The sequence below is a fragment of the Streptomyces sp. NPDC048623 genome (assembly GCF_040650755.1).
Classification (GTDB): domain Bacteria; phylum Actinomycetota; class Actinomycetes; order Streptomycetales; family Streptomycetaceae; genus Streptomyces.
In genome coordinates this window covers 56,611-154,420 of record NZ_JBEZHV010000020.1, presented here as the reverse complement: position 1 = coordinate 154,420, position 97,810 = coordinate 56,611, and the positions used below count along the sequence as shown (strand labels likewise).

Genomic DNA, 97,810 nt, shown 5'->3' with positions numbered 1-97,810 from the left:
GGTACTGCAGGGGGGACCCTGTGGGAGAGTAGGACACCGCCGAACAATCTTTGTGGGAAAGCCCCGCACCTCTGGTGCGGGGCTTTTCTGCGTTTAGGCTGAGTTTTATGCGCTATGACTTGGTCATCTTCGACAACGACGGAGTGCTCGTCGACAGCGAGCCGATCTCGAACACCATCCTGGCCGGCTATCTGACCGAGCTCGGGCACCCCACCACGTACGAGGAGTCGATCCGCGACTTCATGGGGTCCGCCATGCACCGGATCCACGAACTGGTCGAGGAGCGGACCGGGCAGTCGCTGCCGGGCGACTTCGACACCACCTTCCACCAGCGTGTCTTCGCCGCGTTCCAGCGGGAGTTGCAGCCGGTGACCGGCGTCGCGGACGTGCTCAAGGGGCTGGTCGCCGCCGGGATGCCGTACTGCGTGGCCTCCTCCGGGAGCCATGAGCGGATCAGGGTGGGACACCGGAAGACCGGGCTCGACGCCTGGTTCCGGGACGAGATCGTGTTCAGCGCCGAGGACGTCGGCCGCGGGAAGCCTGCGCCCGACCTCTTCCTCCACGCCGCCGAGCGGATGGGTGTGGAGCCCGCGCGCTGCGTGGTCGTCGAGGACAGCGCGCTCGGCGTCCAGGCGGCCGTCGCGGCCGGCATGGACGTGTACGGGTTCACCGCGATGACCCCGCGGGAGCGACTGACAGGCGTGAACGGGTACTTCGACCACATGGATGTGCTCCTGGAGACCCTTGCGACGCCGTAGGCACCGGCGACATTGGGCAGGTGATCCATCTACCGCTCGGTAGGCTCCGGCCCTACTGTGCCGCCATGACAGATGCGCGGCTGCGGCGTGGGCGGGGATCCCTGACGGTCAGCTTCTTCGTGCAGGGCGTCACCTTCGCCCTGCTCGTGACCCGAATACCGGCGATCCAGGACCGGTACGGGATCTCCGACGGGCTGCTGCCCGTCTTCCTGGCCGCCGTGCCGATCCTCGCCGGCGTGTCCAGCGTCGGCACCGAGAAGGTCGTCGCGCGGGTGGGGCCGTCCACCGTGCTGCGCTGGGCGCAGCCCGTCGTCCTGCTCGCGCTGCTCGCGGTCGGCGCGGGTTCGGGGCTGTGGATGGCGGCCGTGGCGCTCGGGGCGTTCGGGCTCGCGGTCGGTGCCCTGGACGCGTCCATGAACATGCTGGGGGTGAGTCTCCAGCACGCGTACCGGCGCAGCATCATGCTCGGGTTCCACGCCGCGTACAGCCTCGGCGGCATCGCCGGCGCCTCGCTGGCCTGGGCGGGGGCGCACTGGCATCTGTCGCTGTTCGCGTCCTATCTGCCGGTGGTCGTGGTCCTCCTCCCGGTGGCGTTCGCCGGGAGCCGTTGGTACGTGGACGGGGACGGGAAGCCGGAGCCCGCCGGCACCGGAGAGAGGCAGAACGGTCCCCAGAGCGTGGCGTTCCGGCTGCTGCTGCCGCTCTGCCTGGTGATGACCTTCGCGTACATCGGCGACTCGACGGTCTCCAACTGGTCGGCGAAGTACCTCCAGGACGTGCTGCACAGCTCGGAGGAGCTGGCGACGGTGCCGTACAACGCGTACATGGTGACGACGCTGCTCGGGCGCGCGGTCGGGGACCTCGGGGTGCGGCGGTTCGGCGCGGTCCTGGTGGTGCGGGCCGGTGCGGTGCTGGCGGCGCTAGGGTTCGCGATCGTGGCGGCGGCGCCGGGGGCCTGGGCGGGCATGGCCGGGTTCACGGTCCTGGGTCTCGGCCTGAGCGTGATCGTGCCGCAGACCTTCGCGGCCGCCGGTCGGTTGTTCCCGGGGGCGAGCGACGCCGCGGTGGCCCGGCTGAATGTCTTCAACTACGTCGGTTTCCTGGTCGGCTCGCCGCTCGTCGGTGCGCTGGGCGACGCGTGGAGCTATCGGGGCGCGATGCTGGTGCCGATGGTGCTGGTCCTGGTGACGGTGGTGCAGGCCACGTCGTTCGGCGCTGCGAAGGCCCGATACGGTGGCGACCATGAGCGGTCGCGCACTGTTGATGTGGGATGAAGCTGTCACGGGATACGACTTCGGTTCGGAGCACCCGATGGATCCGGTGCGGCTCGCGCTGACCATGGATCTGGTGCGCGCGTTCGGGCTGGACCGCCAGGTCGACATGGTCGCGGCGAAGCCGGCCGGTGACTCCACTCTGCGGCTCGTGCACCGCGAGGACTATGTGGCGGCGGTGCGGGCGGCCTCGGCCGATCCGAGGGCGGCGGACCAGGCGTACGGGCTCGGCACGGTCGACGATCCGGCGTTCCAGGGGATGCACGAGGTCTCGGCGCTGATCGCCGGGCAGTCGGTGGGCGCGGCCGAGGCCGTGTGGCGCGGGGACACGGCGCACGCGGTGAACTTCGCGGGCGGACTGCACCACGCGATGCCGGGGGGCGCCTCCGGCTTCTGTATCTACAACGACGCCTCCCTGGCCATCGCACGGCTTCTCGAACTGGGCGCGGAGCGGGTCGCGTACGTGGATGTGGACGTGCACCACGGCGACGGGGTGCAGGCCGCGTTCTGGGACGATCCGCGGGTTCTGACGATCTCGCTGCACGAGCATCCGCGGACCCTGTTCCCGCAGACCGGCTGGCCGGAGGAGACCGGCGCGGAGGGCGCGGGCGAGGGTGCCGCGGTGAACGTGGCGCTGCCGGCGGGCACCGCGGACGCGGGCTGGCTGCGGGCCTTCCACGCCGTCGTACCGGAGCTGATCGCCGATTTCCGGCCGCAGGTCCTGGTCACGCAGCACGGCGCGGACACCCACTTCGAGGATCCGCTGGCGCATCTGGCGGTGTCGCTCGACGCGCAGCGGGCGGTGCAGGAGGCGTGCCACGACCTGGCGCACGCGTATGTCGAGGGCGGGAAGTGGGTGGCGCTCGGCGGCGGCGGTTACGCGGTCGTGGACGTCGTACCGCGCTCGTGGACGCATCTGGTGGGGATCGCGGCGCACGCTCCGGTGGATCCGGAGTCGGTGGTGCCGTCCTCGTGGCGGGACCAGGTGTACGCGCGGACCCGGCAGCTGGGGCCGGGGCGGATGACGGACGGGCGGTGGCCGGTGGCCTGGCGGGACTGGGCGGAGGGGTACGACCCGGCGGACCGGCTCGACCAGGCGGTCCTGGCGACCCGGCGGGCGGCGTTCCCGCTGCGCGGGCTGCTCGCCTAGGGCGAAACACGCGCGAGCGGGGCTCGTACCGGGGCGTGCCCCTTGGTCCGGTCCTGGCCTGATCCGTTCGTACGCCGGACGGGACAGGCGGTGTTCGGTTACGCCAACTGTGGGTCCCGCAGCGGGTTTTGACCCCGGTGCAGGGTCGTTCCGGCAGCATCGTCAGGGTGCTGAGTACCGGGGCGCTGCGGGCGCATCTGTTGGCGGCCGGGTTGGCCGGGACCGTGGCGACCTCGCGGGAGGAGAGCCTGCGGAGCTACCGCCTGTTCGCGGCCGGGGATCCCCGGGTGACGCTCGGACTCGACCCCGCCCGGGGCTGGGACGAGGACGATCTGCTGCGGCTGATGGCGGACCGGTGCGGGGTGTCGGACGATCCGGCGCACCGGACGGGGCCGGACGTGATCGATCCGGAGCGGACCCTCGGGGCGCTCGCGGTGTTCGCGGAGCGGCTGCGGGTGGCGGCCCGGCGGCGGGCCCCGGTGCTCCTCGGGACGGGGCATCCGCACCGTCTCCTGGGTTTCTACGCCGCCCTTGCAGACGCTTTGTCGGCGGCGGGCTGTCTTGTTCTCACTCCGGCGCAGGGGCGATGTGTCGACATAACGACCCGGTTCGGCGTACGCACGCACCTCCTCGACTACGTACGGGGTGTCGCGCTGGTGCGAGAAGCGGACCTGCCGGCCGCAGGGCGCGAACCGGGGGCGCACACCCACTCGCCGCTGCCGGTCCGGGCGGCCCTCGAAAGCGCGGCCGAGGCCGGCGGGCCGCTTCCGGAGCTGGTGGTGGGGGACCACGGCTGGGTCTGCGGGGCAGGTCAGCTGGGTATCGAGGCCATGGGTCTCGCCGACACGGACGACCCGGCGCTGTTCGTCGGCGAGGCCGAGGGGCAGGTGTCGGTCGCCGTTCCGCTGGATGACGGGGTGCGCTCGGACTACTACCGTCCACTCACTCGCTATGTACTCAATCGAGCGTGTCTGTCACGGTAAACGGCCGATGGTTGCTCCTCTTCCCCACTCGTACCACCCGCCCCTACTCTGGGCGTGAGCGCTCAGCGACGAAGAGTCACCGGAGGGGAAGCCGGTGGGCGTCGCGTGCGGAAGGTACAGGTGGGTCATGGCTGCTGGCGACAGGCCTCTCAACGAGGTTAAGTTTCTGACCGTGGCGGAGGTCGCCTCGGTGATGCGCGTCTCGAAGATGACCGTGTACCGCTTGGTGCACAGCGGTCATCTGCCGGCGATCCGGGTGGGGAGGTCCTTCCGGGTGCCGGAACAGGCGGTTCACGAGTACCTCAGGGAATCCTTCGTGGGGGTGGCGACCGCGTAGCGGGCACGGGTCCGCCCGGCATCTCCGGGTATGGGCCGCCCAGGGATCTCGCCCTCGGATTACGCGGTAGGCTAGCCCCTCGTAGGTCGTGTGGGCCCAGACGCCCCGCACCGATCCCCGCTGGCGCGGGGATGTTCCGAGAAGTGAGCGAGGGTAGTCGTGGGCTCTGTTATCAAGAAGCGGCGCAAGCGGATGGCGAAGAAGAAGCACCGCAAGCTGCTCAAGCGCACGCGCGTTCAGCGTCGCAACAAGAAGTAAGCGCGCGCGCCGCATCGATGGCGCTGTGCGTACGGCGTGGCCTCTCACCGTTTTCCGGTGAGGGGCCACGCTTTTATTGCGCCGAAATGTGAAGGCGCTACGGTGGCGTTCAGCGGAACACCGATGGAAGACCGACGGAAGGCGCTTCTCTTGGGCAAGGTCGTGCTCGTCACCGGTGCGGCCCGGCATCTCGGGGCGCGTTTCGTCCGGCGGGTCCAGCGCGACCCGGAGGTCGACCGGGTGGTCGCCGTCGACGCCGTCGAGTCCCCGCACGCCCTCGGCGCCGCCGAGTTCGTCCGGGCCGACATCCGGCAGCCCACGGTGGCCAAGGTCCTGGCGCAGTACGACGTCGACACCGTCGTCCACATGGCCGTCACCGGCACCCCGCTCGGCTCCGGCGGCCGTACGGCGGTCAAGGAGACCAACGTCATTGGCACCATGCAGCTGCTCGGCGCCTGCCAGAAGTCGCCGCGCATCAAGCGGCTCGTGGTGAAGTCCAGCACGAGCGTGTACGGGGCCGCGCCCCGTGACCCGGCCGTTTTCACCGAGACGACGCCGGCCAAGGCGCTGCCGAGCGGCGGCTTCGCGAAGGACGCGGTCGAGGTCGAGGGTTACGTACGGGGCTTCGCCCGGCGCCGCCCGGACGTGGCGGTGTGTGTGCTGCGCTTCGCGAACATCCTCGGGCCGCGGGTGGACTCCCCGCTCGCCGAGTACCTGGACCTGCCGGTGCTGCCGACCGTCTTCGGCTACGACCCGCGGCTGCAGTTCGTCCACGAGGACGACGTCATCGACGTCCTGGAACTGGCGTCCCGTGAACCGCGCCGCTCCACCCTCAACAGCGGCACCTTCAACATCGCCGGGGACGGGGTGCTGCTGCTCTCCCAGTGCGCGCGGCGGCTCGGCCGGCCCACGGTCCCGGTGCTGCTGCCCGCCGTCACCTGGGTCGGGCAGGCGCTGCGCACGGTCGGTCTCACCGACTTCGCGCCGGAGCAGATCCGGCTGCTCACCCACGGCCGGGTGGTGTCCACGGCGCAGATGCGCGAGACCCTCGGCTTCGCGCCCCGCTACACCACCGCCGGGGCCTTCGCGGACTTCGCGCACAGCCGCGGGCCCGGCCTGCTGCCGCCGGAGCTGCTCGCGGGTGCCGTGGACCGGCTCGCCGACCGTCTCGCCGAGCGGCGGCCCGCACCCGCACCCGTACCGACCTCCCCGACCGCGGAATAGGAGCCCAGATCGCGATGGCGGACGCCAAGGTCATCCCCTTCGACGACGACCGGTCGCGGGCCCGCCGCAGGCCCGGCGGCAGGAGCGACGGCGAGGCCGCCGTACGGGCACTGCCGACGCCCCCGGCGCCGGCTCCGGCGGCGGCCCGGGCGCCCCGGGAGGCCGGGGGCTCCGGCTGGGAGCGGCGGCTCGCGGGCGGGCTCGCGTTCCTGCGCCGCCGGGTCACCGGCGACTACGAGGTCGACGAGTTCGGCTACGACGAGGAGCTCACCGACCAGGTGCTGATGTCGCTGCTCCGCCCCGTGTACGAGAAGTACTTCCGGGTGGAGGTGAAGGGCGTCGAGAACATCCCGAAGGAGGGCGGCGCCCTGGTGGTGGCCAACCACTCGGGGACGGTGCCGCTGGACGGTCTGATGATGCAGGTCGCGGTGCACGACCACCATCCGGCCGGGCGCCATCTGCGGCTGCTCGCCGCCGACCTGGTGTTCATGCTGCCGGTGGTCAACGAGCTGGCCCGCAAGGCCGGGCACACCCTGGCCTGCGCGGAGGACGCGGAGCGGCTGCTGAAGGCCGGGGAGATCGTCGGCGTGATGCCGGAGGGCTTCAAGGGCATCGGCAAGCCCTTCGCCGAGCGGTACAAGCTGCAGCGCTTCGGGCGCGGCGGCTTCGTCTCGACGGCGCTGCGGGCGGGGGTGCCGATCGTGCCGTGCTCGATCGTGGGCGCGGAGGAGATCTATCCGATGCTGGGCAACGCGAAGACCCTGGCCCGGGTGCTCGGCCTGCCGTACTTCCCGCTGACGCCGACCTTCCCGTGGCTGGGCCCGCTGGGTGCGCTGCCGCTGCCGACGAAGTGGACGATCCAGTTCGGCGAGCCGATCCACACCGACGCGTACCCGCTGGAGGCGGCGGAGGACCCGATGCTGATGTTCAACCTGACGGACCAGGTCCGCGAGCAGATCCAGCACAGCCTCTACAAGCTGCTGGTGCAGCGCCGCTCGGTCTTCTTCTAGGGGTACGGGAGAGGGGGCGCCGCCCGGTCGGGTGGCGCCCCCTCTCCCTCGTACCGGCGTCGCGTCAGCTCGCGTCGGTGCTGTCGATGCCGAGGCCCGGCAGCAGGCCGGGGAGGATCGGCGGGATCGTCACGCCCGGGACCGGTGCGGTCGACTCCTGGCCGGACGGGTCGGTGCTCGGGTCCGTCTGCGGCGGGTTGAGCAGGTCGCCCGTGCCGCCGAGGAGCCCGCCGTCCTGGGGACCGCCCGTACCGGACGGCGAGGGCTGGGTGGGGCTGCCGCTGTGGGACGGGGTGGCGGACGTGCTGTGCGGCCGCTGGGGGGTGGCCGACTTGGTGGTTCGCGGCGCGCTCGGGTCGCCGGAGCCGATGGAGCCGCGCTCGGGGGTGCGCGGGAGCACGGACTGGAGGGGCGCGACCTCTTCGTCTATGGCCACGAAGATCTCGTCCACCTCGTTGCCCACGTCCGTGAGCTGGACCGGGAGGCGCTCGCGCAGCCCGTCCCAGGTGGCCCGGTGGGCTTGGGCGAAGGCGTTCAGGCGGGCCATGGGGCCGATCTCGCCGTCCCGCTGGTACGCCTGGCGGAGCAGGCGGTGGCCCTCACCGGCGTCGTGCTTCATGCCGTCGAGGACCCGGCGGATCTCGCCCAGGGACTCGTGGTCGAGGGGGCCGGACCGGCCGCGCTCCATGAGCCGGCGGGCCTCGCTCAGGCGGGTGGAGGCCTGGTCGAGATAGATCCCGCCGCGGTCGGCGTCGTCGTCCGCCATCCCCAGCTTGATGTCCTCCATGCCGCGCTTGAGGCCGTAGAGCGAGTCACCGGGGAGGGCGTCGGAGCTGGCAGCGGCCACTCCGCCGAACGCCCCGGCGGCCACACCGACGGTGAGGCCGCCCGCGGCCAGGCCCTTGGTCCAGCGGGAGCGTGGGCGCAGTTTCCGCAGCGGGGAGGCCCGGTGGGTCCCCTTGCCGCCGGCCCGCTGCTCCGGCAGCGTAGGGCCCGCGCCCGCGGTCCCCTCCTTGAGCATCGCCTCCATGGCGGCCACGAGCTGAGCCCGCTGCACCACCTTGACCTCGGGATCCATTTCCGGCCTCGGCAGCTCGCCGAGACCGTTCGCCAGGGCCAACAGCCGTCCGCGCTCGGCCGGTTCGGCCGGGCCATCGGGCTGCTCGGCCGCCGCGCCCTCGGGCGTCCGATCCTCCAGGGCCAGGGCGAAGGCGTTCGCCCGCCGGTGCGCCGAAACGTTCGCGATCACTGGCGGCACCTCCTCTCGTCATGACGGTCGACTCCCCGGGGGGTTCGGAAGGTTGCACACCTTGAGCGCATCCACACGAAAGAGTGAGTGGAAGTGGACATGGCGTGACCACAGGGAGCCTGCATTTCGCACAACGAGCGGCGCGGCACTTGGGTTACGCGCGAAAGATGATCGGACCAGTGCGTCATCGAGGCGTCACCGACTGTGAGTTGATGTGGGGCGGTGGGGCGGGTGGGGAGGACGGACGGCGCGGGCGCGTGTGGGGGGCGCGGACCGCTCAGCGGGCGTCGTCCGGGAGGAGGCGGGCCAGCGTGCGCACGGCCCGGTACTGGAGGGTCTTGATCGCTCCCTCGTTCTTGCCCATGACCCGGGCGGTCTCGGCGACCGACAGGCCCTGGAGGAAGCGGAGCGTCACGCACTCCTGCTGCTGCGGATTGAGCCGGCGGACGGCGTCGAGGAGGGCGGCGTTGGACAGGGATTCGAGGACGGAGTCCTCGGGGCTGCGCTCCACCTCGTTGGCGTCGAGCATCTCGCCGGTGGTGACCTCGAGCCGGAAGCGGCTGGACTTGAAGTGGTCGGCGACCAGGTTGCGCGCGATGGTGACGAGCCAGGCGCCGAAGTCGCGGCCCTGCCAGGTGAAGGTGGAGATCCGGCGCAGGGCGCGCAGGAACGTCTCGCTGGTGAGGTCCTCCGCCGTCGCCTTCCCGCCCACACGGTAGTAGATGTAGCGGTAGACGGTGTCGCTGTACTGGTCGTAGAGCCGGCCGAAGGCCTCGGCCTCGCCCGCCTGGGCGCGCTCGACCAGGTCCATCATCCGGGCGCTGTCGCTGTCGGCGACGGGCCTGCGGGCGGCGGTCGAGGTGCCGGCGCCGCCGCGGCTGCCGCGTCGGCCGACGGCGGCGCCGCTCTCGGCCAGGGCGTAGCAGGGCCCGGCGGGTGCCGGCCCCCCGGCGAGGGCGGGTCCGCCGAATGCGGGTACGGGGACGGCGTACGCGGTGGGGACGAAGCCGCGCAGGTGGTCGAGGACCGTTGCGCGCAGCGTAGCCAGGCCCGAGGCGTCAACCCCGACGTGTGGGTACACGGGACTCCCAGAGGCAGAGCTTCCATCACGTGCAGTGCGGGACCGTTCACTCGTCGTGGCGACGTGTGGGTTCCGGTGTGCGTCTGAGGAGAATAACGCTTCGTACAGGCAGTGCTACACCCAGTTGCTCAAATCACCGGTTCAGTCTGAACCGTTACTGCTTGTGGTCGTGATCACTCGCACTTGGTGACCGATTGTTGACCGATTTGCTTACGAGTGTGATCAATCGGGGGTGCGCTTGTGCTCAAGTGAGGTAAAGGGGAGTGGCCGGAGCCGGTGCCGGGTAGGGAGCCCGGATGGCCCCAAGGGGCCGGTGTGCGGGGGATGTTCGACCACGGACGGGTGAGCGGAGCCGGTCCGTGGCGGTCGTACTCGATCGCGGCCGAAACGTATCGCCATGATCGGTAAATCCGCCCGCACCGCGCCGGGCGTGCCGGGAGGACCCCGGCGGGGCGGTCGGCGCCGCTCGGCGGGGGTGTGGCCTCAGCGGCGGCGGCGGTGCAGGGCGAGCGCGGCGGCCGTGCCGCCCGCGAGGGCGCCCACGCCGGCCGCGGCCGGGATGCCGACCTTGGCGGCCTTGCGGCCGGTCCGGTAGTCCCGCAGCCGCCACTCGCGCTCCTTGGCGTGCCGGCGCAGCTTGGTGTCCGGGTTGACCGCGTACGGATGCCCGACCAGGGACAGCATCGGGATGTCGTTGTGCGAGTCGCTGTACGCGGCGCAGCGCGCCAGGTCCAGGCCCTCGGCGCCGGCGAGCGCCCGTACGGCCTCGGCCTTGGCGGGCCCGTGAAGCAGCTCGCCGACCAGCTTGCCGGTGTAGACGCCGTCGACGGACTCGGCGACCGTGCCGAGCGCGCCGGTCAGGCCGAGCCGGCGGGCGATGATCGTGGCGGTCTCGACCGGGGCCGCCGTCACCAGCCAGACCTTCTGGCCGGCGTCCAGGTGCGCCTGGGCGAGCGCGCGGGTGCCCGGCCAGATCCGGTCGGCCATGTACTCGTCGTAGATCTCCTCGCCGATCGACATCAGTTCGGAGACCCGGTGGCCCTTGACGATGGAGAGCGCGCTGTCGCGGGCCTCCTGCATGTGCTCGGGGTCCTCGACCCCGGCCAGCCGGAACCAGACCTGCGCCCAGGCGAACCGGGCGAGTTCGCGGCGCTGGAAGAACTTCCGCTTGTACAGGCCGCGGCCGAAGTGGAAGATCGCGGCGCCCTGCATCACGGTGTTGTCGAGATCGAAGAAGGCGGCGGCCCGGGTGTCGCCGACGACCGGGAACTCCGGTTCCGCGGGCCCGGCCTGGGCGGCGGCCTCCACGGCCGCGGCCTCCTCCCGCTCCTGTTCGAGCTGGGCTGAGGTCTTGCGCGCCGCCTCCGCGGCGGCCTCGCCTGCCAGGACGCTGCGCGCGGTGGCGGAGCGCCTACGGGGGGTGAGCCATCCAAGAGCGGCCATATGTGGAGCATAGCCAGTCTGTTCGGTGCTTCCCGACGTGCCGGGACGCCGTGGTGTGAACAGTGGGGGGCTCCCTTGTTACCGACGCCCTTGTCACCGGCGCGCAGAATGGACGGCATGTTCGGACGGACGAAGAAGAAGAGCGGTCCGCGCACGGTGACGCTGATCGGCAAGCCGGGATGCCATCTGTGCGACGACGCCCGGGTGGTGATCGAGGCCGTGTGCGCCGAGACGGGTGCACAGTGGGAGGAGAAGGACATCCTCCAGGACGAGGCGCTGTACGCCGCGTACTGGGAGCAGATTCCGGTCGTCCTGGTCGACGGCGAGCAGCACACCTTCTGGCGGGTGGACGCGGGGCGGCTGAGGCGCGAACTGGGTGGTTGACCGAAAACTGGGTGGTTGACCGAAAGAGGGCTACCATCGTGGACGTTTTGTTGGGTTTCGGGGGCAGCGTCGTAAGGAGAGTGTGCGGTTTTGCCCCCTTCGGAATTCCAACGCTTCGCGGCCGCCTGCGGTTCCGTACCGTCACTATCCGGCCGCGTGACCCCGGTCACTTTGGGCGGACAAAACGGACACCATCTTTGTGCACGCGTTCACAAAGACATAGCCTGCATTCGACGGGGCGGTCCTGGGACACACGGCCGCCTGCAGCCCCGCTCATCCCGCAGGAGCACCGTGGCAACTGGCCGAACTCACCGACCGGCGACCCGTAGCCGAGGAATTCCCGAGGCCACCGTCGCCCGACTTCCGCTGTATCTGCGCGCCCTCACGGCACTTTCGGAGCGCTCCGTTCCCACGGTCTCCTCGGAGGAACTCGCGTCCGCGGCGGGGGTCAACTCCGCGAAGCTGCGCAAGGACTTCAGCTACCTCGGCTCGTACGGCACCCGCGGTGTCGGCTACGACGTCGAGTACCTCGTCTACCAGATCTCCCGCGAACTCGGCCTGACCCAGGACTGGCCGGTCGTGATCGTCGGTATCGGTAACCTCGGCGCCGCGCTCGCCGGTTACGGCGGTTTCGCCTCCCGCGGCTTCCGCGTCGCCGCGCTGATCGACGCCGACCCCGCGATGACCGGCAAGCCGGTCGCCGGGATCCCGGTGCAGCACAGCGACGACCTGGAGAAGATCGTCGGCGAGGACGGTGTCTCCATCGGTGTCATCGCCACCCCGGCCGGCGTCGCCCAGCAGGTCTGCGACCGGCTCGTGGCCGCCGGGGTCACCTCGATCCTCAACTTCGCGCCGACCGTGCTCTCCGTGCCCGACGGCGTGGACGTGCGCAAGGTCGACCTCTCCATCGAGCTGCAGATCCTCGCCTTCCACGAGCAGCGCAAGGCGGGCGAGGAGCCCGGCGCCGAGGCGGCCGCCCCGGCCACCGCGGCCACGGGCGCGGTCGAGGCGGGTGCCGAGCCGGGTGCCGCCGCCGTGCCGCCCGCCGCCCGCACCACCGAGGACACCGGCCGCGACGCCGGCCGCAAGGGACCTGACGGGGACATGCCCGCCGTGATGCCGGCATGAGCCTCCTCGTCGTCGGTCTCAGCCACCGCAGCGCCCCCGTCAGCGTCCTGGAGCGGGCCTCCCTCTCCACCGACGCCCGGACCAAGCTGCTCCACGACACCCTCGCCGCCGAACCGGCCACCGAGGGCACCGTCCTGGCCACCTGCAACCGCATCGAGCTCTACGCCGACGTGGACAAGTTCCACGCCGGGGTCGCCGAGCTGTCCACGCTGCTCGCCCAGCACAGCGGCGTCGGCCTCGACGAGCTCACCCCGTACCTCTATGTGCACTACGAGGACCGCGCCGTCCACCACCTCTTCTCGGTGGCCTGCGGCCTGGACTCGATGGTCGTCGGCGAGGGCCAGATCCTCGGCCAGATCAAGGACGCCCTCGCGCTCGGCCAGGACCTGCACACCGCCGGACGCCTCCTGAACGACCTGTTCCAGCAGGCCCTGCGGGTCGGCAAGCGCGCCCACAGCGAGACCGGCATCGACCGGGCCGGGCAGTCGCTCGTCACCTTCGGCCTGCAGCAGCTCGCCCAGAGCCCCGACGTCGACGCCTGGGCCAAGGGCAAGCGCGCCCTCGTCATCGGCGCCGGCTCGATGTCCTCGCTCGCCGCCGCGACCCTCGCCCGGTCCGGAGTCGCCGAGATCGTCGTCGCGAACCGCACCGCCGCCCGCGCCGAACGGCTCGTCGAGATCCTGAGCGAGCCCGGTGGTACGGGCGTGGCCGCACGCGCCGCCGAGATGGTTGCCGTCGGCGACGAACTGACCCGTGCCGACATCGTCGTCTCCTGCACCGGCGCCACCGGGCTCGTCCTCACCGGCGAGGCCGTCGAGACCGCCCTGCAGGGCCGCGAGGCCCCCCTTTACCTGCTCGACCTCGCGATGCCCCGCGACATCGACGCCGCCGCCCACCGCATGCCCGGGGTCCGGCTCGTCGACATCGAATCGCTCGCCGAGGCCTCCGCCGACGCGCCCATGGCCGCCGACGTCGACCAGGTGCGCACCCTCGTCTCCGACGAGGTCGCCGCCTTCGGCGCCGCCCAGCGGGCCGCCCACATCACACCGACCGTGGTCGCCCTGCGCGCCATGGCCGCCGAGGTGGTCGCCGGCGAGGTCGCGCGCCTGGAAGGCCGGCTGCCCGGCCTCGACGACAAGCAGCGCGCCGAGATCACCCAGACCGTGCGCCGGGTGGTCGACAAGCTCCTGCACGCGCCCACCGTGCGCGTGAAGCAGCTCGCCGGCGAACCCGGCGGCGCCGGGTACGCGGACGCACTGCGGACACTCTTCGACCTCGACCCGGAGACGGTTGCCTCTGTCAGCCGGGCCGACCGAAACGACGGCGACGTCAAGAACCGAGGGCGAGTATGACCGACAGGGCACTGAGGCTCGGGACCAGGCGCAGCAAGCTCGCCATGGCCCAGTCCGGACATGTGGCCGACGCCGTCCGGCAGCTGACCGGCCGGCCCGTCGAGCTCGTGGAGATCACGACGTACGGGGACACCTCCCGCGAGCACCTCGCACAGATCGGCGGCACCGGTGTGTTCGTCGCCGCGCTGCGCGACGCGCTGCTCGCCGGCGAGGTCGACTTCGCCGTGCACTCCCTCAAGGACCTGCCGACCGCCCAGCACCCCGACCTGGTGCTGGCCGCGATCCCGCGCCGCGAGGACCCGCGCGACGTCCTCGTCGCCCGCGCGGGCCTCACGCTCGACACGCTGCCGGCCGGCGCCCGCGTCGGCACCGGCTCGCCGCGGCGCATGGCCCAGCTCAACGCGTACGCACGCAGCCACGGCCTGACCATCGAGACCGTGCCGATCCGGGGCAACATCGACACCCGCGTCGGCTACGTGCGCAAGGGTGAGCTCGACGCGGTGGTCCTCGCCGCGGCCGGACTCAACCGCATCGGCGGGACCGAGGAGCTCACCGGCTCCCTGTCGCTCGACTTCCTGGCGGTCGACGCGGTCCTGCCCGCCCCCGGCCAGGGGGCCCTGGCGGTCGAGTGCGCGGCGTCGAACGCCGACCTCGTCGCCGCGCTCGCCGAGCTCGACGACCCGTACACGCGGGCCGCCGTGACCGCCGAACGAACCCTGCTCGCCGCCCTGGAGGCCGGCTGCTCCGCACCCGTGGGTGCGCTGGCCGATCTGCTGGTGGACGGTCCCGGCCACGCTGCCTCCGGGCACGGCGGTCACGAGCAGGCTGTCACCGAAATGCGCCTCCGCGGCGTCGTCGGCACCACCGACGGCTCCACGCTGGTGCAGCTGTCCACCACCGGTCCCGTACCCACCTCGCACGACGAGGCGGTGGCACTCGGACGCGAACTCGCGGACGAGATGCTCGCCAAGGGCGCGGCCGGTCTTATGGGGGAGCGAGCACTTTGAACCCCAGCCCGACCACCAGCCCCGCGTCCGCCGCCTTCCCCGGCCACGGTCACGTCACCTTCCTCGGCGCCGGACCAGGCGACCCCGGACTGCTGACGCTCCGGGCCGTCGAGGCCCTGGCCGGCGCGGACGTCCTGATCGCCGAGCCGGAGGTGCTCGAAGTCGTTCGCGGCCATGCGCGCGCGGGCGTGAGCACGCCTGAGCTGACGGTCATTGACGAGGCGTCAACAGCCGTCGGTGTCCCCGTGTTGAGGGATGCGACCAATCTTGTCATGGAGGCCGCGAGGGGCGGCAAGCGGGTCGTCCGTGCGGTGACCGGCGACCCCGGCCTCGACGGCAACGCGGGCTCCGAGATGCTCGCCTGCGCCTCCGCCGGCATCCCCTTCGAGGTCGTCCCCGGTGTCGCCACCGCGGTCGGCGTGCCCGCGTACGCCGGCGTCCCGCTGCGCGACGCCCAGGGCACGGACGTGCGCTTCGTCGACGCCCGTACCGCCGACGACCGGTGCTGGTCCGAGGTCGGCGCCTCCGACGGCACCGTCGTCGTGTCGACCTCCCTGGACTCGGTCGCCGCGGCGGCCGGTGAGCTGGTGGCGGCGGGCCGTAAGCCGGACACCCCGCTCACCGTGACCATCGCCGGTACGACGACCCGGCAGCGGACCTGGACCGCGACGCTCGGCACGATCGCCCAGGTCTTCAAGCAGGGCAAGGTGCTCCCCTCGCCCGAGGGCCACCGTCCGGTGATAGCCGTGGTCGGCGAGCGCAGCGCCCCGGCGCAGCGCGATCTGCTGTCGTGGTTCGAGTCCAAGCCGCTCTTCGGCTGGCGGGTCCTCGTGCCGCGCACCAAGGAGCAGGCCGCGTCGCTCTCCGACCAGTTGCGCTCGTACGGCGCGGTGCCGCACGAGGTCCCGACGATCGCCGTCGAGCCGCCGCGCACGCCGCAGCAGATGGAGCGCGCGGTCAAGGGCCTCGTCACCGGCCGCTACGAGTGGATCGCCTTCACGTCCGTCAACGCGGTGAAGGCCGTCCGCGAGAAGTTCGAGGAGTACGGGCTCGACGCCCGCGCCTTCGCCGGCATCAAGGTCGCGGCGGTGGGCGAGCAGACGGCCGCCGCGCTCGTCGACTTCGGCGTGAAGCCGGACCTGGTGCCGTCGGGTGAGCAGTCCGCGGCGGGTCTCCTTGAGGACTGGCCGCCCTACGACCCGGTCTTCGACCCGATCGACCGCGTCTTCCTGCCGCGCGCCGACATCGCGACCGAGACGCTGGTCGCGGGCCTGATCGAGCTCGGCTGGGAGGTCGACGACGTCACCGCCTACCGAACGGTGCGCGCGTCGCCGCCGCCGGCGGACACGCGCGAGGCGATCAAGGGCGGCGGCTTCGACGCCGTGCTCTTCACCTCGTCCTCCACGGTGCGGAACCTCGTCGGCATCGCCGGCAAGCCGCACAACGTCACCGTCATCGCCTGCATCGGCCCGGCGACGGCCAAGACGGCGGAGGAGCACGGGCTCCGCGTCGACGTCCTCTCGCCGGAGCCGTCCGTCAACAAGCTGGCGGAAGCCCTCGCCGAGTTCGGCCTCCGCCGCCGGACCTCCGCCCTGGAGGCGGGCGACCCGGTGACGCGCCCGAGCGAGCGCAGGCCGGGCGCGCGGCGCCGCCGTACGACGTAGCCGGTCCAGCTGTCCCACGGGGCGCGGTCCCTCCGGGACCCGCGCCCCGCCGCGTGCGGCGCCCGCCGGGGCGGCAACACCGTGTCGGTAAACGCACATCACCCGCGGGCGTAGCCTCAAAGGCATGAATGCGTACGGAAGCTTCCCCGGGACGCGGCCGCGCCGGCTGCGGACGACGCCCGCCATGCGGCGGATGGTGGCCGAGACGCGGCTGGATCCGGCTGATCTGATCCTGCCCGCGTTCGTACGAGAGGGCATCAGCGAGCCCGTGCCGATCGCCGCGATGCCCGGCGTCGTGCAGCACTCGCGGGACACCCTCCGCAAGGCCGCCGTGGAGGCGGTGGCGGCCGGAGTCTCCGGGATCATGCTCTTCGGCGTCCCCGAGGACGCGAAGAAGGACGCGGAGGGGACCGCCGGCACGGACCCCGACGGGATCCTGCAGCTGGCGATCCGGGACGTGAAGGCGGAGGTCGGCGACGACCTCGTCATCATGTCGGACCTGTGTCTGGACGAGTACACCGACCACGGCCACTGCGGCGTCCTCGACGCCGACGGCCGCATCGACAACGACGCCACCCTGGAGCGCTACGCCGAGATGGCCCAGGTCCAGGCGGACGCCGGCGTCCACGTCGTCGGGCCCTCCGGGATGATGGACGGCCAGGTCGGCGTGATCCGCGACGCCCTGGACACCATCGGCAAGGAGGACGTGTCGATCCTCGCGTACACGGCGAAGTACACCTCCGCCTTCTACGGCCCCTTCCGCGAGGCCGTCGGCTCGTCCCTGACCGGCGACCGCAAGACGTACCAGCAGGACCCCGCCAACGCGCGCGAGTCCCTGCGGGAGCTCGCGCTCGACCTCGAAGAGGGCGCGGACATGGTCATGGTCAAGCCGGCCGGGCCGTACCTGGACATCCTGGCCAAGGTCGCCGCGTCGGTGGACGTGCCGGTCGCCGCGTACCAGATCAGCGGCGAGTACGCGATGGTCGAGGCCGCCGCCGAGAAGGGCTGGATCGACCGCGACAAGGCGATCTTCGAGACCCTGACCGGCATCCGCCGGGCCGGGGCCCGGATGATCCTCACCTACTGGGCGACCGAGGTCGCCCAGAAGCTCGCCCGCGGGATCTGATGCACCCTGGAGAGGTACCGACAGGTACCTCTCTGGAGGTGGTCCTCATGACGATGAACACGCTCGTCGGCTGGCACGTCGAGATGGAGTTCCAGGAGGAGGGCGACCGGACGCGGGCCGCCTGCATGGTGCGGCTCAGCGACGGCACCGAGTTCCGCGCCCACGGCAACGCGAACCGGCACCCCTCCGACCCCGAGCAGTTGCGGGTCGGCGAGGAGATCGCCGGGGCAAGGGCCCTGATGGACCTCGCCTCGCAGCTGTTGCAGAAGGCCCACACCGAGATCGACGAGGTGTCGGGCCGCACCTCCCACCCCATCAACCGGTGAATTCGCTGATCTAGTACGTCAGCGCGTCGGACAGGGACCGCTGCCAGTACGACACGGCGGCGCCGTCGTCGGCGAACGTGCCGCCCGGCGCCGTCACCGTCGTGCTGCTCTCCTGCGTCAGGCTGACGCGGATCGTCCGCACCGTGTGCCCGTTGGTGTCCGGCCCCGGCTCCCCGGTCAGCAGCACCGAGGCGTAGCCGGACTCGCCGGGCGCCAGCGTGACCACGGCCTGCGGCTTGCTGTCCTCCATGATCCTGATCGGCGCCTGCGGGTCGTCGAAGCCGACGAAGGGCGCGTTCAGGGCGTTGCAGGGGCGGCTGCCGACGTTGGTGACCGTGAGCACCAGGTGGTTGATCGGGCGGCTCACCTTGCTCGCGACGACCTTGGTGTTCCCCGCCGTGCAGGTGACCGTACGCGCCTCGGTCCCGGTCCCGGTCCCGGTCTGCTTCGTGGGCTTGGGCGTGGACGCCGGCTTGGGCGCTGCGGTGGTCGGTGCCTTGGTCGTCGGCGCCTCCGAAGGCACCTCGGACGGCGCCTCCGACGGCGTCTGCGACGCCGGCTTCGGCGTCGTGTTCACCGGGAGGTCGGACGACTGGCAGGCCGTGAGGGCGAGCGCCGCGGCCACGGCGGCGGCGGGCAGGGCGAGGCGGCGGGCGACGGTACGCATGAGGGTTCCCCCGTGAGATTCGGTGTCGGTCAGTGACTGTGGAGAAGGGCCATCACGATCGCCGTGCAGGCGATCAGCACCGCGATGGCGACGGTGTCGGTGACCCGTCCGTTCGGCATGCCCACCACAGTGCGGGGCGACGTGACTCCGTGTCGACCGACACGGGACAATGAGGGACGCTGGAACGCTCACACAGCCTGTGACCTGGGGAAAGACCAAGCCCCTGGAATGCGTTCCTGGGACGCGGTACGAGCGGACGGGGGACCTGCATGGGTATGGGGGACGGCTTCGCGGAGCAGATGCGCGGGCTCAAGGAGCGATCCGGACTCAGTTACGGGGCGCTCGCCAAGCGCCTGCACGTCAGCACCTCCACCCTTCACCGCTACTGCAACGGCGACGCCGTCCCGGCCGAGTTCGCGCCCGTGGAACGGCTCGGGCGGCTCTGCGGCGCCTCCCGCGACGAGCTCATGGACCTGCACCGCGCCTGGATCCTCGCGGACGAGGCCCGGAGGGCACCCGTACGGGCCGACTCCGACTCCGACGCCGAAGAGCCGGAACCGGAAGCGCCGGGACCGGAAGCTCTGGGACCGGAACCCGGGCCGGGACCCGCACCCGCACCTGCACCCGAGCCCGTCGTCCTCGCCGCCCCCGCGCCAGCGCCTGCCCGCAAGCGGCGCCCCAGGGCCGGCCTCATCGCCGCCGTCGCCCTCGTCGCGCTCGCCGTACCCGCCACCTACCTCGTCGGCCGGGTCACCGCCGACCCGAAGAGCGCGGACACCGACGGCGCGGGCTCCGTCCCCGCCGCCGAGGCCCCGCTGAGCGTCGGCATCAGCTCGTACAACTGGGCCGAGCCCTGCGGCCAGTACTTCCTCCTCGGGCAGGACCCCGGACACGTACCGCCGCCGCCCGCGCCCCAGGACTCCCGCAGCTGGGCGCGCTCGCTCGACGGGATCGACGGCGGGCACATGCAGCTCCAGCTCACGGTGACCGGCCGCACCCAGGCGCCCGTGGTGCTCAGCGCCCTGCATGTGCGCGTGGTGGAGCGGGGCGAGCCGCTGGACCGGTTCGCGTACTCGATGGGCGACGGCTGCGGCGGCGGGATCACCCCGCAGACCTTCGACATCGACCTCGACGCGCCCCGGCCGTACGTGAAGCCGGTCGCCGGGCACGACGGGGACCGGGTGGTGCCGGCGAAGGACTTCCCGTACCAGGTCGCCACCGGCGACGCCCAGGTCCTCGATCTCGATGTGCACACCGAGCGGAACGCCGCCACCTGGTACCTGGAGCTGGACTGGAGCAGCGGCGACGCGAAGGGCCGGATCCGGGTGGACGACGGCGGACAGCCGTTCCGCACCAGCGCGATCGAGGGCCGGCCGGTCTACGGCTACTGGCCCGACAAGGGCGAGTGGGTGAAACAGTGACGGCCCCGCCGTGGGGTGGGGCCGTCATCCTGTACGCACGTCCGTGCCGGTGAGCGTCAGAGGCGCTCGGGCGTCCGGATGCCGAGCAGGGCCATGCCCTGGTGGAGGGTCCGGGCCGTCAGGTCGCAGAGGAAGAGACGGTTCTCCGCGACCTCCTGCGGCGGCTCCGGCTTGATGACCGGGCACTGGTCGTAGAACGTCGTGTACAGCGACGCCAGCTGGTAGAGGTACGCGGCCAGCTTGTGCGGCGCGTACTCCTCCGCGGTCTCCAGGACGAGCTCGCCGAACGAGTCCAGGTGCAGGCCGAGCGCACGCTCCGCCGGGGCCAGGGCCAGCTCCGGGTGGGCGAGCGGAGTGCGGTCGCCCGCCTTGCCGAAGATCGACTTGATGCGCGCGTACGCGTACTGGAGGTAGACCGACGTGTCGCCGTTGAGCGAGACCATCTGGTCCAGGTCGAACTTGTAGTCCCGAGCGGCCGAGGTCGACAGGTCGGCGTACTTCACCGCGCCGATGCCGACGTACTGGCCGTTCTCGACGATCTCCGACTCCGTCAAGCCCACCTTCTCGGCCTTCTCGCGGACGACCGCCGTCGCCCGCTCCACGGCCTCGTCCAGCAGGTCCACCAGCCGCACGGTCTCGCCCTCACGGGTCTTGAACGGCTTGCCGTCCTTGCCGAGGACCGTGCCGAAGGCCAGCTGGTGGGCCTTCACCTCGTCGTTCAGCCAGCCGGCCCGGCGGGCCGTCTCGAAGACCATCTTGAAGTGCAGCGACTGGCGGGCGTCCACCACGTACAACAGGGTCGACGCCTTCAGGTTCTGCACCCGGTCACGGATCGCGGACAGGTCCGTCGCCGCGTAGCCGAAGCCGCCGTCGGACTTCTGGACGATCAGCGGGACCGGGTTGCCCTCCGGGCCCTTGATGTCGTCGAAGAACACGCACAGCGCGCCCTCGGAGCGGACGGCCACGCCCGACTCCTCCAGGATCCGGCAGGTCTCCTGGAGCATGTCGTTGTAGCCCGACTCGCCGACGATGTCGGGGTCGCGGATGTCCATGTCGAGCTTCTCGAAGACCGAGTAGAAGTAGATCTTCGACTCGTCGATGAACCGCTGCCACAGGGCCAGGGTCTGCTCGTCGCCCGCCTGCAGGTCGACGACCCGCGCGCGGGCCCGCGTCTTGAACTCCTCGTCGGAGTCGAAGAGCGCGCGCGACGCCTTGTACAGCCGGTTCAGGTTGGACATGGCCTCCTCGCCGGAGACCTCCGCGCCCGCGCCCTCACCCTCGGCCTTGTGGTCCAGCTCGTGCGGGTGCTCGATCAGGTACTGGATGAGCATGCCGAACTGGGTGCCCCAGTCGCCGATGTGGTGGCGGCGGACCACCTGCTCGCCGGTGAACTCCAGGATCTCGACCATCGCCGCGCCGATCACGGCCGACCGCAGGTGCCCGACGTGCATCTCCTTTGCCACGTTCGGCTGGGCGTAGTCGATCACCGTCGTGCCGGCGGCCTCGTTGAACGGCACGCCGAGGCGCGCGTCGGCGGCACGGGCCGCCAGGGTGTTCACGATCGCCGCGTCGGACACGGTGATGTTGAGGAAGCCGGGACCCGAGACCTCGATGTCCTTCAGGACGTCATTGGCCGGGATCGCCTCGACGACCTTGGTCGCCAGCTCGCGCGGGTTGCCCTTGAGCTGCTTGGCGAGCGCCAGGATGCCGTTGGCCTGGAAGTCGGCCCGGTCGCTTCGTCGCAGCAGCGGATCGGCGGACCCGGCCTCCGGCAGGGCTGCCGCGAGACCTTCCGCGAGGCGCTGCTGCACGGTCGAAGCGAGGGAAGGGACCGAGGCCATGAGCTTCCGTTCTCCTGTGAGGGGCTGAGGGGGAGTCTTACGGGCTATTTCGCTTGTGCAAGTGTCCCACGGGTGGGCAACGTGTTTTCTCCTCCTGTGGACAAGCCCCGGCTCGGGAAGATCCGGAAGTTCCGGCCTGTGGACAACCTCGGAGTGTCTCGTTCCGTCTGGGACAATGACTGACGTAAGGCTGTAAGGCTCCGAGAGAACCAAGGAAGAAGGACGAACCGACCGTGGCTCAGAGCAGCACCGAGACCGACTGGGTCTCCCGTTTCGCGGACGAGGTCATCGCCGAGTCGGAGCGACGTGCGCCTGGCAAACCGGTCGTCGTCGCGTCCGGCCTCTCCCCGTCCGGCCCGATCCACCTGGGCAACCTCCGCGAGGTCATGACCCCGCACCTGGTCGCCGACGAGATCCGCCGCCGGGGCCACGAGGTCCGCCACCTCATCTCCTGGGACGACTACGACCGCTACCGCAAGGTGCCGAACGGCGTCGCGGGCGTCGACGAGACCTGGGCCGAGCACATCGGCAAGCCGCTGACCTCCGTCCCGGCCCCGGCCGGCTCGGCGCACCCGAACTGGGCCGAGCACTTCAAGGCCGCCATGGTCGAGGCGCTCGCCGAGCTCGGCGTGGAGTACGACCCGATCAGCCAGACCGAGCAGTACACCTCCGGTGTCTACCGCGAGCAGGTCCTGCACGCGATGCGCCACCGCGGCGACATCGACGCCATCCTCGACCAGTACCGGACGAAGAAGGCGCCCAAGAAGCAGTCCCAGAAGCCGGTCGACGAGGCCGAGCTGGAGGCCGCCGAGGGCTCCGGCGCGGCCGGCGAGGACGACGGCTCCGGCGGCGGCGCGGGCTACTTCCCGTACAAGCCCTACTGCGGGCAGTGCGAGAAGGACCTCACCACCGTCACCGCCTACGACGACGAGACCACCGAGCTCTCCTACACCTGCTCCTCCTGCGGCTTCGCCGAGACCGTCAAGCTCAGCGAGTTCAACCGCGGCAAGCTGGTCTGGAAGGTCGACTGGCCCATGCGCTGGGCGTACGAGGGCGTCATCTTCGAGCCCTCCGGCGTCGACCACTCCTCGCCCGGCTCGTCCTTCCAGGTCGGCGGCCAGATCGTCGGCATCTTCGACGGCGTCCAGCCGATCGGCCCCATGTACGCGTTCGTCGGCATCAGCGGCATGGCCAAGATGTCCTCGTCCCGCGGCGGCGTGCCCACCCCGGCCGACGCCCTGCAGATCATGGAACCGCAGCTGCTGCGCTGGCTCTACGCCCGCCGCCGGCCCAACCAGTCCTTCAAGATCGCCTTCGACCAGGAGATCCAGCGGCTGTACGACGAGTGGGACAAGCTGGAGGCCAAGGTCGCCGACGGCTCCGTCCTCCCGGCCGACGCCGCCGCGTACGGGCGCGCCGCCCGCACCGCGGCCGGCGAGCTGCCGCGCACCCCGCGCCCGCTGCCGTACCGCACGCTGGCCTCCGTCATGGACATCACCGCCGGCCACGACGAGCAGACCCTGCGCATCCTCACCGAGCTCGACCCGGAGAACCCGGTCGTCTCGCTCGACGAGGTCCGCCCGCGGCTCGACCGCGCCGAGAACTGGATCACCACCCAGGTCCCGGCCGACCAGCGCACCATCGTCCGCGACGAGCCCGACGCCGAGCTCCTCGGCTCGCTCGACGACGAGGGCCGCGAGTCGCTGCGCCTCCTCCTGGAGGGCCTCGACACCCACTGGTCCCTCGACGGCCTGACCACCCTGGTCTACGGCGTCCCGAAGGTCATGGCCGGCCTCGACCCCGAGGCCAAGCCCACCCCGGAGCTCAAGCTGGCCCAGCGCTCCTTCTTCGCGCTGCTCTACAAGCTCCTGGTGAGCCGCGAGACGGGCCCGCGCCTGCCCACACTGCTCCTCGCGGTGGGCGCGGACCGGGTCAGGAAGCTGCTGGCCGCGTAACGCCACATGACGGAGGGCCGCCACCCGCAGCACGGGTGACGGCCCTCCGTCATGCGGTCCGTCCGGTCAGGCGATGTGGTTGTCCGCCATCTCCTGGTCGAGGCGCTGACGCACCACGGGCATGATCTGACGCAGCATCGCCACGCTGCGCGGGTGCCGCATCTCGTACCGCTCCGCGAGCAGTATGTCGACCTGGTCGATCGTGGGGTACTGCTGGTTCTCCTGCGTGAACTCCCACATGGCCTTGTAGACCGCTTCCTCGAACGCCTCGGCCGAGGGCTCCGGCTCCACGTACTCCGGGTACGGGACGAACTCCTCCGGACCCGTCGCCGGAGGGATGTCCTCCGGGCCGAGCGGGACCGGCACCGGGGTCGGCTCCAGGCCCTCCACGATGTTCGGGTTGTAGGTGCCCTCGTACGCCTCCGGCGTCACCTGCGGGGCGTCGAACCAAGGGCTCTCATGGTTCACCTGGACCGGCACCGGCACCGGCACCGGCATCTGCATCTGCGCCTGGTCCGGCTGCCCCGGCTGCCCGGGCACCTGCTGGGGCACCATCTGCTGGGGCCCCGCCTGCTGCGGCACCGTCGCCGTCCCCGGCTGCATCTGCGCCTGCATCTGCGCCTGTGCCTGCATCATTTGCATCATCTGAGCGGACATCTGCGCCTGCGCCTGCACGGGAGCCTGCGCGGGGGCCTGCTCTAGCTCCGGGGTGACCGGAGCCGGGGGCAGCAGCACCGGTTCCACACCCGCCGCCGCAAGCCCCGCCGCCGCCGTCTCCGCGAGCGGCACACCGAACTTCGCGAGCCGCAGCGGCATCAGCGCCTCCACCGGCGCCTTACGCCGCCACATGCGCCCGTAACGCGCCTGCAGCCGCGCCTGGTAGACCAGCCGCTCCTGCTCCAGCTTGATCACCTGCTCGTACGAGCGCAGCTCCCACAGCTTCATCCGCCGCCACAGCCGGAACGTCGGGATCGGCGACAGCAGCCAGCGCGTCAGCCGCACGCCCTCCATGTGCTTGTCGGCCGTGATGTCCGCGATCCGGCCCACCGCATGCCGCGCCGCCTCCACCGCGACCACGAACAGCACCGGGATCACCGCGTGCATGCCCACACCCAACGGGTCCGGCCACGCCGCCGCGCCGTTGAACGCGATCGTCGCCGCCGTCAGCACCCACGCCGTCTGCCGCAGCAGCGGGAACGGGATACGGATCCACGTCAGCAGCAGGTCGAGCGCGAGCAGCACACAGATGCCCGCGTCGATGCCGATCGGGAAGAAGTACGAGAAGTTCCCGAAGCCCTTGTCGACGGCGAGCTCGCGCACCGCGGCGTACGAGCCGGCGAAACCGATGCCGGCGATGATCACCGCGCCCGCGACGACCAGGCCGATGAGTATCCGGTGCGTGCGTGTCAGCTGCATCGCGGCCACCCGCGATCCCTCCCGTCGTTCGACATCTCGCGGGCACAGACTGGCACATGTGCGCGGAGCCCGGCCCTCTGGGGAGGACCGGGCTCCGGAACCAATCCGGCCAAACGCCTACTTGTTGGCCGCCTCGACGGCCGCGACCGCCTCCTTGGCGGCCTTCAGCGCACCGTCCGCGATCGTCTTGTCGGACGGGGTGTCCGCCCCCGCGTAGCCGGCGCCGTTGTACGAGAGCAGCAGCACGACATTGCCCGTACGGGCGACCACCGAGGCGTACGTGAAGTCCTCGTCGGTCTTGCGCAGCGTGTACGTCACGGTGTCGGCCTGCTCGCCGACACCCGCGGTCTGCGTCGTCCTCAGCTTCTTCGCGCCCTCGGTGGCCTGGACCTTGGCCAGCTCCTTGGCGTAGTTCTCCGCGGCCCGCTCCTGGCCGCTGCCGAGCGTCGCGTCCGACTCGTAGCGGTAGAAGGAGACGTCGAGCCAGCGGTACTGCGAGCCCTTGGTGCCCTTGTCCTCCAGGCCGTTCCACGAGCAGCCGCCGCGGCTGGCGGAGTCGCTGGAGGCGGCCTCCGTGCCGTTCTTGTTCTTCACCTTCGGCACGAGGCTCTCGACCGTCTTCGCCGAGACGGACTTGCAGATCTCCGGCAGCTTCCCGAACTTCGCGGGCTCCACCTTCTTCGTCGGCTGCGTCGACTGCGGCGCCGCCGAGGACGACGAACCGGCCTTGTCCGGGGTGCCCGAGCCGCCCTTGCCGCCGGAGTCCGATCCGGAGGAGCAACCGGCGGCGACGAGCATCACCGGGACGGCGGCGCAGGCGAGTATGCGGGAGAGTCGCTGGGCAGATCGCTGCATGGTTCCTTCAGTCGTTTGTCGTACGGCCCGGGGCGCCTGAGCACGTCCGGCCGGCCGACGGCCGGCTGCCGACGGGCGGATACGCCGACACGTTACGTGGTCCCGCCCCGCTCACGGAGCGGGTCCGGGTGGCTACTCCTCAAGGCGCTCGGCGAGCAGCCGGGCCAGATTCCGGGCCTTTTCCTGCAGTTCCCTGCTGTCCGGCAGCTCCGCGGAGGCGGTCGTCTGCTCCTCGTAGGACACCGTCACGATGACGTTCGATGTGCGGAACACCACGCTGACGAGCCTCTTGGCGCCGGACGGGCCGGTGGTGGAGAGGGTGTCGTCGACGAACGCGACATCGCCGAGACCGTCGAGAGTGCGGGGCTCAAGGCCGGTGGTGGGGGAGACGGGCGTGGTGGGCGTGGTGGGCGCGGCCGGGGCCGTGCTGCCCTGGGGGCCCTGGGGCAGCTGAGGTGCCTGAGGGCCCTGGGGCTGGTGACCGGCCAGGGCGGAGGTGGCGCCGCCGCCGGCGGGCGTCGCGGGCGGGGGCGCGGTGGCGGTCGGCGTGGCCGGTGAGGTAGCCGGCGCGGTCGGCTGCGCGGTGGGCGCCGGTGCGATGCCCGCGGCCGCCTGCTTGCGCCCGTACACCTCCTGCGCACGGTCGTCGTCGCTGACCGCCGGGTCGTACGAGACCACCCGCTCGATGTCCAGGCTCAGCCGGTGCGTGGCGTCGGGCGCGTCGGACTTCCAGCCGCAGCCCACCCGCCGGTCGGTGTCGAAGGTGGCGGCCGCGTCACCGCGGTACGTCCGGTCGCGATCCGCCTCCGGCAGCCCGGCGGCCCCCGGCAGCAGATCCTTCAGCGTCGCCCGCGGCACGGCGCCGCACGGATCGAACAGCGTGCGGTAGCGGCCGGGCGGCGCGGTGACGGTGGCGGGACCCGCCTTCGAGTCGACCGCCTCCTTGTCCGTGGTGGTGCCGGAGGAACAGCCCGTCAGGCCGATACCGAGACCCAGGGCGAGGGCGACCGCGGACACCACCGCGGACCCGGACCGACCCTGCACGCGCCCCGGTCCGTACGCCTTGCGCTGCACGATCCCAGGCTCCCTTCTCCGGGAGGCGTCCCCCGAAAACCGATTGCCGCGCCGCATGGCGCGGTGAACACAATGTGTATCGCACACGCCGCCGTTGATGCCGGTCCGCAGTCACCTGTACGGGCTTTGGCTCCGGTTTTTGCGTTATCAGACTTTTTGGGGGAATCGAGGGGCTATGTCGTACGTAGAGGTACCGGGCGCGAAGGTGCCCATCCGGATGTGGACCGATCCGGGCTCCGTCGAGGACGGCGCGATGCGCCAGCTGCAGAACGTCGCGACGCTGCCCTGGATCAAGGGCCTCGCCGTGATGCCCGACGTGCACTACGGCAAGGGCGCCACGGTCGGCTCCGTGATCGCCATGCGCGACGCGGTCTGCCCGGCGGCGGTGGGCGTGGACATCGGCTGCGGCATGTCGGCCGTCAAGACCTCCCTGACCGCGAACGACCTGCCGGGCGACCTCTCGCGACTGCGCTCCAAGATCGAGCAGGCGATCCCGGTGGGTCGGGGGATGCACCGCGAGGCGGTGGACCCGGCGCGGCTGTTCCAGTTCCCGACGGCGGGGTGGGGCGACTTCTGGTCGCGGTTTGACACGGTGGCGGATCCGGTGAAGTTCCGCCGGGAGCGGGCTGAAAAGCAGATTGGGACGCTCGGCAGCGGAAATCACTACTGCGAAGTTTGCATCGATGGCCAAGGGTTTGTCTGGCTCATGCTGCACTCCGGCTCCCGCAATATCGGCAAGGAGCTCGCCGAATACCACATGGGCGTGGCGCAGAAACTGCCGCACAACCAGGGCTTGGTCGACCGCGACCTCGCGGTGTTCATCGCGGACACCCCGCAGATGGCGGCCTACCGGAACGACCTGTTCTGGGCGCAGGAGTACGCCAGGTACAACCGCGCGATCATGATGGCGCTGTTCCAGGAGGTCGTCCGCCGGGAGTTCCGCAAAGCGAAGGTCAGCTTCGAGCCGGTGATCTCCTGCCACCACAACTACGTGGCGGAGGAGCGGTACGAGGGAATGGACGTGCTTGTCACTCGCAAGGGCGCGATCCGGGCCGGCTCGGGCGAGTTCGGCATCATCCCGGGCTCCATGGGCACCAGCTCGTACATCGTGAAGGGGCTCGGCAACGAGGCCGCGTTCAATTCGGCCTCGCACGGCGCGGGTCGCCGGATGAGCCGCAGCGAGGCGAAGCGGCGGTTCACGACCAGGGACCTGGAGGAGCAGACCCGGGGCGTCGAGTGCCGGAAGGACGCCGGTGTGCTGGACGAGATCCCTGGTGCTTACAAGCCGATCGAGAAGGTGATGGAGCAGCAGCGGGACCTGGTCGAGGTGGTCGCCAAGCTGAAGCAGGTCGTGAACGTGAAGGGCTGAGACGAGATGCCGAGAGGGCCGATGCGTGCGCATCGGCCCTATTCATGCGGTGCGGGGGTCAGTCCTTTTTCAGAAGGCGCCAACGGCGCAGATTGCAGGACCGGTGGGTCCGGCCGAGTGCTGCGGCGGCATCATCGATCGTTGCTGCTTCGAGCAGGATCCGGTCTTCCAGTGGAGTCCACGTGCGCCGCTGGCGAGGCGGAGCCATGTCGGCCGGGCGTTGCCAGGCGCTGACTTCCGTCGCTGCGGCCTTCTTGCGGTCGAGGGCGAGTGCGCCGGGCGTGTAGAGGTGCTGTGCGAGTGCCACGCCAGCTTCCTGCATGTACGTCACGTTGTAGATGCTGTCGCGCTTGTTGCGGCCAGGTAGCTTCCGGATTCCCAGAGTCCGATTGGTGTAGTGGGCCGAGCTCGTTGAGCGTTGTGCGGGCTTCCAGGGCGCACAGGCTCCAGGTGGCCGTGTGGCTGACTTCGGCGAAGTTCGTCGCCCGGGTGCGTTGGGTGATGCTGCTGTTGTACGGCGTGAGTCGCTGGAACTCTTCCAGGATCGCGATGTCGCGGGCGTTGATCTCGACGGTCAGCCTGCCCCTGAGCCTTGTTCCTTGGGCGAGGTGTCCGTCGGCCTGGAGGAAGCCGAACATGTAGGCGTAGTCGGGGTTTTCCAGGTCCATGAAGGAACTGGCGGGCGCTGCGAGGTCGAAGAGCGTCGGCGCGTTAGGGTCGTATTCAGCCATGGGAAGTCGCCTCTTCCTGATGGTGAGGCTCTCGGTCGGGACGGCTATCCCGACCGAGGGCCGTTCTGTATGGGGTTGTTTCGACCGTAGGTCGGGCGTTCGACCGGCGTTGGGGCTTTCTGGGTGGTTCACCCGAACGAGTCAGGTCGTCGGGTGGCCTGCGGGGTTCGTGCGGTCGGACTGGCTGGAGAAGCGGTTGAGGAAGACGTCGTAGCGGCCGTCCGGGCGGAGGGCGGCTGTGGCGCCGTCCTGCCAGATGCCGTTCTCGTCCCACCACTGGGAGCCGACCGGGTCGCCCTGGTTCTGGTGCACGTTGTGCATGCCGAGGTCGCCTTCGGGGTCGTCGGTGAAGGGCTCGCCGAAGACGAGGATCCGGCGTCCTGTGACCAGCATCGGTTCGAGGGCGGTGGCCGCTTCGACGTTGGAGCCGGCCTGCCAGGGGTGTGAGCCGAAGAGGTCGAGCAGGTCCTGGAGCCAGGACGGGGGGCGGCGCTGGAAGAGGACGCCGGAGTGGTCCACCAGGGCCGGGTGGCGCAGATAGTCCAGGGCGCCGGAGTCCGGCGCGGGTGCCAGGTCGTGGTAGCCGGGCGGGAGGGCCGCGGCCGGGCCGAGCGCGGTGGCGTCCAGGACGAGGCGCTTCCACTGCACGCCCACGTTGGACTTGTGGCTGTCGACGTCGACCGCGCAGTGGTAGCGCCCGGCCGGCGCGTCCACCTCCAGGTTGATGTGGAACCAGCGGCCCTGGTTGTCCGGCTGGTCGCGGTAGTGGTGGTGGAGGGATCCCGTGAGCACGCCGTAGTGAGCGAAGGGCATGCGGTCAGTGAAGCAGCCGGAGCGTCTCGCGGCCCGGCGGCGCTCCGTGCGCCGCCGGGTGACGGGTGGCGGCGGTCAGAGCTCGCGGTGGACCTTGGTGTTGGAGGCCTGGGCGCGGGGGCGGACGACGAGGAGGTCGATGTTGACGTGCGGGGGGCGGGTGCAGGCCCAGGTGATGGTGTCGGCGACGTCGTCCGCGGTGAGCGGCTCGGCCACGCCCGCGTAGACCTTGGCGGCCTTCTCGGTGTCGCCGCGGAAGCGGGTGGTGGCGAACTCGTCGGTCTTGACCATGCCGGGGGCGATCTCGATGACGCGGACCGGGGTGCCGACGATCTCCAGGCGGAGGGTCTCGGCGAGGACGCGGGCGCCGTTCTTGGCGGCGACGTAGCCCGCGCCGCCCTCGTAGGTGGCGTGGCCGGCGGTGGAGGAGACGACGACCACCGTGCCGTCGCCGCTCGCGGTGAGGGCGGGGAGCAGGGCCTGGGTGAGGTTGAGCGTGCCGATGACGTTGACCTCGTACATCCGGCGCCAGTCCTCGGGGTCGCCGGTGGCGACGGGGTCGGCGCCGAGGGCGCCGCCGGCGTTGTTGACGAGGACCGCGAGGGTGCCGAACGCGGTGGCGAACTCGTCGACGGCGGCGCGGTCGGTGACGTCCAGGGCGTATGCGGTGGCCTGGTGGCCGGTCTCGTTGAGCTCGGCGGCGAGGGCTTCGATGCGGTCCTTGCGGCGGGCGGTGAGGACGACGCGGTAGCCGGCGGCGGCGAGCTGTCGGGCGGTGGCCGCGCCGATGCCGCTGCTCGCTCCGGTGACGACGGCGATGGGCTTGCCGGGGGCGGTCATGACGGGCTCCTCGCGCGGGTGGTCGGTGGGGCTGGTGGCTGGCGTGGTCAGGATAGGCGGGGGCAGGTCAGCGGCTGCGCGGGGCCCACATGATCACGGCCATGCCGGCCAGGCAGATCAGTGCGCCGGTGACGTCCCAGCGGTCGGGGCGGTATCTGTCGGCGACCATGCCCCAGGCGAGCGATCCGGCCACGAACACGCCGCCGTAGGCGGCGAGGATGCGGCCGAACTGGGCGTCGGGCTGGAGTGTGGCGACGAAGCCGTAGATGCCGAGGGTGATGACGCCGGCGCCGATCCAGGCCCAGCCGCGGTGTTCGCGTACGCCCTGCCAGACGAGCCAGGCGCCGCCGATCTCGAAGAGCGCGGCGACGGCGAACAGGGCGGCGGAGCGGGCGATGAGCATGGGGGTCAGGGTGTCATGGGCGGTGGGGGCGGGGTTCGGTGCGAGGACACGCGGCGACGAGTACTGACGGGTAGTCAGAATATATGCGGATCAATCGGTATCTTCGGTGCATGAGTGCGATGCGTAAGGCCCTGCTCGGTACGGCCCTGGCGGCCGCCCTGGTGACCGGCGCCGGGACCGCGGCCCAGGCCGCGGCCGGTGCGAGGACGGCGGCCGGGTCCGAGGCGGACCTGGCCCACCACGGGCATGCCTCCCTCTGGGAGGGCCGGCTGGGGGTGCGGCTGGTGAGCGAGAACCACGGTCCGTCGGACGTCTCCCAGGCGACCGTCCGGCTCGCCTTCTCCGCCCCCATGGCGGGCGGGCAGGAGCTGCCGCCGGCCTGCCTGTGGAGCAGCGACCGGGTGATCTCCTGCCGCACGGGCGAGCTGCGGGCGGCCGGTGCGACCGGCGAACTCGCGCTCGACCTGCGGACCGCGGGCAGTCCGGAGGAGCTGACGGTCGACATCCGCACGGCCTGGTGCGACGGCGCCACCGACCGCAACCCGAGCAACGACCGGCACAGCGTCCTGGTCCTGGCGACCGGCGACCCGTACGTCTTCTGAGCCCGCGCGGACCTTCCGGGGCCGTGGCCCGCCGCGTCGCGGTGCCGTGGGTGCGTCAGAGCGCGGCCGCGTAGCCGTCGGGGCGGACGAGGAGGGTGTCGCGGCGGGCCGGGTCGGACCAGGTGGCCCGTATGACGCGGTCGGGGGTGACCGGGGCGGTGCGGGGGAGGGGCGGGGTGGTGCCCTCGGGGGCGACGAGGACGAATTCGCCCGCGCGCAGCAGCTCGTGGAGGCGCCCCTCGCGGAGCTTCAGGTCGGGGACGCGGCGGGCGCCGGAGCCGTAGTCGATGCCGATGCCGCTGATCTGGCCGATGGCCCGGTCGGCGGCCGGGCGGACGGTGCCGATCAGCCGGGTCGCGAGATCGCGGGCGGCCCGCTGGAGCGGGGTGTGGGCCATGGCGAGACGGACGATCGCGCCGCTGCTGCGCAGCACCCGGGTGCCGACGGGGTGCCGCTCGGCCTGGTAGCCGTCGAGCAGGGCCTCGGGGTCGGGGGCATCGCCGCGCAGCACCGCGGCGAGCCGCCAGGACAGGTTGGCGGCGTCCTGGAGGCCGGTGTTCATGCCCTGGCCGCCGGCGGGGGAGTGCACATGGGCGGCGTCCCCGGCGAGGAACACCCGGCCGGAGCGGTAGGCGGGGGCCTGGCGCTCGTCGCTGTGGAAGCGGGAGATCCAGCGCGCGTCGTGCATGCCGAAGTCGCTGCCCAGGGCCTGGCGGGCGATGCCCTTGAGCTCGTCGAGCTCCACCGGCTCGTCGTCGGCGACCTGGTGGCGCCGGTCCCAGCCCATCATCCGGTACCAGCCGTCGCCGAACGGGGCGAGGAAGGCGAAGGCCTCGCCGCTGGGAGAGGCGGCCACGGTGAGGAGCTGGTCGGGCTCCTCCTTGAGGCGCACGTCCGCGAGCACGATCGAGCGGATCACCGAGTTGCCGGGGAACGGCAGCCCGAGCGCCGAGCGGACCGCGCTGCGCACCCCGTCGGTGCCGACCAGGTAGCGGGCCCGGATCGTGACGGAACGGTCTGCATCCCCGGCATCCCCGGCGTCGCCGGAGCCGCCGGAGCCGCTGGGGCCGGTGAGCTCGGCGGTGACGGTGCCGGTGTCCTGGCGCAGGGTGCCCAGCTCCGTCCCGTACCGGAAGTCCACACCCGCGGCCAGCGCGCGCCGTTCCAGCAGGCGCTCGACCTCGTACTGCGGGGTGATGAGCAGGAAGGGGAATCGCGAGGGCAGCCGGGAGAGGTCGAGGGAGAGCCGGCCGAAGAGGCGCAGGGCGCTGATCGTCGTGCCGGTGGTGATGAGTTCGTCCGCGAGGCCGCGGGCGTCGAGCTGTTCCAGGGTGCGGGCGTGGACGGCGAAGGCGCGGGTCAGGTTGGAGTGCCCGGCGGGGCGCCGCTCGACGACGGTGACCTTCAGTCCGGCGGTGGCCAGGTCCCCGGCGAGGAGCAGGCCGGTGGGGCCGGCGCCGACGACGAGGACGTCGGTGTCGTGGGTGGGCGCGGGGGTGGCGCCGTGGTCCGTGCCGCGGGTGGTGCCCGTGGTGCTCATCGCTGCCTCCAGGGGTGCCTGTGGTCTGGTCGTCCTGCGGTCGTGCCTGTGGTCGTGCCGTCCGGTTGTCGGCCGGTTGTCGGCCGGCTGCCGTCGACGCTCGCGGGCCAACGGATGTGGGCCAACGAGCGTGGGTCAACGCTTGTAGGCAAATGTAGGCCCGCCCGCATCGCGTTGTCAACGCCTGTTGGCCTACACTTGTGGGCATGACGACCGCACGCCGCTCCGACGCCACCCGCGCCGCGATCCTCGACGCCGCCCGCGAGCGCTTCGCCGCCGACGGCTACGAGCGCGCGACCATCCGCGCCATCGCCCGCGACGCGGGCATCGACCCGTCGATGGTCATGCGCTACTACGGCAACAAGGAGGGGCTGTTCGCCGCCGCCTCCACGATCGAGCTGGAGCTCCCCGCACTGGGCTCGCTCCCCGCGCGGCACGTCGGGGCCACCCTGGTCGAGCACTTCCTGGACCGCTGGGAGCGCGACGACGTGCTGACCGGGCTGCTGCGGGTGGGCGTCACCAACGCCGCCGCGGCCGAGCGGATGCGGACGATCTTCGCCGAGCAGCTGGGCCCGGTCGCGCTCGGTGTCTGCCCCGACCCGGCCGACGCCCCGCGCCGCGCCGCGCTCGTCGCCTCACAGATCCTCGGCATGGCGCTCGCCCGCTATGTGCTGCGGGTGCCGCCGGCCGTGGAGATGCCCCGCGAGGACGTCATCGCCTGGCTGGGGCCGACGGTCCAGCGCTATCTGACGGCCGAGGCGCCGTAGGACCTCTCCGAGGGACAGGAGCGCGCGGGGTCATCGGGGGCAGCGCGGGGCCACCAAGAAGGTCAAGAAGGTAATGGGGGCAGCGGGGGATCAGCGGGAGGTGGTCGGCGTCGGCGCGGCGCCGAACTCGCGGACCGCGTCCGTCACGATCGCCTCCAGACGGGCGTGATGGGCACCCCGCCAGTAGACCCGGTCGCACACCGTGCACTGCGCGAACACGTCGTACGTGTTCTTCGTGCCCTTCTCAAGGCGCTCCCGCACCGCGTCCTTGTCGGCCTCCGCGAGCGGCCCGTTGCACGCCGTGCACCGGGTCCACGGCGCGAGCGGCGGCGCGAAGCGCTCCAGCACGTCCCGCAGCTGGTCGTCCGGCCGGTCGCTGTAGATGTAGGCGCCCGCCCACAGTTCGCGGCGGCGCAGCAGCCCCCGGTCCCGGGACAGCATGACCCGCCGCTCCTTCGCCGAGAGCGCGGCGAGCGCCGGGTCGCCGATGTCCTCGCTCTCGTACGCCGCGTCGACACCGAGCAGCCGCAGCCGGCGGGCCAGCGTCCCCAGGTGCACGTCGAGCAGGAACCGGAGCGGCGCGCCCGGCACCGCCTGGGGCCGCTCGACCCCCTCCACCTCGACCGTCTCGCCGGCCGCCGGAACGTGCGACGGCGCGACCGGCCGCCCGTTCACCAGCAGCCGCCCGGCCTCGGTCAGCGGCACGCCGAGCGACTCCACGACATGCCCGAGCGACGAGGCGCCGTCCGTGGCCACGGCGGTGTGCCCCGCTCGGCGGTCCGCCGCGACGAAGAGCCGCAGTCCGGGGGCGAAGGCGATCTGGATCTCCGGTCCGTTCACCCCGCCAGAATGTCACCGGCCGCGCCTGCCCTGCCAGGCAATTCCGCCCCCACCCCCCGCACGCGCCCGCGCCCGCGGTCGGCAGGGCCTCGTCCCCGGACCCGGGCCGGGGTACGGTCCCGCTATGAAGATCATCGATCTCGAGCCCGGCGACCCGCGCCTGGAGACCGAACTGCTGCCGGTGCTGCGCGAGCTGCGCCCGCACCTCACCCAGGAGCTGTTCCACGACATCTACGCGACCGGCCACGCCCAGGGCCTGCGCTTCAGCGCCGCGTACGCGGACGACGGGGCGTGCGTCGGCGCCGCCGGGTGGCGGATCGTGATCAACACCAGCACCGTGAAGCAGTTGTACGTGGACGACCTGGTGACCAGCGAGAACGCCCGCTCCGGCGGCGTCGGGCACGCGATGATCGCCCACCTGGAGGGCCACGCCCGCGCGGCCGGCTGCCACGAGCTCGACCTGGACTCCGGCACCCACCGCACCGGCGCCCACCGCTTCTACCTGCGCGAACGCTTCGACATCGTCGCCTTCCACTTCTCCCGGGAGCTCAAGCCCCTGCCGTGAGGCGCGGTGCGTCTCGACCGTGGGTCAGGCCACTGACAGTGCCCGGGCGTACGCGGACGGCGGCACTCCGACCGTGGCCGTGAAGTCGCGTACGAGATGGGCCTGGTCGCTGTAGCCGAGGTCGGCGGCGAGCGCGGCCCAGTCCGGGGGCTCGGCGGGGGCGGCGGACTCGGCGCGTTCCAGGGCCTCGTGGATGCGGTAGCGGAGGATGACCCACTTCGGGCCGACGCCCACGTGAGAGGCGAAGAGGCGCTGGAGCGAGCGCGGCGACAGGCCGGCCGCGCGGGCGAGTGCGGATACCCGGCGCATGCTCCGGTCGGTACGGACCAGGTCCACCAGGGCCATCGCCTGCTCGGCCGCCGGGTCCGGGGCGGGGCCGTGGGCGAGCAGGAACGCGTCGAGCGCCGCCACGCGCGCGTGGTCCTCGGCGGGGGACAGGACGCGGGTCAGAGCCAGGTTCAGGGTGCCGGAGGGGTCCTCCGGGGCCGGCTCCGGCTTCGGCCCCGCGGCCTGCCCCGCGGCCTGTCCTGCGGCCGGGAACGCCTCGGTGAGCGGGGCGATCCGGCCCGTCCAGTGCGACACCGGCCACGCGGGCGCGAACGGGCGGAAGCCGCCGGGCCGGAACTGCACGCCGCAGGCCCGGCCGGTGCCGGTGAGTTTCCTGGTGGACAGTTCCAGACCGATGCCGGAGACCACCGCCGAGTCCGCCGGGGCTCCCTGCCCCATGCCGCGCTCGAAGACGACGTTCACGGAGGGGTGCGGGACGACGTGCGAGGCGTACGGCTCCGCGAGGTCCCAGTCGATCAGCCAGTAGTGCTCCAGATACGGGCGGAGCGCGGGCGCGGGCAGGTGCCGCCGGAATCGGACCCGGGCGAGCAGCTCCGCCGCGTCGACGATCCCCCGGGTGTCGCGCCGGGGCCCCGGTCCCGGACCCGGACCCGGTCCCGGCCCCGGACCCGGTCCTGGTCCTCGGTCCGGTCCGGAGGCGGCGGGCGTCATGCCCTGCATGCTAGATCGCGGCCTCCGGCCTGGCGCGTTTTTTCAAGACCGTTCCGGCCCTTCGCTCTAGCTTCGGGACCATGACCGATCACCGCATCGCCGATCTGCTCGAGACCGCCGCCGCCCGCGCCGTGCCCCTGGTGCGCGCCACCCCGGACGAGGCGCTGGGCACGCCGACGCCCTGCGCGGAGTACGACGTGCACGGGCTGCTGAACCACCTCTTCCGGGTGGTCGAGAACTTCACGCTGCTCGCCGCCAGGCAGCCGGCCGACTTCGCGGGCCCCGACCCGGACCGGCTCGCGGAGCCGGACTGGCGGGCGCGCTTCGGGACGGAGGCCGGGCGGCTGGTCGGCGCCTGGGCCGAGCCCGGCGCCGAGGAGGGTACGGCCGGCGCGATGGCCCTGCCCGCGCGGACGGTCGCCGCCATGGCGCTGCTCGATCTGACGGTGCACGCCTGGGACCTGGCGCGGGCGACCGGCCGGCCCTTCGAGCCGGACGCGGAGGTCGTCACGGGGCTCGCGGGGGAGGTGGTGGAGATGGCGCCGACGGCACGGGAGATGGGCTTCTTCGGTCCGGAGGTGCACCTGCCGGAGGCGGAGGGCGGCTCGGCTGCTGCGACTCCCTTCGAGCGGCTGCTCGCGCTGACCGGACGCGACCCGAGCGCGAAGCTCTCCCACGGGCTGTCCGGCGGCGCTCCGGGCTAGCGGATCCGGCCCGCCGAGCCCAGCGACAGGTGGGACACGACCTGGCCGAAGGCCCGTTCTTCGTCCGCCGTGAGCTCGATCGTCTCCTGCGGGTGCCACACGCGTTCCAGCGGGGCGCGCGAGCACTCGCGGCGGGCGCGGGCGCGGTGCAGGCCCAGGACGACCCACGTGGCCGCCGTGACGGCGAGCAGGCCGACGAGGGTGATCACACGGGGGTCCGAGAACTGGCCGGGCAAGGTCATGGCTGACTCCGGGGGCACGGGACCGTACGGCGGGGGCGGCGCGCGCCATGGCAGGTGGCACGTGGCGGGTGGCGGGCACGCCCCGTACGGGACTGACGATTGCTGCTGCTTCCTCCCGACCCGTTCAGTTAACACCACCCTGGGGGTCTTTCGGCAGGGGTCCCCGGGACCAAAGTCCTGCCCGTTCCCGGGCCCCCGCCCCTCCCCGAGGCCCTCTTGTGCGGGCCCGGGAACCGCTTCAAGGTGGCGGGGACGGAGTTTCCGGCCGGGGGAGGGGCAGCCGAATGTCGGACGCGACGGACACGGTGGACGCGACGGACACAGGTGGCGCACGGGTGTGGGCCTTCAGGGACGACCGGGGTACGGGCCTGACGGCGGCGCACCGCCCGACGCGGGTGCTCGCGTACGTACGGGCCGGCGCCGCCCTGCTCGACCTGGGGGTGCGGCCGGTCGCGGTCTACGGCTCCGGGCACGACGGGGAGGCGCTCGACCCGGTGAAGGCGGGCGGGCTCGCGGCGGCGGGGGTGCCGTACCTGGGCCCGGGCCGGACCCTGACCCACGCGCGCGTGGCGGAGGCCGGCGAGGTCGACCTGGTCGTGGACGTGACGTACGACGGCAAGAGTGCGTACGCCCTGGACGAGGGGCTCGCGGAGCGGCTCGGGGTGCCGCTCGTGGCGCTGTCCGTGGGCAACGAGCTGCCGCTCGCGGCGATCGTGGCGCGTTTCGGGGAGCTGGCCGGGTCGCTGGGGGCGGCGGGTGCCGCCACCGGGCCGGTCGGGGACGCGGAGGCCGCGCTGCGGGCCGCCGCCGGCCGCACCGGCCTGCGGGTGCTCGCGCTGTCCGGCGCCGGTCCCGAGCAGGTGTATCTGGCCCGGCCGCAGGCGTGGCCGGAGCTGGCGCGGCTTGCCGAACTGGGTGTGCGGTTCGTGGACCCGGGCCCGGGCCCCGGCGCGAACTGGCTGACCACGGACTGGGCGTACGCGGTGGGCCTCGCCCCCGGCCTGGTGCTCTTCGACAGCCGCGCGAACGCGGCCCCGCCGCATGTGGTCCCGCCGGGCGCCCGCCTCACCCCCTGGAACCCGGAAACCCCGCCGAGCCCCGCCGCCTTCACCCGCTTCTTCCAGGACCTGACGGCGGCCCTGGAGGACCCGTCCGTGTGACGGCCGGACGGCGGCGCCGGGGGCCGACCCCTACGGCAGCCGTGCCCGCAGCGAGTTCGCGAACTCCTCCGCGCGGGCCAGCTGGGCGCGGAGTTCCGCGACGCGTTCGGCCGCGGCCTGCTCGTAGCGGTGGACGCGCGACACGAGGGCGGCGCGGACGGGCGGGTCGAGTTCGGTCGGGGTGTCGGGGAGGTCGGCGGAGAGGCGGTCGACGGCGTCGAGGAGTTCGCGGGTCTCGTCGAGGGTGAAGCCGAGCGGCTTCATCCGGCGGACCACCATCAGGCGGGCCACGTCGGCGTCGGTGTAGAGCGGGAAGCCGCCCTCGGAGGACGCGGACGGGACGACCAGGCCGCTGTCCTCGTACTGGCGGATGGTGCGCAGGGACAGTTCGGTCCGGGCCGCGACCTCGCCGATCTTCATGGGGCGCACGGTGCTGCTGAGCACATCGGGTCCTTCCTCGGGGCCCCTGGACCGGGGCGCGGCAGGCGCGGCATCCGCGCATTACATCCGACTCGTCCTAACTTCAGCACTTATGAGTGCCGGAACTGTGGCGAAACGCCCGCCGGTAGGCCGGCGGTAGGCCGGTGGTGGGCCGCCGGTAGACCGGTGGTGGGCCGGTGCTGTTCCGGCGAGGGCGTTCGGGTGCGCGCGGGTGGTCTTCGACGGTGAGGGGGCTCGCCCGGGTCAGGGCCAGACCAGGCAGTACGGCTGGTGCCCCGCCTCGTGGAGACGGTGGCTGAAGTCCTGCCACTCGTGGAGGAGCCGGTAGACGTTGAAGGCGTCCTGCGGGCCGCCGCGGTCGGGGACCGTGGACCAGATGAAGGCGGCGGCACCGACGGATTCCTCGCCGATGCCGCGGAGGGGGTCGACGACCGTCATCGGGAGCTTGACGACGGCGTAGTCGGGGTGGAGGACCACGAGCTCCAGGGGCGGGACCTTGTGGAGCGGCATGCCCTGGATGCCCGTGAGGACCATCGCGGCTATGGTCTCCGGCTTGATCTTGGTGAACATGCCGCCCATGCCGAGTTCGTCGCCGCCGAGTTCCTCGGGGCGCATCGAGATCGGGACGCGGGCCGCCGTCGCACCGTCCGGCGCGCCGAAGTACTTGTACGTGACGCCCAAGCGCCCACTCCCGCTCCCGCTTCCGCTCCCGTTTCCGTTCCCGCCCGCGTCCGGGTTCCCGTGCACCGGGGTCACCGAGCCCTCGACCGGGCCGGCCTCGCGGGCCCGGGCGGCGCGGCGGGCCCGGGCGCGGCTGAGGCGTGACTGCGACTCTTCGGGCGCCGACTGGCTCCGGTCAAGGCCCTGGCTCCGGTCAAGGCCCTGGCCCCGGTCGACGTTCTGGTTCCGGTCGAAACCCGGGACGGAGCCCGGGACCGAGCCCGAGCCCGGGCCCTGGGCAGGGCTGGGGGCCGGCCGTCCCCGGTCCGGGGCATCGGCCGGTCTGGCCGGCTTGGCCGGCTCGGCGGCCGGCTTCGGGGGCTCGCCGCCGCCCGTCCTCGGCTCGTTGGCCCGCGGCTCTTCCGTCCTCCGGCGCCGGTGCCGCCCCCTCCGGACAGGGTCGGGGCCCAGGTCGTCCGTCCCCTCGCCCGGTCCGCCACCGCGATGCATATCTCCACCCGACTGCTGTTCCGGCCCGCCGCCCGCGCGCGCGGCCCGATCATCGTGACAGTGACCTCCCCCACGGTCGTACGGTGAAACACCTGTCCGCAAGATCGCCGTGGCCTCTGACACCATGGATTCCGTGAGCCATCCTTATGACGCCCCAGTTTCGCAGACGCGACGGAGACACGCCCCGGCGTAATTCACAGGGTGCCCACACCGTTCCCACGTACTCGACGTCGTCCTCGCAGGTCAGGATCAGGTCAGGATCACAGTGCCGTATTCATACGAAGCCCCAGTCTCACAGACGCTTTTCGACCGCGCCTCCCTTGTGACGCCCGGCGGCGTGAATTCGCCGGTGCGGGCCTTCCGGGCCGTGGGCGGAACGCCCCGGTTCATGGTGTCCGGTACCGGTCCGTACCTCACCGACGCGGACGGTCGCGAGTACGTCGACCTGGTCTGCTCGTGGGGGCCGATGATCCTCGGTCACGCGCACCCCGAGGTGACGGCTGCGGTGCAGGCGGCCGTGGCGCGCGGCACCTCCTTCGGCACGCCCGGCGAGGGCGAGGTCGCGCTCGCCGAGGAGATCGTGGCGCGCATCGAGCCGGTCGAGCAGGTGCGGCTCGTCTCCTCCGGCACCGAGGCGACGATGTCGGCGATCCGGCTCGCCCGCGGCTTCACCGGGCGCGCGAAGGTCGTCAAGTTCGCCGGCTGCTACCACGGGCACGTGGACGCGCTGCTGGCCGCGGCCGGCTCCGGTGTCGCCACCTTCGGCCTGCCCGACACGCCCGGCGTGACCGGCGCGCAGGCCGGTGACACCATCGTCCTTCCGTACAACGACATCGAGGCCGTGCACGAGGCCTTCCAGCGCCACCCGGGCGAGATCGCCTGTGTGATCACCGAGGCCTCGCCCGGCAACATGGGCGTCGTCCCGCCGCTGCCCGGCTTCAACCAGGGCCTGAAGGACGCCTGCGCGAAGAACGGCGCCCTGTACATCTCCGACGAGGTCATGACCGGCTTCCGCACCTCGCGGGCCGGCTGGTACGGCGTCGACGGCGTCAAGCCCGACCTGATGACCTTCGGCAAGGTCATGGGCGGCGGCTTCCCGGCCGCGGCCTTCGGCGGCCGCGCCGACGTCATGGGCCACCTCGCCCCGGCCGGCCCGGTCTACCAGGCGGGCACCCTGTCCGGTAACCCGGTCGCCACCGCCGCCGGCCTCGCGCAGCTGCGGCTGCTCGACCCCGCCGCGTACGAGAAGGTCGACGCGGTGTCGAAGGAGATCCGGCAGCTCGTCACCGGCGCGCTCACCAAGGAGGGCGTGGCGCACCGGCTGCAGACCGCGTCCAACATGTTCTCCGTCTTCTTCACCGACGGCGAGGTGCGGAACTACGAGGACGCGAAGAAGCAGGAGGCCTTCCGCTTCAACGCCTTCTTCCACTCGATGCTCGCGGACGGCGTCTACCTGCCGCCGTCGGCCTTCGAGTCCTGGTTCGTGTCCACCGCCCACGACGAGCGCGCGGTGGAGCGGATCGCCGCCGCGCTGCCGGCCGCGGCCCGGGCCGCCGCGGAGGCGACCGCATGAGCGACATGACGAGCAGCCTGCCGAAGAGCGACGAGGACATCACCGTCGTCCACCTCATGCGGCACGGCGAGGTGCACAACCCGGACGGCGTGCTCTACGGGCGCCGGTCCGGCTACCACCTCTCCGAGCTCGGCCGGCAGATGGCCGACCGGGTCGCCGAGGCCCTCGCCGACCGGGACATCACCCATGTCGTGGCCTCGCCCCTGGAGCGGGCGCAGGAGACGGCGACGCCGATCGCCAAGACGCACGGCCTGAGCCTGGCCACGGACGAGCGCCTGATCGAGGCGGCGAACGTGTTCGAGGGAAAGACCTTCGGCGTCGGCGACGGCGCGCTGAAGAAGCCGGGCAACTGGAAGCACCTCACCAACCCGTTCAAGCCGTCCTGGGGCGAGCCGTACGTCGAGCAGGTCGTACGGATGATGGGCGCCCTGGACGCGGCGAAGGACGCGGCGCGCGGTCACGAGGCGGTGTGCGTCAGCCACCAGCTGCCGATCTGGATCGTGCGCAGCTTCGTCGAGAAGCGGCGCCTGTGGCACGACCCGCGGCGCCGGCAGTGCACGCTCGCCTCGCTGACCTCGTTCACGTACCGCGGCGACAAGATCGTGTCGGTCGGGTACAGCGAGCCGGCGATCGACCTCGTGCCGGTGCATCTGCGCGCGGGCGCGAAGCCGGTGAAGGGGAAGGCGAAGGCCTTCGGCGCGTAGCCGGCACCCCGCCGTAGCCACGGCACCACCACTCGCTCCATCATTCAGGGCGACCGGGCAGAGGACACGGCCCGGTCGCCCTGAAATTTTTGTGCTAATTCCCGGAACCTCCGTGTTCATACCGTCATCTCACTCATTGTCGGTTTGGATGACGTTCAGGTCTTACGTCAGCGCGAATGGGGATGTCATGCGCGGGATCAATCGGAGGAGTCTGCTCGGAGCGGGAGTCGGTGCCGCCGCAGCACTGGGACTGGCCGGATGCAGCGGCAACGACAAGGACAACACGGGACGTTCCGGACCCGGCAAGGGCGGTGACGTCAGCGGTGCGCCCAGCGATCCCGCCACGCCCACCCAGGACGACGGCCGTCCGATCGGTGACGGTTCCACCTCCGACACCGGAAAGCAGCCGAACCAGCCCGACGCCCCCGTGCCGCTCGAACCCGGCCAGACCCCGCCGCAGTTCGTCATCTTCTCCTGGGACGGCGCCGGCGAGGTCGGCAACGGTCTCTTCCCGCGCTTCCTCGAACTCGCCAAGAACCACGACGCGGCGATGACCTTCTTCCTCTCCGGGCTCTATCTGCTGCCCGAGTCCAAGAAGGACCTCTACCGCCCGCCGAACAACCGCGTCGGCGCCTCCGACATCGGCTACCTGACCGACGACCACATCAAGGAGACGCTGAAGAACATCCGTCAGGCCTGGCTCGACGGACACGAGATCGGCACCCACTTCAACGGGCACTTCTGCGGCGGCTCCGGCTCGGTCGCCCACTGGACCCCGGCGCAGTGGCAGAACGAGATCGACCAGGCCGTCGGCTTCGTCACCCAGTGGAAGACCAACACCGGCTGGACCGACCTCCCCGCGCTGCCCTTCGACTACACCAAGGAGCTCGCCGGCGGCCGCACCCCCTGCCTCCTCGGCCAGGACAACCTGCTGCCCACCGCCAAGCGCCTCGGCTGGCGTTACGACGCGAGCTCGCCCGGCGGCCGCCAGATGTGGCCGGTCAAGCGCGGCGGCATCTGGGACCTGCCGCTCCAGGCGGTGCCCTTCCCCGGGCACTCCTTCGAGGTCCTGTCCATGGACTACAACATGCTCGCCAACCAGTCGAAGAACACGACCAAGGGCATGCCCTCGCGCTATCCCGGCTGGCGCCGGCAGGCCGCCGAGGCCTACCTGGCCGGTTTCAACCGCGCGTACGAGTCCAACCGCGCGCCCTTCTTCGTCGGCAACCACTTCGAGCAGTGGAACGGCGGCATCTACATGGACGCCGTCGAGGAGGCGCTGAAGGGCATCGCCGGCAAGAAGGACGTGCGGCTCGTCTCCTTCAAGCAGTTCACCGACTGGCTGGACGTCCAGGACCCGAAGATCCTCGCCAAGCTGCGTACCCTGGAGGTCGGACAGTCCCCGGCGGGCGGCTGGAACACGTTCCTGCGCCCGGCCTAGGCGGTCCTCCCCGGCGGTCTTCCGGGAGGCGTTCCCCTGTCGGCCCGGCTCCGCCCTACCCCGGTTTAGGCGATCTTGACAAGGGGCGTTACGGGCACGTAGTGGGGGTGCCCAAGATCGGCGAATCGCCCATGCGAAACTTTTCACATGAGCCTTAGCCGTGCCCCTCGTCGCGCCCTGCCGGCGGTCGTCGTCCTGGCCGCCGCGCTCGCGACGCTGACCGCCTGCAGCTCCGACTCCAAGGGCAAGTCGGGCGGCGGCGGCGACACCAACTTCGTGACCAACACGGGCGGAATCGCCACCGTCGCCAAGGGCGAGCGCCAGGCGCCGAACAAGCTCGCCGGGGAGACCCTCGACGGCAAGCCGCTCGACGTCGCCGACTTCAAGGGCAAGGTCGTCGTCCTCAACGTCTGGGGCTCCTGGTGCAGCCCCTGCCGCGCCGAGGCGCCCAACTTCGCGAAGGTCTCCAAGGCGTACCAGGGCAAGGGCGTCGAGTTCGTCGGGGTCAACACCCGCGACTTCAAGAAGCAGGACGCGGTCAACTTCGAGTCGGACTACGACATCACGTACCCGAGCTTCTACGACCCCGCCGGGAAGATCATCCTCTCCGGGTTCCCCAAGGGCTCCCTGATCCCCCAGGCCATCCCGTCCACGATCGTGCTCGACAAGAACGGCAAGATCGCCGCGCGCTCCCTCATGGCACTCGACGAGACCAAGCTCAAGACCATGATCGACCCGCTGCTCGCGGAGAAGTGACGTGAACGAGACGGTCTTCGACGGGGCGCTCCTCCTCGCGCTGCCCATCGCCGTGCTCGGCGGCCTCGTCTCCTTCTTCTCGCCCTGCGTCCTGCCGCTCGTCCCCGGTTACCTGAGTTACGTGACCGGGGTCACCGGCACCGACCTCGGCGAGGCCCGGCGCGGCCGGATGACCGCCGGCGCCGCGCTCTTCGTCCTCGGCTTCTCCGCCGTGTTCGTCTCCAGCGGCGCGCTCTTCGGCTTCTTCGGCTGGACGCTCCAGGAGCACCGCGAGACCCTGACGACCGTCCTCGGCGTGCTCATGATCCTCATGGGCGTGTTCTTCATGGGCCTCATGCCCTGGTTCACCCAGCGCGAGTTCCGCTTCCACAAGCGGCCCGTCACCGGTCTCGTCGGCGCGCCGCTGCTCGGCGCGCTCTTCGGCATCGGCTGGACCCCCTGCATCGGCCCCACGCTCGCCGCCGTCAACGCGCTCGCCGCGAACGAGGCCAGCGCCGGCCGCGGGGCGCTGCTGACCATCGCGTACTGCTTCGGCCTCGGCCTGCCGTTCATCCTCACGGCCGTCGCCTTCCGCAAGGCGCTCGGCGCGTTCACCTGGGTGAAGAAGCACTACGCCTGGGTGATGCGGATCGGCGGCGGCATGATGATCCTGACCGGCATCCTGCTCCTCACAGGCGCATGGGACACCATGGTCTCCACGATGCAGGGCTGGTCCAGCGGTTTCACGGTGGGGATCTGAGAGTTCCGAGATGAGCAAGACCGACATGACCAAGGCCGATGCGGCCGACGTGACCGACACGGCACAGCAGTCCGAGACCGGCCTCGACGAGGCCGGGGCCCAACTGTCCACCGCCCCCCGCGAGGAGACGGCGGTCGGCGGCCCGGCCCTCGGCGTCATCGGCTGGATCCGCTGGTTCTGGCGTCAGCTGACCTCCATGCGGGTCGCGCTGATCCTGCTCTTCCTGCTGTCCCTGGGCGCCGTGCCCGGCTCGCTCATCCCGCAGACCAGCGCGAACGAGATGAAGGTGCAGGCGTTCAAGGACGCCCACACCACCCTCGCGCCGCTCTACGAGAAGCTCCAGCTCTTCGACGTCTACAGCTCGGTGTGGTTCTCCGCGATCTACATCCTGCTGTTCGTCTCCCTCATCGGCTGCATCGTGCCCCGCACCTGGCAGTTCACCGGCCAGCTGCGCGGCCGCCCGCCGGGCGCCCCCAAGCGCCTCACCCGGCTGCCCGCGTACGCCACCTGGCGCACCGAGGCCGATCCCGAGGACGTCCGCGAGGCCGCGCTCGGCGTGCTCAAGGGCCGCCGCTTCCGCGCCCACACCGCCGGTGACGCCGTCGCCGCCGAGAAGGGCTATCTGCGCGAGGCCGGCAACCTGCTCTTCCATGTCGCCCTGATCGTCATCCTCGTCGCGTTCGCCGTCGGTGTGCTGTTCAAGTCCGAGGGCGGCAAGCTCATCGTCGAGGGCGACGGCTTCTCCAACACGCTCACCCAGTACGACGACTTCAAGTCCGGCTCCCAGTTCTCCGCCGAGGAGCTCGCGCCGTTCAGCTTCAAGCTCGACAGCTTCACCGGCACGTACGAGAAGGGCGGCCCCCAGCGCGGTACGGCCCGCACCTTCGAGGCGGCGGTCAGCTACTCGGAGAACGGCGGCCCGGACAAGAAGGCGGTCATCCGGGTCAACGAGCCGCTGAAGGTCGCCGGCTCCAAGGTCTATCTGATCGCCCACGGCTACGCCCCGGTGGTCACCGTCCGCGACGGCCGCGGCAAGGTCGTCACCAGCGGCCCCGTGCCGCTGCTGCCCATCGACAACAACGTCACCTCCACCGGCGCGATCAAGGTGATGGACGGCTACCGCGACAAGAACGGCAAGAAGGAGCAGCTGGGCTTCCAGGCCTTCTTCGTGCCGACCTTCGCCGGCGCGGGCAAGGGCACGATGCTCTCCCAGTTCCCCGCGCTCGACTACCCCGTGATGGCGCTCACCGGCTACCACGGCGACCTGCGCGTCGACTCCGGTCTGCCGCAGAACGTGTACCAGCTCGACACCTCGAAGATGAAGCAGTTCGCGGTCGCCGGCGGCACCGGCAAGGCCAACCGGCTGCTGCCCGGCGAGACGATGACGCTGCCCGACGGCGCCGGCTCGATCACCTTCGAGAAGGAGATCAAGGAGTGGGCCAGCTTCCAGATCTCCCAGCAGCCCGGCAACGGCCTCGCCCTCCTCGGCTCCGTCGCCGCGATCGCCGGACTCGCCGGTTCGCTGTTCATCCAGCGGCGCCGGGTCTGGGTCCGGGCCGTACGGGGCGAGGACGGCGTCACCGTCGTCGAGATGGCGGGCCTCGGCCGCAGCGAGTCCGCCAAGCTGCCCGAGGAACTGGCCGAGCTCGCGGCCGCCCTGCACGACGCGGCGCCGACCGCGCCGGAGCCGGAGCCGGACGCCGTGCCCGAGGGCTCGGACCCCGACCCCGAGTCCGAGTCCGAGTTCGAGTCCGAAGTCGAAGTCGCGGAAGCATCCGCAGAAGAACCTGCCGAAGAGGCCGAAGAGTCCGAAGGGGCTGAGAAGTGATCCTCGCCGCCGCGACCAACGAGAGCCTGGCGCAGATGAGCAACACGCTCATCTACTCGTCCATGGCCGTCTACACCCTCGCCTTCCTCACCTACATCGCCGAGTGGGTGCTCGGCAGCCGCAGCAAGGTGGCCCGTACGGCCGCCGCGCTGACCGCGCCGGACGCCACGTCCACGGCCACGGCCCCCGCCGTGACCGTCCAGGTGAAGTCCGCCGCCGGCGGCACCACCGTCCTCGACAAGCCGAAGGTCGTGACCCGCGCCGCCGCCGGCTCGCGCGACGTGCCCGACGGCCCCGGCGCGGCCGGCGGCACCGAGAAGGGCGACCTCTACGGCCGGATCGCCGTCTCGCTCACCACGCTCGCCTTCCTCGTCGAGGCCGCCGGTGTGATCGCCCGGGCGCTCTCCGTGGAGCGTGCCCCCTGGGGCAACATGTACGAGTTCTCCATCACCTTCTCCACGGTGGCGGTCGGCGCGTTCCTCGGCTTCCTGGCCGCGAAGAAGAACGTCCGCTGGATCGGCCTGCCCCTCGTCACCGCGGTCCTGCTCGACCTCGGCCTCGCCACCACGGTGCTGTACACCGCGAGCGACCAGCTCGTCCCCGCGCTGCACTCGTACTGGATGTGGATCCACGTCTCCACCGCGATCATCTGCGGCGGCGTGCTCTTCCTGGGGGCCATCGCCACCGCCGCCTACCTGCTGCGCGACTCGTACGAGAACAAGCTCGCGAACGGCGGTGCGGCCGGCGCCCTCACCCGCTCCGTGATGGAGCGCCTGCCGGCCGCGGCGACGCTGGACAAGTTCGCGTACCGCGTGAACGCGGCCACGTTCCCCCTGTGGACCTTCACGATCATCGCCGGTGCGATCTGGGCCGGTGACGCCTGGGGCCGCTACTGGGGCTGGGACGCGAAGGAGGTCTGGGCGTTCATCACCTGGGTCGGTTACGCCGCGTATCTGCACGCCCGCGCCACCGCCGGCTGGAAGGGCCGCAAGGCCGCGTACATCGCGCTCATCGCCTTCGGCTGCTTCCTCTTCAACTACTACGGCGTCAACATCTTCGTGAGCAGCAAGCACTCCTACGCCGGAGTGTGACCGCGGGTGTGACCGAGGGCGGCTGAGCTGGCACGCTCCGGGCCGCGGGGCCACGCTGGAGGTATGAGCGAGATCCCCGCGGGCCGGAGCGAGACGCACGAGGGCGACGCGCACACGTTGCGCTACGTGGTCGGACTGCCGCACCCCATGCCGCTGGTGTGGGCCGCGGTCGCCTCGCCCGAGGGGCTGCCGCAGTGGCTGTGCGCCGCCGATCCGCTGGAGCCCCGGCTCGGCGGCCGCGTCACGCTCCGCTGGCTGAACGGGCCCACCGAGGTCTCGGGGCGGGTGACCGCCTGGGACCCCGAGTACGTGGCCGAGTACACGGTCGATCCGCCGCACGGCCGGATCCGCTTCCACCTGGAACCGGGCCCGCCGGGCGCCACCGGATCGACCGTGCTGCGTTTCACCGCCGAGTTCCACGGCACCCGCGAGGCGCGCCTCGACGCGCTCGCCGGCTGGCACGAGCATCTGGAACGGCTCCGCCTCGCGCTCGACGGGCACCCGACGGACTGGCGGGACTGGACGGACGCCCGCTGGCGCGAGCTGCGGGAGCTGTACGAGCGGGACGAGGCCCCCTGGCCGAAGTGGGAGCCGTGACCCTTCCCGTAGCCCCCGCCCGTACCGGACCCCTCACCCCCTCCTCGGCGGCAGGCAGCTCTCCGCCGGCGGGGTGCCCTCCGGCCAGGCGATGGCGACGAAGCGCTGGGTGCCGTCCTGGGCGAGCTCCACGATCGGGACGGCCTTGTTGTACGGGTTGCCGAAGTTGTCCAGGCAGATCCAGCCGCCCGCGCCCTGCACCCGTAGCGAGCCCTTGACCTGCGGCCACTGGGTCGCGACGTCGTCGAGCTCCGGGAAGGCGGCGCCGTCCGGGGTGGCCTGGCGGATCGCGTGGACGGCGGTCGCCATCGCGTCGTACGCGACGATCGCCTGCCCGTCCGCGAGCGCCGGCGGCTTCTCCGCGGCGCGGGCGATGTCCGTCAGGAACGTGCTGTACGCGACCGTCGACCCGCCCGTCGCGGGCACCGGCCGGCCGGGCGCGGGCCGCCAGGCGTCGGGGTGGGCGAGGGCCGCGTACCGCACGGTGAGGCGCGCCTTGAGGGCCTGCCGGTCGAGCTTGGCGTCGGCGCCCAGGTACGAGCCCTCGTCGCCGGTCAGGATGGTGAAGGAGCGCTCGACGCAGCCGCGGGCGCCCAGCGCGTTGATGAACTGGCGCAGCTGGGTGTGGCGGCCGGCGAAGAAGGCGGTCTCGGCGCGGGTGTCGCAGATGAGGTGGGTGATCTGCTTGAACGTGTTGGCGGTGGTGCCTTCCTCGGTGGGGTCGGCGGGCGAGGTGAACAGCTGCGGCTCGTAGGGCGCGCCCTTGAGGGAGGCGGCGAAGGCCGACTTGAGGGTGTCGGTGTAGTGGTCGCCGGTGCGCGTGTCCTGGACGAGCAGGGCCCGGGCGGCGTTCACCTTCCCGAAGTGGGCGAGGGCCTTGGCCTCGTCGCTGTTGGTGGGGGAGACCCGGGCGAGGCCGGGGAAGCGGTTGTGGCCGGGGCCTGGGCCGTTGGCGATGTCGTCGGCGGTGATGGTGGTGCCGACGACGGCGAGGCCGGCCTCGTGGGTGAGGGCGGTGACGGCCTGCCGTACCTCGGTGGAGGAGGTGGCGACTCCGGTGACCGCGCGCAGCCGGTCCGGGGCGCCGGTCATGCCCTTGAGCCGGTCGACGGCGGTGCGCCAGTGGGCGTTGTTCCGGCCGGTGTTGGCGAGGACGAGGCGGATCTTCGGGGTCTCGCTGTTGGACTCGTGGTTGGCCCGGTACTGGCGGGCGTAGGCGCCCTGGAGCTCGTGCAGCACCTTGACCTTCATCCCCGGGTCGGGGGAGGTGAGCGGCAGCAGGACGGCGACGGTGGCGTACTCGCCGGACGTGAGGGTGGCGTTCTCGCGTCCGATGAGACCGGCGATCCCGGCGAGTTCGGGGACCCGGAAGGCGAAGCCGTCGCCGTTGACGCCGACGCACTCGTCGGAGCCCTCGGGGCGGGCGACGCCTGCCGCGCAGGAACGGTTCTCGGGGGTCGTCCAGGTCTTCACCGCCCAGCCGAGCGGCACCCCGACCACGAGCAGGGCGAGTACGGCGGCGAAGAACTTCTGTCTCGGGGTGTAGAGATAGCGATTGCGCAGCCGGTCGGTCATCGCCTCGGACTCCGTTCCGTCATCGCCTCAGACTCCGTCCTCGCGGCCGGGCGGCAGGGAGAGGCGCCGCCAGGCGTGAATGTCCTTGGGCCAGTGGGTGGCCGCGTCCCACAGCGGGCTGTTGCCGGTCAGATGGCGGCCGGACAGCTGCCGCAGCTCGTGCGCGAGCTTCTCGGTCACCTCGTCGTCGGGCAGGGCGAGCGGGTCGGTGAGCAGCCAGACGGCGTGCAGCAGCCGGTGCACGGACAGGTGCAGGGCGGTCGCGTCCGCGTCGAGCCCGGTGGGGAGCGGGGCGGGCGCCTGGCCGTCCCGTGCCTGACGTCCCAGGGCGGCGGCCCGGCGCGGGTCGGGTCCGCCGGCGCCCGGCCCGCCGCTGCCCGGCCCGCGGGTCCCCGGCCCGCCGGTCCCCGCCTCGCGCGGGTACGGGGCGGAGGCGACGAACCGCAGCCGGCCGAGCCAGCCGACCACGTCCGGCTCCGGGAACGTGGTCCGCAGATGGGTCACGGCGTCCTCGGTCCGGCCCAGGGCGAGCTCGTGGAACAGGCGGTACGGCAGGTCGGCGGCGGGCGCGCCGGCCCGCCCGTAGTGCCGGTGCAGGGTCTCGTGCACCGCCCGCCAGGCCGCGAAGCGCGGGTGGTCGGCGTCCTCGAAGCGCAGCCGGTGCAGCAGCAGGGCGCGGAGCAGCGGGTCGGCGACGAAGTGCTCGGGGCCCTCCGCCCAGTCCTCGGCGCGCAGCCGGTCCCGTACGAGCAGCGCCATGTCGCCGTCCCGGGACTCGGCGCGCAGCCGGGTGTGGGCGAGCAGTCGGGCGGACTCCTCGTCGTGCGCGGCGGCGAGCACGGTGAACGGCTCCAGGCGCGGCTGCGGCAGCAGCGCGCCGAGCAGCGTCGGGGAGACCGGCACCGGGTGCGCGTCCTCGCGCAGCTCCACGGTCAGGTCGAGGAGGGCGCCGGGGGTGAGCCCGGGGCGTTCGGCGCGCGGCGCCTCGGCGGCGGCCTGGCCGAGCAGCAGGACGCCGAGCGGTCGGCCGCCGGTCAGCCGGTGCACACCGCGCGCCAGGTCGGCGGGGGTGCGCCCGGACGGGTCGAGCCGGTCGAAGGCGGCCTGGGTCTGGCCGGATGTGAGCGGGGTGAGTTCGACCGCGAGGATGCCGGAGGTGACGTCGCCGCCGCGCGGGGCGGGCGCGCGGTGCGCGGTCTCCGGCAGCTTCAGGCGGTGTGCGTGCCGCAGACCCTCGTGCTCGCGGACCCGGGAGGCGGCGAGCACCACCAGCTTGTCGCGCCGGCCCTCGTGACGGGCCCGCAGGATCGGCTCGACGAGCCTGCGGCCGAGCTCGCCGTGCGCGTTGTCGAGCAGCACGACGGGCCGGCCGCGCCGGGTGCCGACCTTGGTGAGGCCCTTGTAGGCCTGGCCCAGGTCCTCCACGAGCGCGCCGACCAGGAAGCCCTCGGCCTCCCGGCGGCGCCGGCCGCCCTGCTCGAAGTCGATGGCGAGCTGCTGGAGCCCGGCCTTGCCGCGGCCGCCCGCGTTGCGGTAACTCCCGTACCATCCCTCCGACTTCTGCTGCATCCGTCCGAAGACCTCCTCCAGGACGGTCTCGACGGTCGCCTCGGCGAGCAGTCCGGCGAGCGGCGCGGCGCTCTCGGCGAAGGTCGCGGCGAGTTTGGTGAGCACCTTGGTGACCCAGTTGGCCGCCGCGCCCTTGGTGGCGTCGACGGTGGAGAGAACCGGTCCGAGCCGCTGCAGGTCGCGCTGGGCCCGCTCCTCGTCCTCCCGCGACCAGCCGGTCGACGCGACCGCGACCAGACCGAGCGACAGGCGCGGGAACTGCACCGCCTTCGCCCCGGTCACCCGCGGCGCCAGCTGTACGGCCAACTCGGCGAGCGCGCCGGTCAGTTCGGTCCAGCCGGGGCCGTGGTCGGCGGGCGGCTCGATGCGGTCGCAGTCGACCAGGGCGAGCGGAGTGGCCCCCTTGTAGGTGTCGCGCAGCTGCTTGAGCAGCGCGGTCTTGCCCATGCCGCGCCCGCCGGTGAAGACGACGACCGGCGGGTCGTCGCCATGCTCGTACGGCACCCGGGCGAGCCCCTCGCCCGCCAACCCGATGAGGCGCGCGGCGAGCCCCGTGCGCTGGAGCACCGCCTCGCGGCCGTACAGGACTCTCGGCACCGGTAATCCCCCGCATCCCGCCAGACGTGCCCCGTCACATCCTCAAGTTCAGGATATCTACCGGGTGTTGGCGTCGCTCAATCATTCGGGCAGGGGTTCGCGGGAGGTCTCGCGGCCGTGGCCGGGGGCGGAAGGGGCTGTGGCCGGGGACGGAAGGGGTCGTGGCCCGTTGGGGCCAGCGGATTCGTCTTCCGGGGGGTGCCGTGGCTCAGCAAGATAGTGATCACCGCCGGGGAGACCGGGCGGGACGGACGGGGGCGAGAGGCCGCCGGACGGCGGTCGGGCCGGCTGGTCCGCCTGATCCCTCTGATCCACCCGTCTTGCCCGATCCACCTGATTCGCGCACCCATCCGACCGGAGTTCTGTCATGTCTATGCCAAGGAAGCGCCGCTCCCGCAACGCCGTTCTCGCCGGCACGGGCCTCCTCGCGGCCCTCGCCGTCTACGGCGTGAGCCAGCAGGCCAGCGCCTCCGCGACCGACACCGACGCCCAGGCCCCGGTACCGGCCGCCGCCGCCGCCCCGGCCGCTCCCACAACCGAGGCCCCGGCCCCGTCGAAGGCCCCGGCCCCGTCCCGTACGACCACGGCCCCGCCCCGTACCACCGCCCCCGCCGGTCAGGCGACGGGGAAGCCCACCACCGGGCGGTCCACCGCGCCCGCCCCGCTCAAGCCGGCCGAACTCCCGGACAGCGCCCACCAGAAGTGGAAGCCCATGGGCGAGGTCAAGACGCTCCCCCTCAGCGGCGCCTTCCAGCTCAACGAGTGCGTGAACATCACGAAGGCCACCGCCTGGCACCAGCAGGGCTTCGCCGGCTCGACGCGCGACATCATCGCCGTCCAGGACACCCTCACCTTCCCCGACGCGGCCGCGGCCGCCGCCGCGTACCGCACGGCCGTCGGGGCCATGAAGGACTGCCAGGCGACCAGCCGGGAGCTCCAGAAGAAGAACGCGCTGCCCCAGGACGCGACCGTCCGGCAGACCGCGACCACCGAGGACGGCACCTCCTGGCAGCGCCGCTGGACCGGCGTCCAGGGACTGTCCTCCCCCGGCGACCAGGCGAACCACGTCTACGCCGTCCAGCGCGGCAACGTCCTCGCGCTCCTCCACTACGACGAGGTGGCCTCCGCGTCCGCCGCCCCGTCCTACGACTTCCGGGGCGACACCGCTGTCCTGCGGACCCTCGGCGCACAGCTCACGAAGTGATCCCGAGCGGATCAGCCCTCTCTTCACCCACCTCGCAGGAGACAGCCATGTCCATGAAGCGTTCCGTCGTCCGTGCCGCCGCCACCCTCGCCGTCGCGGGTCTCGCCGCCACGGCCGCCGTCGCGGCTCCGGCCCAGGCCGCGCCCGCCACCGCCACGACCCTGGCCGCCGCCACGGTCTCCTCGTCGACGGCCGGCGGTTCCGTCTCCAGAACCGAGATCATCGAGCGTGCCAAGTACTGGCTGGGCAAGAGCATCACGTACAACCAGGGCGGCTCGTACCCCGACTCCGACGGCAAGTACTACCGCACGGACTGCTCCGGCTACGTGTCGATGGCCTGGCACCTGACCACCAGCCTCAACACCCGCGGCATCGGCGACAGCCCCGACACGTACGGGATCTCCCGCAGCGAGCTGAAGGCCGGCGACGTCCTCAACAGCTACTACGACCACGTCATCCTCTTCGACAAGTGGGACGACGCCGCCAAGACCAAGTTCTCGTACTACAGCTTCGGCTCGACCCCGGTGAAGCACATCACCGGCATGTCCATCAACGCCTCCACCATCGACGGGCACCCCAACGGCGACTACAAGGCGCTCCGTTACGCGAAGGCCGTCGACGACGTCATCGACGGTGGTGACCTTCCGGTGGCGGCGAACTGGGACGGCGGCGCGGCCGGCAACGTCGGTGTCTTCCGTCCGTCGACGGGTGAGTTCCATCTGCGCATGGACGACGGCAGCCTGACCAAGCTGTACTGGGGCGCCCAGGGCGACCTTCCGGTGGCGGCGAACTGGGACGGCGGCGCGGCGGACAACGTCGGTGTCTTCCGTCCGTCGACGGGTGAGTTCCATCTGCGTATGGACGACGGCAGCCTGACCAAGCTGTACTGGGGCGCCCAGGGCGACCTTCCGGTGGCGGCGAACTGGGACGGCGGGGCCGCGGACAACGTGGGCATCTGGCGTCCGTCGACGGGTGAGTTCCACCTGCGCTTCGACGACGGCAGCCTGCACAAGATCAGCTGGGGTCAGCAGGGCGACCTTCCGGTCGCCGGCAACTGGGACGGCGGCGCGGCGGACAACGTCGGCATCTTCCGTCCGTCCACGGGTGAGTTCCATCTGCGCATGGACGACGGCAGCCTGACCAAGCTGTACTGGGGCACCCAGGGTGACCTTCCGGTCTCGGCGAACTGGGACGGCGGCATCCCGGACAACGTGGGCATCTGGCGTCCGTCGACGGGTGAGTTCCACCTGCGCTTCGACGACGGCAGCCTGACCAAGCTCTACTGGGGTCAGCCGCGCTGACCCGAGCAGGCGAAGGGAGCGGGGCGGGAGGCGACTCCCGCCCCGCTCCCTGCCGTTGACGGCGGCCGACCAGCCGACCAGTCGGCCGGCCGTGGCGGCCGTCAGGTCAGCCAGCCCCGCTGCACCGCGCGCACCCCCGCCTCGAAACGGCTCCGCGCCCCCAGCCGCTCCATCAGGGTCGTCGCGTGCCGGCGGGCGGTGCGGTGGGAGACTCCCAGCCGCTTCGCGATCGCCTCGTCCGTGAAGCCGAGGGCGAGCAGCTTCAGCGTCGTCTCCTCGGTGTCCGTGAGCCCCCGCTCGTCCCGCTTCGCCTCCGTGCCCAGCGGTCTGGCCTTCTCCCAGATGGACTCGAACAGAGCGCAGAGCGCGGTGAGCGTCCCCTGGCCGGTGAGGACCACCGCACCGGCGGCCGAGTCGTCGCTGACCGGCATGACGGCCGTCGACCGGTCCGTGATGATCATCCGTACCGGCAGGGTCGGCACCGTCCGGGCCTGTCTCCCCAGCCCCTCCAGCCACTCCGCGTACGCCATGGTGTGCGGGCTGTTGCGCACGCTGTCCAGGTACACCGTGCGCATCCGGATGCCCCGTTCGAGCAGGGCCCGGTCGAGGGGCCGGGACGCCTCCAGGTTCTCCGGGGTCTGCTCGCCGTCCGGGGCGAAGATCATCACCTCTTCCCGGACGTCCCGGTGGAGCAGGGACAGCCGGTCGCGGATCTGGTCGAGACCCATCAGGTGTTCCACCCCGGGCTCGGTCGAACCGGGGCGCAGGTCCGCGTACTCCGAGATCAGCCGGGCGGCGGCGGCCCGGCTCGCCTCCACCCGCTGCTGCTGGGCGAGGAGTTCGGCCTGCTGCCGGGCGAGCAGCAGCTCCATGCCGACGTCCGGACTCACCGCCCGGATCGTCCCCGGGCTGTCGTACGAGGGCCGGGCGAGGCCCAGCTCGCTGAGCCGGTCGAGGGCGCCGCGCACCCTCGCCTCCGGCAGCCCCAGCCGCGCGCCGATCGCGGCGACGCCGTCCTCGGGGTGCGCGAGCATGCCCCGGTAGACCGACTCCGAATCCTGGTCGAGACCCAGCAGCGTGAACAAAGTAGAGGCCCCCCTCCTCGATGATCTTGCCCTCGCATACTCGCACGCCCGTACCGGCGGGGAGGAGGGAATGCGGCCCAGGAGGCCCCTTCCGGCCACGGCTCGAAGGGGCCACGGCGAGTCGCTGGGTTTTGGACACCACGCCCGCCAGGCTGGACGCATGTACCTGATCCACGCCCAACTCAGGCCTCCTGGCGTGCAGTTCCTGCCCGAGGACGCTGCTGTCCGGGCGCTCGCCCTCGCCCTCCCGGAGGAGCGTGTCGAGCACGTCAGCGCCCATCCGGACGCCCTCCCGCTGCCCGTGCTCGGCGTCTTCCTGCTGGCCGGTTCGCTGGCGGAGGCCGAGTCCCGGGCGGCGGCGCTCTGCCGGCGCCTGGTGGAGCGGCACCCGGCGCTCGCCGGATGGCGGCTGAGCGGGGCGGAGGCGCCCCTCCTGGCCCCATTGGGACACGGCCTCTTGGGGCCAGCCGTCGGCCCTTCCACCGGTCCCGGCCGACGGCGAGAGTAGAGATCGCCGGAAGGACGCCACCGCGGGGCGCAGCGCCGGCACCGAACTCCCTCACTCCTCTGCCGGACCTCGCCGTCCCGTACCCGAAAGGCCGACCGACATGACCAGCCTCCGTACCCTCAAGGCCGCCGCGGCTCTCGCCACCGCCACCACCGCGCTCCTCCTCGCGACGACCGCCGCCGCCGGCGCCATCGGCGCTCAGCCCGCCGCGCCGCAGACCGCGGTCACTGTCGTGGCGGGGGTGGACCTGGGCACGGTCACCGGCACGGGAACGGGCACGGGTACGGGCACGGGTACGGGAACTGGCACGGACGACTTCGGCTGGCAGTAGCGGTCACTCGGTGGCGATGGCGTCGAGCTGGGCCCGCAGGTAGCCGTGCGACTCGATGCCGTTGATCGTGGTGCCGGGCGTGCACTCGTAGAAGTAGACGAGGGACATCAGCTCCTCGGTGGGAGCCTCCGCGGGCGGCGGCAGCACCCGGTGTCGGCCGGAGCGCCACCGGCCACCTGTCCAGCCGGCCATCAGATCCCCGATGTTGACGGTGAAGGCGTCGGCGTCCGGGTCGTACGGGGCGTCCTGCCAGCCGTCCTCGTCGGTGAACAGCTGCAGCCCGCCCCGGCCCGCCTGCCGGTCCAGGATCGTCACCGTGCCGAAGTCGGTGTGCGGCCCGATCCGGAACTGCCCCGGCTCGGGTGGCCCGGTCCGGTCGAGCCCCGGATACCAGTTGATGTTGAAGCCGAAGGTGGGGTGCCCGGTGTGCCGGGTGAAGAAGTCCCGCTCCTCGCCGAGCGCGAGCCCGAGCAGGTCGAGGACGTGGTCCGAGAGCTCCCGCATCTGCGCCAGGTACGTCTCCACCAGCGGCCTGAGCTCCGGCACCTCGGCAGGCCAGGTGTTCGGCAGGAACCACTCGGCGTCCACGGCCGGGTCCCCGGTCGGCTCCTCCGCCGCGAAGGACAGCGACTCCTTCAGGTCGGGCGGTGTCGCCGTGCCCTCGGCGTAGCCGTTCGCCTCGGCGCCGGGACCGAGCCAGCCGCGTCCGCCGACCTTCACCGCGTACGGCTCCTTGGCGGCGGCCGGGAGGTGGAAGAACCGCCGGGCGACGGCCCGGATCTCCGCCCTCAGCCCGGGGTCCACCCCGTGCCCGCTGACCAGCAGGAACCCGGCCCTGCGAAGGGCCCGGTCGACGGCCGGCAGCTGCGGGCCGGGCGGGAGCCGCAGATCGATGACGGGAAGCCGGGCCTCGCTCATGATTGGTGCTCCTGGCTGCTGTCCCGGCCGATGCCCTCGCCAGTTCCCGCGCCGACGCCGTCGCCGATGCCGTCGCCGATGTCCTCGCTCCACAGGGCGGGGTGCTCCGCGATGAACCGGCTCATCAGCGCGACGCACTCGGGGTCGTCCAGGACAAGCACCTCCACCCCGTGCTCCGCCAGCCAGCCGTGCCCGCCGTGGAAGGTGCGGGCCTCGCCGACCACCACGCGCGAGATGCCGAACTGCCGGACCAGACCGGAGCAGTACCAGCACGGCGACAGGGTCGTCACCATCGTCGTACCCCGGTACGAGCGCTGCCGGCCCGCCGCCCGGAAGGCGGCCGTCTCCGCGTGCGCCGACGGATCCCCGTCCTGCACCCGCCGATTGTGCCCGCGCCCGAGCAGTCGCCCGTCCGGGCCGTAGAGTGCGGCCCCGATCGGCACCCCGCCCTCGGCGAGCCCGGCGCGCGCCTCACCGAGCGCGGTGGTGAGCCAGTGGCGGGCCTGTTCCTGGTCCATGCGGGGAGCCTTCCCCGGGGAGGTGCCGAGATCACACGACCGCGGCAGCCTGCTCCTCGTAGGGGAAGCGGGCGAGCGGGGCCTCGCCCTGGAAGAAGGTCCTGGCGCGGTTCATCGCCTGCTCGTCGGCCCGCACCCGGCCGGGCCGGGAGCCCGTCCCGGTCAGGACCCCGCCGAAGTGCATCCGCAGATAGGCCGCCGAATGGCTCAGGCCGGTCACCAGGCCGTCCGCGACCACGTGATCGGCGTCGGCCATGGCCGTCACCCCCCACAGCGTGCCGCCCGCCATCCGCCCCTTGAAGTCCGAGCCGGGCACGTTCAGCCAGCCCGACCAGTAGTCCAGGTAGCGCTTGGCCTGTGCGGAGAGGCTGTACCAGTAGAGCGGCGAGACGATGACGATGTCGGTGGCCTCCATGGTGGCCTGCCGCAACAGCTCCTCGTTCGCCGTGACCTGCCGGTCGCCGGTCTCGTGCCGCCCGTCCTGGAAGTCGGGCAGCACGATCCGGTTCAGATCCACCCAGCGCTGCGGGACGTCGGCGGGCAGATGCGCGGCGGCGGCGCGGGCGAGTATCTCGGAGTTGCCGTCGGCGCGGGAGCTGCCGAGGACGAAGAGGAACGAGCGGTCGAGGGTCATGCCGCTGCCAACTCCGAGGTCTCCGGGGCTATTCCTCGGCGGAGGGCGTGACGTAGGAGCCCTTGCCGCGGACAGTGATCACGAGCCCGCGCTCCCGTAGTTCCTGGGTGGCACGCCGAGCGGTGAGGCGGGCTACGCCGTACTCCTCGGCCAGGCGGTGTTCGGAGGGGATCGGGCGATCGGGGGCGAGGCTGCCCGAGGTGATCTGCTCGGCGATGGCATTGGCGAGCTGGACGTAGAGCGGGGTGGCGCTCTGCGGGTCCAGAGGGCCGCTTGCGGCGGAAGATTCGCTCATACGTCCAACATAGAGCGGTGCGCAACTCCACGATCGAGTGGATCTGTCTGCACTTGTATACAGAGGGCTGGGACCCGAGCTAGCGTTTTTGCGCAAGCGAAGACCCCGGCGGCCGCTGGTACCGGCCCCGGGGCATGGCCACCAACCTCAACGGAGTTGATGACGTGCGGCACCTTATCGCGCACACCCTGGGCGGAGCCCTTGTCCCCGCTCTCCTCTGGCTGCTGACCCTGACCCTGCCGCCCACCGGCCGGCACCGCACGCGGGCGGCTCAGCGCAGGCGACGGCGCGCGTTGTGGCTGGCCACGGTCGGGGTGGACATCGACCACCGCGACATCCACGCTCATGTCGGCGCCCACGTCGGCGTCGCCCGATGAGCCGCTGCGGGGCGCGGCGCCCTTCGATCGCCGTCGTCGAGGTGATGCGGGCGGTGTGCGCGGGGTCGGTCTGCGTGCTTGCCACGGGCCACGAAGGCCCGCACCGCGACCGCGCGGGCGACGCCTGGTGGGTGACACCGGAGATCGCGGACGCGGTGAGCGTGTCCCTCTTCACCCACGTGCTCGCGGGTGGCCGCCTGGAACCGGCGGAGGAGCCGGCGTACCGGTCGCCCCGCTGCGTCGTCGGCCTCCACGACCGCTGCCGGGACCATGTGCCGCGCGATTCGGGCGTACCGGGAGTCCGCTACCTCGTGTGCGAGTGCGTCTGCCACTGTCGGGGGCTGGGTTCCTGGGGGTGAGGGCCCTGCGTGAGCTTCTGGTGCGGCCGCCCTCTTTCCGAGTGTGGCCCCCGGAGTCCCCGCGTCAAGGGCGCCTCCGGCGTCGCGATGCGATGGGCTGCGCCCACCCTTGACCCGGTGCCACCGGGGTCCTTTGACCACTCGGAGGGCGGCCCGGGGGCCCGGCCACGCGGAACGGTCCGGGTAGCCATCCCCGCCGTGGGCGGGTGGCGGCCCGGTGGTGGGTGGGCCCGGGTATCGCTCCGCGCCGGGGATGTTCTGCTGCCCGGTGGGTGGGGGCTCGGTTCGGGGTTGCTGTCTGAGGACCACTTGCCCGCCGTTTAGGGGTGCGCCGGGGCGAAATGGGGTGGCTGGGGCCCGACTCGGCGGCTGATGGCGGTCTTAGGGTCGGGCTGCATGCCCCGCTGATCACTCCCGGTGGGTGTGAGGGGTGGTGGGCGTGCAAGGTCCGGAATCCCAGGCTCTCGGTGAGACGAGTGGGGCTCGTGTGACTGGTGAGGCGACCTGCGGACGCGTACGGCCCGGGCAAGTGCGCAGGAGCGGCCTCATCGCGGTAGCCGTCGAAGGGGCACAGGGTCAGGAGAACGATTGCGTCAATGGTTGTATCGAGTCAAGTAATTGGAACGACGGTCCATCCCCTGGGGCGTGCCCTAGCTGTTTCGGGAGGCGGTGGCCGTGGCGCGGGGCGCTGCCTGGCGTCTCATGACGTACGTGTTCCCGATGTCGGGGTCGCCGTAGAAGAAGAACAGCTTCAGCGCCCTGTGTTGATCGCGGTCCACGTAGAAGTGCCACGTGTACGTCGTGGGTGGCGGGGCCGGGGTCGAAGTGCCGGGCGCGGCCGTGGTGTCACGCATCGCCGATCCGGTCCGGGTCGTCATGGTGAGACGGACGTCCTGGCCGTCGGCATCGTCGGTCAACTCCCAGGTCCCCGTGCCGGACACCCGCCAGCCGTCGTCGAAGTCGAAGTACTGGCCGTCGAGCCGCTGCAGGAGGGCTGTACCGTCCGGGCGGAGTGTCAGTCGCGTGTCGTCGATGTTCTCCCAGCTTCCCGCGACCTCGGCCGCCGTGGCGTCGTGAAGGTGCCCTCGAAGTACTGGTAGGGGCCGGCGCATGCGCTCAAGACGGTCAGCCCCATCGCCACGCCCCAGAGGGTGAACCCCTGCCCCCGCAGCTTGTTCTTCCCCACCGCCTGCCCCCTGTCCGCGCCCCGAGTCGACCCGTCCCGGGAGGGGCATCGGTGCCTTGTCGGTGGCTGTACGTGCCTCGTCGGTGGCTTGTCGGAGGGGGCGACCAGTCTCGCACGCAGGGAAGTTCCGCAGACGGTCGAGGAGCACACAGTGTCCACGCGCAGGGAATCGAAGAGCCCGAAGAACATCAGCGTCCTGATCTCCGGCGCCAGCATCGGCGGCCCCACCCTCGCCTACTGGCTGGACCGGTACGGATTCCGCGTCACCGTGGTGGAGCGGTCCATCGGGCTGCGGCCGGGCGGGCAGGCGATCGACGTACGAGGCCCGGCTCTTGAAGTCGCCGAGCGGATGGGGGTACTGGAGGAGATTCGCCGCCGGAGTACCGCCCTGCGCGGGATGTCGATCGTCGACGGCGACGGCAACGAGCTGTCCAGGACCACCGAACACACCATGAGCGGCGGGCAGATCGGCAGCCCGGACGTGGAGATCCTGCGCGACGAGCTTGCCCAGGTCCTGTACGACGCGGGCGGCAGCGGCAGCGGCATCGAGTATCTCTTCGGGGACTCCATCGCCACGCTCGAACAGGACGACGACGAGGTGCGGGTCGTGTTCGACAGCGGCGCGTCACGCGCCTTCGATCTGGTCGTCGGCGCCGACGGCGTGCACTCCCACACGCGCGGACTCGTCTTCGGCCCGGAGGAGAACTACCTGCGCCACCTGGGTGGTTACCTGGGGGTGTGGACGGTTCCCAACCATCTCGGCCTGGACCGCTGGGAGGTGATCTACCAGATGCCGGGGCGTGATGTCTGGGGCGCGATGGTGATGAGTGTGCGGGACAACACGGAGGCCCGCGCCTTCATCGGAATCGAATCCGACCAGCCGCCCGCGACCTTCCTCCCGCGGGACACCGACGAGCAGAAGCGCCTCGTCGCCCGCGCGTACGAGGGTGCCGGCTGGGAGATGCCGAGGCTGCTCAAGGAGATGTGGAACGCACCCGACTTCCACCTCGACGCGCTGGCACAGATCCACATGGACACCTGGTCCCGCGGCCGGGTGACGCTCCTCGGCGACGCGGGCTACTGCGCGTCGCCCGCCTCCGGCCAGGGGACCACGATGGCCATGACCGCCGCGTACATCCTCGCGGGCGAGCTCGGTGCCGCACCCGGCGACCACGGCGCTGCTTTTGCCGCGTACGAGAGGGAGTTGCGTGACTTCGTGGCCGACAACCAGAACATCGCACTGATCAACCAGGCCGCAAAGCGCGCACAGCGAGAAGCGACGGCGGACCAGGCCGCGCCTCTCCCCAGGCACGAGGACGAGGCATTCGCGGAGGCCTTCGCAAAGGTCGGTGCCTTCCGGCTCAAGGACTACGCGGTGTCTCCTCGATGACTTCTGCCTCCCCGGACTGCCACAGTCCCAGCTTCTCCGGGTTGCGGACCGCCCAGATGCGCGTGACGCGGTCGCCCCTGACCTCGAGGGCGGCGACGGTGACCGTGGTGCCGGTGTGCTGGGCGATCAGGCCGGGGGTGCCGTTGACGGTGCGTTCCAGGAGGGTGAGGCCGGGGGCCTTGGCGGCGATGAAGAGGAGGTAGTCGGCGATGCGGGCCGCGCCTTCGAGGGGGCGCAGGACGGCGCCGGCCAGGCCGCCGCCGTCGGCGACCAGGGTGGCGTCCGGGGCGAGCAGGGCGACCAGGGCCTCGATGTCCTGGGCCTCCCAGGCCTCCTTGAAGGCGCGCACCAGGCGGGCCGGCGCGGTGGACGGTGACGGGGCCGGGGCCGGGTCCGGGGTGGTGCCCCGGACGCGGCGGCGGGCCGAGGCGGCGAGCTGGCGGCAGGCGGCCGGGGTGCGGCCGACCATCGCGGCCACCTCGGGGAAGGGGTAGCGGAAGACGTCGTGGAGGACGAAGGCGACCCGTTCGGCCGGGGTCATCGCCTCCAGGACGACGAGGAGGGCCATGTTCACGGACTCGTCCAGGGTGATCCGGTCCGCCGGGTCGGCGGGCCCGGAGCCGGCCGCTCCCGTCCACTCGGTGCGGTCGGGCAGCGGCTCGGGGATCCACTCGCCGACATAGCGCTCGCGCCGGGCCCGCGCGGAGCCCAGCTGGTCAAGACAGACCCGGGTCGCGACCGTGGTCAGCCACGCGCCCGGGTTCTCGACCGCGTCCTGCCGTTCACGCGTCAGCCCGTACCAGCGCGCGTACGTCTCCTGCACCGCGTCCTCGGCCTCGGCCACCGAACCGAGCAGCCGGTAGGCCAGGTTGATCAGGTGGCGCCGCTCGCTGATGACGCCGGCCAGGTCGCTCGGCTCGTCCACTGTTTCGTCCCCCTCGTTCTCCGCCCGCGCCTCACACTTCGCGGCGCTGTGTCGTCGGGGATACGACACACCCTCCGAGGGCCCGAGCGAAAAGGATTTCGTCATGACCGAGAGCAGTACCCGTACGTTCACCCGGATCGCGATCGGCCTCCAGACGCTCACGCTCTTCTTCCAGGCGACGACCGCCGGGCTGCTCCTCGCCACCTCCTACGGCGAGACGTTGCACAGCGTGGGCGCGCGGGTGATGTACGGGGCGACGATGCTCTACGTGCTCGCCGCCGTCCTCGCCTGGAAGCCGGGCGGCGGCTCGCCGCGGCCGGTCCTGTACTCCACCGGGTTCCTCGTCCTCGCCTCCGTGCAGGTGGTGCTCGGCATCGCGCACCTGCCTGCCGCGCATGTACCCCTCGGGGTCCTCATGTTCGGCCTGAGCGTCCTCGACCTGGGCCGATCGGTGGCCCCGATGGCCCCATCGGCAGGACGCCCCACTGGCGCGTGGACCGGGATCAGCCCTCGTTCGTAGCGTCATGGGCATGAGAAACGAGACCAGGGGAAACCTCGAACTGACCGCCGCCATGGTGCTCTCCGGCACCCTCGGCATCTTCGTCGTCGAGTCGGGGGCCTCCCCGTTCGACGTCGTCTTCTTCCGGTGCCTCTTCGGGGCCCTCGCCCTCGGGGCCTACAGCCTGGCGCGCGGCTTCTTCACCGGGCACGGGTTCACCGCGAAGAAGCTCGGGCTCGCGGCGCTCGGCGGGGCGTTCATCGTCTTCAACTGGGTGTTCCTCTTCGAGGCGTACGAGGCCACCTCGATCTCCTTCGCCACCGTCGTCTACCACACACAGCCGTTCTTCCTGGTGCTCCTCGGCGCCGCCGTCCTGCGGGAGCGGATCAGCGCCGCGAAGGTCGGCTGGCTCGCCGTCGCCTTCGCCGGGCTCGTTCTCGTCTCCGGCATCCGGCCCGGGGACACGGCGTCGCTGAAGGGCCTCGGCTTCGCGCTCGCCGCCGCCGTGCTCTACGCCCTGTCGACGATCGTGACCAAGCGGATCAGCGGCGTACGGCCGCATCTGATCGCGCTCGTGCAGGTCACCACGGGCATCCCGCTCCTGCTGCCCTTCGCCGACTTCGGCGAGGCCGCGCGGCTCGGGGCCGGGTGGGGCTGGCTCGTCGGGCTCGGGGTCATCCACACCGGAGTGATGTACGTGCTGATGTACGCGGCGTACGCCAAGCTGCCCACCGCCCGGATCGCCGTACTCGCCTTCACCTACCCGGCCGTCGCGATGGTGGCCGACTGGGCCGTGTACGGGCACCACATCGGGCTCGTCCAGGCGTTCGGCGTCCCGCTGATCGTGCTCGCCAGCCTCAGGGTCACCCTCGCTGCTCGGACACCAGCCGCCGCGCCTGCTCCACGAACAGCCGGACGTGTTCCGGAAGCCGCTTCCCCCGTCGCCACGCGATCTGCGTGAAGAGAGTGAAGGGCGGCTGCCAGTCCAGTGCCACCAGGGCCCCGGACGCCAGTTCCTCGCGGACGGCGATCCGGGGCAGCAGTGCGATGCCGAGCCCGGCCGCCACGCCCCGCTTGCTCGCCTCGATCGTGCCGTACTCGGTGAACACCGGCCCGTACGGCCGCAGTTCCGCCTCGAACAGATCCCGGTACGCGCACCCCGGCTCCGTGCCCACGAGCGCCGCGCCCGCGAGCTCCGCGGCGGTGAGACCGGTCCGGCCGGCCAGCGGGTGGCGCGGCGAGGCGAGCAGGACCAGCGGCTCCTCGGTGAGGACCTCGCTCTCCAGACCTTCGTGCTCCGTCTCCCGTTCCATCAGGAGCCCGAGGTCGTACGTCCCCACCCGCAGCGCCTGCCGGGTCGCGTCGCCGAGTGTGGGGCGCAGCGCGAGCCGGACGCCCGGGTAGCGGTGGTGGAAGAGTTCGAGGAGCGGCGTCAGGCGGTAGGAGGTGAGCGACTCCATGGTGCCGACGGCGATCGTCCCGGCCGGTTCGCCGCCCCCGGTGACGGCGGCGCGGGCCTCGTCGGCGAGGGCGATGATCTGGCGGGCGTACGGCAGCAGCCGCTCGCCCGCCTCGGTGAGCCGGATCCGGGAGCCGAGCCGCTCGAAGAGGTCCACGCCGAGGGAGGACTCCAGGGCGCGGATCTGGCTGGTGACGCTGGACTGGGCGTAGGTGAGCTCGGTGGCGGCCCGGGTGAAGGACCCCATCGCGGCGACCTTCTCGAAGGTCACGAGGAGCCGGAGCTCCATGTCAGGCCTTCTCGCCTTCCTCGCCCCGCGCCTCGCCGCCCTGCTCGCGGCGCTTCAGTTCCTCCTCGCGGCGGCGCAGGTCGGCCTCCCAGTCCTTGAGCAGGGACTCGTCCTTCTTGTTCTCTTCGCGCAGGGACTTCAGGAACTCGGGATTGTCGTCCGGCGCGATCCACTCGTGGCGGTGGTTGGCGTGCCACTCGGAGGGCGTGCGGCCGCCGACCGGGGGCCGGCGCAGCTTGCCGGCCGCGAACCAGACGATCGGTCCGACGATCCAGAAGAGCAGGATGATGATGACCCAGACGACCTTGGGGAGGTGCTTGACCTCGTCCTCGGGGGTGTTGAGGCAGTCGATCAGCGAGTAGATGACCAGCGCCAGCGGCAGGATGAACATCAGTGCCCTGAGCATGTGGGACGGCCCCCTGGAAGCAACGGCGGGCAGCGTGTTTCGGCGGCCCCGGTGACGCGCCCAGCCTAGCCGGTGACCGATACTGACCCCTATGGCTTACGACGATCTCCGCTCGCTGCTCCGGGCGCTGGAGCGCGAAGGCGACCTCAAGCGCATCAAGGCCGAAGTCGACCCGTACCTGGAGGTCGGGGAGATCGTCGACCGGGTGAACAAGGCGGGAGGTCCGGCGCTCCTCTTCGAGAACGTCAAGGGCTCCGCCATGCCCCTCGCGATGAACGTGTTCGGCACGGACCGGCGTCTCCTCAAGGCGCTCGGCCTGAAGTCGTACGGGGAGATCAGCGAGAAGATCGGCGGGCTGCTCAAGCCGGAGCTGCCGCACGGCTTCGTCGGGGTGCGGGAGGCGTTCGGGAAGCTGGGCTCGATGGTCCATGTGCCCCCGAAGAAGGTCAAAGAGGCTCCTGTCCAGGAGGTCGTGCTCACCGGCGACGACGTCGACCTGGACCGGCTGCCGGCCCTCTTCACCTGGCCGAAGGACGGCGGCTCCTTCTTCAACCTGGGCCTGACCCACACCAAGCACCCGGAGACCGGGGTCCGCAATCTCGGCCTCTACCGGCTCCAGCGGCACGACAAGCGCACCATCGGCATGCACTGGCAGATCCACAAGGACAGCCGCAACCACTACGCGGTGGCGGCGGAGCGCGGTGAGCGGCTGCCGGTCGCGATCGCCTTCGGCTGCCCGCCGGCCGTGACGTACGCCTCCACCGCCCCGCTGCCGGGCGACATCGACGAGTACCTCTTCGCGGGCTTCGTGCAGGGCAAGCGGATCGAGATGGTCGACTGCAAGACCGTCCCGCTCCAGGTCCCGGCGCAGGCGGAGGTGGTGATCGAGGGCTGGCTGGAGCCGGGCGAGATGCTGCCGGAGGGGCCCTTCGGTGACCACACCGGCTTCTACACGCCGCAGGAGCCGTTCCCGGCGCTGAAGATCGACTGCGTCACGATGCGGAGGCGTCCGCTGCTCCAGTCGATCGTGGTCGGCCGGCCGCCGACCGAGGACGGGCCGCTCGGGCGGGCCACGGAGCGCTTCTTCCTGCCGCTTCTCAAGATCATCGTGCCGGACATCGTGGACTACCACCTGCCGGAGTCCGGCGGCTTCCACAACTGCGCGATCGTCTCGATCGACAAGAAGTACCCGAAGCACGCGCAGAAGGTCATGCACGCCATCTGGGGCGCGCACATGATGTCGCTGACCAAGCTGATCATCGTGGTCGACAAGGACTGTGATGTGCACGATCTGCACGAGGTGTCCTGGCGGGCGCTCGGCAACACGGACTACGCCCGCGACCTGACGGTCGTCGAGGGCCCGGTGGACCACCTGGACCACGCCTCCTACCAGCAGTTCTGGGGCGGCAAGGCGGGCATCGACGCGACGAGGAAACTGCCCGAGGAGGGCTACACCCGGGACGGCGGCTGGCCGGACATGGTCGAGTCGGACCCGGCGACGGCGGCCCTGGTGGACCGCCGCTGGAAGGAGTACGGGCTGTGACCACCGCCGCGGTGCCGGGCGCCCGGCCCGGCCGTACGAAGGCGTTCCTGCGCCTCGTGATGATCGAGCACTCGGTCTTCGCGCTGCCCTTCGCGTACATCGCCTCGCTCACCGCGATGTTCCAGCTCGACCAGCGGATCCACTGGTGGACGCTGTTCCTGGTGACCGTGTGCATGGTGGGTCTGCGGACCTTCGCCATGGCGTGCAACCGGATCATCGACCGCGAGATCGACGCGCGTAATCCGCGCACCGCGAACCGGGAGCTGGTGACGGGGGCGGTGTCGGTGCGGTCCGCGTGGACCGGGGCCGGGGTGGCCGTCGTGGTCTTCCTAGGGGCGGCCGCGCTGCTCAACCCGCTGTGCCTGGCGCTCGCGCCGCTCGCCGTCATCCCGATGGTGGTCTATCCGTACGGCAAGCGGTTCACCAACTTCCCGCACGCGATCCTCGGCCTCGCCCAGGCCATCGGCCCGATCGGCGCGTGGCTCGCGGTGACGGGGGAGTGGTCCTGGGACGCGGTGATCCTGGGCCTCGCGGTCGGCATCTGGATCGGCGGCTTCGACCTGATCTTCGCCTGCCAGGACGTCCAGGCGGACCGCGCCCACGGCGTCATGTCCGTCCCGGCCCGCTTCGGCATCCCGGCCGCCCTGTGGGGCGCGCGGGTGTCGGCGGTCGTGACGACGGGCCTGCTGGTCTGGTACGCGCTGGTCACGGACGCGGGCGGGTTCTTCTGGGCCGGGCTGGTGGTCGTGGCGGTCGCCTTCTGCTACGAGCACTCGATCGTGAAGCCGCACGACCTGTCCCGCCTGAACCGGGCGTTCTTCACGACGAACGGCTTCATCGGCGTCTGTCTCTTCCTGTGCGCGCTGCTCGATCTGCTGGTGCGCGGGCTGACGCTCTGAGCTCTGAGGCCCAGGCCGCTCTGGCACCCGGGCCGCGCTGACACCCGGGCCCGGCCGGTCCCGCGTGCTTACGCGCGGAGCGCGGACGGGCCCGGGCGACGGCGCGGCAGGAAGGCCGCGCCCGCGCCCGCGAGCAGTCCGAAGAGGTGGCCCTGCCAGCTGATGCCGGCCTGGGGGACCAGGCCGGTGAGCAGGGTGCCGCCCCAGAGCGCGGCGACTGCCAGGCCGACGACCACCTCCAGCGGGCGCCGGTTCACGAAGCCGCGGGTCACCAGATAGCCGAACAGGCCGAAGACGACGCCGGAGGCGCCGGCCGTGATGCTGTTCGACGGGGAGAACAGCCAGACCCCGAGCCCGTCGGCGACCACGATCAGGGCGACGACGCCGAGGAGCCGCCGGATCCCGCCGAGTGCGGCGAGGAAGCCGAGCACAAGCAAGGGGACGCTGTTCGAGGCGACGTGTCCGAAGCCGAAGTGGAGGAAGGCGGCGGGCACGATGTGCGCGAGTCCCGCGGTCTCGCGCGGGACGATGCCGTACGCGTCCAGGGCGTGCCCGGTCGCGAAGTCGACGCCCTCCAGGACCCACAGCAGGGCGACCCAGCCCGTCATCAGTTTGACGGCGGCCTTCGCCCGGTCGGCCCGACTCCACTCCGGGATCCCCGTGGCGCCCCCGCCGGCGGTTCCGTTCCAGGTCATCGCAGCCCCCCTGCGTGTTGCGCGTACCCCGCGCGGTGAACGTCGGGGGCACCTTACCGACTGCCCGGCACGCCCCGCCGGATAGGCTCGTCGGCGTGGAGCGCGTGGAGCCGGAGAACAGCAAGCAGCGTCGTCCCTGGGTGGTCGGGGTGTCCGGGGCGTCCGGGACGCCGTATGCCGCCGCCGTGGTGCGGGGGCTGCTCGCGGCGGGGGAGAGCGTCGATCTGGTGGTGTCGCGGGCCTCGCGGCTGACGCTGCTCGACGAGACGGGAATCGCGTTCCGGGACGCGCACTGGCGCGAGGACCTGGCCGTGTGGCTGGCGCGGGGCGCCGACGGGAAGCCCGGCACCTTCGGCGGTGTCGACGTGAGCGACGTGCGGTACTGGGCGGCCGGGGACCTGGCCGCGGGGCCGTCCTCGGGGTCGTACCCCGTCAAGGGAATGCTGGTGGTGCCGGCGTCGACGGCCGCGGTGGCGGGTATCGCGCTCGGGCTCTCGAAGGATCTGCTGCAGCGGGTCGCGAGCGTGACGCTCAAGGAGCGGCGGCCGCTGGTGGTCGCCGTGCGGGAGACGCCGCTGAACGGGCAGACCCTCAGGCACATGGTGGCGCTGGACGAGGCGGGCGCCGTGGTGCTGCCCGCCTCTCCAGGGTTCTACGCGGGTGCGACGCACATCCAGGACCTCGTGGACTTCGTCGCGGGGCGGGTGCTCGACGCGGCAGGGGTGCCGCACCGGCTGTACCGCCGTTGGGAGGGAGAGCTCGGTGGAGCACTCCGGACCCCGTAGAGGACTAGCGCTTCTTGGCGGCCTTCTTGGCGGCGCGCTTCGCAGCGGCGGAGGTCTTGTACGCACGCGAGCGGTTGGCCAGGTCCTGCAGCTCGCGCATACGGGCGTAGGCCATCTCGATCGTGTACATGGTGGACACCACTCCTGAAAGATCGTCTTTGATCCACTGAAAGATTCACAGGGTGTCGGCCCCTGTGTACCTTAGATTCTATACCTAAACTCGCGGTACCGCTGGACAATGGAAGGTATTTCCCTATGGACGCCGTGGACAGTCAGCTCATCCAGGCCCTGCGCGAGAACGGCCGGGCCTCGTACGCCGAGCTCGGGCGGCTCGTCGGGCTCTCCGGCCCCTCCGTCACCGACCGCATCAACCGTCTGGAGGCCGCCGGGGTCATCACCGGCTACCGCGCCACCGTCGACGCGGCCTCCCTCGGCCTCGGTGTCACCGCCCTCATCGGCATCTCCCTCTCCGACGCCGCCGACCACGAGGACGTGGCCCGGCGTCTGAAGGACCTCGCCGAGATCGAGGACTGCTGGTTCATCGCCGGCGACGACTCCTTCATGCTCAAGGTCCGCGCCAGCGACGTCGACGGCCTGGAGAAGACGATCCGCCGCCTCTCCGGCACCAAGGGCGTCTCGCGCACCCGGACCACGATCGTGCTCTCCACCAAGTGGGAGAACCGGGTCGGAGAGCTGCCGGAAAGCGTCTGAGAGTACGGTTGGGACGCCTGAAGACGGAGATATGGGAGGCGGGCTTGATGGACGCTGGGCTCAAGCGTGAGCTGGAGCAGAAGGTGCTGGCCGGTGAGCGGCTGAGCCGCGAGGACGGCATCGCGCTCTACGCGTCCGACGACCTCGCCTGGCTCGGCGGTCTGGCCCACGAGGTCCGGACCCGCAAGAACGGCGACGTGGTCCACTTCAATGTCAACCGGCATCTGAACATGACCAACGTCTGCACCGCCTCCTGCGCCTACTGCTCCTTCCAGCGCAAGCCGGGCGAGAAGGACGCGTACACCATGCGCATCGAGGAGGCCGTGCGCCTCGCGAAGGCGATGGAGAGCGAGAATCTCACCGAACTCCACATCGTCAACGGGCTGCACCCCAACCTGCCCTGGCGCTACTACCCGCGCTCGCTCTCCGAGCTGAAGAAGGCGCTCCCGGACGTCTCCCTCAAGGCCTTCACCGCCACCGAGATCCACCACTTCGAGACCATCTCGGGGCTCAGCGCGAGCGAGATCCTCGACGAGCTGATCGAGGCCGGTCTGGAGTCGCTGACCGGTGGCGGCGCCGAGATCTTCGACTGGGAGGTCCGGCAGCACATCGTGGACCACGACACCCACTGGGAGGACTGGTCCCGGATCCACCGCCTCGCGCACGAGAAGGGGCTCAAGACCCCGGCCACGATGCTGTACGGGCACATCGAGGAGCCGCGCCACCGCGTGGACCATGTGCTGCGGCTGCGCGAGCTCCAGGACGAGACCGGCGGCTTCCAGGTCTTCATCCCGCTGCGCTACCAGCACGACTTCGTGGACATGAAGGACGGCAAGGTCCGCAACAGGCTCCAGGCGCGGACCACGATGGCGACCGGCGCCGAGGCCCTGAAGACCTTCGCCGTCTCCCGGCTGCTCTTCGACAACGTCCCGCACGTCAAGGTCTTCTGGGTGATGCACGGCGTCCAGACCGCGCAGCTGGCCCTCCAGCACGGCGCGGACGACATGGACGGCTCGGTCGTCGAGTACAAGATCACGCACGACGCCGACAACTACGGCACCCCGAACAAGCTGACCCGGGAGGACCTCCTGGAGCTGATCCGGGACGCCGGCTTCCGGCCGGTCGAGCGCAACACGCGCTACGAGGTCATCCGCGAGTACCCGGGTCCGGACGCCGGGCGCCGCGAGTCGCCGCAGCCGATGCGGGTCTGACCCTCGGGGTCCGCCCCCCTCGGTACGAGCTACGGGCTACGGGCTACGGGCTACGAGTCACGAGTCACGAGTCACCTCAGCGTCAGCAGCATCGCGATGTCGTCGCGGTCGTCGCCCGGGGCCACCCGGATGGCGGCCGGGACGCGTCCGACCTCCTTGTAGCCGGCCCGCGCGTAGAAGGTGTCGACGCCGGTGCCGCCGCGGCAGGTGAGCCGGATCGCCTCGATGTGCTCGAAGCCCTCGGCGGTACGGGCGGCGTGCTCGGCAGCCGCCATGAGGTCGAGTCCGTACCCCTTGCCCTGGTGCCTGGGGTGCACCATCACCGTGTACAGCCACACCCAGTGCGTCATCAGGCGGTGGCTGTTGTACGTGAAGAACGCGGTCGCGGCGATCTCGCCGTCCGCGTCCCGGCCGACGAGCAGCCGGGTGTCTCCCTTCGCCATGCCGACCAGGTGCTGGAGCAGCGCGGGCCGGATCTCCTCCGGTGTCACGGGCGGGACGAAGCCGACGGCGCCGCCCGCGTTGGAGACGTCCGCCCAGAGGGCGAGGACGCCGTCGCGCAGGGCGCGGTCGACGGCCGGATCCAGCTCGAAGGTAAGGGTCATGGCGGCAGCTTATGTATTACCTCGGGGAGGCTCAAGGGTCTTCCGACCTTCGGCCGTACGGATCGGGACCTTCGGCCCGTCGGGGACACGTCAAGAACGGGGTACCTTCTCAGTGGAGCTTGTGAAAGCTTTCACGAGAGCCCGCCCCGTCGAAAGAAGGCCCCGTCATGGCACTTCACGCGCCGGATCGCGCCACCGGTCGCACCACCCTCCCGGGTGACCGGGACGACGTCGTCGTCCGCTCGGCCGTCGCCCGCCGGCTCCTCGCCGTCACCCGCGTCCTCGTCGGCTTCTACTTCCTCTGGCCCTTCCTCGACAAGACCTTCGGTCTCGGCCGGAGCACCCCGGCGGCCGGGGCGTGGGTCGAGGGCGGACACCCCACCGAGGGCTTCCTGCTCCACGGCACCGCCGGCCCGTTCGCCCACATCTTCGACTCGGTGGCCGGGGCCTGGTGGCTCGACACCCTCTTCATGCTCGGCCTCCTCGGTGTCGGACTCGCGATGATCCTCGGCATCGGCATGCGGATAGCCGCCGGCGCCGGAACCCTGCTGGTGGGCTTCATGTGGCTCGTCACCCTGTGGCCCGACACCAACCCGTTCCTCGACGACCACTGGCTGATCGCCCTGCTGCTCCTCGTCACGGCGGCGACCGGCGCGGGCGCGTACTACGGGCTCGGCGCCTGGTGGGCCCGGCTGCCGATCGTCCGCGACCAGCGCTGGCTGATCTGAACCCCGGCTCCGGTGATCGTCCCTCCCCGTGCTTCACTGGAGGGACGATCGTCCGTTATGGGAGGGACTCGTATGCTCCGCTACACCCTGATGCGCCTCGGCATCTTCGCGGGCAGCTTCCTGGCGCTGTGGGGCCTGGTCTATGTCGGCGTGCTGCCGCGTGGCCTCGGCGACTCCAACCTCCTCTGGGTGCTGCTGCTCTCGCTGGTCGTCTCGGCGCCGCTCAGCTTCGTGCTGCTGCGCAAGGAGCGGGACCGGATGAGCGTCGACATCGTCCGGAAGGTCGACCGCGCGAAGGGCCGCCTGGAGGCCAACCGCTCGGCGGAGGACGCCGCGTGACGGCGCGGAGCGCCGCGTAACGCACCTCACACAGAGTCACCCGGGACACCCCGGGCGGGAGCTTCGAAGGCTTCCGCCTGGGGTTTTCTGCGTTTCCAAGGGGGTTTCGCAGGGGTGCCCCCGAAGTGCACATCAAAGAATCGCTTTGAGGTTCTCAAAGTTCAAGTGTTAACGTGCTGCCATGACGACCGCAGTGCGCCTCCTCGATGCCGCGAGCACCCCGCTCGTGGCGCGCCTGCACGTCGATCTGTGCCGCTGTATGTCCGCGGTCTGTTGCCGCGCGCTCTGATCACCGATCTCCGATCTCCGATCACTGATCACTGATCCCCGATCACCGATCCCGGCATCATGCAGCGGCCCGCGCCCCGAGCGTGTGCGCCGCACCCCCGTCCCCTTCATGGAGTGTGTCCGTGTCCGCGTCTTCCGTGCGCATACCCAAGGTCCCGTTCTGGGCCCAGATCGTCGCCGGTCTCGTCATCGGCGTCCTGCTCGGCTGGCTCGCCCGCAGCCAGGACATCGGCTGGCTGCAGGAGACCCTCGCCCAGGTCGGCGGCATCTTCGTCCAGCTGCTCAAGCTGGCCGTCGCCCCGCTCGTCTTCTTCGCGATCCTCGTCTCCATCACCAACCTGCGGAAGGTCAACAACGCGGCCCGGCTCGCCGCGCAGACCCTCGTCTGGTTCATGATCACCTCGCTGATCGCGGTCGGCATCGGCCTCGCGATCGGCCTGATCACCGACCCGGGCGCCGGCACCGGCCTCAGCCCGAAGGACGGCAAGCTGCCCGAGCACACCGGCAGCTGGATCGACTTCCTCACGGGCATCGTCCCGACGGACGTCATCACGCCCTTCACCGAGCTGAACGTCCTGCAGATCGTCTTCATGGCCGCCGTCGCCGGCATCGCCGCCCTCAAGCTCGGCGCCAAGGCCCAGCCGATCCTGTCCCTCTCCGAGTCGGCCCTCGAACTGCTGCAGAAGGCCCTGTGGTGGGTCATCCGGCTCGCCCCGATCGGCACCGCCGGCCTCATCGGCCGCGCCATCGTGAACTACGGCTGGGACCTCATCGGCAAGTACGCGACCTTCACCGCCGACGTCTACATCGGCTGCGCGCTGGTCCTCTTCGGCGTCTACCCGCTGCTCCTCGCGACCGTGGCCAAGCTGAACCCCGTCCAGTTCTTCAAGGGCGCCTGGCCCGCCATCCAGCTGGCCTTCGTCTCCCGCTCCTCCGTCGGCACCATGCCGGTCACCCAGCGGGTCACCGAGCGCCTCGGCGTCCCGAAGGAGTACGCCTCCTTCTCCGTGCCGTTCGGCGCCACGACCAAGATGGACGGCTGCGCCGCGATCTACCCGGCGCTCGCCGCGATCTTCATCGCGCAGATCTTCGACGTGCAGCTGGGCGTCAAGGAGTACCTGCTCATCGCCTTCGTCTCGGTGATCGGCTCGGCGGCCACCGCCGGTCTCACCGGCGCGACGGTCATGCTCACCCTGACCCTGTCCACCCTGGGCCTGCCCCTGGAGGGCGTCGGCCTGCTCATGGCGATCGACCCGATCCTGGACATGATGCGCACCGCCACCAACGTGGCCGGGCAGGCGCTGATCCCGGTGATCGTCTCCGCCCGCGAGAAGATCCTGGACCGCGCCGCCTACGAGTCCGCCTCGGCCTCCCCGGTCGACGACCTGGTGGACGACCTCGTCGTCGAGCAGAAGACGCCGGTCGCCGCAGCGGCCTGACGCTGTAGCGCACCCGGTCGCGAGGCCCGCACCCCTTCGGGGGCGCGGGCCTCGCGCGTACCCGTAGGCTGGCCGCGTGGCGGGGACGAGGAGGCTGCCGCGCGAGGTGCGCGAGCGGCAGATGATGGACGCGGCCGTGCTGACCTTCGGCCGGCGCGGGTACCAGGCGGCGTCGATGGACGAGATCGCCGAGCTCGCGGGGGTCTCCAAACCGCTGGTCTATCTCTATCTGCACTCCAAGGAAGAGCTGTTCACCTCGTGCATCCGGCGTGAGGCCGAGGCGCTGCTCGGCGTCGTGGCCGCCGCCGTGGAGGGCGACGGACCGGCCGAGGAGCGCCTGTGGGCGGGGGTGCTCGCCTTCTTCCGGCACACCGCCGGACACCCGGACGCCTGGGCCGTGCTCAGCCGGCAGGCGCGGGCGCAGGGCGAGCCGTTCGCGACCGAGGCCGAGCGGATGCGGGAGCGGATCGCCGGGTACGTGGCGCGGCTCATCGCGGCCGCCGCGCCGGGGCCGTGCGACGCCGAGGGCCTCGCGCAGGCGCTGGTCGGCGCGGCCGAGTCGCTGGCGAACTGGGCGAACGGGCGGCGGGCCGAGGTGCCGCCGGAGCGGGCGGCCGAGACGCTGATGGGTCTGGTGTGGCGGGGCCTGGTGAGCCTGGACCCGGATCTGTCCAAATCCCTCTCCACACCCTAGATTTACTCGGAAGTAAGGTTACTGTCCGGTTCTCGCCCAGAGGAGCCGCACATGCCCGTCCCCGAGCGCGCCCTTGCGCCACGGCCCGAGCCCACGCCCGAGTTGGTCCGCGTCGACGGCATCGTGCGGGAGGCCTCCGTACCCGCGCTCGTGCCGCCGCCGCGCCGCGGCTCCCTCGCCGACCTGCCGTACGAGACCGCGCGCGAGGCCCCGGCCGCCCCGCTCTTCTCCCGCAAGGGCCCCGGCGGCGTCTGGACCGACATCACCGCCTCCGCCTTCGCCGCCGACGTGCACTCCGTCGCCAAGGGCCTCGTCGCCCAGGGCCTGCGCCCCGGCGACCGGCTCGCCCTGATGGCCCGCACCCGCTACGAGTGGACCGTGCTCGACTTCGCCGCCTGGGCCGCCGGACTCGTCACCGTCCCCCTCTATCCGACCTCCTCGGCCTACCAGGTCCGCTGGATCCTCCAGGACTCCGGCGCCGCCGCCTGCGTCGTCGAGGACGCCGCCCAGGCGCGCCTCGTCTCCGGCGAACGCCGCCAGCTGCCCTCCCTCGGACACCTCTGGGTGCTCGACTCCGGCGCCGTCGACCAGCTGCGCCGGGCCGGCGCCCATGTCGCCGACGAGGCCGTCACCGCCCGCCGCGGACTGCTCACCCCGGAGACCCTCGCCACCCTCATCTACACCTCCGGCACCACCGGCCGCCCCAAGGGCTGCGCCCTCACCCACGCCAACTTCTTCGCCGAGGCCGACAACGCGGTCGCGCTCCTCCACCCGGTGTTCAGCGCCGCGGGCAAGGACCCCGCCTCGGCCCCCTCCACCCTCCTCTTCCTGCCCCTCTCCCATGTCTTCGGGCGGATGGTCGCCATCGGCTGCGTCCGCGCCCGGGTCCGGGTCGGGCACGCGCCGTCCGTCGAGGGCGACGAACTCCTCGCCGACCTGGCCTCCTTCCGCCCCACCTTCCTCCTCGCCATCCCCTACGTCCTGGAGAAGGTCTTCCACACCGCCCGCGCCACCGCCGAACGCGCGGGCCGCGCCGCCGTCTTCGACCGCGCCGCCCAGGTCGCCGAGCGCTACGGCCGCAGCACGGCCGCCGCCACCCGCCCCACCCTCGGCCTGCGGGCGGCCCACGCCCTCTACGAACCCCTCGTCTACAAGCGCATCCGGGCCGCGTTCGGCGGCCGCCTCAAGCACGTCATCAGCGGCGGCTCCCCGCTCGGCGCCCGGCTCGCCGAGTTCTTCTCCGGTGCGGGCATCGAGGTCTACGAGGGGTACGGCCTGACGGAGACCACCGCCGCCGCCACCGTCACCCCGCTGCACGGCCCGCGCCCCGGCACCGTCGGCCGCCCGCTGCCCGGCACCTCCGTACGGATCGCCCGCGACGGCGAGATCTGGGTCAAGGGCGGCCATGTCTTCGCCGGTTACTGGGACGCCCAGCGCGGCGCCGCCCTCCCGTACACCGACGAGGGCTGGTTCCCCACCGGCGACCTCGGCGCCCTCGACGACGAGGGCCATCTGCGGATCACCGGCCGCAAGAAGGACATGATCGTCACCTCCGCCGGCAAGAACGTCGCCCCCGCGCCCCTGGAGGACTGGCTGCGCGCCCATCCGCTGGTCGCCCAGTGCATGGTCCTGGGTGACGACCGGCCGTACGTCTCGGCGCTCGTCACCCTGGACCACGAGGGCCTGCTCCACTGGCGCCGGATGCGGCACAAGGACCACCTGGCCCTGTGGGAACTCACCCGCGACCCCGAACTCCTCGCCGTGGTGCAGCGGGCCGTCGACGACGCCAACCGGCTCGTCTCGCGGGCGGAGTCGATCCGCGCGTTCCGGGTGCTGACCAGGGAGTGGACGGAGAGCAGCGGACACATGACGCCGTCGCTGAAGCTGAAGCGGAGGGCGGTGCTGAGGGACTTCGCGAAGGAGATCGAGGAGATGTACGAGAGGTAGGGCTACGGGCCCGGGCTCACGGCCAGAGGAGTTCGCGGGTCCAGCCGCTCGGGTTCCTCCGGTACCGCAGCCGTACGTGCCGGCGCCGCTCGTCCCCCTGGAAGAACTCGACCTCCTCGGGCTCGACCACGTACGGCGTCCAGCTCTCCGCGTGCGCGTCCGGCTCCTGCAGGGCCCGCTCCCAGGCTGCGGCGCTCGCGTCGGCCAGTTCGCCGAGCGAGCCGAGGGGTTCGCTCTGGTGCCCCACGAGCGCGGAGGCGAGCGCTCCGGTCGTCCGGGCGTGCAGATCCGCGTACGCCTCCTCGCGCGTCCCGGCGGCCACCCGGCCCCGTACCCGCACCTGGCGGCCCTGCGCGGGCCAGTAGAAGGTGAGCGCCGCCTCGGGCCGGGCGGCGAGCTGGCGGCCCTTGGCGCTGCCCGCGTGCGAGGCGAAGTGCCAGCCGCGCGCGTCCGCCCCGTGCAGCATCACGATCCGCGCGTCCGGCCGTCCGTCGCCGTCCACCGTGGCGAGCGTCATGGTGTGCGGCTCGACCGCCCCGGCCGCGACCGCCTCGATGAACCAGCCGTGGAAGAGCGCGACCGGCTCCTCCGGCACGTCCGCCGGATCGAAGCCGGGCAGCTCGGTGTCCCAGACCCGGAGAGACCGCAGGGCCTCCTGAAAACGCCGCTCGTCGTCCGGTTCGTCGTCCAGTCCTTCGTTCATGGCGTCCATCATGAGGCCATCATGAGGCCAGGCGGTGGGCCTCGTACGCCCCGTACTCCTTCAGCGGGACCGCGTTCGCCGCCTTCTGGATGTCGTCCCGGATCTTCTTCGCGATCAGGTTCTTCCAGGGCGTCCTCGGCAGCGTCCGGACCATGAACATGCGCAGGGCGATCTTCCACCTGGTGTCCACGGTCAGCTCCTTCACGAAGCCCTCGGCCATCCGCTGGTTCTGCTCGACACCCGGCCGCATGACCGCCTCGTACGCCGCGAAGGCGCGCTCGTGGGCGCCGCCGGCCGCCGCGAGTTCGCCCGCCAGGACGTAGGCGCCGGTGAGGGCGAGGCCGGTGCCCTGGCCGGAGGCGGGGGAGGCGCAGTGGGCGGCGTCGCCGACGAGGACGACCCGGCCGCGCGACCAGCGGTCCATGCGGATGAGGGCGACGGAGTCGAAGTAGAAGTCGTCCGCGTCGGCCGAGTCCGCGATCAGGGCCGGGATCTCCCAGTCGTCGCCCGCGAACGCCTTGGCGAGCAGGCGCTTCTGGGCGGCGGTGTCGTGGTGGGCGTAGGGGAGTTCGTCGGGGGCGGAGAAGATGAAGAGGTTCTTCGCGGTGTCGGAGCGCTCGCCGGCCGTCGCGTAGACGCAGACCAGCTTGTGCGGGAGGGCGTGGTAGGTCTCCCAGCGGGTGAGGCCGAGCCGGTTGGGCGCCGAGAAGATGGAGATGTACGCGCCGAGGTGCCGCCGGAAGCGCCGCTCGTCGCCGAAGACGAGCCGCCGGGTGTGCGAGTGCATGCCGTCCGCGCCGACCACCAGGTCGAAGCGCCGGACGGTGCCGGAGTCGAAGGTGACGGTCACGCCGTCCGCGTCCTCGTCGAGGCGGGCGATGGAGTCGCCGAAGAGGTACTCGACGTCGTCGCGCGTCCGCTCGTACAGGATCCGGGCCAGGTCGCCGCGCATGATCTCGTCGTCCCCCTCCTCCCGGCCGCCGAAGATCTCGGCCGGCAGCTCGCCGATCGTGCGGCCGCGGGAGTCGACGTACGAGCCGCCCGCCATGTCCGTGGAGCGGGCGCGGACCTCGTCGAGGATGCCCATCCGCGCGCAGATCTCGATGGCGCCGCCGCGCAGGTCGACCTTGTAGCCGCCGGTGCGCAGGGCGGGGGCCTTCTCGACGACGGTGGGGACGAACCCGTAGCGGTGCAGCCAGAGGGCGAGGGCGGGGCCGGCGACGGAGGCGCCGGAGATCAGGACGGTCTTGGAAGGGCGGACGGAGCTGGTCATGGCAGGACTCCTTGTCGGGTGGGTGCGGGGCCGCGTCGGCCCCGCACCCACGACTATACGGATGTCCTACACGTCTGTCTATGACGACTGTATAGATTCTCACTGGGCGGTCAGCCCCGGCCGAGCACCACCGTTCCCGACGAGCAGAACCAGCCCCCCGTCCCCGACGCCACCGCCAGCTCCGGCAGCGAGCCGTCCGCCCTCCGCACCTGCAACCCCGGTGCCTCGCCCCGCAGTTGGCGTACCGCCTCGACCAGCAGGAACAGCCCCCGCATCCCCGGGTGGCAGGCGGACAGGCCCCCGCCGTCCGTGTTCACCGTCACCCGCCGGTCCTTCCCGGCGAAGTACGGGCCGCCCTCCCCCTTCGCGCAGAAGCCCAGGTCCTCCAGGGTCACCAGGGTCATGTAGGTGAAGGCGTCGTAGATCTCGGCGACGTCGACGTCCGCCGGGCGCACGCCCGCCCGCTCGAAGGCGAGCCGGCCGCTGACCGCCGCCGGAGAGACCGTGAAGTCCTCCCACTGGGACATCGCGGTGTGCGAGACGTGCTCGCCCGTGCCGAGGACCCACACCGGCGCCTTCGCCGTGTCCGGCACGTACTCCTCCGCCGCGAGCAGCACCGCGCAGCCCCCGTCGCTGCGGATGCAGCAGTGCAGCCTGGTGAAGGGGTCGGCGATCATCGGACCGCCCTGCACCTCGTCCACCGTGACCGGGTCGCGGAACATCGCCTCCGGGTTGAGCGCCGCGTGCGCCCGGGCCTCGACCGCGACCCCCGCCAGCTGCTCGATCGTGGTGCCGTACTCGTGCATGTGGCGGCGCGCGGCCATCGCGTACTTGGCGATCAGGCTGTGCCCGTACGGCACTTCGAACTGCAGCGGTCCGCGCGCCCCGAAGGAGAGGTTGCCGGTGCGCCGGCGCGCCCTGATGTCGGCGCGGGCGGTGGAGCCGTAGACGAGCAGCACGGCGTTGGCGTGCCCGGCGGCGATGGCGTCGGCGGCGTGCGCCGCCATGACCTCCCAGGTCGCGCCGCCGACGGAGGTGGAGTCCACCCAGCGCGGGCGAAGGCCCAGATACTCGGCCACCTCCACCGGCGCGAGGGTGCCGAGGCCCGCCGAGGCGAGGCCGTCGATCACGGAGCGGTCCAGGCCGCTGTCCGCGAGGGCGCGGCGGGCGGCCTGGGCGTGCAGGGCGTACGGCGTGGCGTCGTCGACCCGGCCGCAGTCGGAGAGGGATATGCCGACGACGGCGACGCGGCGACGGCGGTCCGTTGGGGTGGTGGGCATGAATCTGACGGTACATCAGATCCGGGTCCGCCACCCCACCTCGGTTCCGGCTCGACCGGAGGCTCCGGCGGTCTGTGCTTCTGGCCCGCGGGGTCCTAACATGACGGCCCGTCAGATACGGAGGGGAGCACCGTCCCATGGACACCGCCGCCGAGACCGAAGAGCACCAGGAGATCCGCCGCACCCTGCGCGAACTCCTCGCCAAACGCGCCGGACCGGCCGACATCCGCGCCGCCGTCACGACCCCCGAGGGGTACGACACCGGGCTCTGGGCCACCCTGGCCGGCACCCTCGGCCTCCCCGGGCTCGCTCTTCCCGCCGCGTACGGCGGGGTCGGCTGCGGCCCCGCCGAACTCGCCCTCGCCTGCGAGGAGGCGGGCCGCGTCCTCGCCCCCACGCCGCTGCTCGCCACCGGCGTCCTCGCCGCCCCGCTCCTCGCCGCCCTCGGCACCGGGCCGCAGCGCGCCGAACTGCTGCCCCGGATCGCCGCCGGCACCCTGACCTGCGCACTCGCCCTGCCCGGCGGCTCCCTCCCGCTCGCCCTCGGCCTCACCGGCGACAACGCCGCCACCCCGTGGGCGGGCGACGGGCGCTCCGGCGGCATCCAGGCCACCCCGCTGCCGGGCGGGGCGGGCTGGTCCCTGTACGGGGAGGCCGGCCATGTCCTCGACGGGCACAGCGCCGGGCTGCTCCTGGTCGCCGCGCACACCGGAGGCTTCCCGCGCAGCCGTACGCTGCTGTTCCTCGTACGGGCGGACGGGGAGGGCGCGGGCGTGGCGGGTGCGGCGGGTGCGGGTGCGGCGGGTGCAGGTGCGGGTGCAGGCGCCGGCGCGGTGGCCGGGCTCGTACGACGCAGGGAGCCCACCCTCGACCTCACGCGCTCCCAGGCGACCGTCCAACTGCGGGATGTGAAGGCCGAGTTGCTGGGTGAGGAGCCGCTCGACGTGCTCGGCGCGCTCGCCGCGACCGGGCGCACCGCCGCCGTCATGCTCGCCGCCGAGGCCGTCGGGGCGGCGCGCGGAGCGCTCGACCGGACCGTCGAACACGCCGCCACCCGCGAGCAGTTCGGGCGCCCCATCGGCTCCTTCCAGGCGCTGAAGCACCGGCTCGCGGACCTCCTCGTCCAGATCGAGTCGGCGCGCTCGCTCACGCACTGCGCGGCGGCCGAGGCGGCCGCGGGCGGCGAGGTCGGGGGAGCCGGGGGAGCCGGGGGCGGCGACCCCGTCTCCGCCGGGCTCGCCCTCGCCCAGGCCCTGGACGCCCAGCGCGCGGCCGCCGCCGAGACGATCCAGCTGCACGGTGGCATCGGCATCACCTGGGAGCACGACGCCCATCTGTACTTCAAGCGCGCGGCGGCCGACGAGCTGCTCTTCGGCCCCGCCGTCCGGCTGCGGGCGCGGGCCGCCGAGCGGGGCGGCCTCTTCGGCGGGACGCCTGGGTTCGGCGGGACCCCGGGGGAGGTGGCCTAGATGCCGGCCGGGCTGCGTCTGATCCAGAAGGTCTCCTCGACCCGCGCGTTCGCGAAGGTCGCCCCGCACGTCATCCCCGCCATGGACCGCGCCGTGCACCGGCTCACCGGCGGAAAGGTGCTGCTCAGCGCCCGGATGCTGCCGGGCGTGGTGCTCACCGCCAAGGGCGCGAGGTCAGGACGGCCCCGTGTCACCCCGCTGGCGTGCATGCCCGAGCCCGAGGGCAGCTGGCTGCTGATCGGCTCCAACTTCGGGCGTCCGGGGCACCCCGCCTGGACCGCCAATCTGCTGGCCCACCCGGACGCGGAGATCAGCTGGCGCGGCGAGAGCTTTCGCGTACGGGCCCGGCTGCTCGACGGCGACGAACGGGCCGCGGCCTGGAGCGCGGCGCTCGCCTTCTGGCCGCCGTACGCCACGTACCAGGCACGGATCGAGCGCGAGATACGCCTGTTCCGGCTGACGCGAGCGACCTGACGCGAGCGACCTGACACGGGCCGGAGTCGTACACCCGCGGAAAAACGCCGACGGCGGCCGCCCGTACGGATCGGGTACGGGCCGGGGCCGCCGCCGGCGCGACAGGACGGGTGAAGGGAGCGGGACGCTCCCCGGGCTACGGGCTGCGGGGCTACTTCGTCGGCTTCCTGCCGGTGATCCCCAGGTGCACCAACAGGGCGAGGTTCGGCTTGAGTTCGGCCTGCTTCACGCCCCAGGTCTGGAAGCCCTTCTGGTGGCCGGCGACCGCCGCCAGCATCGCCACCAGTGAGCCCGCCATCGCCGCGGGGCTGATGTCCTTGTCGACCTTGCCCTTCGACTGGAGCTCCTTCACCGCGTCCGTCAGGGAGTTGGTGACCGAGTTCAGGATCTTCATGCGGATCTTGTAGAACCGCTTGTCGCCCTCCGCGGCCCCGAGGTCCACCACCCGCAGGATCGCGTCGTGCTTGCGCCAGAAGTCCAGGAATCCCTCGACCAGGTCCTCGGACGTCTGCCAGCCGGCCTTGCCGACCCAGGAACGCCCGGAGACCAATTCGGTCAACCCTGCGCCTTCCTTGGCCATTTCCTCCGCGATCTCGAGGACGGCGCCCTCGACGTCAGGGAAGTACTGGTAGAACGTCGCGGGTGAAGTACCCGCCTTCCGGGCCACGTCGATGACCTTGACGTCCCGGTAGGGCGAGGAGCTGAGCATCTCGCCGAGGCAGTCGAGCAGCTTCTGCCGCGTCGCCTGGCCGCGTCGTCCGGCCACGCGGCCGTCGACGGTGCGTACTTGTCCTGTCATGCCGTCAGCTTACCGAGGGGTGATCGACGCGCGATTCGGCGAGTGCAAATGGGGTGCACCCCTGCCGGGAGGCCGTCGGCAGGCCGTCCGCAGGGCTCCGGGAAACCCCGTCCTGTCCCCTCCCGCCGCGTCCCGCGCCGCCCCGCCCTGTGGCCGTCATGCTTATTAACAGCCTGTGGACAACTTCGGTGGACAATTCGAGCGGCCAGGGGATGACAGGCCCCTTTGGCCGCACATATCCCCGCTGAAAGCGCGCGACCGCCCCGGCCGACCCATTCTGGTGGCATGGCCGCATTCGCACAGGGCACCCCTTGCTGGGTGGACGCGCAGCTTCCCGATCTCGAAGGGGGGAAGCGCTTCTACGGTGAGCTCTTCGGCTGGGGATTCGACCCCGCGCGGGACGAGGCGCTGCTGCGCGGGCGGCGGGTGGCCGGGCTCGTGCCGAAGCGGGACGGGCGGATGCCGACCACCTGGACCGTGTATCTGGCCGCCGACGACGCCGGGGAGATGGCCGCCCGGGTGAAGGCGGCGGGCGGGCAGATGATCATGGAGCCGTATCCCGTCGGGCCCTTCGGGGTGCTCGCGCTGGCCGCGGACCCCGGCGGGGCCGTGCTCGGCCTGCGGCAGGCGGGGGACGCCGACGGCTTCGAGGTCACCGGCGAGCCCGGGTCCTTCTGCTGGATGGAGGTGTACACCCGGGAGCCGGCCAAGGTCGACACCTTCTACGCCACCGTCTTCGGCTGGCTCGGCCGCCAGGTCGACCCCGCCGACGAGGGGCGCGGCGCGGACTTCGACTACCGCGTGTGGTCGCCGCCCGGGTCCCGGCCCGACGACGAGACCGCCGTCTTCGGCGGCCGGGCCGTGATCACCGACGCGTTCCCGGCCGAGATGCCGGGCCATGTGCTCGTCTACTTCGCCGTCCGCGACTGCGACGAGGCCTGCGCCACCGCCGTCCGGCTCGGCGGCCGGGTCGCCGAGGGCCCCGTCGACACCCCGCACGGCCGCATCGCCGTCCTCCACGACAACCAGGGCGCCCGCTTCGCCGTCCTGGCCGAGCCCGCCGCCGAGCCGGCCCCCGATCCCGTCCCCGATTCCGCCGCCGAGCCGGCTCCCGATCCCGCCGCCGAGCCCGCCGCCGAGCCGGCCTCCGACCGGGAGGAACCGGACACGGAGCGCACCGACACACCCGCCGCCCCGCCCTCCGACACGCCTGCGAAATGAGATAGGACACCCCGATCCGCCCCCGGGTTCGCAACCACCGCCCCGGACAGGAACAATCAGGGGCCACGGGGCCGTAATCTCATGGCCCTACGGGGAGGTGGCAGGCAAGTGGAGCAGCTGACGCAGCACGACCCGAGAAGGATCGGGCCCTTCGAGGTGCTGGGCCGGCTCGGCGCGGGCGGAATGGGCCTCGTGTATCTCGCGCGCTCGGCGTCCGGGCGGCGCGTGGCGATCAAGACCGTGCGGACGGAGCTCGCCGAGGACCAGCTGTTCCGGGTCCGTTTCACCCGCGAGGTGGAGGCCGCGCGCGCGGTCTCCGGCTTCTACACCGCGGCCGTCGTCGACGCCGACCCGCGCGCCGCCGTGCCGTGGCTCGCGACCGCGTACGTCCCCGCGCCCTCGCTCGAGGAGATAGTGAACGAGTGCGGGCCGCTCCCGGCCCAGGCGGTGCGCTGGCTCGCGGCCGGTGTCGCCGAGGCCCTGCAGTCCATCCACGGTGCCGGCCTCGTCCACCGCGACCTCAAGCCGTCCAACGTCCTCGTCGTCGAGGACGGCCCCCGGGTGATCGACTTCGGCATCGCGTCGGGCGTCTCGAACACGCGCCTGACCATGACCAACGTCGCCGTCGGCACCCCCGCCTACATGTCGCCCGAGCAGGCCCGCGACTCGCGCAGCGTCACCGGCGCCAGCGATGTCTTCTCGCTCGGCTCGATGCTGGTGTTCGCCGCCACCGGGCACGCCCCCTTCCACGGCGCCAACCCGGTCGAGACGGTCTTCATGCTGCTGCGCGAGGGCCCGGACCTGGCGGGTCTGCCGGACGAGCTGCGGCCGCTGATCGACGCGTGCATGCAGATGGACGTCGCCCAGCGGCCCACCCCCGCCGACCTCCAGGCGATGCTCGCCCCGCATCTCTTCGGCTCGGGCGAGGACGACAGCGGCACGGCCGCCGCCTGGCTGCCGCAGAGCGCCGTCGCCATGATCGAGACCCGGCGCGGCGGCCGGACCACCCCGCAGCCCCCGGCGCAGCCGCCCATGCCGCCGCGCCCGCCGCGCGGCCCCGCCGAGCGCGGCGGCGACCCGCGCTTCCCGGGCGGCCGCCACGCCGGTCCGGCCGGCGACCCCGCCCCGTCGTCCGTACCCGCCTCCGTGCCCGGGTCCGCGCCGGCCTCCGACCCCGGTCCGGTACGCCTCGCCGGTGCCGCCGTGCCGATCGGCCCCGGCCCCCGGGTGGCCGACACCCGGGCCGCCGTCCGGATCGGCCCGGGCTCCTCGGCCGACACGGCCACCGGCTGGATCCGGCCGCCCGGCGGGGGTGCGCACGGCGCCGAACCGGGCCCGCCGCCCGGCTCCCGCCCGCTGCCCGGCCCCGCCCGTACCCCGGACGCCACCGGGGCCGCCGGGGCCGCCACCCAGGCGCACGAGGCGCCGGGGCACTGGCGGCCGTGGCGCTTCCGCATGTCGAACGACGTGTGGGGCACCCCCGTGGTCGACGGCGACCTGCTCTACGTCACCTCCTTCGAGGTGCACGCGCTCGACACGGCGAGCGGCCGGCGCCAGTTCAAGACCCGCGACGTCGCCTGGTCGATGGCCGTGGCCGGCGGCCGGATCCACGCCTCCGACGGCCCGACCCTCTACGCCCTCGACGCGCACGACGGCGGCGAGCGCTGGCGGCTGCACACGGACGCCTGGGTGTACTCCCTCCAGGTGGACCACGGCACCGTCGTCACCGGCACCCGGGGCGGCGGCGTGCAGGCCTGGGAGGCCTCCAACGGCGCCAAGCTGTGGGAGCTCACCGGCGCCCAGACCGACTTCGAGACCCCCGAGGGCGGCCCGGCCGTGCACGGCGACACCGTGTACGTGTGGCGCGACGCCCGGCTGGCCGCGCTCGACGCCCGTACGGGCGCGGAGCGCTGGTCGTACCCGATCGGCGACGCCGCCTCCTGCGCCCAGGTGCCGGTGCGGCTCGCCCCGGCCGAGGACGGCTGCGTGTACGTGGCGGCCGGCACCCGGGTGCTGTCGGTGGACATCGCGAGCGGGCATGTGCGCTGGCACTTCGAGGCGCCGGCGGTGTTCCTGTCGGCGCCCGCCTTCGCGCCGGGGCCCGCGGTCACCGGCGGCGGGGTGTACCTCGCCGACCACCTCGGCACGGTGTACGCGCTCGACGCCACGACCGGCAAGGACCGCTGGCGGATCGCGACCGAGCCACGTCAGTCCACCGAGCCGGTCCTCGTCGCGGCGGGGAACGTGCACGTCGGCAGCGGCAGCGCGCTCTACACCCTCGACGCGGTCACCGGCACCCCGAAGTGGCGGTTCGCGGCGGGCGGCGAGCTGATCGGCGCGCCGGTCGTCGCCGACGGCCGGGTGCACTTCGGCTCCGCCGACCACGTCCTCTACACGCTGGACGCGAGCGGCGGCCAGCTGCGCTGGAAGCTGGCGACCGGCGGCGAGATCACCGGCTCGCCGGTGGCCCGCAACGGCGTGGTGTACGCGTGCAGCAAGGACCGCTGTGTGTACGCGCTCGACGCGGTGAAGGGCACGGCGACCAACCGCGGCGCGTAGCCGCGCGTAGCCCGTACGGGTGATCAGGCCCGGTGCTCCGGGGGCGGCGGGATCTCGTCGCGCCCCGGGTCCCAGGGCACGTCGGAGGACGGCGGCGGGGCCTGCTCCGGCGGATGTCCCTGCTCCGGCGGCGGGCCGTCGAGGGTCGGGTGCGTGGGTACGTGGGGTTGGTCGACCCGCGTGACGTGCGGTTTCGGGCGCCCCGACATCACGACCGCGCCGATGAGCAGCAGCACCCCGCCGCCGAGCGCGTTCGCGACGCCGTCGCCGAGGCCGCGCCCGTCGGAGCCGACGGTGAGGCTGCCCCGGGCCTCGCCGACCTGGACCATCCACAGGATGGTGAAGCCGAGGACGACGAGGCCGGCGAGGGCGACGAGCAGACGGCTGCGGAAGACCACCCCGGCCAGGGTGAGCACGGCGGCGAAGGCGAACGGCAGCAGGATCGAACCGATGACCTCGGCCTTGGTGTCGGTGATGCCGGAGAAGAGGTCCTCGATCGGATAGTCGCGCCCGTGACGGCCGTCGTACCAGGCACGGAAGGGGCTCCAGACGGCGGCCGTCGCTCCGGCGAGCGCCAGGACCGAGCCGACGATGTTGCGGATCACCGATCGGCCTCCTCATGAGTCCGGCTCTCGCTGTCGACGCTACGCCGGGTGCGGGGGGCCTGCCATGCGGAGCCGGGGCGGCGCTAGGGTGACGTGCGCACGGCGACACGGTGGGACGGACGGACAGGGGCGGGGTCATGGTGCGCACCAGGCTGAAGCTGGCGGCGACGCTCACGGTGGTGGTGCTCGCGCTGACCGGCTTCCAGACGAGCAGCGGCGGCGGCACCAGCACCGGCAAGCCGGGCAAGGTCAAGAGCACCAGCAAGAGCAAGAGCGGCAGCAGCGGCGGCGGCTGCTCCAGCTCCAAGAAGAAGAACGACGACTACGACGACGATGACGAGGGCTCCACGTACACGCCCTCGCCGAGCTCGTCCTCTCCGGCCTCCGACCTCGTCATCGAGGTGTTCGACTGCGTGGAGCCCGGCCAGAAGAAGTCCGGGAGCGAGCCGGACCGCGAGGCCGACACCACCGCGTCGATCCGGGTGACGCCGCGGGACGGGGTGTCCGGGACCTATCGCGTCGCCCTGGAGTTCGAGCGGAGCGACGGCTCGCCGGTCGACCTGGGCGAGATCGTGATCGACGTGAAGACCCCGGACGCCAAGATCTACGACGTCGCGATGAAGCACCCGGGGACCGTCGCAGAGGTGAAGAGGTGCACCCTCGGGGACGTGATCCGGCAGCCCGAGTCCACGCCGACCCCCACCGCAACCGCTTCCTGAGACGCCCGGTAAAAGCGGGCCCCGGAGTCCAGTAGGGTGTCGTGCGCCTGTCAACGTGCTTTCCGGACAGGCGCACTGTCTATGCACTCGCACACTCGCACACACTCAACGGGGGTTGAAGCGTGAAGCTTCGTCATGTCCGTGCCATCGCCGTCTTCGGTCTCGCCGTCGTCGCCCTCACCGGCGCCCGCGGTTCGCACGGTGCCGGCTGTGGCGGCGGCAGCAGCCACGGTTCCGGCAGCTCCAACCACTCCAGCAGCGGCTCCGACGGCAGCAGCACCAGCGGCTCCAGCGGTTCCTCGGGCAGCGTCAGCGGCGTCGGCGGCTCGTCGAGGGACCGCGCCATGCGCGACATCAAGATCGACGAGTGCGCGCTCAGCGCGGACGGCAAGAAGCTGGTCGCCAAGCTGACCTTCACCAACAGTGACTCCTCGGCGTACCTGTACGACGCCACCCTGCAGTTCAAGGGTGACGCCGGGAAGACCGTCGACCTCGCGATCGCGCAGGTCGACGACCTGCGGGTGGAGGGCGGCGCCTCGAAGTCCACCGAGGCGAGCACCCCGTACACCGGCAAGGGCGACGGCTCCGAGTACACCAAGTGCGAGGTCGCCTTCGCCAACCGCACCACCGCCTGACGCCTCGCTCCAGCCGCGTCGGCCCAGCGCTGTCAGCGCAGCCGATAGCCCCCGTCCCCGCCCCTGCTCCGCCGCCCCGTGAACAGCTCCGCCTGCCGCTCCGGCGGCAGGTTCCCGAGCGTCACCAGGTGCGGGGCCTGGGCGAGGGCCTGGGACCTCGCGGCCTCCCTGGCCGTCCACAGGGCCCGTACCGTCCCCTGTACGGCCTCCGTCGGCCAGCCGGCGATCACCTCGGCGGCGCGCACAGCCGCTGTCAGCGCTCCGCCGCGCTCGGTCAGCTCGCTGACCAGGCCGGTCTCGTACGCGCGCCGCGCCGAGATGCGTTCGGCGCCGCCCATCAGGGCCATCCGGGCGACCTCCCCGAACGGCATCCGCTGCGCCATGTGGATGGACTCGAAGGCGCTGACCATCCCGTAGGTGACATGCGGGTCGAAGAACTCGGCGCCCTCGCCCGCGATCAGGAACTCGGCCTCGCCGAGCAGATAGAAGGCGCCGCCGCAGGCCATGCCCTCGACGGCGGCGATCACCGGCTTCCACAGGTCGTTGGCCTTGGGGCCGAGGGCGATCAGGGGATCGTCGATCGTGTACGGGGACGAGGGCTGCGGCACCCGCCCGGCGTCGGCGCGGTCGATGCCGGTGCAGAAGGCCCGCCCCCCGGCGCCGGTGACGACGATCGCGCGGACCTCGTCCTCGTACCGGAATCCGCGCCAGATCTCGCCGAGCCGCCGCGCCATCTCCAGGGTGACGGCGTTGTGCTTCTCGGGCCGGTCGAGGGTGACGACGGCGACCCCGGTCTCCCTGTCCCGCGTGACGTCAATGCTCATCCGCGCTCCAGGAGCCAGCGGGGCACGGTGACACCGTCGATCGTGGTGAAGGCGACCTTCACCGCGGCGCCGATGCGCAGCCGGGCCGGGTCGACCGAGTTCAGGGGCGCGTCGGGGGCGCTGACGACGTTGCCGGCGAGGCGGATGCGGGGGGCGTCGGCGAGTTCGACGAGGACCACGTTGTAGGGGGCCTGGGCGGCGTAGTCGGGCAGCAGCGGCGGGTGGGGGAGGACGTACGACCAGATCCGGCCACGCCCGGACATGAGCCGCCAGGTGCTGTCGAAGGACCGGCAGTGCGGGCAGCAGGGGCGGGGCGGGAAGCGAAGCTCGCCGCAGTCGGCGCACTCCTGGACGCGCAGTTCGCCCTGGGCGGCGTACTCCCAGAAGGGCGCGCCGTCCTCGTCGGTGACAGGGGTCAGCATCGGGTGCTCAGCTCCTCAGGAGAAGTGCGGAGGTGGGGACGCCCTCGCCGGCGGTGACGAGGCAGGTGGCGGCGTCCGGGACCTGGGCGGTGGAGACGCCGCGGAGCTGCTTGACGCCCTCGGTGATGAGGTTGAAGCCGTGGACGTACGCCTCGGAGAGGCCGCCGCCGCCGGTGTTGAGGGGCAGCCGGCCGCCGATCTCCAGGGCGCCCCCTTCGGTGAAGGCGGCGCCTTCTCCGCGGGCGCAGAATCCGTAGCCTTCGAGGGAGAGCGGGACGAGCGGGGTGAAGGCGTCGTAGATCTGGGCGACGTCGACGTCCTGGGGTCCGAAGTCGGCCTGTTTCCACAGGTGTCGGGCGGCGGTCCAGGCGGGTCCGGTGAGCGGGTCGTCGTTCCAGTAGTTGACCATGCCGTGGTGCTGGGCGGGCAGGCCCTGGGCGGCGGCGTGGACGAGGACGGGCCGGTGGCGGCAGTCGCGGGCGCGCTCGGCGGAGACGACGACGCAGGCGAGCGCGCCGTCGGTCTCCAGGCAGTTGTCGAAGAGGCAGAGGGGTTCGCTGATCCAGCGGGAGGTCATGTACATCTCGCGGGTCAGCGGCCGCTCGTACATGATCGCGTCGGGGTTCTGGTTGGCCCGGTTGCGGCAGGCGAGGGCGACGTTGAACAGGTGGTCGCGGGTGGCGCCGTACTCGTGCAGGTAGCGGCGGGCGAGCATGCCGATCTCGTCGGCGGGCCGGAGCAGTCCGAAGGGCCGGGTCCACTGGCCGGGGGTGGGCAGCTGGGCCCGGGTGTTCTTCCAGGGCCGGGGGCCGGAGCCGCGCTTCCGGGACCGCCAGGCGACGCCGACGCTGGCCTGCCCGGTGGCGACGGCGGCGGCGAGGTGGGCGACGGTGGCGCAGGAACCGCCGCCGCCGTAGCCGACCTTGGAGAAGAAGGTCACGTCGCCGGCCCCGATGGCCTTCGCCACCTCCACCTCGTCCGTCTCCTCCATCGTGTACGAGGCGAAGGCGTCGACGTCGGAGGGTGCGATGCCGGCGTCGTCGAGGGCGGCCAGGATCGCCCGGCAGGCGAGGGCCTTCTCGGACTCGGGGAGGTGTCTGGCGAAGGGTGTCTGGCCGATTCCGACGATGGCGGTGCGGTCCTTGAGCAAGGTGAACCCCCAGGCTCTTCCTCATGGCTGACAGTGCGTCAGGCTACAGCTAATCTGACGGTCAGTCAGCTACGGAGGGGTGGGCGCGATGGACCGGGTCTCGGAGTGCGGCTCGATACCGGAGTTGGTGCGCTGGGCGGCCGAGCGGTACGGGCCGGGCGAGGCGGTCGTCGAGGGCCGAACCCGTGTCTCGTACGCGGAGCTGGGGGAGCGGGTGGAGCGCGCGGCGGCCGGGTGCATGGCCTCCGGCGTACGGGCCGGGGACCGGGTGGCGATCTGGGCGCCGAACACGCTCGACTGGATCGTCGCCGCGCTCGGCGCGGTGAGCGCGGGCGCGGTCCTGGTCCCGCTGAACACCCGCTTCAAGGGCACGGAGGCGGCGGACGTCCTGGCCCGGTCCGGGGCTCGACTCCTCTTCGTGACGGGCACGTTCCTGGGGACCTCGTACGTCGCCTCGCTGCGCCGCGCCGGGGTCGAACTCCCCCGTCTGGAGCGGGTGGTGGTGTTCAGTGACACGGTGCCGGACGACGACCCGGCGTACGTGACGTGGAGGTCCTTCCTGGCGGCGGGCGACGGGGTGGATCCGGCGGCGGTACGGGCGCGGGGCGCCGCCGTCTCGCCCTCCTCCCCCTCCGACATCATCTACACCTCGGGCACCACCGGCCGCCCCAAGGGCGCCGTCATCACCCATGAGCAGACCCTGCGCTGTTACGAGGTGTGGAGCGAGCTCGCCGGGCTGCGCGAGGGCGACCGCTATCTGATCGTGAACCCCTTCTTCCACACCTTCGGCTACAAGGCCGGGATCATCGCGTGCCTGCTGCGCGGAGCGGTGATGGTGCCGCAGTCGGTCTTCACCGTGGACACGGTCCTGGCCAACATCGCGGCGGAGCGGGTGACGGTCCTCCCCGGCCCGCCGACCCTCCACCAGTCGCTCCTCGACCACCCGTCCCGCACCGCCCACGACCTCTCCAGCCTCCGCCTGGTCGTCACCGGCGCGGCGGTGGTCCCGCTGCGGCTCGTGGAGCGGCTGCGGTCGGAGCTGGGGGTGGCCACGGTCCTCACGGCGTACGGCCTCTCCGAGGCGAGCGGCATCGTCACGATGTGCCGGCGCGGCGACCCGGCGGAGGTCATCGCGAGCACCTCGGGCCGCGCGATCCCGGACACGGAGGTCCGCCTGTCGTCCTCGGGCGAGGTCCTGGTCCGCGGCTTCCACGTCATGCGCGGCTACTTCGAGGACGCGGAGGCCACGGCGGCGGCGGTCGACGGGGACGGCTGGCTGCACACGGGCGACGTGGGCGTCCTCGACCCCTCGGGCAACCTCCGCATCACCGACCGGATCAAGGACATGTTCATCGTCGGCGGCTTCAACGCCTACCCGGCGGAGATCGAGCAACTGCTCGGCCTCCACCCCGACATCGCCGACGCCGCGGTGATCGGCATCCCGGACCCGCGGCTCGGCGAGGTGGGCAAGGCGTACGTGGTCCGGCGCGCGGGTTCGACCCTGACGGCCGACGACGTCATCGCCTGGTCGCGGAGGGAGATGGCGAACTACAAGGTCCCGAGGCGGGTCGAGTTCGTCGCGGAGCTGCCGCGGAACGCGAGCGGCAAGGTGGTGAAGGGGGTGCTGCGGGGGCGCGAGGAGCGCTGACGGCGGTGCCCCGTACGCCAAGGGCCCGGACCGGTTACCCGGCCCGGGCCCTCCCCCCTGCGCGCGCGTGGCGTGCCGGCCGCGGCGACCTGCGGTCCCCACCGCCTGCCGTCCCGGCCGGATCCGATCATGGCCGACCTCGAACGCGGGAGCGAGCGCTTCGCGCCGAATCCGTCAGGTCCATGGCCGAAAGGCGCCGGATGGAACGTGCCGGAGGGGCCGGGCGTATCGCCCGACCCCTCCGCGTTCGGGTCCGTACGGACCGCGCGGGGCCCTGCCCCAGGTTTCCCCCCGGTCCCCTGGGTGCGTCCCCCGAGCCCCGCGCTCCCTACGACCCGCCCGGCCCCGGCGACTCCCCCGATGGCGCCGCCGGAACCGTCCCCCTCGATGGAGCGGCTTGTGAGGCTGCCGTCAGATCGTCTCGCCGGTGGCGTGGGAGTCGAGCGGCTTGATCGGCTCACTGGTCGCGTGCGAGTCCAGCGTCGTGATGCCGCTGGTCGCTACGTCGAGCGGCTCGCTCGTGGCGTGCGAGTCCAGCGTGGTGATCTCCTCGCCGGTGGCGTGCGAGTCAGCGGGCTTGAGGTTGTCGGCCATGGAGTCGACTCCTGAAATTGTCGGACTGGCGGATAGAAGAGCCGTCCGCCCGGCGATTCCCCCGTGAATCGCCGGGCGGACGACGTCCAAAGCCGATCACCTTAACGGTGGGGCCTCGTGCCGATTCGTCTGCCCCCCGACGCGACGGATCGACAACTCCTAGAGTGATGGGTCGCGATAAACGATTGATGAACGCCCAGTCCAGACCGCCCAGTCCAGACCGCCCAGTCCAGACCGGCCGGCCGGACCGCGCCGCGTCAGGCCGCCGCGGCCGGGTGGAGGAGGCCCCGGACCTCCTCGGCCTCGGGGGAGGCCAGCTTCTCGAAGACGGCGAGGGCATCGCCCCAGCAGGCCCGCGCCCGGTCGATCTGCCCGAGTCCGGCCAGGCTCCGTCCCAGGACGGTGAGGATGTTCGCCCGCCGCCAGTCGCCCCCGATGCCGTGGAGCACGGACAGAGCCTGCTCGGCGCTGGACGCGGCCGCCGCGTGCTTGCGGTCGGTGAGATGGACCTCGGCCAGCCGGAACAGGGTCATGCCGTGCCACAACTGCTGTCGGCTCTCCTGGAAGACAGCCAGCGCCTCCGTCAGCACGTCCCGCGCCCGGGACGTCTGCCCGGCGGCCGTGAGCGCGAGTCCCAGGGCGTACTTGCCGTTCGCGAGCCGCAGGGCCAGCCCGGCGTCGGCGGACTCGTAGATCGCGATGCCCTGCTTCGCGAGATCCACGGCACCCGCGACCCGGCCGGTCGCCAGATGCACCCGGGAGAGGTTGCACAGCGCGCTCGCCTCGCCGGGATGGTTCGCGTCGGCGCGGAAAGCCTCCCGGGCCTTCGAAAGATGGTCCTCCGCGTCCGCGTGCCGGTTCTCGTAGAGGGCGAGGATGCCCCGCTCGTTCGGTGCGTTCGCCAGCGTCCAGGGATCCTGGGAGTCCCGGCTCAGCTCGTCCGCGATGCGCGCCTCCTCCGCGGCCTCCTCGAACCGGCCTGCGGTGCTGTACACCTGGCTGAGGGTCGTGCGGGCACGCCCCTCCGAGCGGGCGTCGCCGAAGCCGCGCGCGGCATCCCGGACCGCCTTCGCGGCCGTCTCGTAGCGATGCGCGTTGGCTCCCGACTCGGCGAGGTCCTTCGCCGCCATCAGCAGGTCCACCGCCCGGCGCAGGAACGGCCGCCCCAGTGACTGCTGGGCGCAGCCGAGCACGCACTCGGCCTCGGCGTGCAGCCAGTCCAGAGCCTGGCCCGCGGCGGAGAAGACCAGCCCGGCGTGGGCGGTGGTCTCCAGGTGGTCCACCGTACGGTCGCCCGGGCGCTCGATCGCGTACACCTGCGCCGCCGTCGACAGGTAGAAGTCGAGGAGGCGGGAGAGGGCGAGGTCCCGTTCCGCCGGGGGCTGTTCGTCGCTCCCCTGGCCTTTGGCATGGGGGACCCCAGCGCACGCGCGCGCGTACAGCCGCACCAGGTCGTGGTACCGGTAGCGGCCCGGGGCCGCGGACTCCAGGAGGGAGGTGTCGACCAGGGCCTCCAGGAGGTCCTCCGTCTGCCATTCGGGGAGGTCCAGGACCGCGGCCGCGGCCGCCAGCGAGATGTCCGGGCCGTCGGCGAGGCCGAGGAGGCGGAAGGCGCGGGCCTGGGCGGGCTCCAGTTGGCCGTAGCCGAGTTCGAAGGTGGCCTTGACCGCGAGGTCGCCCGCCTGGAGCTCGTCGAGGCGCCGCCGCTCGTCGCCGAGCTTGGCGGCGAGGACGGAGACCGTCCAGGTGCGCCGCGCGGCGAGCCGCGAGGCCGCGATGCGGATCGCGAGCGGCAGGAAGCCGCACGCCGCGACCACGTCGAGCGCCGCCTCCCGCTCGGCCCCCACCCGCTCCTCGCCCACGATGCGGGTGAAGAGCTGGAGCGCCTCCTCGGGGGACATGACGTCCAGGTCGACGAGGTGCGCGCCGGCCAGGTCGAGCATGCGGATGCGGCTGGTGACCAGGGCCGCGCAGCCGGCGGTACCGGGCAGCAGGGGGCGGATCTGGGCGGCGTCGCGGGCGTTGTCCAGCAGCACCAGGACCCGTCGGCCGTCCAGCGTGGAGCGGTAGAGCGCGGCGCGCTCGTCGAGCGAGTCCGGGATCGCCGAGTCCGGCGTGCCGAGCGCCCGCAGGAACGCGCCGAGCACCGCCTCCGGCGCCGCCGCCCGCGCGCCCGCGCCCTGGAGGTCGACGTACAGCTGCCCGTCCGGGAAGTGCGGGCGGGCCGCGTGGGCGACGTGCACGGCGAGCGTGGTCTTGCCGACGCCGCCGATGCCGGCGAGCGCGGAGACCGCCATCACGGAGCCCTCGGCGGTGGCGAGCCGGCCGCCCAGTTCCCGTACGAAGGCGGCGCGGCCGGTGAAGTCGGGCACCGTGGCGGGGAGCTGGGCGGGGCGGGCGACGGGCGCGGCGGCCGGGGGCTGTTCCTCGACGGGCCGGGCGAGTTCGGCGTCGGCCTGGAGGATCCGCTGCTGGAGCCGGGAGAGTTCGGGGGTGGGGTCGACGCCCAGCTCGTCGGCGAGGAGGCGCCGGGTGTCGGCGTAGACGGCGAGCGCCTCGGCCTGCCGGCCGGACCGGTAAAGGGCGAGCATGAGCAGCTCGCGGAGCCGCTCGCGCAGCGGGTGCGCGGCGGTGAGGGCGGTGAGTTCGGAGACGGCCTCGGCGTGCGCGCCGACCTCCAGGTCGAGGTCGAGGCGGCTCTCCAGGAGCTGGAGCCGCCACTCCTCCAGGCGCGTGCGCTGGGTCTCGGCGTACGGCCCGGGCACGGAGGCCAGCGCCTCGCCGTCCCACAGCGCGAGCGCCTCGTTCAGCCGGTCGCGGGCCGCGTGCCGCCGCCCGCCGCCGCGCAGCTTCTCCGCGTCGGCGGCCAGGTCGTGCGCGGCGGTCAGATCGAGCGCGGTGGTGCGGATGGCGTACCCGCCGGACTCGCTGACGAGCACGCCCGGGTCGAGGACCTTGCGCAGCCGGGAGGCGTACGTACGGACGGCGGCGAGCGCCTGCGACGGCGGCTCCTCGCCCCAGATGCCGTCGATGAGCTCACCGGCGGTGGCGGTCCGCCCGTCCCGCAGCAGCAGGGCCGCGAGCAGCGCGCGCTGCTGCGGCGACCCGGTGGGCAGCGCCTTCCCGCCCCGGGCGGCCCGCACGGGCCCGAGCACGGCGAAGCTCAGCCCGGCCGCCTCGGCGACGCCCGTACCGGCGCCGGTGACGCCCGTACCCGCTCCGGCGACGCCC

99 protein-coding genes (1 of these 99 cut by a window edge) are annotated in these 97,810 nt (G+C 72.1%); 57 read left to right on the top strand and 42 right to left on the bottom strand.

The genetic code is table 11. The annotated features are described in order from the left end of the window. Positions 1-107: 107 nt before the first annotated feature. The 8 genes from AB0C73_RS26500 (at position 108) to AB0C73_RS26465 (ending at position 6,991) form a co-directional block, all read left to right on the top strand. A complete protein-coding gene (locus AB0C73_RS26500) occupies positions 108-758 on the top strand; it encodes an HAD family hydrolase (protein ID WP_362534762.1) in 651 nt (216 codons plus the stop codon). 65 nt (positions 759-823) lie between these two features. Beyond that, positions 824-2,032, top strand: a complete 1,209-nt coding sequence (locus tag AB0C73_RS26495; RefSeq protein WP_362534760.1) for an MFS transporter — start codon at positions 824-826, stop codon at positions 2,030-2,032. Continuing rightward, positions 2,001-3,179 (top strand): acetoin utilization protein AcuC, encoded by a 1,179-nt coding sequence (locus tag AB0C73_RS26490; protein ID WP_362534757.1) that lies wholly within the window; start codon positions 2,001-2,003, stop codon positions 3,177-3,179. The genes AB0C73_RS26495 and AB0C73_RS26490 overlap by 32 nt, the downstream gene beginning before the upstream one ends. Positions 3,180-3,346: 167 nt before the next feature. After that, positions 3,347-4,162 carry a phosphatase gene (locus AB0C73_RS26485; RefSeq protein WP_362534755.1) on the top strand — a complete coding sequence of 272 codons (816 nt, stop codon included), beginning with the start codon at positions 3,347-3,349 and terminating at the stop codon, positions 4,160-4,162. Between the two features lie 127 nt (positions 4,163-4,289). Next, complete coding sequence (locus tag AB0C73_RS26480; protein WP_046910004.1) at positions 4,290-4,499, top strand: helix-turn-helix domain-containing protein; 210 nt, start codon at positions 4,290-4,292, stop codon at positions 4,497-4,499. Between the two features lie 159 nt (positions 4,500-4,658). Beyond that, complete coding sequence (locus tag AB0C73_RS26475; protein WP_003948845.1) at positions 4,659-4,757, top strand: AURKAIP1/COX24 domain-containing protein; 99 nt, start codon at positions 4,659-4,661, stop codon at positions 4,755-4,757. A gap of 150 nt (positions 4,758-4,907) precedes the next feature. Continuing rightward, complete coding sequence (locus AB0C73_RS26470) at positions 4,908-5,981, top strand: NAD-dependent epimerase/dehydratase family protein (protein ID WP_362534784.1); 1,074 nt, start codon at positions 4,908-4,910, stop codon at positions 5,979-5,981. Positions 5,982-5,995: 14 nt separating this feature from the next. After that, a complete protein-coding gene (locus AB0C73_RS26465) occupies positions 5,996-6,991 on the top strand; it encodes a lysophospholipid acyltransferase family protein (RefSeq protein ID WP_362534753.1) in 996 nt (331 codons plus the stop codon). A 64-nt stretch (positions 6,992-7,055) separates the two neighbouring features. Here AB0C73_RS26465 and AB0C73_RS26460 read toward each other — a convergent pair whose 3' ends face one another. The 3 genes from AB0C73_RS26460 to AB0C73_RS26450 form a co-directional block, all read right to left on the bottom strand. Then, entirely contained in the window at positions 7,056-8,240 is a 1,185-nt protein-coding gene (locus AB0C73_RS26460; protein WP_362534751.1) for a DUF5667 domain-containing protein, read from the bottom strand. Positions 8,241-8,517: 277 nt separating this feature from the next. Further along, the gene (locus AB0C73_RS26455; protein ID WP_362534748.1) at positions 8,518-9,321 is read right to left on the bottom strand and encodes an ECF subfamily RNA polymerase sigma factor, BldN family; all 804 of its coding nucleotides are present in this window, start codon (positions 9,319-9,321) and stop codon (positions 8,518-8,520) included. A gap of 483 nt (positions 9,322-9,804) precedes the next feature. Next, entirely contained in the window at positions 9,805-10,764 is a 960-nt protein-coding gene (locus tag AB0C73_RS26450) for an HAD-IB family hydrolase (RefSeq protein ID WP_362534746.1), read from the bottom strand. Positions 10,765-10,872: 108 nt separating this feature from the next. Here AB0C73_RS26450 and AB0C73_RS26445 point away from each other — a divergent pair, with 108 nt between their 5' ends. The 7 genes from AB0C73_RS26445 to AB0C73_RS26415 all read left to right on the top strand — a co-directional run bounded on the left by AB0C73_RS26445 (position 10,873) and on the right by AB0C73_RS26415 (position 17,751). Then, positions 10,873-11,148, top strand: a complete 276-nt coding sequence (locus AB0C73_RS26445) for a glutaredoxin family protein (RefSeq protein WP_362534744.1) — start codon at positions 10,873-10,875, stop codon at positions 11,146-11,148. Between the two features lie 291 nt (positions 11,149-11,439). After that, entirely contained in the window at positions 11,440-12,276 is an 837-nt protein-coding gene (locus AB0C73_RS26440; protein ID WP_362534741.1) for a redox-sensing transcriptional repressor Rex, read from the top strand. Then, positions 12,273-13,628, top strand: coding sequence for a glutamyl-tRNA reductase (locus AB0C73_RS26435; RefSeq protein ID WP_362534738.1), 1,356 nt, complete (start codon positions 12,273-12,275; stop codon positions 13,626-13,628). The genes AB0C73_RS26440 and AB0C73_RS26435 overlap by 4 nt, the downstream gene beginning before the upstream one ends. Further along, the gene (gene hemC, locus AB0C73_RS26430) at positions 13,625-14,635 is read left to right on the top strand and encodes a hydroxymethylbilane synthase (protein ID WP_362534735.1); all 1,011 of its coding nucleotides are present in this window, start codon (positions 13,625-13,627) and stop codon (positions 14,633-14,635) included. The genes AB0C73_RS26435 and hemC overlap by 4 nt, the downstream gene beginning before the upstream one ends. After that, positions 14,632-16,299 (top strand): uroporphyrinogen-III synthase, encoded by a 1,668-nt coding sequence (locus tag AB0C73_RS26425; RefSeq protein WP_362534732.1) that lies wholly within the window; start codon positions 14,632-14,634, stop codon positions 16,297-16,299. Before hemC ends, AB0C73_RS26425 begins: the two co-directional genes overlap by 4 nt. 124 nt (positions 16,300-16,423) lie before the next feature. After that, positions 16,424-17,425: a porphobilinogen synthase gene (gene hemB / locus AB0C73_RS26420; RefSeq protein ID WP_362534729.1), complete on the top strand. Its 1,002-nt coding sequence runs from the start codon at positions 16,424-16,426 to the stop codon at positions 17,423-17,425. A gap of 53 nt (positions 17,426-17,478) precedes the next feature. After that, on the top strand, positions 17,479-17,751 hold the full coding sequence (locus AB0C73_RS26415; RefSeq protein ID WP_362534782.1) for a DUF1876 domain-containing protein: 273 nt from the start codon (positions 17,479-17,481) through the stop codon (positions 17,749-17,751). 10 nt (positions 17,752-17,761) lie between these two features. Here AB0C73_RS26415 and AB0C73_RS26410 read toward each other — a convergent pair whose 3' ends face one another. Further along, positions 17,762-18,418 carry a DUF4232 domain-containing protein gene (locus AB0C73_RS26410; protein ID WP_362534727.1) on the bottom strand — a complete coding sequence of 219 codons (657 nt, stop codon included), beginning with the start codon at positions 18,416-18,418 and terminating at the stop codon, positions 17,762-17,764. A gap of 269 nt (positions 18,419-18,687) precedes the next feature. Between AB0C73_RS26410 and AB0C73_RS26405 the strand changes: the two genes are divergently transcribed. Continuing rightward, positions 18,688-19,839 carry a helix-turn-helix transcriptional regulator gene (locus tag AB0C73_RS26405; protein WP_362534725.1) on the top strand — a complete coding sequence of 384 codons (1,152 nt, stop codon included), beginning with the start codon at positions 18,688-18,690 and terminating at the stop codon, positions 19,837-19,839. A 56-nt stretch (positions 19,840-19,895) separates the two neighbouring features. Here AB0C73_RS26405 and argS read toward each other — a convergent pair whose 3' ends face one another. After that, positions 19,896-21,680, bottom strand: a complete 1,785-nt coding sequence (gene argS, locus AB0C73_RS26400; protein ID WP_362534723.1) for an arginine--tRNA ligase — start codon at positions 21,678-21,680, stop codon at positions 19,896-19,898. Positions 21,681-21,913: 233 nt separating this feature from the next. Here argS and lysS point away from each other — a divergent pair, with 233 nt between their 5' ends. Beyond that, a complete protein-coding gene (lysS, locus tag AB0C73_RS26395) occupies positions 21,914-23,635 on the top strand; it encodes a lysine--tRNA ligase (RefSeq protein ID WP_362534721.1) in 1,722 nt (573 codons plus the stop codon). A 66-nt stretch (positions 23,636-23,701) separates the two neighbouring features. On the opposite strand, the gene AB0C73_RS26390 is transcribed toward lysS, so the two are convergent. From AB0C73_RS26390 to AB0C73_RS26380, 3 genes are all read right to left on the bottom strand, one after another. Continuing rightward, entirely contained in the window at positions 23,702-25,060 is a 1,359-nt protein-coding gene (locus AB0C73_RS26390) for a DUF2637 domain-containing protein (protein WP_362534718.1), read from the bottom strand. A 108-nt stretch (positions 25,061-25,168) separates the two neighbouring features. Continuing rightward, positions 25,169-25,906 carry a DUF3558 domain-containing protein gene (locus AB0C73_RS26385; RefSeq protein ID WP_362534715.1) on the bottom strand — a complete coding sequence of 246 codons (738 nt, stop codon included), beginning with the start codon at positions 25,904-25,906 and terminating at the stop codon, positions 25,169-25,171. Positions 25,907-26,038: 132 nt separating this feature from the next. Next, the gene (locus tag AB0C73_RS26380; protein WP_362534712.1) at positions 26,039-26,980 is read right to left on the bottom strand and encodes a DUF3558 domain-containing protein; all 942 of its coding nucleotides are present in this window, start codon (positions 26,978-26,980) and stop codon (positions 26,039-26,041) included. A gap of 175 nt (positions 26,981-27,155) precedes the next feature. Between AB0C73_RS26380 and AB0C73_RS26375 the strand changes: the two genes are divergently transcribed. Further along, on the top strand, positions 27,156-28,349 hold the full coding sequence (locus AB0C73_RS26375; RefSeq protein ID WP_362534709.1) for an RtcB family protein: 1,194 nt from the start codon (positions 27,156-27,158) through the stop codon (positions 28,347-28,349). Positions 28,350-28,407: 58 nt separating this feature from the next. Here AB0C73_RS26375 and AB0C73_RS26370 read toward each other — a convergent pair whose 3' ends face one another. From AB0C73_RS26370 to AB0C73_RS26355, 4 genes are all read right to left on the bottom strand, one after another. After that, a complete protein-coding gene (locus tag AB0C73_RS26370; RefSeq protein ID WP_362534706.1) occupies positions 28,408-28,680 on the bottom strand; it encodes a hypothetical protein in 273 nt (90 codons plus the stop codon). 541 nt (positions 28,681-29,221) lie between these two features. Further along, on the bottom strand, positions 29,222-29,893 hold the full coding sequence (locus tag AB0C73_RS26365) for a DUF2278 family protein (protein WP_362534704.1): 672 nt from the start codon (positions 29,891-29,893) through the stop codon (positions 29,222-29,224). 75 nt (positions 29,894-29,968) lie between these two features. Next, positions 29,969-30,733, bottom strand: a complete 765-nt coding sequence (locus AB0C73_RS26360; RefSeq protein WP_362534702.1) for an SDR family NAD(P)-dependent oxidoreductase — start codon at positions 30,731-30,733, stop codon at positions 29,969-29,971. Positions 30,734-30,800: 67 nt separating this feature from the next. Beyond that, positions 30,801-31,136, bottom strand: coding sequence for a YnfA family protein (locus tag AB0C73_RS26355; protein ID WP_362534700.1), 336 nt, complete (start codon positions 31,134-31,136; stop codon positions 30,801-30,803). 110 nt (positions 31,137-31,246) lie between these two features. Between AB0C73_RS26355 and AB0C73_RS26350 the strand changes: the two genes are divergently transcribed. Next, positions 31,247-31,738, top strand: a complete 492-nt coding sequence (locus tag AB0C73_RS26350) for a hypothetical protein (RefSeq protein WP_362534697.1) — start codon at positions 31,247-31,249, stop codon at positions 31,736-31,738. Between the two features lie 55 nt (positions 31,739-31,793). On the opposite strand, the gene AB0C73_RS26345 is transcribed toward AB0C73_RS26350, so the two are convergent. After that, complete coding sequence (locus tag AB0C73_RS26345) at positions 31,794-33,278, bottom strand: FAD-dependent oxidoreductase (protein ID WP_362534695.1); 1,485 nt, start codon at positions 33,276-33,278, stop codon at positions 31,794-31,796. A gap of 206 nt (positions 33,279-33,484) precedes the next feature. Here AB0C73_RS26345 and AB0C73_RS26340 point away from each other — a divergent pair, with 206 nt between their 5' ends. After that, entirely contained in the window at positions 33,485-34,045 is a 561-nt protein-coding gene (locus AB0C73_RS26340) for a TetR family transcriptional regulator (protein ID WP_362534693.1), read from the top strand. Between the two features lie 90 nt (positions 34,046-34,135). On the opposite strand, the gene AB0C73_RS26335 is transcribed toward AB0C73_RS26340, so the two are convergent. Then, on the bottom strand, positions 34,136-34,885 hold the full coding sequence (locus AB0C73_RS26335) for a Mut7-C RNAse domain-containing protein (protein WP_362534690.1): 750 nt from the start codon (positions 34,883-34,885) through the stop codon (positions 34,136-34,138). A gap of 124 nt (positions 34,886-35,009) precedes the next feature. Between AB0C73_RS26335 and AB0C73_RS26330 the strand changes: the two genes are divergently transcribed. Further along, positions 35,010-35,450: a GNAT family N-acetyltransferase gene (locus AB0C73_RS26330; RefSeq protein WP_362534687.1), complete on the top strand. Its 441-nt coding sequence runs from the start codon at positions 35,010-35,012 to the stop codon at positions 35,448-35,450. A 24-nt stretch (positions 35,451-35,474) separates the two neighbouring features. Here AB0C73_RS26330 and AB0C73_RS26325 read toward each other — a convergent pair whose 3' ends face one another. After that, a complete protein-coding gene (locus AB0C73_RS26325; protein WP_362534685.1) occupies positions 35,475-36,449 on the bottom strand; it encodes a helix-turn-helix domain-containing protein in 975 nt (324 codons plus the stop codon). Positions 36,450-36,529: 80 nt separating this feature from the next. On the opposite strand from AB0C73_RS26325, the gene AB0C73_RS26320 reads away from it, so the two are divergent. Next, the gene (locus AB0C73_RS26320) at positions 36,530-37,153 is read left to right on the top strand and encodes a TIGR03086 family metal-binding protein (protein WP_362534682.1); all 624 of its coding nucleotides are present in this window, start codon (positions 36,530-36,532) and stop codon (positions 37,151-37,153) included. Here AB0C73_RS26320 and AB0C73_RS26315 read toward each other — a convergent pair. Next, entirely contained in the window at positions 37,150-37,395 is a 246-nt protein-coding gene (locus tag AB0C73_RS26315) for a hypothetical protein (RefSeq protein ID WP_362534679.1), read from the bottom strand. The two genes, AB0C73_RS26320 and AB0C73_RS26315, sit on opposite strands and share 4 nt — an antisense overlap. A gap of 284 nt (positions 37,396-37,679) precedes the next feature. Between AB0C73_RS26315 and AB0C73_RS26310 the strand changes: the two genes are divergently transcribed. Continuing rightward, on the top strand, positions 37,680-38,555 hold the full coding sequence (locus AB0C73_RS26310; protein WP_362534675.1) for an ABC transporter substrate-binding protein: 876 nt from the start codon (positions 37,680-37,682) through the stop codon (positions 38,553-38,555). Between the two features lie 30 nt (positions 38,556-38,585). Here AB0C73_RS26310 and AB0C73_RS26305 read toward each other — a convergent pair whose 3' ends face one another. Together AB0C73_RS26305 and AB0C73_RS26300 are read right to left on the bottom strand one after the other, a co-directional pair. Next, positions 38,586-38,975, bottom strand: coding sequence for a MerR family transcriptional regulator (locus AB0C73_RS26305; protein WP_362534780.1), 390 nt, complete (start codon positions 38,973-38,975; stop codon positions 38,586-38,588). Between the two features lie 264 nt (positions 38,976-39,239). Continuing rightward, positions 39,240-39,743: a hypothetical protein gene (locus AB0C73_RS26300; protein ID WP_362534778.1), complete on the bottom strand. Its 504-nt coding sequence runs from the start codon at positions 39,741-39,743 to the stop codon at positions 39,240-39,242. Between the two features lie 688 nt (positions 39,744-40,431). Here AB0C73_RS26300 and hemL point away from each other — a divergent pair. The 8 genes from hemL (at position 40,432) to AB0C73_RS26260 (ending at position 48,895) form a co-directional block, all read left to right on the top strand. Continuing rightward, complete coding sequence (gene hemL / locus AB0C73_RS26295; protein ID WP_362534672.1) at positions 40,432-41,739, top strand: glutamate-1-semialdehyde 2,1-aminomutase; 1,308 nt, start codon at positions 40,432-40,434, stop codon at positions 41,737-41,739. Beyond that, positions 41,736-42,443 (top strand): histidine phosphatase family protein, encoded by a 708-nt coding sequence (locus AB0C73_RS26290; protein WP_362534670.1) that lies wholly within the window; start codon positions 41,736-41,738, stop codon positions 42,441-42,443. The genes hemL and AB0C73_RS26290 overlap by 4 nt, the downstream gene beginning before the upstream one ends. 187 nt (positions 42,444-42,630) lie before the next feature. Then, positions 42,631-43,884, top strand: coding sequence for a hypothetical protein (locus tag AB0C73_RS26285; protein ID WP_362534667.1), 1,254 nt, complete (start codon positions 42,631-42,633; stop codon positions 43,882-43,884). Between the two features lie 147 nt (positions 43,885-44,031). After that, positions 44,032-44,640, top strand: a complete 609-nt coding sequence (locus AB0C73_RS26280) for a TlpA disulfide reductase family protein (RefSeq protein ID WP_362534664.1) — start codon at positions 44,032-44,034, stop codon at positions 44,638-44,640. Position 44,641: 1 nt separating this feature from the next. After that, positions 44,642-45,379 carry a cytochrome c biogenesis protein CcdA gene (locus tag AB0C73_RS26275; RefSeq protein ID WP_362534661.1) on the top strand — a complete coding sequence of 246 codons (738 nt, stop codon included), beginning with the start codon at positions 44,642-44,644 and terminating at the stop codon, positions 45,377-45,379. A gap of 10 nt (positions 45,380-45,389) precedes the next feature. Continuing rightward, positions 45,390-47,207 (top strand): cytochrome c biogenesis protein ResB, encoded by a 1,818-nt coding sequence (locus AB0C73_RS26270; RefSeq protein ID WP_362534659.1) that lies wholly within the window; start codon positions 45,390-45,392, stop codon positions 47,205-47,207. Beyond that, entirely contained in the window at positions 47,204-48,298 is a 1,095-nt protein-coding gene (gene ccsB / locus AB0C73_RS26265) for a c-type cytochrome biogenesis protein CcsB (protein ID WP_362534656.1), read from the top strand. Before AB0C73_RS26270 ends, ccsB begins: the two co-directional genes overlap by 4 nt. Before the next feature lie 63 nt (positions 48,299-48,361). After that, a complete protein-coding gene (locus AB0C73_RS26260; protein ID WP_362534653.1) occupies positions 48,362-48,895 on the top strand; it encodes an SRPBCC domain-containing protein in 534 nt (177 codons plus the stop codon). A gap of 33 nt (positions 48,896-48,928) precedes the next feature. Here AB0C73_RS26260 and AB0C73_RS26255 read toward each other — a convergent pair whose 3' ends face one another. Then, complete coding sequence (locus tag AB0C73_RS26255; RefSeq protein WP_362534651.1) at positions 48,929-50,470, bottom strand: hypothetical protein; 1,542 nt, start codon at positions 50,468-50,470, stop codon at positions 48,929-48,931. A 27-nt stretch (positions 50,471-50,497) separates the two neighbouring features. Further along, positions 50,498-52,636, bottom strand: coding sequence for a hypothetical protein (locus AB0C73_RS26250; protein WP_362534648.1), 2,139 nt, complete (start codon positions 52,634-52,636; stop codon positions 50,498-50,500). A gap of 367 nt (positions 52,637-53,003) precedes the next feature. Here AB0C73_RS26250 and AB0C73_RS26245 point away from each other — a divergent pair, with 367 nt between their 5' ends. Together AB0C73_RS26245 and AB0C73_RS26240 are read left to right on the top strand one after the other, a co-directional pair. Further along, entirely contained in the window at positions 53,004-53,840 is an 837-nt protein-coding gene (locus tag AB0C73_RS26245) for a hypothetical protein (protein ID WP_362534645.1), read from the top strand. A 47-nt stretch (positions 53,841-53,887) separates the two neighbouring features. Further along, a complete protein-coding gene (locus AB0C73_RS26240; protein ID WP_362534643.1) occupies positions 53,888-55,141 on the top strand; it encodes a VCBS repeat-containing protein in 1,254 nt (417 codons plus the stop codon). A gap of 101 nt (positions 55,142-55,242) precedes the next feature. Here the strand turns inward: AB0C73_RS26240 and AB0C73_RS26235 are convergent, their stop codons facing one another. Beyond that, on the bottom strand, positions 55,243-56,226 hold the full coding sequence (locus AB0C73_RS26235) for a LuxR C-terminal-related transcriptional regulator (protein ID WP_362534642.1): 984 nt from the start codon (positions 56,224-56,226) through the stop codon (positions 55,243-55,245). 160 nt (positions 56,227-56,386) lie between these two features. Between AB0C73_RS26235 and AB0C73_RS26230 the strand changes: the two genes are divergently transcribed. Together AB0C73_RS26230 and AB0C73_RS26225 are read left to right on the top strand one after the other, a co-directional pair. Beyond that, complete coding sequence (locus tag AB0C73_RS26230) at positions 56,387-56,734, top strand: hypothetical protein (RefSeq protein WP_362534639.1); 348 nt, start codon at positions 56,387-56,389, stop codon at positions 56,732-56,734. Positions 56,735-56,834: 100 nt separating this feature from the next. Continuing rightward, positions 56,835-57,065 (top strand): hypothetical protein, encoded by a 231-nt coding sequence (locus tag AB0C73_RS26225; RefSeq protein ID WP_362534636.1) that lies wholly within the window; start codon positions 56,835-56,837, stop codon positions 57,063-57,065. Between the two features lie 3 nt (positions 57,066-57,068). Here AB0C73_RS26225 and AB0C73_RS26220 read toward each other — a convergent pair whose 3' ends face one another. Genes AB0C73_RS26220 through AB0C73_RS26205 form a run of 4 tightly spaced genes read right to left on the bottom strand, consistent with a single transcriptional unit; the run spans position 57,069 to position 59,430 of the window. Beyond that, entirely contained in the window at positions 57,069-57,983 is a 915-nt protein-coding gene (locus AB0C73_RS26220; protein WP_362534634.1) for a 2-oxoglutarate and iron-dependent oxygenase domain-containing protein, read from the bottom strand. Further along, positions 57,980-58,501: a nucleoside deaminase gene (locus AB0C73_RS26215; RefSeq protein WP_362534633.1), complete on the bottom strand. Its 522-nt coding sequence runs from the start codon at positions 58,499-58,501 to the stop codon at positions 57,980-57,982. Before AB0C73_RS26215 ends, AB0C73_RS26220 begins: the two co-directional genes overlap by 4 nt. Before the next feature lie 31 nt (positions 58,502-58,532). Beyond that, positions 58,533-59,135 carry an NAD(P)H-dependent oxidoreductase gene (locus AB0C73_RS26210; protein WP_362534631.1) on the bottom strand — a complete coding sequence of 201 codons (603 nt, stop codon included), beginning with the start codon at positions 59,133-59,135 and terminating at the stop codon, positions 58,533-58,535. Between the two features lie 28 nt (positions 59,136-59,163). Beyond that, complete coding sequence (locus AB0C73_RS26205; protein ID WP_362534628.1) at positions 59,164-59,430, bottom strand: GntR family transcriptional regulator; 267 nt, start codon at positions 59,428-59,430, stop codon at positions 59,164-59,166. A gap of 134 nt (positions 59,431-59,564) precedes the next feature. Here AB0C73_RS26205 and AB0C73_RS26200 point away from each other — a divergent pair, with 134 nt between their 5' ends. Both AB0C73_RS26200 and AB0C73_RS26195 read left to right on the top strand, forming a co-directional pair. Continuing rightward, positions 59,565-59,807, top strand: a complete 243-nt coding sequence (locus tag AB0C73_RS26200; protein ID WP_362534625.1) for a hypothetical protein — start codon at positions 59,565-59,567, stop codon at positions 59,805-59,807. Further along, entirely contained in the window at positions 59,804-60,166 is a 363-nt protein-coding gene (locus tag AB0C73_RS26195) for a hypothetical protein (RefSeq protein ID WP_362534623.1), read from the top strand. The genes AB0C73_RS26200 and AB0C73_RS26195 overlap by 4 nt, the downstream gene beginning before the upstream one ends. 650 nt (positions 60,167-60,816) lie before the next feature. Here AB0C73_RS26195 and AB0C73_RS26190 read toward each other — a convergent pair. Continuing rightward, positions 60,817-61,278 carry a hypothetical protein gene (locus AB0C73_RS26190; RefSeq protein ID WP_362534622.1) on the bottom strand — a complete coding sequence of 154 codons (462 nt, stop codon included), beginning with the start codon at positions 61,276-61,278 and terminating at the stop codon, positions 60,817-60,819. A gap of 225 nt (positions 61,279-61,503) precedes the next feature. Between AB0C73_RS26190 and AB0C73_RS26185 the strand changes: the two genes are divergently transcribed. Further along, positions 61,504-62,742 (top strand): FAD-dependent monooxygenase, encoded by a 1,239-nt coding sequence (locus AB0C73_RS26185; protein ID WP_362534619.1) that lies wholly within the window; start codon positions 61,504-61,506, stop codon positions 62,740-62,742. Here AB0C73_RS26185 and sigJ read toward each other — a convergent pair. After that, entirely contained in the window at positions 62,714-63,667 is a 954-nt protein-coding gene (sigJ, locus tag AB0C73_RS26180; protein ID WP_362534618.1) for an RNA polymerase sigma factor SigJ, read from the bottom strand. The genes AB0C73_RS26185 and sigJ overlap by 29 nt on opposite strands. 103 nt (positions 63,668-63,770) lie before the next feature. On the opposite strand from sigJ, the gene AB0C73_RS26175 reads away from it, so the two are divergent. Together AB0C73_RS26175 and AB0C73_RS26170 are read left to right on the top strand one after the other, a co-directional pair. Continuing rightward, positions 63,771-64,187 (top strand): hypothetical protein, encoded by a 417-nt coding sequence (locus tag AB0C73_RS26175; RefSeq protein WP_362534616.1) that lies wholly within the window; start codon positions 63,771-63,773, stop codon positions 64,185-64,187. Between the two features lie 10 nt (positions 64,188-64,197). Continuing rightward, positions 64,198-65,127, top strand: coding sequence for a DMT family transporter (locus AB0C73_RS26170; RefSeq protein WP_362534613.1), 930 nt, complete (start codon positions 64,198-64,200; stop codon positions 65,125-65,127). On the opposite strand, the gene AB0C73_RS26165 is transcribed toward AB0C73_RS26170, so the two are convergent. Together AB0C73_RS26165 and AB0C73_RS26160 are read right to left on the bottom strand one after the other, a co-directional pair. Then, the gene (locus AB0C73_RS26165; RefSeq protein WP_362534611.1) at positions 65,030-65,914 is read right to left on the bottom strand and encodes a LysR family transcriptional regulator; all 885 of its coding nucleotides are present in this window, start codon (positions 65,912-65,914) and stop codon (positions 65,030-65,032) included. The genes AB0C73_RS26170 and AB0C73_RS26165 overlap by 98 nt on opposite strands. Position 65,915: 1 nt before the next feature. After that, on the bottom strand, positions 65,916-66,320 hold the full coding sequence (locus AB0C73_RS26160; protein ID WP_362534610.1) for a PLD nuclease N-terminal domain-containing protein: 405 nt from the start codon (positions 66,318-66,320) through the stop codon (positions 65,916-65,918). Between the two features lie 91 nt (positions 66,321-66,411). On the opposite strand from AB0C73_RS26160, the gene AB0C73_RS26155 reads away from it, so the two are divergent. Continuing rightward, positions 66,412-67,863: a menaquinone biosynthesis decarboxylase gene (locus tag AB0C73_RS26155; RefSeq protein ID WP_362534607.1), complete on the top strand. Its 1,452-nt coding sequence runs from the start codon at positions 66,412-66,414 to the stop codon at positions 67,861-67,863. Next, entirely contained in the window at positions 67,860-68,762 is a 903-nt protein-coding gene (gene mqnP, locus AB0C73_RS26150) for a menaquinone biosynthesis prenyltransferase MqnP (protein ID WP_362534604.1), read from the top strand. The genes AB0C73_RS26155 and mqnP overlap by 4 nt, the downstream gene beginning before the upstream one ends. Before the next feature lie 68 nt (positions 68,763-68,830). On the opposite strand, the gene AB0C73_RS26145 is transcribed toward mqnP, so the two are convergent. After that, on the bottom strand, positions 68,831-69,457 hold the full coding sequence (locus AB0C73_RS26145; protein ID WP_362534601.1) for a rhomboid family intramembrane serine protease: 627 nt from the start codon (positions 69,455-69,457) through the stop codon (positions 68,831-68,833). A gap of 104 nt (positions 69,458-69,561) precedes the next feature. Here AB0C73_RS26145 and AB0C73_RS26140 point away from each other — a divergent pair, with 104 nt between their 5' ends. Further along, positions 69,562-70,242: a UbiX family flavin prenyltransferase gene (locus tag AB0C73_RS26140; protein WP_362534775.1), complete on the top strand. Its 681-nt coding sequence runs from the start codon at positions 69,562-69,564 to the stop codon at positions 70,240-70,242. A gap of 4 nt (positions 70,243-70,246) precedes the next feature. On the opposite strand, the gene AB0C73_RS26135 is transcribed toward AB0C73_RS26140, so the two are convergent. Beyond that, on the bottom strand, positions 70,247-70,372 hold the full coding sequence (locus AB0C73_RS26135; RefSeq protein ID WP_362534598.1) for a hypothetical protein: 126 nt from the start codon (positions 70,370-70,372) through the stop codon (positions 70,247-70,249). Positions 70,373-70,497: 125 nt separating this feature from the next. Between AB0C73_RS26135 and AB0C73_RS26130 the strand changes: the two genes are divergently transcribed. Then, the gene (locus AB0C73_RS26130) at positions 70,498-70,953 is read left to right on the top strand and encodes an Lrp/AsnC family transcriptional regulator (protein WP_362534596.1); all 456 of its coding nucleotides are present in this window, start codon (positions 70,498-70,500) and stop codon (positions 70,951-70,953) included. 47 nt (positions 70,954-71,000) lie between these two features. Next, positions 71,001-72,164, top strand: a complete 1,164-nt coding sequence (gene mqnE, locus AB0C73_RS26125; RefSeq protein ID WP_362534593.1) for an aminofutalosine synthase MqnE — start codon at positions 71,001-71,003, stop codon at positions 72,162-72,164. A 71-nt stretch (positions 72,165-72,235) separates the two neighbouring features. On the opposite strand, the gene AB0C73_RS26120 is transcribed toward mqnE, so the two are convergent. After that, positions 72,236-72,769, bottom strand: coding sequence for a GNAT family N-acetyltransferase (locus AB0C73_RS26120; RefSeq protein ID WP_362534590.1), 534 nt, complete (start codon positions 72,767-72,769; stop codon positions 72,236-72,238). 167 nt (positions 72,770-72,936) lie between these two features. On the opposite strand from AB0C73_RS26120, the gene AB0C73_RS26115 reads away from it, so the two are divergent. The 5 genes from AB0C73_RS26115 to AB0C73_RS26095 all read left to right on the top strand — a co-directional run bounded on the left by AB0C73_RS26115 (position 72,937) and on the right by AB0C73_RS26095 (position 78,204). Then, positions 72,937-73,497 (top strand): hypothetical protein, encoded by a 561-nt coding sequence (locus AB0C73_RS26115; RefSeq protein ID WP_362534588.1) that lies wholly within the window; start codon positions 72,937-72,939, stop codon positions 73,495-73,497. A 72-nt stretch (positions 73,498-73,569) separates the two neighbouring features. Continuing rightward, a complete protein-coding gene (locus AB0C73_RS26110) occupies positions 73,570-73,836 on the top strand; it encodes a DUF4229 domain-containing protein (RefSeq protein WP_362534585.1) in 267 nt (88 codons plus the stop codon). 410 nt (positions 73,837-74,246) lie between these two features. Continuing rightward, entirely contained in the window at positions 74,247-75,563 is a 1,317-nt protein-coding gene (locus tag AB0C73_RS26105) for a dicarboxylate/amino acid:cation symporter (protein ID WP_362534582.1), read from the top strand. Between the two features lie 121 nt (positions 75,564-75,684). After that, a complete protein-coding gene (locus tag AB0C73_RS26100; RefSeq protein WP_362534773.1) occupies positions 75,685-76,257 on the top strand; it encodes a TetR/AcrR family transcriptional regulator in 573 nt (190 codons plus the stop codon). Between the two features lie 51 nt (positions 76,258-76,308). Beyond that, the gene (locus AB0C73_RS26095) at positions 76,309-78,204 is read left to right on the top strand and encodes an AMP-binding protein (RefSeq protein ID WP_362534579.1); all 1,896 of its coding nucleotides are present in this window, start codon (positions 76,309-76,311) and stop codon (positions 78,202-78,204) included. A gap of 16 nt (positions 78,205-78,220) precedes the next feature. Here the strand turns inward: AB0C73_RS26095 and AB0C73_RS26090 are convergent, their stop codons facing one another. From AB0C73_RS26090 to AB0C73_RS26080, 3 genes are all read right to left on the bottom strand, one after another. Next, entirely contained in the window at positions 78,221-78,907 is a 687-nt protein-coding gene (locus AB0C73_RS26090; protein ID WP_362534576.1) for a pyridoxal 5'-phosphate synthase, read from the bottom strand. Between the two features lie 19 nt (positions 78,908-78,926). Then, entirely contained in the window at positions 78,927-80,180 is a 1,254-nt protein-coding gene (locus AB0C73_RS26085; RefSeq protein WP_362534573.1) for an FAD-dependent monooxygenase, read from the bottom strand. A gap of 110 nt (positions 80,181-80,290) precedes the next feature. Then, positions 80,291-81,460, bottom strand: a complete 1,170-nt coding sequence (locus AB0C73_RS26080; protein WP_362534570.1) for an acetyl-CoA acetyltransferase — start codon at positions 81,458-81,460, stop codon at positions 80,291-80,293. Between the two features lie 137 nt (positions 81,461-81,597). Here AB0C73_RS26080 and AB0C73_RS26075 point away from each other — a divergent pair, with 137 nt between their 5' ends. Then, positions 81,598-82,929 carry an acyl-CoA dehydrogenase family protein gene (locus tag AB0C73_RS26075; protein ID WP_362534568.1) on the top strand — a complete coding sequence of 444 codons (1,332 nt, stop codon included), beginning with the start codon at positions 81,598-81,600 and terminating at the stop codon, positions 82,927-82,929. Next, the gene (locus AB0C73_RS26070) at positions 82,930-83,403 is read left to right on the top strand and encodes a nitroreductase family deazaflavin-dependent oxidoreductase (RefSeq protein WP_362534565.1); all 474 of its coding nucleotides are present in this window, start codon (positions 82,930-82,932) and stop codon (positions 83,401-83,403) included. A 151-nt stretch (positions 83,404-83,554) separates the two neighbouring features. Here AB0C73_RS26070 and AB0C73_RS26065 read toward each other — a convergent pair whose 3' ends face one another. Next, on the bottom strand, positions 83,555-84,202 hold the full coding sequence (locus AB0C73_RS26065) for a TetR family transcriptional regulator (protein WP_362534563.1): 648 nt from the start codon (positions 84,200-84,202) through the stop codon (positions 83,555-83,557). Between the two features lie 285 nt (positions 84,203-84,487). Here AB0C73_RS26065 and AB0C73_RS26060 point away from each other — a divergent pair, with 285 nt between their 5' ends. Continuing rightward, positions 84,488-85,423, top strand: coding sequence for a VOC family protein (locus AB0C73_RS26060; protein ID WP_362534560.1), 936 nt, complete (start codon positions 84,488-84,490; stop codon positions 85,421-85,423). 108 nt (positions 85,424-85,531) lie between these two features. Continuing rightward, positions 85,532-87,982 carry a PQQ-binding-like beta-propeller repeat protein gene (locus AB0C73_RS26055; RefSeq protein ID WP_362534558.1) on the top strand — a complete coding sequence of 817 codons (2,451 nt, stop codon included), beginning with the start codon at positions 85,532-85,534 and terminating at the stop codon, positions 87,980-87,982. Between the two features lie 23 nt (positions 87,983-88,005). Here the strand turns inward: AB0C73_RS26055 and AB0C73_RS26050 are convergent, their stop codons facing one another. After that, positions 88,006-88,587 carry a hypothetical protein gene (locus AB0C73_RS26050; RefSeq protein WP_362534556.1) on the bottom strand — a complete coding sequence of 194 codons (582 nt, stop codon included), beginning with the start codon at positions 88,585-88,587 and terminating at the stop codon, positions 88,006-88,008. 137 nt (positions 88,588-88,724) lie between these two features. Between AB0C73_RS26050 and AB0C73_RS26045 the strand changes: the two genes are divergently transcribed. Then, complete coding sequence (locus AB0C73_RS26045) at positions 88,725-89,306, top strand: hypothetical protein (protein ID WP_362534554.1); 582 nt, start codon at positions 88,725-88,727, stop codon at positions 89,304-89,306. A gap of 122 nt (positions 89,307-89,428) precedes the next feature. Further along, positions 89,429-89,941, top strand: coding sequence for a hypothetical protein (locus AB0C73_RS26040; RefSeq protein ID WP_362534552.1), 513 nt, complete (start codon positions 89,429-89,431; stop codon positions 89,939-89,941). Between the two features lie 32 nt (positions 89,942-89,973). Here AB0C73_RS26040 and AB0C73_RS26035 read toward each other — a convergent pair whose 3' ends face one another. The 3 genes from AB0C73_RS26035 to AB0C73_RS26025 are packed head-to-tail and all read right to left on the bottom strand — an operon-like array spanning position 89,974 to position 92,337. Then, entirely contained in the window at positions 89,974-90,765 is a 792-nt protein-coding gene (locus AB0C73_RS26035) for an enoyl-CoA hydratase/isomerase family protein (RefSeq protein ID WP_362534550.1), read from the bottom strand. After that, on the bottom strand, positions 90,762-91,187 hold the full coding sequence (locus AB0C73_RS26030) for an OB-fold domain-containing protein (protein WP_362534548.1): 426 nt from the start codon (positions 91,185-91,187) through the stop codon (positions 90,762-90,764). Before AB0C73_RS26030 ends, AB0C73_RS26035 begins: the two co-directional genes overlap by 4 nt. 7 nt (positions 91,188-91,194) lie before the next feature. Further along, a complete protein-coding gene (locus tag AB0C73_RS26025) occupies positions 91,195-92,337 on the bottom strand; it encodes a lipid-transfer protein (RefSeq protein WP_362534545.1) in 1,143 nt (380 codons plus the stop codon). An 88-nt stretch (positions 92,338-92,425) separates the two neighbouring features. Here AB0C73_RS26025 and AB0C73_RS26020 point away from each other — a divergent pair, with 88 nt between their 5' ends. Further along, positions 92,426-93,985: a FadD3 family acyl-CoA ligase gene (locus AB0C73_RS26020; protein WP_362534542.1), complete on the top strand. Its 1,560-nt coding sequence runs from the start codon at positions 92,426-92,428 to the stop codon at positions 93,983-93,985. A 411-nt stretch (positions 93,986-94,396) separates the two neighbouring features. Here AB0C73_RS26020 and AB0C73_RS26015 read toward each other — a convergent pair whose 3' ends face one another. Next, the gene (locus AB0C73_RS26015; protein ID WP_362534539.1) at positions 94,397-94,579 is read right to left on the bottom strand and encodes a hypothetical protein; all 183 of its coding nucleotides are present in this window, start codon (positions 94,577-94,579) and stop codon (positions 94,397-94,399) included. A gap of 257 nt (positions 94,580-94,836) precedes the next feature. Beyond that, positions 94,837-97,810, bottom strand: the 3' portion of a protein-coding gene (locus tag AB0C73_RS26010; protein WP_362534537.1) for a BTAD domain-containing putative transcriptional regulator. It continues 116 nt past the right edge of the window; the window shows 2,974 of its 3,090 coding nt (coding positions 117-3,090); its start codon lies off the right edge, out of view; its stop codon occupies positions 94,837-94,839.

Coding starts and splice junctions, on each gene's coding strand:
- AB0C73_RS26095 (WP_362534579.1), top strand. CDS start 76,309: ATGCCCGTCCCCGAGCGCGCCCTTGCGCCACGGCCCGAGCCCACGCCC.
- AB0C73_RS26240 (WP_362534643.1), top strand. CDS start 53,888: ATGTCCATGAAGCGTTCCGTCGTCCGTGCCGCCGCCACCCTCGCCGTC.
- AB0C73_RS26060 (WP_362534560.1), top strand. CDS start 84,488: ATGGCCGCATTCGCACAGGGCACCCCTTGCTGGGTGGACGCGCAGCTT.
- AB0C73_RS26135 (WP_362534598.1), bottom strand. CDS start 70,372: ATGTACACGATCGAGATGGCCTACGCCCGTATGCGCGAGCTGCAGGAC.
- AB0C73_RS26260 (WP_362534653.1), top strand. CDS start 48,362: ATGAGCGAGATCCCCGCGGGCCGGAGCGAGACGCACGAGGGCGACGCG.
- AB0C73_RS26325 (WP_362534685.1), bottom strand. CDS start 36,449: ATGACGCCCGCCGCCTCCGGACCGGACCGAGGACCAGGACCGGGTCCG.
- AB0C73_RS26110 (WP_362534585.1), top strand. CDS start 73,570: ATGCTCCGCTACACCCTGATGCGCCTCGGCATCTTCGCGGGCAGCTTC.
- AB0C73_RS26120 (WP_362534590.1), bottom strand. CDS start 72,769: ATGACCCTTACCTTCGAGCTGGATCCGGCCGTCGACCGCGCCCTGCGC.
- AB0C73_RS26360 (WP_362534702.1), bottom strand. CDS start 30,733: ATGACCGCCCCCGGCAAGCCCATCGCCGTCGTCACCGGAGCGAGCAGC.
- hemB (WP_362534729.1), top strand. CDS start 16,424: ATGAATGCGTACGGAAGCTTCCCCGGGACGCGGCCGCGCCGGCTGCGG.
- mqnE (WP_362534593.1), top strand. CDS start 71,001: ATGGACGCTGGGCTCAAGCGTGAGCTGGAGCAGAAGGTGCTGGCCGGT.
- AB0C73_RS26045 (WP_362534554.1), top strand. CDS start 88,725: ATGGTGCGCACCAGGCTGAAGCTGGCGGCGACGCTCACGGTGGTGGTG.
- AB0C73_RS26450 (WP_362534746.1), bottom strand. CDS start 10,764: ATGGCCGCTCTTGGATGGCTCACCCCCCGTAGGCGCTCCGCCACCGCG.
- AB0C73_RS26170 (WP_362534613.1), top strand. CDS start 64,198: ATGAGAAACGAGACCAGGGGAAACCTCGAACTGACCGCCGCCATGGTG.
- AB0C73_RS26165 (WP_362534611.1), bottom strand. CDS start 65,914: ATGGAGCTCCGGCTCCTCGTGACCTTCGAGAAGGTCGCCGCGATGGGG.
- AB0C73_RS26015 (WP_362534539.1), bottom strand. CDS start 94,579: ATGGCCGACAACCTCAAGCCCGCTGACTCGCACGCCACCGGCGAGGAG.
- hemC (WP_362534735.1), top strand. CDS start 13,625: ATGACCGACAGGGCACTGAGGCTCGGGACCAGGCGCAGCAAGCTCGCC.
- AB0C73_RS26190 (WP_362534622.1), bottom strand. CDS start 61,278: ATGCGCCGGCCCCTACCAGTACTTCGAGGGCACCTTCACGACGCCACG.
- AB0C73_RS26205 (WP_362534628.1), bottom strand. CDS start 59,430: ATGAGCGAATCTTCCGCCGCAAGCGGCCCTCTGGACCCGCAGAGCGCC.
- AB0C73_RS26080 (WP_362534570.1), bottom strand. CDS start 81,460: ATGCCCACCACCCCAACGGACCGCCGTCGCCGCGTCGCCGTCGTCGGC.
- AB0C73_RS26330 (WP_362534687.1), top strand. CDS start 35,010: ATGAAGATCATCGATCTCGAGCCCGGCGACCCGCGCCTGGAGACCGAA.
- AB0C73_RS26435 (WP_362534738.1), top strand. CDS start 12,273: ATGAGCCTCCTCGTCGTCGGTCTCAGCCACCGCAGCGCCCCCGTCAGC.
- AB0C73_RS26200 (WP_362534625.1), top strand. CDS start 59,565: ATGGCCACCAACCTCAACGGAGTTGATGACGTGCGGCACCTTATCGCG.
- AB0C73_RS26035 (WP_362534550.1), bottom strand. CDS start 90,765: ATGAGCATTGACGTCACGCGGGACAGGGAGACCGGGGTCGCCGTCGTC.
- AB0C73_RS26245 (WP_362534645.1), top strand. CDS start 53,004: ATGTCTATGCCAAGGAAGCGCCGCTCCCGCAACGCCGTTCTCGCCGGC.
- AB0C73_RS26410 (WP_362534727.1), bottom strand. CDS start 18,418: ATGCGTACCGTCGCCCGCCGCCTCGCCCTGCCCGCCGCCGCCGTGGCC.
- AB0C73_RS26070 (WP_362534565.1), top strand. CDS start 82,930: ATGCCGGCCGGGCTGCGTCTGATCCAGAAGGTCTCCTCGACCCGCGCG.
- AB0C73_RS26220 (WP_362534634.1), bottom strand. CDS start 57,983: ATGAGCGAGGCCCGGCTTCCCGTCATCGATCTGCGGCTCCCGCCCGGC.
- AB0C73_RS26310 (WP_362534675.1), top strand. CDS start 37,680: ATGTCGGACGCGACGGACACGGTGGACGCGACGGACACAGGTGGCGCA.
- AB0C73_RS26365 (WP_362534704.1), bottom strand. CDS start 29,893: ATGCCCTTCGCTCACTACGGCGTGCTCACGGGATCCCTCCACCACCAC.
- AB0C73_RS26075 (WP_362534568.1), top strand. CDS start 81,598: ATGGACACCGCCGCCGAGACCGAAGAGCACCAGGAGATCCGCCGCACC.
- AB0C73_RS26415 (WP_362534782.1), top strand. CDS start 17,479: ATGAACACGCTCGTCGGCTGGCACGTCGAGATGGAGTTCCAGGAGGAG.
- AB0C73_RS26030 (WP_362534548.1), bottom strand. CDS start 91,187: ATGCTGACCCCTGTCACCGACGAGGACGGCGCGCCCTTCTGGGAGTAC.
- AB0C73_RS26130 (WP_362534596.1), top strand. CDS start 70,498: ATGGACGCCGTGGACAGTCAGCTCATCCAGGCCCTGCGCGAGAACGGC.
- AB0C73_RS26445 (WP_362534744.1), top strand. CDS start 10,873: ATGGACGGCATGTTCGGACGGACGAAGAAGAAGAGCGGTCCGCGCACG.
- AB0C73_RS26305 (WP_362534780.1), bottom strand. CDS start 38,975: ATGAAGATCGGCGAGGTCGCGGCCCGGACCGAACTGTCCCTGCGCACC.
- AB0C73_RS26225 (WP_362534636.1), top strand. CDS start 56,835: ATGACCAGCCTCCGTACCCTCAAGGCCGCCGCGGCTCTCGCCACCGCC.
- AB0C73_RS26350 (WP_362534697.1), top strand. CDS start 31,247: ATGAGTGCGATGCGTAAGGCCCTGCTCGGTACGGCCCTGGCGGCCGCC.
- AB0C73_RS26355 (WP_362534700.1), bottom strand. CDS start 31,136: ATGCTCATCGCCCGCTCCGCCGCCCTGTTCGCCGTCGCCGCGCTCTTC.
- AB0C73_RS26405 (WP_362534725.1), top strand. CDS start 18,688: ATGGGTATGGGGGACGGCTTCGCGGAGCAGATGCGCGGGCTCAAGGAG.
- AB0C73_RS26160 (WP_362534610.1), bottom strand. CDS start 66,320: ATGCTCAGGGCACTGATGTTCATCCTGCCGCTGGCGCTGGTCATCTAC.
- AB0C73_RS26375 (WP_362534709.1), top strand. CDS start 27,156: ATGTCGTACGTAGAGGTACCGGGCGCGAAGGTGCCCATCCGGATGTGG.
- AB0C73_RS26100 (WP_362534773.1), top strand. CDS start 75,685: ATGATGGACGCGGCCGTGCTGACCTTCGGCCGGCGCGGGTACCAGGCG.
- AB0C73_RS26175 (WP_362534616.1), top strand. CDS start 63,771: ATGACCGAGAGCAGTACCCGTACGTTCACCCGGATCGCGATCGGCCTC.
- AB0C73_RS26020 (WP_362534542.1), top strand. CDS start 92,426: ATGGACCGGGTCTCGGAGTGCGGCTCGATACCGGAGTTGGTGCGCTGG.
- argS (WP_362534723.1), bottom strand. CDS start 21,680: ATGGCCTCGGTCCCTTCCCTCGCTTCGACCGTGCAGCAGCGCCTCGCG.
- AB0C73_RS26065 (WP_362534563.1), bottom strand. CDS start 84,202: ATGACAGGACAAGTACGCACCGTCGACGGCCGCGTGGCCGGACGACGC.
- AB0C73_RS26490 (WP_362534757.1), top strand. CDS start 2,001: ATGAGCGGTCGCGCACTGTTGATGTGGGATGAAGCTGTCACGGGATAC.
- AB0C73_RS26280 (WP_362534664.1), top strand. CDS start 44,032: ATGAGCCTTAGCCGTGCCCCTCGTCGCGCCCTGCCGGCGGTCGTCGTC.
- AB0C73_RS26145 (WP_362534601.1), bottom strand. CDS start 69,457: ATGACCTGGAACGGAACCGCCGGCGGGGGCGCCACGGGGATCCCGGAG.
- AB0C73_RS26115 (WP_362534588.1), top strand. CDS start 72,937: ATGGCACTTCACGCGCCGGATCGCGCCACCGGTCGCACCACCCTCCCG.
- AB0C73_RS26480 (WP_046910004.1), top strand. CDS start 4,290: ATGGCTGCTGGCGACAGGCCTCTCAACGAGGTTAAGTTTCTGACCGTG.
- AB0C73_RS26385 (WP_362534715.1), bottom strand. CDS start 25,906: ATGCAGCGATCTGCCCAGCGACTCTCCCGCATACTCGCCTGCGCCGCC.
- AB0C73_RS26320 (WP_362534682.1), top strand. CDS start 36,530: ATGACCGATCACCGCATCGCCGATCTGCTCGAGACCGCCGCCGCCCGC.
- AB0C73_RS26210 (WP_362534631.1), bottom strand. CDS start 59,135: ATGACCCTCGACCGCTCGTTCCTCTTCGTCCTCGGCAGCTCCCGCGCC.
- AB0C73_RS26340 (WP_362534693.1), top strand. CDS start 33,485: ATGACGACCGCACGCCGCTCCGACGCCACCCGCGCCGCGATCCTCGAC.
- AB0C73_RS26215 (WP_362534633.1), bottom strand. CDS start 58,501: ATGGACCAGGAACAGGCCCGCCACTGGCTCACCACCGCGCTCGGTGAG.
- AB0C73_RS26345 (WP_362534695.1), bottom strand. CDS start 33,278: ATGAGCACCACGGGCACCACCCGCGGCACGGACCACGGCGCCACCCCC.
- AB0C73_RS26290 (WP_362534670.1), top strand. CDS start 41,736: ATGAGCGACATGACGAGCAGCCTGCCGAAGAGCGACGAGGACATCACC.
- AB0C73_RS26155 (WP_362534607.1), top strand. CDS start 66,412: ATGGCTTACGACGATCTCCGCTCGCTGCTCCGGGCGCTGGAGCGCGAA.
- AB0C73_RS26230 (WP_362534639.1), top strand. CDS start 56,387: ATGTACCTGATCCACGCCCAACTCAGGCCTCCTGGCGTGCAGTTCCTG.
- AB0C73_RS26255 (WP_362534651.1), bottom strand. CDS start 50,470: ATGACCGACCGGCTGCGCAATCGCTATCTCTACACCCCGAGACAGAAG.
- AB0C73_RS26465 (WP_362534753.1), top strand. CDS start 5,996: ATGGCGGACGCCAAGGTCATCCCCTTCGACGACGACCGGTCGCGGGCC.
- AB0C73_RS26500 (WP_362534762.1), top strand. CDS start 108: ATGCGCTATGACTTGGTCATCTTCGACAACGACGGAGTGCTCGTCGAC.
- AB0C73_RS26285 (WP_362534667.1), top strand. CDS start 42,631: ATGCGCGGGATCAATCGGAGGAGTCTGCTCGGAGCGGGAGTCGGTGCC.
- AB0C73_RS26495 (WP_362534760.1), top strand. CDS start 824: ATGACAGATGCGCGGCTGCGGCGTGGGCGGGGATCCCTGACGGTCAGC.
- AB0C73_RS26315 (WP_362534679.1), bottom strand. CDS start 37,395: ATGACCTTGCCCGGCCAGTTCTCGGACCCCCGTGTGATCACCCTCGTC.
- AB0C73_RS26090 (WP_362534576.1), bottom strand. CDS start 78,907: ATGAACGAAGGACTGGACGACGAACCGGACGACGAGCGGCGTTTTCAG.
- AB0C73_RS26270 (WP_362534659.1), top strand. CDS start 45,390: ATGAGCAAGACCGACATGACCAAGGCCGATGCGGCCGACGTGACCGAC.
- AB0C73_RS26195 (WP_362534623.1), top strand. CDS start 59,804: ATGAGCCGCTGCGGGGCGCGGCGCCCTTCGATCGCCGTCGTCGAGGTG.
- AB0C73_RS26085 (WP_362534573.1), bottom strand. CDS start 80,180: ATGACCAGCTCCGTCCGCCCTTCCAAGACCGTCCTGATCTCCGGCGCC.